This window comes from Plantibacter sp. CFBP 8798, from assembly GCF_014841195.1.
GTDB lineage: Bacteria > Actinomycetota > Actinomycetes > Actinomycetales > Microbacteriaceae > Plantibacter > Plantibacter auratus.
Map to the genome: position 1 here is coordinate 509,521 of NZ_JACYTS010000001.1, position 109,178 is coordinate 618,698.

The following is a 109,178-nucleotide window of genomic DNA, read 5'->3' on the forward strand; positions in this document are numbered from 1 at the left end:
CGTCATCGTCTGGCTCGTCGTCGAGAAGCTGCGGGACGGTCACCCGACCACGCTGGGCGCCTGCTCGGGTGCGATCGCCGCACTCGTCGCCATCACGCCCTCCTGCGGCGCGGTCACCCCGCTCGGTTCCCTCGCGATCGGCGCCGCCGCCGCGGTCGTCTGCTACTTCGCCGTCAGCCTCAAGGTCCGCCTCGGCTTCGACGACGCCCTCGATGTCACCGCCCTCCACTTCGTCGGCGGCGTCGTCGGGGGTCTCCTCATCGGTGTCCTCGCGGTGCCGCTCGCGCCCAGCGGCGGCGAGGGACTCCTCGCGGGCGGCGGCTTCCTCCTCCTCGGCAAGCAGGCGCTCGCGATCGTGGCCGTCTTCGCCTACACCTTCACCATCACCTGGGTGCTCGCCAAGGTCCTCGACAAGACGATGGGCATCCGGGTGTCGGCCGAGACCGAGGCGCAGGGGCTCGACGTCGCCCTCCACGCGGAGAACGCGTACGAGATCAGCACGCACGAGGCGCTCGCCCCGCGCGGGCACGCCGAGCCGAAGGTCCCGGCCGTCGTCGAGTAGTCCCGGACGGCCCCCGCGGTCGACCATCCCCTGCCGAGGACACCACCGCGGTAGGGGGTGGTCGATACCCCAGGGTGATGCCCGGCGTCCGTCCGCTTCGTAGCGTCGGAGCATGGACGTCATCAACGAACTCATCCTCGGCGCCGTGACCTCACCATGGCTCTACCTGGTGATGTTCGCAGCGGCCGTGATCGACGGCTTCTTCCCGCCGATCCCCAGCGAGACGGTGCTCGTCGCCGCCGCGGCGGTCGCCGTCTCGACCGGTGGGTCGAACCTCCTGCTGCTCTGCGCGGTCGCGGCGGTGGGGGCGGCGATCGGCGACAACCTCGCCTACCTCATCGGCCGTGGCGTCGGCACGACCCGCTTCGCCTGGATGCGGCGTCCGCCCATCGCCGCGGCCTTCGACCGGGCCGGGCGGACCCTCGGCCGGCGGGGCGCGCCGCTCATCCTGGGTGCGCGCTACATCCCCGTCGGACGGGTCGCCGTCAACATGTCGGCGGGTGCCCTCCGGTACCCGTGGCGTCGTTTCCTGCCCCTGAGCGTCATCGGTGGCGTGACCTGGGCCGCCTACAGCGCGCTCATCGGCGTCGTGGCCGGGAAGCTCTTCGAGGACCAGCCGTTCCTCAGCTCCGTCATCGGGGTCGCCGTGGCGCTCGTCCTCGGTCTCGTCGTCGACCGGGTCGCAGCGGCGCGTCGTCGTCGTCGCGAGCGCTCGGAGGCCGCTGCCGGGGCGAGTGGGACCGAAGAGGCGGAGGCGGACGACCACCCCGTCCTGGTGCTGGTGGGAGAATGACGACCATGGATCGCACGACGCCCGGCATCACCCGCCGGACCGTCATCCTCATCGTCCTCGCGGGCGTCGGAGTTGTCCTGCTCAGTGTCCTCGTGCCGATCCAGAGCCTCCTCTACGGCACCGTGCTCCCGGCGTCGTTCCTCCTCGGAGCCGCGATCTGCGGGGGACCTGTCCTCTCCGTGGTCCTTCCGCGCGTCGCGATCGCGCTGTTCGCCGCCGCCGCGTTCGTGCTCCCGCTCATCGCCTCGGCCGATCACGACCCGGTCTGGCCGTGGCCGTGGTCCGTACCCGCGCTCATCGCGTTCGCCGTCCTCGTCGGGGCCGTCACCTTCCTGCACGGCTGGTTGCCGGGGCTCATCACCCTGCTCGTGAACATCGCCGGCTCGCTCGTCGCAGCGCTGCTCGTGCCGTCCGCCGCCGACCCGACCGCCATGGCCGCCGACCTCATCGTCGCGTCCTCCATCGCCGCCGTGGCGTTCCTCGTCGCGCTCCTCGTCTCCGGGCGCGTGCGCATCGGCGAGGAGCTCAACCGGGAGCGCCAGGTCTCGGCCACCGAGCAGTCGCGGCGGCTGCTCGTCGAGGAGCGCACGCGGATCGCCCGCGAGCTGCACGACGTCGTCGCACACAGCATGTCCGTGATCCAGGTGCAGGCCTCGACCGCCAAGTACCGGGTGCCCGGCCTCGCGGACGAAGCCACGGCGGAGTTCGACGACATCGCAGCGACCGCCCGGGCGTCGCTCGTGGAGATGCGTCGCCTGCTCGGCGTCCTGCGGACCGAGGATCAGGTGGCCGAGTTGACGCCGCAGCAGGGCATCGCCGATCTCCCGGCGCTCGCGGAGAGCCTGCGCCGGGTGGGCGCCGACATCACCCTCCAGGTGACCGACACCGACGGCGCCGAGGTCCCGCCGTCTGTGCAGATCGCCGTCTTCCGCATCGTCCAGGAGGGCATGAGCAACGCGGTACGGCACGCGCCCGGCGCACCGGTCGCCGTGGACGTCCGGGTCGACGACGCCGCGGTGCACCTGCGCATCCACAACGGAGCGTCCCGGTCGGCTGGTGAACACGGAGCCGGACACGGCCTGCGTGGCATGCTGGAGCGCGCGGAACTCCTCGGCGGCGGCTTGAGCGCTGGGCCGGACGGTGAGGGCGGCTGGCTCGTCGTCGCCACGTTGCCGGTCGCCGTGTCGTCCGAGCCACGGACGTCGACACCCTCGTCCCCCTCCCGACCCGTCTCCACGAAGGATCGCCCGTGACCATCGACGTCCTCATCGCCGACGACCAGGCCATGGTCCGCGCCGGGTTCGGTGCCCTCCTCGACGCCCACGAGGGCATCCGGGTGACCGGTCAGGCCGCGAACGGCGCCGAGGCCGTGAAACTCTCCGCGCGACTCGACCCCGACGTGATCCTCATGGACGTCCGTATGCCCGAGCTCGACGGGATCGAGGCGACCAAGCGCATCCTCGGGCCGTCCTACCCCGCGGCGAAAGTCCCACGGATCATCATGCTCACCACCTTCGACATCGACGACTACGTCTACGACGCGCTGCAGGCCGGCGCGAGTGGCTTCCTGCTCAAAGACGCCCTTCCCGAGGACCTGGTCCACGCCGTGCGGGTCGTGGCGGCGGGCGACGCCCTGCTCGCCCCGAGCGTGACCCGACGGATGATCGCGCAGTTCGCCGCGCAGAAGCCCCGCGCCTCGCATGGCGCCGCGCGGCTGGCGGAGCTCACCGAGCGCGAGCGAGAGGTGCTCGTCCTCATCGGCCATGGGCGGTCGAACAGCGAGATCGCCGCGACCCTGTTCATCGCGGAGCAGACCGTGAAGACCCATGTCGGCAAGGTCCTCGCGAAGGTCGGCGCGCGCGACCGCGTGCAGGCCGTGATCTTCGCCTACGACGCCGGACTCGTCGCCCCGTCCTGACCCGGACTCCGCGCGTCGGCGCCTCACCCCTGGGTACGGGGCGCGACGACACCGCCGGGTGATGTGCCCTTCGGTACCGCGTTCATAACCTCCTCGGACATCACCGAGGAGGACCGTCATGGCCATCACCCACACCCCACCGCAGCTCGCCGAATCGGGGCCCAGACCCGCACTCGCATCCGCAATCGTCGCCTCGAGCGTCCGCGACACGGGCATCGACCTCGTGCGTGCCTGCTGCATCGTCGGGGTCGTCGTCCTGCACGCGATGATGGTCGGCGTGACGGTGACCTCCGCCGGCCCGGTGTTCGAGAACGCGAGCGACGGCACGGCGTGGATCGCGCCGCTCAGCTGGGTCCTGCAGGTCATGCCGCTGTTCTTCGTCATCGGCGGGTTCGCGGGGTTGATCGCCTTCCGTCGGCAGCGATCGCGAGGGGTTCCGGCCTCGGCGTTCGTCGCGGCACGGCTGCACCGCCTGTTGCTCCCCGCGGTCGTGACCATCGGCTGTGTGGGAGCCGCACTCGCGATGCTGACTCTGGCCGGTGTCCCCGCCGACCTCGTCGCCATGGCAGGCTTCCGGTTCTGCCAGCCCCTCTGGTTCCTCGGCGTCTTCCTGCTCTGCCAGGCACTGCTGCCCGCACTCGCCGCCGCCCACGAGCGCGCACCGCTCCGGTCGATCGTGTCGCTCGCCGCGGCCGCCGTGCTGGTCGACGTCCTGCGCGCTGCCACCGGCGTCGACGCCCTCGGATTCCTCAACCTCGTCCTCGTCTGGACCGTGCTCCAGCAACTCGGGTTCTTCCTGGCGGACGGCTCGATCGGCGCGCTCAGCCGGCGTGTCCGGGCGCTCGCCGGTGTCGGGGCGGTCGTCGTCCTCGTGGTCACCTGGTGGACCGGCGTGTACTCGAATGACCTCATCGCGAACATCAACCCGCCCACCGCGGCGCTCCTGCTCGTCGGCGTCGCGCACACGGCACTGCTGTCGCTCCTGCGGGACCGGCTCACGAGGCTCAGCCGGCGGCCCAGGGTCGCGGCGGTGACGGCCTTCCTCACCACGCGGGCCATGACGATCTACCTCTGGCACATGCCGGTGCTGCTGGCGATGGCCGGGGCGTCGGCCCTGTTCGCACTGACGACCGGCATCGCGCTTCCGGCACCGGACAGCCTCGGATGGTGGCTCGGGCGGCCACTCTGGCTGGTGCTCGCGCTGACGCTGACCGCGCTGGTCGCGACGGTGTTCGCCCGCGTCGAGGCGGTTCCGAGTCCGGTCGCGACCGGTGCACGACGCCGACTCGTGATCGCCGTCCTACTGGGGCTGGGTGCGATCGTGGCGCTCCTCGTGATCGGTACGACGGTGCTGACCGCGGCGCTCGCCGTGGTGCTGATCCTCGCCGCGCTCGTCCTGAGCGCAGAGGCCGGCGCGGATCGTCGCGGCCAGTGCCGTGCGCCGACGCTGGTGGACCTCGGGTGCGTCCGCTGAGGTCGCGACGACTGTCATCGACGCCTGTGCCCACGTCGCGGCGGTCGAGATGAGCAGCGACCAGATGTCCGCCGGGTCGAGGTCGGGGCGGATCGACCCCGCTCGTTGCTCCGCCTCGATGTCCCGGATGTGGCGGACGTCGTGGTCTTCGAGGCTGGGGTACAGGTAGCCGGTGCTCTCGCGCTCGAGCCGCTTCCACAGCACCAGGCGGGCGAGCGCCGGATCGGCGAGGTAGTCGTCGTAGAGCCGGGCCGCGTACTCGGGGAGCTCGGCGGCGGTGAACGGTACGCGGTCGCCGTTCGCGATGACGTGGGCGTGGAAGACGGCGTCGAACAGCTGGTCCTTCGCGCCGTAGTAGGCGTAGATCATCGGCTTGCTCATGCCGGAGCGCTTGGCGATGCGGTCCACCCGTGCGCCAGCGATGCCGTGGGTGGCGAACTCCTCGGTCGCGGCGTCGAGGATGCGCTGGCGAGTCTGTTCCGCGGTGGTCATCGATCCAGTGTAGCGACACTACCAACTAGTAGGTAGTATCAGCCCATGCGCACAACCGCCCTCATGTCCACCGCTGCTCCCCGCTCCCTTCGACCGACCGTCATCGACCGCCGCGACCTCCGCCCGGACGATGTCGACGTACGGGTCACGCACTGCGGCGTCTGCCACAGCGACCTGCACGCCCTCGCCTCCGCGGGACCCGCGGCCGGACTCGTGCCCGGACACGAGTTCGTCGGGGAGGTCGTCGCCGTCGGCTCCGAGGTGACGTCCTTCGCCCCCGGCGATGCCGTCGCCGTCGGCAACATCGTCGACTCGTGCGGTACCTGCACCATGTGTCTGCGCAGCCAGGAGAACTCCTGCTTGGAGTTCCCGACCCTCACCTACGGTGGCCGGGACCGCATCGACGGGAGCACGACGCTCGGCGGCTACTCCGGGCGCTATGTCGTCCGCGACAGCTTCGTCTATCACCGCCCGGCCTCCCTGGATCCGGCGGGTGTGGCACCCCTGATGTGCGCGGGCATCACCGTCTGGGAGCCGCTCCGCACCAACGGCGTGGGGGAGGGGACGCGGCTCGGCGTCGTCGGCCTCGGCGGTCTGGGGCACCTCGCCGTCCGACTCGGCCACGCGCTCGGCGCCGACGTCACGGTCTTCACCACCTCCGAGGGCAAGGCGACCGACGCACTGCGGCTCGGCGCGTCCCGGGTCGTGGTCTCGACCGACCCCGAGGCGATGGCCGCAGCGGCCGGCAGTCTCGACCTCGTCATCGACACGGTCTCCGTGGAGCACGACCTCACACCGTACCTCCGCGTCCTCGACCTCGACGGGACCCTGTGCTCGCTCGGCTACCTCGGACCGATCTCCATCCAGACGATGGACCTGCTCCTCGGCCGGAAGCGACTGACATCGTCGGGCAGTGGCGGTCACCGGTGGACGCAGGACCTGCTGGACTTCTGCGGCGCTCACGGTGTGACGGCCGACGTCGAGCTCGTCCCGGCGGCGGACGTGGACGTGGCGCTCGACCGGCTCGCCCGCAACGACGTCCGGTACCGCTTCGTCCTGGACCTCGCCGACATCGACGCCGAGCTCGCCTGACGATCAGGAGTGCGTCGTCTGCCGTCCCATCGCGCCGTCGAAGAACGCCGCGAGCTCCGGGGTGGCCGTGAGTGGGAGCACGTGGGCGACGTACTGGTCCGGCCGCACGACGACGACGGCACCCGCGCGGTCGACGCCGCGCTCGGCGAAGATGTCGACGTCGGGATGGCGGGCGTAGACCTTCTCGTAGTCGATGAGGTCGAACGGGCCGACGCGCGGCAGGAACGCCGGCGGAACGGTGCCGAGGTCGATGTCCGTGTGGCGCTGCTGGTAGACGATCTTCACATCGAACCAGTCGTCGGCCCGCACGCCGTCAGGCACCGCGCGGAGCGGCGACTCCGGTGCGTCCTGCAGCCAGGCGGCGAGCTCCGCCGATCGGCCCGACGCTGGCGAAGCGGCATCCGCGAAGACGTAGATCCGCCAGCGCCCGTCGGCCGTGGCGTGGTGTCCGAGATGGATGTGGTTGGCGTCCGCGACGCGCGAAGTGAGGGCGGACTTGAACCGCTTCCCGATCGGGAAGCCGCTCGCGAGGTGCTGGTGGGTCGCCTCGCCGACGATGGCCGACGGGGTGTACTCGGTCATGAAGCCCGCCGGGAACTCCGCCGTCCGCACGTAGAAGTCGGCGAGCTCGGAGGGGTCGTCGAACTCCTCCGGCCGCTTGGCCATGAGGCTCGACCACTCACGGTCGAAGTCGATGAGCTCCCGGGCCACGACCTGACGCTCGGCCGAGTACGTCGCCAGCAGGCTCTCCGGGCTGCGACCCTCGAGCACGTGGCCGAGCTTCCACGCCAGGTTGAAGCCGTCCTGCATCGACACGTTCATCCCCTGCCCGGCCTTCGCGCTGTGGGTGTGGCAGGCGTCGCCGGTGATGAAGACGCGCGGCGTGCGCGTGCCGAGTTCGTCGAGCGGGACGTCGTCGAAGCGGTCCGTCAGGCGATGGCCGACCTCGTAGACGCTGTGCCAGGCGACGTGCTTCACGTCGAGCCGATAGGGGCTCAGGATGGTGTTCGCGTGGTCGATGATCTGCTCGATCGAGGTCGACCGCACGGCCTCGCTGCCGCCCGACGGCACCTCGCCGAGATCGACGTACATGCGGAACAGGTGCCCGCCCTCGCGGGGGATGAGCAGGATGCTGCCGCCGGAACCCGACTGGATGGCGCACTTCGTGCGGATGTCGGGGAAGTCGGTGACCGCGAGGGCGTCCATGACGCCCCACGCGTGGTTCGCCTGGTCGCCGGCCAAGGTGCAGCCGATCGCCTGGCGGACGGCACTCCGGGCGCCGTCGGCCCCGATGACGTACTTCGCGCGGACGGTCCTGGTCTCGCCGGAGGACTCGTCGCTCGTGTCCAGCAGCGTGACCGCGACCGGGTACTCCGCGTCGTCGTCGATCTCGAGTCCCTGGAACGCCCACCCGTAGTCGGGGCGCATCCGGGTCGGGGCGTTCGCCATGTACTCGGCGAAGTAGTCGAGCACGCGGGCCTGGTTCACGATGAGGTGCGGGTACTCGCTGACGCCGGTGGTGTCGTCGAGAGGTCGGGCGCCGCGGACGATCCGACCTGGGTCCTCGGCGTCGGGCTGCCAGAACGCCATCTCGGTGATGCGATACGCCTCGGCGGTGATGCGCTCGGCGAAGCCGAAGGCGTCGAAGGTCTCGACGCTGCGCGCCTGGATACCGTCCGCCTGGCCGATCGCGAGGCGTCCCGGTCGGCGCTCCACGATCCGCGTGGTGATCGTCGGGAACCGGGACAGCTGGGCGGCGGCGATCATGCCGGCCGGCCCGCTGCCGACGATGAGGACGTCCATCTCCTCCGGGAGGTCATCGGGCCGGGCGACGCCGGCGCCCGCTGCGGGCAGGACCCGCGGATCACCGGAGACATAGCCGTGGTGGTGGAACTGCATCGATTCCTCACTTCATCGTCAAGAATTCGATAATGGAACACGGTGTTCGCTTATCGCACGGCAGACACTACCCTGCACCGGCGAATGGTGGAAGACCGTTCGCCGGTGCAGGTGCAGCTCGAGTCGCGGGAGCTCAGTCCTTCGTCGCCCAGGTGCCGAGGTCCTTGACCTCGATGACCGTGGGCAGGGCGTCCTTGTCGCCGAGGAAGGCCTGGCAGGCGACGAGCGGGGCGTCGGGGGACACCCCGGCCGTCGCGTTGCCGTCCGGGGTGCAGTCGAACTGGCCCAGGACCTTGATGGGCTGGTAGGTGCCCGTGCCGCTGAGCTTCCATTCGTCCGTCGTCGGCACGGGGAGTGCGGAGCGGTCGGCGTCCTTGATGTCGCCGTCCGTCAGCGTGACCGAGTAGGTGACGAAGTACGGGGTCTTCCCCTCGTCCGACGGCGTCGACTGCAGACCCATCTCGGCGAGGTCGCTCAGCTTCCCCTCCCGGACGTCGTCGATGGCGAACGACATCTCGACGCCCGTCCCGACCTCGACGGCCACACCCGTGCCGAGTGCCAGGGCGTCGTCGGGTGCCTCCTGTGGGCTCGAGCACCCGGTCAGGGCGATCCCGGCGGTCGCTGCGACGAGGGCGGTCAGGGCGAGGGTGCGGTGCATGCGGATCATGTCATCGACGGTATCGGGGACGGCCACCCGAGGCCTACGGGGACAACTCCCCATCTGTCGGGGAGGAAGCGCGACTCGCCGTCGTCCAGTGCCCCGGTCGGTCGAGGGTGGTCGGCAAGAGCGCCGCCTCGTCACCTCGTGCCGCGTTGAGCTGCATCTGGGTGAGGAACAGGGCGGCCGAGAGGTCGGCCCCGTCGAGTCGTGTATCGCGGAGATCGGCTCCGAGCAGGTCGACGCCCGCCAAGTCCGCCCCCCGCAGGTCCGCGCCGATCAGGATCGCCCCGCGTAGATCGGCTCCGCACAGCCGACGAGCGCGCAGGTCGCGGCCGGCGAGGTCCGCCGAGGGGTGGAGGTCGTCGCCTGGCTCGGTGTCGGCGCCGGCCAGGTACCCGCCCCGCGCCTCCTCGCTGACGTCGATCAGCAGGTGCCGGACGTCGGCGCGGAGGGACTCGACGTCGCAGGCGAGGATCTCGGAGGTGCCGCCGTCGAGGATCCGCTGGATCCCAATACGGAGGCGGCTGATGTGCATCACCAGGTCTGACGCGGCCGTCCGCTCGGCGGCTTCGACGAGGTACCAACTCATCTCCTGCAGCTGGCGCACGACGGAGAACGTGGCGAACATCTCGGGGCTCGTGTCGGGGCGGTCGCGCCAGCTCGTACCGCTGAAGAGCTCCTGCGAGACGAGCTGGCCAGCGCCGAAGCAGTCGAAGACGGTGCATCCGCGGAACCCTCTCGGACGCAGGGATTCGTGGATGGTGCAGGAGAAGTCGTCCGCCAGATTGAGGCAGGGCGTTCCCGCTGGTTTGTCGATCGGGAAGTCAGCCGAGCGTTGGAAGCCGAAGGCGGTGCAGCAGAGCGCGAAGCAGTCAGCGCAGTTGGCGCGGAGCGCCGAGCGGTCGTCGGAGGGGGTCGAGGAAGCGTCGATGGACGTCATGTGTGGGTGTTCTTTCCGGAGTGGTTTCGAGTGGGAGCCGGGGTGCAGGGGAACTCCGCAGGGAGCTCCCGTTCCGGGCGCACGAAATCACCGCCCCTCGTGGGAGGAGCGAACGGGTGTCGCTGAAAGGCCTCTGGGTCACAGAGCGAAAGAACGGTTCTCTGCGTTCAGGCTACCCCGCCCGGTTGTGCACGTGCCAGGCTGCGACGCAGTCCTGCATCGGCAGGCCGACGGCGAGGTAGACGGTGCGATCGTGCGCGGACCGGGCGATCCGCTCACCCCGGAGCACCAGGCTGATCGGTGTGGTCGGTCGCTGCAGGATCGGCTCGACGAGGGCTGGGTCGTCGGCGTAGCGGGTCGCACCCGCCAGGGTCTCCTCGGGAAGCTCGCGTTTGCCGGGTTCGTCCATGCCGAGCACCGTGATGTGCTCGCAGGCCGCGAGCGCCGCGGCTTCGGCGACCGGCCGGCGTCCCCAGGTCGCGGTCATCGCCGAGGTCGCCGTCGTCAACGCCTGCTCGACCGTCGCCGCGACCGTCGAGCCCTCGCCCAGCTCGGCCCGCAGTGACTCGGCTCGGGCGGCATCCGGGTCGTGGATCCGGAATCCGACCGAGGGGCGTCGACGCTGCAGGGCTCGCGCGAAGGTCGCCCCTTGGACGCCGGCTCCGATGATCGCCACCGGTCCCGGTGTCGCGGCTGCGGTCAGGTGGTCGTGGACGTACGCGGCACTGAGCGCGGTTCGTTGTGCCGTGAGCCAGCCGCTGTCCATGATCGACAACAGGGCGCCGTCGGGCAGGCGGTGGAGCAGGATGGTCCCGTGCACGGCCTCGCGTGCGGTCGGGTTCTTCGCATGGACCTTCACCGTGTAGGCCGGGATGCCCTCGTGGCGACCGGGCACGAGGACCATGGCCGTGAGGTTGTCGTTGATCGGGACGCGGATGCGTTGCGGCGCACCCTCGCCCGTGTACGAGCGGAGTGCTGCACCGAGTTCCTCGGTGAGCTGCTCGACGTCCACAGCGGCGCGGACCTGTTCCCGGTCCAGGACCTGCGGTGATGTCATACGTCCACTCCAGCACAGCCACGGGAGCCGGTCCAATCCCGCGCATTCGCGGTGATGGTGGTACAGGCCCGGAGCGGCCGTGTCGGCGGTATCTTCTAGCGTGTCTCCGTGAAGATCCTCCTGCTGTCCCGCCAACCGGGCGCCATGGCGCCGTTCCTCGCCGAGTCGACCGATGCGGCGGGTCGTCGGCTGCGACTCGGGTACGTCGACGACGCGCAGGTGGCGTTCGCCGAGGCTCCCTTCGTCCGCGCCGAGCGCGAGTCGGTGGAGGCCCTCGGCCACGAGGTCGTTCGGGTCACCGTCCGCGAGACCGCGCCTGCCGACCTCGACCGCACGCTGGCGGACCTGGACGCGGTCTACGTCGCGAGTGGAAGCACCTTCGCCCTGCTCGAGGCGTTGCGGAGCTCCGGGAACGACACGGTGATCACCAGGCACGTGCGGGCGGGCCTGCCGTACATCGGTGCCAGCGCCGGATCGATCAGCGCCGGACCGGACGCCACCCCAGTCTCGCTCCTGGACGACCCTGCCGACGGCCCGACACTCACCGGATTCGCCGGGCTCGCGCTGATCGACCGAACGGTGATCCCGCACGCCGACGGCCAGTTGCCGCCGTACCCGCCGGAGCTCATCAGCCGGACGCTGGAGCAGTACGCCGACGACTACCCGCTGGTCCCGCTCCGCGACGATCAGGCCCTGCTGATCGACGGCGCGACGGCGACGGTGATCCCGTCGAGTCCGTGAGGCCGGCGAGCACGTGCAGCGACGCGCCCCGCGTATCTGACGGACGCCGAGTTCGATCTGCTGCACGACCTGCTCGCATCGCCGCCGGAGGTCGACGTCGTCCTGGACATCTCCGGCTTCACGATCGACCGACAGCTCGAGGCGATCCGCGACGTGTGGTCGTCGTACCGCTGACCCCGTCGGGGGTTCAGTCCCGGATGAGCTGGTTCATTGCGGCCCAGCCGAGCGTGGGCGGTGATGCGGGAGCTGCATCGGGCGTCTCGAGCATCGCCGTCGCCCACTGCTGCGCGAGGCTGTAAGCGGCTTCCGCGATCGACGAACCAGCGCTGATGCGACTCGCGCCGGCTCTCGCGAGCTCGCTGATCGTCAGCGTTCCCGGACCGAAGGCGACGTTGAGTGGCAGGGTCGTCGCATCGGCGAGCCGCTCGATCGTGTCGGCTCGGAGGGCACCGAGCACGAAGATCCCGCTCGCGCCGGCCCGTGCATACGCAGCGGCACGCGTCACCGTCTCGTCGAACCAACGGTCGTCTCCGATGTCGCCGAGTCGATGCGTGTCGATCCGGGCGTTGATGAAGAGGGGAATCCCGGCCTGGTCAGCGGCAGACCGTGCTGCCTCGATCCGTCGTTCCTGTTCCGCGGTCGGGCGGAGCGAGTCCTCGAGGTTCACGCCGGAGGCGCCCGCGTCGATACAGGAGGCGATCGTGCGGGCGACCTCGTCCGGTGTCTCTCCGTAGCCGCCCTCGATGTCCGCGGTGACCGGGACGGACACCGACGATGCGATCCGTCGCACGGTGTCGAGGGCGACGTCGCGGGTCAGCTCGTTCCCGTCGCGGTGCCCGAGCGACCAGGCGACCCCGGCACTCGTCGTCGCGATCGCGCGGACGCCGGACGCCAGGACGGCGCGGGCGGAGGCGACGTCCCAGGCGTTCGGCAGGATCAGCGGGTCTCCGGGGACGTGCATCGCCTGCAGGGCGAGCGCGCGTTCGAGCGGTGTGGTCATCAGGCAAGTCCAGCACATCTTCCTTGCCGAGCGCGGCACGCCTGCCCGTATGGTTGACCCGTCCGCAGGTGCGCGGTCGTCGTCCCCTAGGAGGTAGCCGTGCGTGTCTTCGGTGTCTTTGCCCTCGTACTCGCCGCCCTCGGCCTCGTGGTCGCCTCGCTGGTCGTGATCGGCAACCCGGATCTGGCCGCACCCGGTCCGCAACTCCTGCCGTACCAGTCGTACGACTCCTGGCGCTTCACCCTCGGCCTCCTGCTCTGGGGCGCGGGTGTCTGGCTCGCGGTCGGCATCCTCGCGGTGTCGCGTCAGCCGGGGCTCGCCTGGCTCGTGCTGCTCGCGTTCATCCCGCTACTCGTGGTCGACCTGATCGGCGGCGGGCTGATGCCGAGCTTCGTCCTGGCGCTCCTCGCGGTCGTCGTCCTCGGCCTGGTCGTCCCGGTGATCGTCGGGGTCGTCGGCATCGCGATCGGCGGGGCTGTCCGGCGTCGGAAGCTGCGGACAGCACCGACGGCCTGAACCGTTCGGCCGGCGCTTCCGCTACCGCGCACCCTCGAAGGTCTGCGTCCCGAGCACGGCGAGGAGCTTGAGCTTGCTTGCGGCCTCGGTGTGCGGCGCGGCCGTGAGGACGAGGAGTGCCTGCGACTGGTCCTCGGTGAACAGGGCCTGGCAGTCCAGCTCGATGGGGCCGATCTCGGGGTGGATGAGCACCTTGTGGTCCTCGAAGCGCCGCCCGACCTCGTGCGTCGCCCACAGTCGCCGGAACTCCTCACTGTGCCCGGTGAGCGCCTCGACGATCTCGCCGGCCGGCGACTGCGCCCCCAACGAGCCGTAGGCCGCACGCAGCGACGCGACCTGCGCTCGACTCTGCCGGTCCCGGTCCTCGGCGGGGTATCGCTCGTGTTCCTCCGGGTGCAGGAACCAGCGGTAGATCGCGCTGCGTTCCAGGCCCCGGTACCGGTTCGCATCGCCGAACAGCGCCCGGGCCGGGTCGTTCTGGACGAGCGTCTCGCCGAGCGCCGACAGGATGAGCGCGGGTGCGTCGGTGAGCCGGTCGAGGACGCGCAGAAGCGCCGGCGCGACGTAGTCGGTCGCTGCGAGGCGGGTCGGTGCGTTGTGTCCGGCGATCCGATACAGGTAGTCGCGTTCCTCGGCACTCAGCCGGAGCGCCCGCGCGAGTGAACCCAGCATCTGCGTGCTCGGCTGCGGACCCCGCTGCTGCTCGAGCCGCGCGTAGTAGTCGGTCGACATCGCCGCGAGCTGCGCGACCTCCTCGCGTCGGAGCCCCGCCGTCCGTCGCCGAGGTCCGCTGCTCAGGCCGACGTCCGCGGGCTGCAACGTCGATCGGTGTCGGAGGAGGAAGTCGGCGAGCGCTGGGCGATCCATCCCGCCAGTATCCGCCTCCGCGGCCAGGCGATCCAGGGATCGCGGATCCATGGATCGCCGCACCCTGGTGCGGCCGTCGTCACCGACGGAGACTCGATGCATGCAGATCACCGGAAACACCGTCTTCATCCCCGGCGCGACGAGCGGCATCGGCCTCGCTCTCGCACGACGCCTCCACGCAGCCGGCAACACCGTCATCATCGGCGGGCGACGCACCGAACTCCTCGAGTCGATCGCCGCCGACGAGCCCGGCCTCCACACCGTGCGGATCGACACAGCCGATCCTGCGAGCATCGAAGCCGCGGCGAAGCAGGTCATCGCGGAGCACCCGGAGATGAACGTGCTCATCACGATGGCCGGCGTCATGCGCGGCGAGGACTGGACCGGTTCCGACTTCGTCGCGATCGCCGAGGAGATCATCACGACGAACGTCCTCGGGCCCATCCGGCTCATCGGCGCGTTCATCGAGCAGCTCCGCAGCCGACCGGACGCGACGATCATGACCGTCTCCTCGGGCCTCGCTTTCACCCCGCTGCGGGTGACGCCGACCTACAACGCGAGCAAGGCGGCCATCCACATGCTGAGCGAGTCGATCCGCCTCCAGCTGGCGGACACGGGCGTCCGTGTCGTCGAGCTCGTCCCGCCGGCCGTCCGCACCTCGCTCATGCCCGGCCAGGAGGAGAGCGACTTCGCGATGCCACTCGACGCGTTCGCCGACGAGGTCATGGGCCTCATCGAGTCGCAGCCCGACGCCACGGAGATCCAGGTCGAGAACGTCAAGTTCCTGCGCTACGCCGAGGTCCGCGGCGAATACGACCAGACGGTCGCGATGCTCAACCGCCTCGACCCGCACTAGGCGCGTTCGTTCGCCCGGATCTGCACGAAATCAGGCTGAGATCGTGCAGATTCGGGCGACTCAGCGCGTGCGGAGCCCGCCAGATGGCGGTGCGATGCCGGGAAGACGGGCACGTTCGGCGGGTGAGTCGGGCCGTCGCGAGCAGCAGACTGGGGACACCGTCATCCGCTGTGGACATTGGAGTTCATCATGACCGCGACCGCGAACCACCCGCCCTTCGATCCCGAGCTCGCCGCGGTCCTCGCCGCCGTCGGTGATCTGATGCCCTCGACCCTCACCGCCGACATGATCCCGATGCTGCGCCAGGCGTCGCCGGTCTCGCTCCCCGTGGACGAGATGCTCGCCGAAGCCGGGGTCGAGCGCCGCGATCTGACCATCGCCGGGTACGAGGGTGCCGAGATCTCCGTCTCCGTGCTCGCGCGAGCCGGCAAGGTCGGCACCGGCCCCGGAGTGTTCCACACCCACGGCGGCGGGATGGTCATGGGCGACCGCTTCGTGGGGCTCGGCCAGTTCCTGCCGTGGATCGTCGAACTCGACGCCACGGTCGTCACCGTCGAGTACCGACTCGCACCGGAGTTCCCCGACCCGTACCCGGTGGAGGACTGCTACGCCGCACTCGTCTGGACGGCGGAGCACGCGCAGGAACTCGGCATCGATCCGGCTCGGTTCATCATCGCGGGAGCGAGCGCCGGTGGAGGGCTCGCCGCTGGTGTCGCGCTCCTGGCCCGCGATCGGAGCGGTCCGGAGCTCGCCGGCCAGGTCCTCATCTACCCGATGCTCGACGATCGCGACGCCACCGTCTCGACCACGCAGATCGACGGGGTCGGCGTCTGGGACCGGGGCAGCAACATCACCGGCTGGACCGCACTGCTCGGCGACCGTGTCGGAGGCGACGACGTCTCCATCTATGCCGCCCCGGCACGCGCAATCGATCTGACCGGCCTGCCACCCGCCTTCATCGACTGCGGCAGTGCAGAGGTCTTCCGTGACGAGGACGTCGCCTACGCGACGTCGCTCTGGCAGGCCGGCGTCCAAGCCGAGCTCCACGTGTGGCCGGGTGGGTTCCACGGATTCGACATGCTCGCGCCGCACGCCGAACTCGCCCGGGCCATGACCGCCGCCCGGAACGCCTGGGTCGCTCGCCTGCTCGCGCCCTGAGGTCATCGCCTGTGACGACCCGGTTCCCTATGCTGGGTCGTCACAGGCACATCGGAGTGACGCCATGCAGGAACTCGTCGGCCGCCTCACCGCCTTGGATCCCGAGGCGAGTGAAGGTCTGAAGGTCATCGCCTACTTCGACGCGCTCGTCGCGGGCGGGGTGAACACCGAAGCGCTCACCCGCGGAGCAGCCGTTCTGGCCGGGGTGCCAGCAGGAGCGCGTACCCCGGAGGCTGCCGTCCGCGTCGATCCTGCCGGCCACCGGCTGCCCGTCGAATCCGCGGACTGGCCGACGCGCACGGTCGCCGGTGACGGGTCCGTCTGGTTGGAACGCGTCGGAGTCGCCCACGCCAACGACGCGATCGTGCTCGAACGGTTCGCGCTCGCCGTGGCCCTACTGCGGTCGCGGCGTCACCCGCAGGCGGATTCGTCGGTGCAGATCCTGCTCGATGCCGATCGTTCCGAGTCGGAACGATCGCAGGCCGCCGAACGACTGTCCCTCTCCGGCTCCGCCCTGCGGGTGATCGCGACGTCACCGTCGGTGCACCCGCAGGGCGGTCCGTCGGCCCTCACGGTCGGCACCGGTGGCGTGCTGCGGGCGACGATCATCAGCGGTCCCGACTCGGTGCCGGGACCGTCTACTGTCGACGGCGTCGCCGGAATCGGACGCCCGGGCGTCGCGACCCAGCTGGCGCGATCGTGGGCGGACGCGCAGATGGCCATCAGCATGACGGACGCCTCCCACCGGGTCGTCGACATCGCGGACCTCGGTATCCTCGCTGACGCGGTCCGGGAGTTGGCCGCCACCGCGGCTGGGGTGCCGGACGTCTCGGCGCTCGCCGCACTCGACGATCGTGCCGTGCGGGTGCTCGACGCGCTGGTGCGAGGTGACAGTGTGCGGTCAGCAGCGCAGGAGCTCGGCATGCACCACTCGACGTTGCAGGGCAAGCACGAGCACTTCACCCGGATCCTGGGATACGACCCTCGTGAGCCGGTCGGCCGGGCGCGCTACGAACTCGCCTCGCTGCTGCTCAGATCCATGGGGCGTTGAGTCGCCCCGTTCTGCACGGAATACGGCGATATCCGTGCAGATTCGGGCGACTCAGCGAGCCGCTGCCTCCAGATCCAAGACGACGTCGTCGAGGCCTGCACCGCTCACCGTCACCGTGATGGCGCCGGGCCCGCTCGGCCGGACGATCGCCAGTGCCCGTCCGTCGAAGGTGGTGCGCGTGGTCGCGTCGAAGCGCTCGGTCGTCTTCGGGGTGCCGGTTCCGAAGCCCGCGAGCCGACCCGCGCCCGCGACGCTGACCGAGACCTCGCGGTCGGCGCCGGTGACCAGGACGCCGGCCGCGTCCCGCAGCTCGATCGCGATGAAGGCGAGATCGGTGTCGTCGGCGTGGAGCGTCGTCCGGTCGGCGGTCGCCACGAGCCTGGTCGGGCCGGTGGCGGAGACGAGCGCGGTGCGGCCGACCTCCGCGCCCGAGCGGAACGCGACCGCCTCGAGCGTGCCCGGCCGGTAGACGGTCTCGAACTCGGCGAGCTTCGGCCGGCGTCCACCCACCGGCCCACGCGCCACCTCCACACCGTCGAGCAGTAGGGCCACCTCGTCGGCATCGGCGGCGACCTCGACCGTCACCGGCGCGCCCTCGAAACCGGGCCAGGTCCACGAGTCGACCGAGTCGCTCCACGCCCACGGCGACTGCATCGTGATCGTCTGCCCGTGCCGTTCCGGTCGGACCACCGCGATGGCCGGCTCGGACCGCAGACCGAAGACGATCTCCCGGTAGTACGACACCGGCCGCCGCCAGCCGGTGATGTCGAAGTCGCCGCACCACGCGGTGAGGTACGGGAACTCGCGCTCGAGTGCGCCGTTCGCCTCCGGGTCCTCAGCGTAGGAGGTCGCACCGATGCCGACCTCGCCGAGGTAGTCCCAGCCGGTCCAGGTGAAGTCGCCGATCACGTTCGGGTTCGCCTCGACGAGCGGCCAGAGGTCGCCGATCTGCGTCGGGAAGGTCTCCGAGCCGACGATCACGCGGTGCGGGAACCGCTCGGCATCGCTCGCGTAGCGGCCGTCCGCGTAATTGAGACCGAGGACGTCGAGGGCTGCACTGGACTCCTCGGTGCGCGTCGTGACGGCGTCGGAGGAACCGATGAGGCTCATCATGTTCGCGCCCGCTTCGCCCATCAGCTCGTTCAACCCCTGGTCCGACGCCATGATGTCGTCCAGATCGTCGAGCACGGCCAGGGTCGCGTTCACGCCGTTCGTCACGAGTCGTGTCGGATCCAACGCCCGCACGTGCTCGGCGAGTTCCCGCGCCTGGATCGCGCCGTGCGGGGTTCCGACCTCGACGATCTCGTTGCCGATCGAGTACATGATCACGCTCGGATGGTTCATGTCCTTCGCCACCATCGACTCCAGATCGGCCCGCCACCACTGCGCGAAGTCGAGGGAGTAGTCGTGACCCGTCTTGCCCCGGCCCCACATGTCGAAGGCCTCGTCCATGACGAGCATGCCGATGCGGTCGCAGGCGTCGAGCATGGCGGGCGACGCCGGATTGTGGGCCGCGCGGATCGCGTTGAAGCCGGCGTCCTTGAGGAGCTGGATACGCCGTTCCTCGGCGCGCGCGATCGACGCTGCACCGAGCGGACCGTTGTCGCTGTGGACACAGGCGCCGTGCAGGAGCACCGGCTCGCCGTTGATGCGGAGACCCTTCCGAGGGTCGACGGTGACCGTGCGGATGCCGTGGACCGTGTGGACGACGGCCGCCTCGTCGGCGGGTCGGTCGTCGACCTCGAGCGAGGTCCTCGCCGAGTACAGTGTCGGCGAGTCGACGCTCCACAGGGCTGCGTCCGGCACGTACAGGCGCTGGCGGATGAGCGCGCTACCGCCTGGCGCGACGGTGACCGGCGTGCGCTCGCCCTCCACCACGCTCCCGTCTGGGCCGGCGAGTTCCGTCACGAGGACGCGCGCGCTCCTGGTGAAACCCCGGTTGACGACGGTCGTCGCCACTTCGAGCACCGCCTGGTCCTCCTCGATCCGGATCGTCGTGATGCGGACACCGTCGGGCTCGATGTGCGTGGGTTCGTCGACGTGCAGGAGGACCGGGCGGTGCAGGCCGGCTCCGGCGTACCAGCGGGAGTCCTGCCCTGCGCGGGTCTCGATGCGCAGCGTGTTCGTCTCGCCGAAGCGGAGGAACGGGGTGAGCTCGACGAAGAAGCGCGCGAAGCCGTCGGCACGATTGCCGGCGAACTCGTCGTTGAGGTACACCATCGCGTGCCGGAACGCCCCCTGGACCTCGAGCCGGACGATGCGACCGGACCACTCGGTGGGGACCTCGAAGGTCTTCACGTGGCTGAAGGCGCCGGCGGGGTAGTAGGCGGCCCCGCCCTTCGCGACTGCGTCCGGCGAGCGCTCGGTATCGCGCAGGGCGTCGTGCGGGAGGGTCACGGCCAGCGAGTCGTCGGCACCGCCCTGGACGGCGGCGAACGGGCCTCGGGGTGCGCGGACGATCCAGTCGCCGGTGAACGGGATGGTGGTCATGACGTGCTCCAGTGCAGATCGGGATGACGAAAGTCTTTCGGCGTCGTGCGCCCTGACCCCGAAGGTAGGCTGAGCGGCCAGGCGTCGTCAACGCGTCGATTCGAAACTGTTTCGCTAGGCTGGGCGCGACGGACGGCTGCCCGCTGCGGGACGAGGGAGAGGCTCCATGGCACGCACACCCATGACGGGTCCGACGCTGGCGTCGATCGCAGAGCGCGCCGGTGTCTCGATCGCGACCGTCTCGAAGGTGATCAACGGTCGTTCGGGCATGTCCGAGGCGACCCGTGCCCGGGTCGAGACGGCCGTGCGTGAGCTCGGGTACCGCCCGACACCCCGGTCGATCCCCGGTGCTCCGCGAACCATCCATGTCGTGTTCGACACCCTGCACAGCGTCTACTCCCTCCGTGTCCTCGACGGCATGGTCGCCGCGGCACAGCGGTCGGACGTCGATCTCGTGACGCGGGTGCTGTCGCCCGGTTCCGGCTTCGGGTCCACGGATGCGACCGGAGACGAGGTGGCGCTCGACCGCAGCTTCGTCGACGGCGTCGCGGCGCGAGGTGCGATCGGCACGATCGTCGTCACGACGCCCATCGCCGCCGACGTCGTCGATGCCTGCCTCGACGCGGGCATCGCGCTCGTCGCGGTCGACTCGCCGGATCCGCTCGACCGCTCGGTCGCGAGTATCGGCTCGAGCCACGCCGCCGGCGGGCAGCAGGCGGTCGAGCACCTCGTCGGCCTCGGGCATCGGCGGATCGCCTTCGTGGGAGGGAACCCGGCCAATCCGGGCCTGCGGGCGCGCGCCGTCGGGTACCGCGAAGCACTTCGCGGGGCCGACATCCCGCTCGATCACGACCTCGTCTCCGAGGAGGGGATGGGGACCGCCGGGGACGCCGTCGCGCGCATGCTGGCCCGCTCGGATCCGCCGACCGCCGTGTTCGCGACCAACGACGCCGACGCCTTCGCGGTCGTACGCACCGTCCTGCGGGCCGGCCTCCGCGTGCCGGAGGACGTGAGCGTGGTCGGCTACGACGACACGTACTCGGCGATGCTGACCGTTCCGCTCCTGACGACCGTCCACACCTCGATGCACGACATCGGCCGGGCGGCGGTCGACACCGTCCTCCGCCTGCATGCCGGCGAGCGGCCGTTCTCCCATCACCTCGAGCTCGCGACGACGCTCATCGCGCGGGAGTCGACGGGGCCGGTCCCGCCCTCGACGCCCTGAGTTGCCCGAATCTGTGCGTTTCAGCCCGATTTTCGAGCAGTTTCGGGCGACTCAGCGGGACCAGCGCGGCAGGCGGAGGTCGTGGAGCGTGAAGCGGCCGACGGGGAGCGCGGCACGGATCCGGGACTCGTCGAAGCGGCGTGAGGGACGGAGGTCCGCAGGGAGTTCCGGTGCCGGTGGGGCCGCCTCGCTCACTCCTTCCGCCAGCATCTGTGCCTGCGCCTTCGCCACCAACGGCGTCTTCATGAGGCGTTCCGTCGCGCCCGCGAGCAGGCGGATCGTCCACACGGGGACCGGGACGTACAGCGGGCGGCGTCCGGCCACGTGCGCGATCCGGCGCACGGCCGCACCCAGCTCGAGTTCCTCGGCGCCCATGACCGCGACGGTCGGGTCCGACACCTGGCCCTCGAGTGCTGCGACGAGGACGTCGACGGCGTCCGCGACCGGCACCGGACGCACGCGGCGCTCGCGGTAGCCGACGGTCGCGAACACCGGGAAGGTGCGGACGGCCTTGGTGACGTGATCGACCATGTGGTCGCCGGCGCCGTAGATCATGCCGAACTTGAGGACGGTGTGCGCGATGCCCGAGCCCCGCACGATCTCCTCGGCAGCCCACTTCGTCTCGTGGTACCCGGAGCCGCAGTCGGGGCGCGCGCGAAGGAAGCTCACCAGCACGATGTGACCGACGCCGGCGCGGCGGGCCGAGTCCACGACCGCCCGGGTGCCGTCGACGTGCACGCGCTGGAAGGTCTGATCACCGAGCTCGCGGTTGATCCCGGCGCAGTGCGCGACCGCGTCGCAGTCGGCGAACGCGGCGGTCAACGCCTCGACGTCGTCGATCTCCACGCCGGTGCGTCGGGAGACGACGACGATCTCGTGCCCGTCGTGCTGCAGTCGCTCGGCCAGGTGTCGTCCGACGAACCCGGTCCCACCGGTGATGGCCACTCGCATGCTGTCTCCTTCGCTTGTTAGCAATATAGCGAAACTGTATATCGCAATTGTGCTAGATTGCAAACATGGCAGATACAGCGTCGGACATCTTCGCCGCGCTCGCTCATCCGACGCGGCGGCAGATCCTGCAGGACCTCAAGGACGGCGAGCTCGCCGCGGGGGAGATCGCCGCACGCTTCGACGCCACCGGTCCGACCATCTCGCGGCACCTGAGCGTCCTGCGCCAGGCCGGCCTCGTCTCCGAGCGCCGCGATGCGAACCGCATCCTCTACTCACTCGTCGGTGAGCGCCTCGCGCTGTCGGTGGGCGACTTCCTGTCCACCGTCTGTCCGGAGCAGATGGTCCTGCGTGAGGTCCGCAAGCGCCGGACCGCGTAGCTCGGTTTCGATCCGGCGCTGAGTCGCCCGAACGTGTTCGATTCCGCCGCGATCTCAAGCCGTTTCGGGCGGCTCAGCGCAGCCCGTGCGTGACGCTGTGGACGATCGTCTGCGTGGCGGCTTGTCCGGCGCGGGTCGGCAGTAGTGCCCAGACGTGGAACTGTCCGGTGCCCTCGTGGTAGTCGACGGTGACGCCGGCCGCTTCGGCTCGGTCGACGAGCAGCTCTGCGTCGGGGTTGAGGACGTCGCGGGTCCCGCTCAAGAGCGTGAGTGGTCCGAGCCCGGCGAAGTCGCCGAAGAGGGGGCTCACGGTCGGATCGGTGATGTCCAGATCGCCGCGCCAGTGCTCCGCGAACACGCGTCCGCCGGGCGTCGCCAGCCAGGGGTCGCTCGGCTGCACGAGGGGGATCCGCGGGTTGCTCCAGGTGAGGTCGAGCGCCGGTGACAACAGAGTGGTCATCGGCAGGACGACGCCCTCGTCCCGGAGTCGGAGCGCAGCCGACAGGGCGATCTGACCGCCGGCCGAGTCGCCCGCGAGGACGGTCGGCCCGTGCCGCTCGATGCTGCGCCGGACCAGCTCGACGACGCCGTTCTGCGCCACCACCGCGGTGCCGTAGGGCACGAGCGGGTAGATCGGGAGTGTGACCACGGCGCCGGTCTCCGCGGCGATGGTGGCGGCCAGCGTCCAGTGCTGCGGTGCGATCTCGCCGACCCAGCCGCCGCCGTGCGCGTACACGACCCCGCCGATCGCCGGTCGTCGCGTGGGGGACACGGTGTACACCGGCCACTCTTCGAAACGTTCGACGTCGACCCGGACGTCGCTGCGGAGGGTGCCGGGCGGACCGTAGGACGCCGGCCGGAGGGTGCGTTCCCGGATCCGGCGCCGCGCGCCGGCCTCACTCACGAAGGCGCGGTTCGCGCGGATCAGTCGGAGCGCTGGGCCGACGACGACGCCTGGGATGGTGAGCACGGTGCCTCCGCGGTTGACGGGTTCCTGGGGCTCGCCACGGTAGCAGCGCAGGCTGGGCAGGAGTCCCCGTCCTGCTGGAGGTGAAGCGCTCCGACGGGTCTTCGTCGTGGGACACTGGCAGACGGCGTCGACGTGCCGATCGCGCCGCAGCAGCCCGTCCCGAAGGAACCGCATGCCCGAGCTGAACCCCGTCGTCATCGAGCGAGTCGCCTGGGACGACGAGCGGGCCGTGCGGCTCCGCGCCGCGATGGACGAGGAGATGGATGCACGGTACGCGTCGGCCTGGGAGGACTGGGACCACGAGGCTGCCGAGAGGGCGCTGACCGCGTTCACCGTCGATCCTGCCGACATCAGTGCGACCTTCCTGGCCCTCATCGACGGCGAGCCGGTCGGCCACGCCGCCCTGCGCCGACTGCACGGTGAATGGGAGCTCAAGCGCGTCGTCACCCTCCCGGCTCACCGCGGCCGGGGTGTCTCGAAGCGCCTGATCACCGCCGTCGAGGACACCGCCCGTGCCGAGGGGGCGTCCCGCCTCATCCTGCAGACCGGCGACCGCCAGCCCGAGGCCGTGCGGCTCTACGAGTGGCTCGGCTACGAGCCCATCCCGATCTACTCGCCGTACGAGGTCATCCCGATGTCGCTCTGCTACGCCCGCCCGCTCCGCTGACGCTCGGCAGCGCGGCTGCCTCCGCTAGTGAGTAGCTTTCGCGGGCTGGTTCCGTGACCGCAGGCGCGAGATCCCGGTCACGATCGCGACGACGATCAGACCGAGGACGAGTCCGAACACGGCGGACATCGCGGTGTCGGCGATCCAGACGACGACCGGTCCGGCGGCCTCGATCGCGTGGGTGACGACGTGCAGGAGGTCGTACGGTCCGTGCCAGAACGTCTCGGCCAGGTTCGCGATCACGAGGTGGCCGCCGACCCAGAGCATCGCGACCGTGCCGACGATGCTGATGACGCGGAAGACCGCGGGCATCGACGCGACGATCCGTGCGCCGGTGCGGCGGACGCCGCGTGACGGGTTCTTCATGAGCCGGAGTCCGATGTCGTCGATCTTCACGAGCAGGGCGACCGCGCCGTAGACGACCGCGGTCATGACGAGGCCGATGACCAGGAGGGCGCCCAGTGTCATCCAGATGCCGAGCCCCGAGTCGAGGCTGGCGAGGGAGATGAGCATGATCTCCGTGCTGAGGATGAGGTCGGTGCGGACCGCCCCGGAGACGAGCTTCTTCTCGTCGCGGACGTCCTCCTCCGCCTCCGCGTGGTGCATGCCGAACCACTCCATGACCTTCTCCGCACCCTCGAAGCAGAGGTAGGTGCCTCCGATGATGAGGAGGAACGGCAGCACCCAGGGCGCGAACGCCGTGAGCAGCAGGGCGATCGGGATGATGATGACGAACTTGTTGATGAGGCTGCCGCGGGCGATCCGCCACACGACCGGTAGTTCCCGCGCGGGGGTGAGCCCCTGCACGTACTGCGGGGTGACGGCCGCATCGTCGATGACGACGCCGGCGGTCTTCGCACTCGCCTTGAGGGCTGCGCTGAGGATGTCATCGACAACGGCGAGCAGGCCGACCGACATGTGCTTCTCCTTGGCTCGGGGGTCACACCGCTGCGGGCTCGGCGGGGACGGAGTCCACAGTACTGTCGCGATCGCCGAAGGGTGTACTGCTGGACACTCCCTCGCCGACGTGCACGGCCGTAGCGTCGTCCGTATGCAGATCCAACCGAAACCCGCGACGATCAAGAACCCCGCCGAGCAGTTCACCGGCGACGTCTACCTCGACCTGCTGGCCGCGCCGCAGCAGGACGGCCAGCACATGGTGGTCGCAAAGGTGCGGTTCCTCCCCGGCGCCCGCACCGCATGGCACTCGCATGCCAACGGGCAGACCCTCCACGTCACCGAGGGAGCCGCCCTCATGGGCACGCGCGACGGTGCCGTTCTCGTCGTCCAGCCGGGTCAGACGGTCTACACCCCACCCGGCGAGGAGCACTGGCACGGAGCCACGCCCGACGACTACATGGAGCACCTCGCGATGTTCGAACAGGCGGACGACCCGGCAATGAGCACGACCTGGCTCGAGCACGTCGCCGAAGCCGACTACCACCGCCCCTGACCGACTGCCCGACCGCGACCCCGCTTCTCCGCTGTGGAGAAGCGGGAGTCCTCCCCAGAGGTAGGGAGGCCTCCCCTCCAGGCGGATGCCACCCCGGTACTGTTGGCACTCACGACAGATTGGGGATTTCGAATGGTCGAGACCACACCGCGCCGCTCACGGTCGGCCGTGCTCGCGCTGACCTTGACGATCGGAACGCTCGTCGCGGCGGCGATCATCGGCGGATACTTCATCATCGTCGGCGATCAGGCCGACATCGCCGGACGGGTCTGGCTCACGCTGCTGCTGCTCGCGGCCTTCGTCGGTGCCGTGTCGCTCGACGCCGCAGCCGGCCACGGACCCAACAAGTGGTACCTCGCGGTGTCGACGTTGGTGAACATCTTCCTCGTCACCGTCGGCCTCCTGAAGCTGTGGAACGGGTGGCTCCAGCCGCCGAACACCTCCGACGGGTTCGTCTGGTCCACGCAGATCATGCTGTTCCTCGGCATCCTCATCATCGTGCGTCTCGCGCTCATCATCATCCAGGTGTACTTCCTCCACTTCGTCACCCGCGCCACGTCCACCGTGGTCAGGGCCACCGGCATCGTGACGATCGCGCTCATCATCGCCACGGTCCTCGTGCTCGTGCTGCCGATGGCCTTCCCCGAGGGCACCTGGGCGGACTGGTGGTGGCGCATCGCCGCGGCCACGACGCTCGCTGCGGCGATCTCCGCCGTGATCCCCGTGATCGTCCGGGCGTTCTCCCCGAAGCCGGAGGGCGAGCGGGTGACCTACGGGCAGCAGCCGTACCGTCCGGAGGTGTACCAGCAGGCCGCACCCGGCTACCCGGTGCAGGGGTACCCGGGTCAGCAGGGATACCAGGGCCAGCAGGGCTACCCGGGACAGCAACCGCAGCAGCCGTACCAGGGGCAGCCGTACCCGCAGCAGCCGTACCAGGGGCAGCAGCCGTATGGCGGCCGGCCGAACCCTGGCCAGCCGAATCCCGGCCAGTACGGGCAGGGGCACCCCGGGCAGGGCTACCAGGGGCAGCCTGCCCCGCAGCAGTTCGCCCCGCAGCAGCCGGGCCAGCAGTGGCCCACACCGTCCTGGCAGGGCTCCGCGCCCGGGCAGCCTGCTCCGGCACAGCCCGCGCCGCAGCAGTGGGGGCCTCCGCAGTCGCAGGTTCCGTCGTCGCCGGTTCCGCCTGCGTCTCCGCAGCAGGACCAGCAGCGTCCGCAGGAGTCCCGCCCTCCGCAGGAGCCGAAGCAGCCGACGGAGCCGCAGAGCCCGCCGCCCGCCGAGTAGGCGAACCGACCACGAGCCGGCTGGAAGCCCACCGCTTCCAGTCGGCTCCGTCGTCGGTCGCACTCGAAGCCTCGCTTCGCTTGCGCACAACTGCGTAGCCGCGTCGGGCACGTCTTCGCCCAGCGGCGGATGTGGCGATGCGCTCGCTCCGTGAGTATGGAATCGGCGCGGTGCGACCGCCCGCCGCCGACTCCTCACGATGGGTGACGATGCGCAAGCTCCTGAAGGTTCCACTGATCTCGATCGCCACGATCGCCGGCCTCGTCGCGGCGGGCCTCGCGACGACGGGCATCGTGAACGCCGTCGCGAGTTCGTCGGAAGCGGGCGAACTGCAGCCCTACGGGCAGTTGGTCGACGTCGACGGCAAGGACATGAACGTCGTCATCAGTGGTTCCGGCGCCGAGACGATCGTCCTGCTGCCCGGGCAGGGCACCGCGGCACCCGGCCTCGACTTCGAGCCGCTCGTCGACGAGCTCAGCGACCAGTACCGGGTGGTGGTCGTCGAGCCGTTCGGCTATGGCCTCAGCGATCAGACGGACGTGCCCCGGACCTCGGCCAACATCGCCGGTGAGGTGCACGCCGCCCTGCAGCACCTCGGCATCGACCGGTACGTCCTCGCCGGACACTCGATCGCCGGCATCTACGCCCTCGAGTATCTGGAGCGGTTCGGCGCCGAGGTGACGGCGTTCATCGGGATCGACACGAGCGTCCCGTCCCAGCCCGGAAGCGACGAGCCGACGCCGACCGACGGCGTCGACACACTGAAGGCGCTCGGCATCCTCCGCCTCCTCACCGCCATCGCGCCCGATCCGTACGAGGGCCTCCCGTACGACGCCGCCACGAAACGCCAACTCGCGATCCTGACGAACCGCAATGCGATGTCGCCGACGCTGCTCGACGAGATCGCCCACACGCCCGGCAACTTCCAGGCGGCCCGGTCACAGTCATTCCCGGCCGACCTGCCGATCCTCATGTTCGTCGTCGGCGACGACCCGGAACTCTCCGACTGGGTGCCCCTCCACGAGGAGCAGCTCGCCGGAGTCGAGCGGAGTGAGCTCGTCCGACTCGACGGCGGCCACTACCTGCACCACACCGAGGCGACGGTGATGGGCGAGGACATCAAGCGGTTCCTCGCCGACACGCCGGGAGACTGAATCCCCGGCCGATCCGGGCTGGCGTGTCGTCGGATGTCGGGTTAGGCTCACTCTCTATCGAACGTATGTTCGAACGACGGGAGGCCACGCATGTTGATCACGAGCACCGAGATCGCGGTCTGGACGACGCCGGCAGGCGTGCCGGAGCGACTGTTCTGGGATGGAGCCCGGTACCTCGTCACCGACACCCCGACCCCGCTCGAGCCGAACGTCTCGTTCGTCACCCATCCGCCCGCGGCGACCCCCGCCTGGCGGTTCCAGGCGACCGCTGCAGACGGCCGGTCCTTCGTCTTCGACATCCGACTCGACACCGCGCGCGGACGCTGGCAGCTCCTCCGAGCGTACGAATGAACCACCCGGACCGTTGCCCGGGTCGATGTCGCTCCGGGTGTCAGGCGGCCGGCTGCAACCGCACGACGATCGCCTTCGAGACCGGAGTGTTGCTGCGGTCTGCCGTCGAGTCGAGCGGGACGAGGACGTTCGCCTCAGGGAAGTACGCCGCGGCGCATCCACGGGCGGTCGGGTAGGAGACGACGCGGAAGCCGCGGAGCTCCCGATCCGGCTGCCCGGCCCACTCGCTGAAGACGTCCACCGTCTGGCCGTCCTCCAGGCCGAGGTCGCGGAGGTCGTCCGGGTTGACGAAGACGACGTTCCGGCCCTTCTTGATGCCGCGGTACCGGTCGTTCAGGCTGTAGATCGTCGTGTTGAACTGGTCGTGCGAGCGCAGGGTCTGCAGGAGCAGCCGACCGGGCGGGCAGTGGATCGGTTCGAGCTCGTTGACCGTCAGCAGGGCGCGGCCCTCGGGGTTCGTGAACGTGCGGGAGTCCCGCGGTCCGTTCGGCAGGACGAAGCCGTCCTCGCGGCGGATCTGCTCGTTGTACCCCTCGCAGCCCGGCACGACCCGTCCGATGTGTTCGCGGATCGTGTCGTAGTCGTCCTCGAACGCCTGCCAGGCGATGCCCGAGTCCTCACCGAGCGTCGCTCGCGCGAGGCGCGTGATGATGGCGACCTCGGAGAGCAGACCGGGCGCTGCCGGCGGGATGCGTCCGTGCGAGGCGTGGACCGCGCACACCGAGTCCTCGACGCTGACCATCTGCGGTCCGCTCGCCTGCAGGTCGATCTCGGTGCGCCCGAGGGTCGGCAGGATGATCGCCGCCTCGCCCGTGACCGCGTGCGAGCGGTTGAGCTTCGTGGAGATCTGCACGGACAGCTGCGTTCCGCGGATCGCGGCCTCGGCGGCGGCGGTGTCGGAGATCGCCGCGACGAAGTTGCCGCCGAGCGAGATCCAGGTGCGGACCTCGCCCCGCTGCATCGCTCGGATCGCGTTCACCGCGTCGACCCCGTGCTCCCGCGGCATCGGGACCGCGAACTCGCGCTCCATGGCGGCGAGGAAGGACTCGGGCATCTGCTCCCAGATACCCATCGTCCGGTCGCCCTGCACGTTGCTGTGCCCGCGGATCGGCGATGCCCCGGCGCCAGGCTTGCCGATGTTCCCGCGGAGGAGGAGCAGGTTGATGATCTCCTTGATCCCGTTGACCGCCGCCTTGTGCTGGGTCAGACCCATCGCCCAGGTGACGATCGTCGCGTTCGACGCGATGTAGCGCTCGGCGAGTTCGTCGATCTGCTCGCTCGTGAGGCCGGTCGCCTCGAGCACGGCCGCCTCGTCGAGGTCGGCCAGGTGGGCCGTGAGCTCCTCGAGTCCGAGGCAGTGCTCGGCGAGGAACGCGTGGTCGAGGATCGTCCCCGGAGCTGCCGCCTCGGCCTCCAGGACCCGCTTCGAGACCGCCTGCAGCAACGCCATGTCGCCGCCGAGCCGGATCTGCAGGAACTGGTCGGAGATGACCGTGCCGCGCCCGACCATGCCGCGGACCGTCTGCGGGTTCTTGTACCGCTCGAGCGCCGCCTCGGGGAGCGGGTTCACCGAGACGATCGTCGCGCCCGCCTGCTTCGCGTCCTCGAGCGCCGTGAGCATGCGCGGATGGTTCGTGCCCGGGTTCTGGCCCATGACGATGATGAGGTCGGCCTGCTCGAAGTCCTCGTACCGGATGGTCGACTTCCCGACGCCGATGACCTCGCCGAGCGCCGTGCCGGTGGACTCGTGGCACATGTTCGAACAGTCGGGGAGGTTGTTGGTCCCGAAGGCGCGGACGAAGAGCTGGTAGACGAAGGCCGCCTCGTTCGACGCGCGGCCGCTCGTGTAGAAGACGGCTTCGTCGGGGGACTCCTGACCGCGCAGCTGCTCGCCGACGATGGCGAACGCCTCGTCCCAGCTCACCGGCCGGTAGTGGTCCGAACCGGCCGGCTTGTAGACGGGCTCCGACAGCCGACCCTGCATGCCGAGCCAGTACTCCGACTTGTCGGCGAGATCGGTGAGCGAGTGTCCGGCCCAGAAGGCGCTCGGGATGACGACCGGCGTCGCCTCCCAGATGACGGCCTTCGCGCCGTTCTCGCAGAACTCGAGCTTCTTGCGGTCGTCCGGGTCGGGCCAGGCACAGCTCATGCAGTCGAAGCCGCCGCGCTGGTTGATCGACGTGAAGAGCTCCGCGGTCCGCTTCGGTCCGAGCTGCCGGAGGGCGGGCTCCATCGAGTGCAGGATGCCGGGCAGGCCGACGGCGACGTGCTTCGGGTGGGTGACCTCGATGTCGGCGTCTGTGACGTCCTCGACGGGCGGTTCGGCGCTCATGCGTTCGCTCCGGTCTGGAGTGCTGCTGGTGCCGAGCCTTCGGGCGGGTCGGCGAGCCGGTGCGCTCCGCTGTAGACGACCATCGAGTCGCCACGGAGGAAGCCGACGAGCGTCATCCCGAGTTCGGTGGCCAGTTCGGCGGCGAGCGAGGACGGAGCGGAGACGGCGGCGAGCATCGGGATGCCGGCCATCGAGGCCTTCTGCGTGAGCTCGAAACTCGCGCGCCCCGACACCATCAGGACCATGGAGCGGAGCGGGAGCAACCCCTCCTTCGCCGCCCATCCGACGACCTTGTCGACGGCGTTGTGTCGGCCGACGTCCTCGCGGAGCACGAGCATCTCGCCGGTGCGGGCGTCGAACAGGCCGGCCGCGTGCAGACCGCCGGTGCGTTCGAAGACCGCCTGCTGTGCCCGGAGGCGGTCGGGGAAGGTCACGAGGAGCGCCGGGTCGAGGCGGAAGTCGTCGTCCGCGACGGAGTAGCGCGAGCTCGTCCGGACGGCGTCGATGCTCGCCTTGCCGCAGAGGCCGCACGAGCTGGTGGTGAAGAAGTTCCGTTCCAAGCTCGGATCCGGGGCGGGGACGCCGGGCGACAGGGCGATGTCCAGCACGTTGTACGTGTTGACGCCCTCGTCCGTCGCTCCGGCGCAGTAGCGCGCGGTCCGGACGTCGTCACCCCGGCCGATGACGCCCTCGGAGACGAGGAAGCCGATGGCGAGGTCGACGTCGTGGCCGGGCGTCCGCATCGTGATGGCGAGCGAACGACCACCGACACGGATCTCGAGTGGCTCCTCGACGGCGAGGACGTCCTCGCGGGTGCGTGCGGGCTGTCCCACCGTGATGCGGGTGACGCGTCTGCGCGCCGTGATGCGAGTCATGGCTCATGGCTATCACCACCATCGGACGAGGGCAAGGTGCCTCACCGGATCCGCAGCCGCCTCGGGGGCTGGATCGCGGCCTAGGCTGGTGCCATGTCCGTCGACGCGATCATCCTCGCGGGAGGGCGGTCCTCCCGCCTCGGCGGCGTTGCGAAGGCGTCGTTGCTCCGCGGCGGCCGGACCCTCCTCCAGCTCGCGGTCGATGCTGCGCGGGCGGCCGGCGGCCGTGTCGTCGTGGTCGGCCCCGAGGCCCGGACGACCGCTCCGGTCCGCTTCGTCCGTGAACGCCCCGTCTTCGGCGGCCCTGCCGCGGCCATCGCCGCAGGCCTGGACGCCCTGCGTGATGGCGTCGCTGCCGAGGGCCCCACGCAGGTCGCCGTCCTCGCCTGCGACATGCCGGATGCCGCACCTGCGCTCGCCGCGGTGCTCGACGCCGCCACAGCCGCGACCGGGATCGACACCGACGGCTGGGTCGCGGTGGACGCCTCCGGTCGTGAGCAGCCGCTGCTCGCCGTCTACCACCGGGAGGCCCTGGAACGCCGGGTCGCCGCACTCCGGGCGTCGCAGCCGAGCGGTGACCTCGCGGGTGTCTCCGTCCGCCAGCTGCTCGCCGGACTCGTCCTCCGACAGGTGCCCATTCCCGACGGCGGCTCGGCCGACGTCGACACCTGGGCCGACGCGACCGAACTCGGGGTCGTCACCGCCGTCGAGTCGCCGACGCCGACCGCGTCCACCACGCCGACCGCCGACCCTGAGGAGCGCCTCCCATGACCGATGACCTGCATGCCGTCCTCGCCGACTGGACCGACCGGGTGTCCGCCGAGCTGGAGCTCGGCGACGTCGCGGTCGACATCGACGCCGTCCTCGGACTCGCGGGCACGGCCGCGCACGCCGTACGGCGTCCGGCCGCCCCGCTCACCACCTACCTCGTCGGCATCGCCGTCGGGAAGGCGCTCGCGATCGGGGCGGATCCGGTCGCCGCCGCCGAGGCTGCGACCGCGGCCGTCGAGCGGCTGGTCGCCTCGGACTCGACCGCATGACGAGGTCCTCCTGGTCGGACGCCCGCACCATCGCGCATGCGGCGGGTGCCGCGCAGCGGTCCGACGTCGTCGACACCCTGGCGCTCACCGAGGCCCTCGGACACGTCCTCGCGGCGCCGCTCGTCTCGGCCATCGCGATCCCGCACTACGCCTCCTCGGCGATGGACGGCTGGGCGGTGGCCGGGAGCGGCCCGTGGACGCTGCTGACCGGCGGCGACGCCGAGCGCGCACGATCGGTCGGACTCGGCGACGGTGTCGCGGTCGACGTCCTGACCGGTGGGCTGATCCCGGCGGGCGCCGAGGCCGTGCTCCAGCTCGAGCACGGCGTGGTCGAGCAGAGCGCGGGTTCAGCTCGCCTCCACCTCGCACCGTCCGCACCGAGCGCGGAGCCGCGGCCGGGGCGGCACATCCGGCCCGCCGGAACCGAGTCACCCGCGGGGTCGACGGTCCTCGACGCCGGCACGCGTCTCGGTCCCGTGCACCTCGCGGTCGCCGCCGGCGCCGGCTTCGACCGCGTGCCCGTCGTGCCGACACCGCGGGTCCGCCTGGTCCTCACGGGTGACGAGGTCGTCACGAGCGGTGTGCCCGGCCCGGGGTTCGTCCGCGACAGCTTCGGTCCATCGCTCCCGGGAGTGATCGCCTCGCTCGGTGGCGTCGTCACGTCCAGCGTCCGTGTCGGCGATGACGCGTCCACCACGGCCGACGCCCTCGGGCTGACGAGCGCGGTCGGCGCTCCTGCCCGCCACCAGCGGGATCTCGTCGTGACCACGGGTGGTACCGGCGACTCCCGAGCCGATCACGTCCGAGCGTTGCTCCGCGACGCCGGCGCGGACTTCCTCGTGGACGGCGTCGACGTCCGCCCGGGTGGCCCTGCGCTGCTCGCGCGGCTGCCGGACGGTCGTCTGTTCGTCGGGCTGCCCGGCAACCCGCTCGCCGCACTGCTCAGTGTCCTCACGCTCGTGCACCCGGTGCTCGCGGGCTTCCAGGGACTCGAGCTCCCGGCCCTGCGACCGGCGGTGCTCGCCTCGCCCGTCGACGGGGCTCGCTCAGGGACGGTGCTGCGCCCCTACCGCTCGGTGCACGATGCGGACCCGCCGACGCCGCATGCGGAGCCGACGCCCTGGCACGGGGCAGCCATGCTCCGCGGGCTCGCCGACGCCGATGGCGTGCTCGTGTGCCCGGGCTCCGGCACAGCCGCGGGCGGCCTGGTACCGAGTCTCGACTTGCCCTGGTGATCGGGCCTCGGGTCAGCGGCCCCGGACGGCTGCCGCCGTCATCAGCCGCAGCAGTTCCTCGCCGGCGAGGATGCCGCGCCGCTCGGTGACCGTCAGCGTGTCGATCGTGAAGCCCTCGTCGTCGAGCTCGCCGTGCGCCGGCCGGAACGCGAGGTCGGCGGTCTCCAGCATCGACTGGTCGAGGAGCGAGTCACCGGCCGCGAGGACGAGTGGTCCGTCGAGGCGGCGGGCGACCTCGCTGACGGCGTCGTGCTTCGTGAGCGTCCGCGGCACGCAGTAGAGTTTGCGTCCCTGCAGCGACACCGTCCATCCGAGCCGTTCGCACTCCTGCTCGACCTGTTCGAGCCAGCCCGCCGGGATCGCGTCGCGTTCGACGATCGAGTAGAAGAACAGCGCGTCCGCGACGTTCGTCTTGAGGATCCAGGTCGGCGACGCCAGTTCCTCGAAGCGCGCAAGCGCCTCGTCGAGCGGAGCGGTGTGGTCGGTGAGGTGCGCTCGCACGCGACCGCGCCAATCGGCGTCCGGGACGCCGTCGACGAGGATCTCGCCGCCGTTGCTCGTGATCGCGTAATCGGGCGCACCACCCGGCAGCTGCACCCGCTGATACTGCGCCACGGTCCGCGTCGTGACGGGCATGAAGACGGCCTGTGAGCGCAGCTCGATCAGCAGGCGCTCCGACTCGCGCGTCATGAACGAGATCGGCACGCCGTTCCAGAGCTCCGAGACGACGATCGACGGCGCCTCGGGGTCCGGCGTCTCGAGCCAGAACGCCTTCGGCGAGTAGATGAGGGTTCGGTCGAGGTCGCAGGCGACGAGGGCGCTCACTGGGCGTCTCCCGCCGCGGCGTCGCTCAACGGGTTGATGAGTCCGACACAGCTGTAGGGCAACCCGGGCACGACCTCGACCGGCACACCGCGCTGCTCGGCCAGCAGGAGCACGTGCGCGACGTCGTCGAGGGCGTCCGGCGACACGAGCACCTTCCACGGCACCCGGCGGAGCAGGACGCGGGTGGTCTCGCCGACACCGGGCTTCACGAGGTTCACGGTCGGGATGTCGTACTGTTCGCGGATCCGCTCGACGGCCTCCCAGCCGATCCAGCTCGGTTCGCGGTCGGCCGCCGAGGCTTCCTCCAGGCCCGCTGCGACGTCGTCGACCACTTCGGCGAAGCGGCTGGAGACCGCGTCGAGGAAGGCGCCGGAGACGTCGTGACTGCTCAGCTCGCGGTAGAACTTGGCGCCGTGGAACTGGTCGTCGGAGAGCAGCTCGCGGTTGTACACCGTGCGGGACACGAGGCCGGAGACGGTGGAGTTCAGGCACGCGGAGGGGATGAGGTAGTCGTCGCGGGTGCCGTAGACGGGCACGCAGTGGCCGGGGTCCGCGAGGACCGCCAGTTCGTCGGAGAAGCGGATGCCGTCGGTCTCGGCGAAGAGTTCCAGCGCCGCCGTCAGTTCGCGGGCGATGGCGCCCTTGCCGGTCCAGCCGTCGACGAACGCGATCTGCTCCGGGTCGTGGTGCGCCGCGAGGTAGCGCAGCGCGGTCCCGTCGACGCCGACACCGCGCACGATGCTCATCGTGTAGTGCGGCACGTCGATCCCACGGACCTCCTTCGCCCAGCGACGCATGAGGATCCCGATGGGCGTTCCGGCGCGGGCGAGGGAGACCAGCACGGGGCGGTTCGCGCGGGAGGCCAGTACGAGGTCGGTGACGACACCGACGGCCACCGCGAGACGTCGGCTCGACCGCGCGAGGGCGTCCCGGTAGAGCTCCTCGTACTCGGGGGAGGGCAGGTACTCGATGGGCAGCGACTCGGCGTAGTGCGCGCGACCGCTCTGGATCGCGGCCTCGCGTTCGGAGGCGTCGGCCTCGAGGCGGGTGTCGCCGAGGTCGGTCAGCAGCCAGCGCACCTCCGAGGCGTCGTAGGACCCGAAGTCCGGTCCGGTGAGCGGCTCGGGGAGGGCGGCGGCGATGGTCACGGTGCGGGGTTCCATTCGGCTGGGGTCGGGACGGATTCGGTGAGGAGGACGACGATGACGTGGTCGGTGACGGTACGCAGCGCCTCGACGACGCCGTCGGGCCGGAGCAGGAGCTCGCGGTCGGCGCCCGGCTCCGGGAACAGGACCACCGCCGCGAACCGTGAGCCACCGCGCGAGAGGTTGTAGGCGAAGCGGGGTCCGAAGCCGTCGATCGTGCGGTCGTGGCTGGTGAAGGACACCGCGCTCGCGATGGCGTAGTCGTCACGGTCGATGACGGCGATGGGGGACCGCGTGGTGGTGGAGAAGCGCGTCGTTCCGCGGGTGCGGTCGAGGTGGTCGGCGACGGCCAGCGGTACCGCGATGAACTCCTCGGAGCCGAGCACCACGACCTCGCCGTCCGGCAGCTCCGGAAGGACCCGGTCGGCGATCGCGGCGGTCACCGCGTCGTCCAGGCGTCCTGGCGCACCGAAGCGCGCGCTCCGCACGGGCGACAGGTCGGAGGCGTCCACGACGACGACGTCGCCGGCTGCGGTCGAACCCGCGACCGATGCGGCGGGTGCAGCGTCGATGACCGCTCGCGCGCGGGCGAGGACGTCCTCCGGAAGGTCGACGGCACCCACGCCGAGCGCGACGACGGTGATCCGGGTGCCGAGGCGGTGGGCGAGGTCGTCGAAGCGCTGCCGGTCCGCATCCGAACGGAGGTCGATGAGGCCCGCGATCACCCAGTGCGCCTGCGGCGTGGTGGCGTGCAGCGCGGTGATCGTGTTGCGCACGGTGCGTCCGGTGCTCAACTCGTCGTCGACGAGCACCGTGGTGCCGCCCACCGTGGCCCACGCGGGGTCGCTCGGGTACAGGCGGTGGTCGCTCGCGTGCGAGTGCTCCTCCTCGAACGGCGTGAAGGGCACGTCCGCCTCGTGCCTCGTGGAGTGGAGGTACGGCGAGCCGAGCGCGTCGGCGACGATGTGGCCGAGCCCGGTCGCCGTCTCCGCGTAGCCGACGGTGACGAGCTCCGGCCCGGCCACTGGGGCCGCATCGCGGAGCTGGGCGAGGTGCTCGCGGACGGCGGTGAGGGCGGCGAGACCGTCAGCGTCCGGCCGTTCCCGACAGGCAAGGAGCTGCGCCACCGTGTCGAACGGAGCCGTCTCCGGGTCGCTGCCGTCGAGCGCGCTCCGCACCAGCAGTCCGAGCAGTTCGCCGGCGGCGAGTGCCAGACCGGGCACGGTCGGCACGTGTTTGGCGAGGACCGTCGACACGAGCAGCTGCGCGCGTTTGGGGTTGTCGCGGAGCGCGAGACCGACGAGGTCCTCCACCGGGATCAGGCTCCGGGACGCGTTCGAGCGCAGGCCGATGCCGACGGCGTCACTGACGAAGCGGCCCGTCCATACGGTCACCGCATGCTCGTCTCGAGGAGGTCGACGAACGTCGTCTCCTCCGCTGCCACCCCGAAGGCCTCCGCGCGGAGCAGGGTCTTGCGCGCCCACGCCTGGTGCGGCTTCATCTCGTTCATCTTGTTCCGATACGGGGATGCGTTGGCACCGCCGCCCACATCGCCGACGACCGAGAGGGCGTCGACGTACTCCTCGTGGCTCACGACCGACATCGCGTGGACGACCGGCACGTGGCTCGGGTGGATGACCGTCTTGCCGAGCAACCCGTTCGCCTGGTCGAGCGCGATCTCGCGGATGAGGCCGTCGAGTCCCTTGAGGAGGAGCTTCTGACGCAGCTGCGCCTCGTTCGCGTCCTGGAACGGCGTCATGCGCAGCTGCGGGCGCATGAGCCGCTCCGCGTTGTGGAAGTGCTCCCAGACCGTGCCGGTGATGACGAAGTCGTCGCCCGGTCGACCGAAGACGTTGACGACGTCGGCGATGACCGAGGAGACGAGTTTCACGTCGTACACGGTGAGGTCGCGCGAGCGCCGGAGCGAGAAGGCGCTCGAGAGGTCGGTGGCGCCGATCCGGACCGCCAGGACGTCCTCGCGGTGGGCCTTGGTGACGTCGACGATCCCGGAGAGGGTGTCGTCGCGGGTCTCGCGGTGGATCATCCGCGGCGACTCGAGGATCGGCATGACCCGGAGGCGACGCGCGCCGTTCGATCCGTCCTGCCCGTAGTCGCGCTGCACGCGACCGAGCGCCTCGAAGAAGCGGTCCGCCACCCCGTCGCTGTTCTCGTACTTGGGGATGACGAAGCCGCTCAAGAGGTCGAGTCCCGGACCGAGGAGCCCGGCGACCCGCTCGAGCTGCTCGGGCGTGCGGACGCGGATGAACAGCAGCGGCAGCACGGGGCGCTTGGACCCCGAGCTCTTGGCGGCGAGCTGCTGCATCGCCTCCGCGACGTTCGTCTCGGCGAACTCGACCGCGTCGTCGGGGACCGAGTCCTCGAGGCACAGCACCATGCTCAGGCAGCCGTGCTTCGCCTGCTTCACGACGTCCTTCGCGAGCGTCGGGCGCGTGCCGGGACTGTAGAGCGTGGCGCCGAGTGCCGCCGCCACGTGTTCCGGTGGGGAGTCGATGCTGATGGGGCTCGGGAGCTTGTGGAACAGCCGCGACGCGCGCTTGTCGTCGACGTAACTGAAGTGGCGCATGGTCATCGTCTCCGGGGTTCGCGGGCGACGACGTACGGCGTCGGCTCGAAGCCGAACTGCTGCAGGAGCGTCTCGAGGGGGATCTCGGCGGGAAGGGGTTCGAGGCGGAGTTCGAGTCTCGACCCGATACGCAACAGCGAGACGACCGGCGGTGCGCCGGTGTCGTCAGCCGCGGCGAAGCTCTCGCCGTCGAAGAGCTGCACCGTCAGTGGGTGGCCGGCTGTGCCGACGAACAACGCCCGCCGGATGAGGTGCACGTGCCGGAGCGCGAGGATCGCGTCGCCGCCGTCGAAGCCGAGCAGCGGCCGGTTGCCGGGCGTCGTCACCGGTGTGCCGTCGATGCCGTCGGCCGTCGCGACTCCCGTCACGAGTTCGACGGTCTCCCACACGATCGCCGTCGCTCCGCCGACGATGAGGCTGCCGATCGCGGACTGACGCGGGTCGAGCCGGACCAGTGGGGTCTCGTCCTCGAGGACGCGGACCTCCTCGGCTGTCGGAGCCGGGAAGGGCTGCGGGGTCGTCGGAGCTGCGGCGGGCGTGGTGGCGGGGCGTCCCGACGGCGTAGCGGGAGCGGGCGACGAGGATCCGCCGAGCGAGAGTCCCGTCGACGGTGCCGACGGTGCAGACGGCGCTGCCGATGCCGCCGGGGCAGGGGGTGCGGCGGCGGGCGTCGACGGCCCGCCGAGCGTGAGTCCCGTCGACGGTGCTGCCGACGCGGCGGGCGTTGCGGGGGGAGGTGCCGCCGGGGCGCTCGCCACGGGTTCCGCCTGCGCCACCGGCGCAGGTCTCGGCTTCACCCGACGACGGAGGTAGTCGATGTCCCGTCGCACCGGGGAGGTGTTGAGCGGCACGGCTCAGAGGTCGATTCTGAAGTCGCGTGCCACGCCGGCGAGCCCACCGGCGTACCCCTGCCCGAGGGCGCGGAACTTCCAGTCCGAGCGGTGCCGGTACAGCTCGGCCAGGAGCAGCGCCTGGCTGCTGCGGACCTCGGCGATCGGCACGTCGAAGCGCACGAGCTCCCGACCGTCGGGCGTGGCGACGCGGACGAACGCCGAGCGCACGGGAGAGAAGTCGCCGGGACCGCGGACGTCGGGGTCGATGTAGAGCAGGAAGGCGATCTTCGACACGGAGTCCGGCACGCGCGACAGCTCGACGTCGATCTCCTCGTCGTCGGCCTCGGACGAGAAGGTGACCGCGCCGTCCTGGCTCTCGACCTGGTTGAAGAACACGAGGTGGTCGTCGGACAGCGCCTTGCCGTCGTCGCCGCACATGATCGCCAGCGGCACGGGCTCGCTCTGCGGTCCGCGGCTCGCGATGACGTCCCAGCCGAACCCGATGAGCACGGCGTCGAGGCCGGGGTTCTCGGCGGTGAGCGCGGCGTTCGCGCCCGCGATCAGCGATGCCATCAGTGCGCACCCAGCACGAGACCGGCGTCGGGCTCCTGGAACTTGTCGGAGAGGAAGCGACCGTGCGTCGAGAGTTCGGCGATCGCGCCGATGCGGATCTGGTTGAGGAGGTCGCGGATGGTCTCCTCGATGAGCTCCAGCTGACGGGCGAAGACGATCGTGCTGCGGGAGTCGTCGGTGCGGTCCGCGGCCGGCAGCGCGAGGAAGGAGCGCAGCGGGCTCGGGAGGTAGTCCGTCACCATCGCGGCGAGGAGCACGCGCTGCTCGGTCGACGCACCCTGGTCGGCGATGGTCGCGACGACGAGGCGCAACTGGTCGTCGATCTGTCGGAGCTGCGAGGTGAGCAGCGTGGGGAGGTCGCGCCCCACGGAGCGCACCGAGTCGCGGAGTTCGTCGAGGTGCCGGGCCGTCTGCTCGTCCTCGGTCTCACCGACGGGCGCCGGCGTGGCGTCGACGACGCCGAGCGGCTCGGCCCCGCCGGTCCGCAGTGCGTTCAGCAGTCGTCCGAATGCCATCCCTCGTCCCCCTTCGTCCTCAGCGACCCGTGCGCCCGATCACCCGAGCGTGAGGCTACCGCAGTTCGCGCTGCTCGGCCTGACGGCTGCGCTCGAGGTACGGCTTCGCCTTCTCGAGACCAGACTCGAGCGCGTTGACGGTGCCCTCCATGTTCTTGGCGGCTTCGGCACGGAAGGTGTCGATCGCGTCCATGGTCTGGAAGACGTTGTCGAACGCGCGCTGCAGGGTCTCGACGCTGACACCCGCGGTGGAGGCCTGCTGGTGGATGCGCGTGGTCTGGTCCTTCAGCATCTCGCTCGTCTGCAGGATCATGTTGTTCGTCGTGGTGTTGATCGCGTCGATCTGGTCGAGGACCATCTTCTGGTTCGCGAGGGCCTGCGCGACGACGACGGCGGTCCGCAGGGCGGCGATCGTCGTGGTGCGAGCGCGGTCGACACCCTTGATGAGCTCGAGGTTGTTCTTGCGGATGAGGTCCATCGCGAGGTAGCCCTGCACCGAGACGGCGAGCTGCGTGAGGATGTCCTGGTGGCGCTGGCGGACGGGGAAGAGGACGTCGGCCTCGAGCTTCTGGGCTTCCTCGATGCGTCCGGAGGAGCGGGCTTCGTCGATCTTGGCGACGCAGGCGGCGTCGAGCGCCTTCGCGAAGACGGCGTACTCACTGAGCGCCTGCATCGTCTCCCAGAGCTGGACCTTCTCGCCGGCGAGGGCGGCGTTGTCCTTGAGGAGCTCGTCCTGGCCGGCCATGAGCGACTTGATGATCTTGTCGAGCTGGGTCTGCGCGGACTCGTACTTCTGGAAGTACTTGGCGAGCTTGTTGCCGCCCGGGATGAACCCGAGGATCTTGCGGCCGACGCCGAGGTCCGCCTGGTTCGGCGTGAGGTCCTCGACGGTGCTGCGGAGGTCGCCGAGCGTGGTCGCGACCTTGATCTGCGCGCTGTCACCCGAACGCTTCGCACCGGCGACCGAGGTCGACGAGCGGTCGAGCATGCGGGAGGAGTAGCCGCTCGACTGCACCATCTCCTTGCCGCCGATCTGGGAGATGCCCTCGATCTTCTGCGTGAACTCGGGCGAGCGCGGGTCGAGCGTCGCGACCTCCGTCACGAAGGAGCGCGCCTGCTGCTGGATCTCCGTCTGGCGCTCCGCCGGGACGGGGACCATGCCCGGTGCCTCTTCGGCCTGCACGACGTCCGGTGCATCCGGAGCGTGCAGCACGAGGGAGGCTGCTGCCTGTTCGTTGGCGTCTGGCGGAGTGAGTGGCGTGCTCATACGGTCGACCTTGCTCTCGTGTGTGGCTTGCTCGTGGTGGAGGCGTCGGTGCTCAGCCGAGCGGGACGCCGAAGTCGCCGGCGATGCCGGCGAGACCGGTGGTGTAGCCCTGGCCGACGGCCTTGAACTTCCACTCGGATCCGTTGCGGTAGAGCTCCGAGAACAGCATGGCGGTCTCGGGGGCGGCGTCCTCGCTGAGGTCGAAGCGGACGATCTCGGTGCCGTCCTGGTCGACGATGCGGCAGTACGCTCCGCGGACCTGGCCGAAGTTCTGGCGCCGCTCGTCGGCCTTGTCGATCGACACGGCGATGATCACGCGCTCGACGTCTGCCCCGACCGCGTTCAGGTCGACCGAGATCTGCTCGTCGTCGCCCTCGCCGTCGCCGGTGCGGTTGTCGCCGAGGTGCTTGACGGAGCCGTCCGCCGAGGCGGGCTGGTTGTAGAAGATGAAGTCGGCGGAGGAGCGCACCTTGCCGTTCGCGCCGACGAGCAGCGCGGAGGCGTCGAGGTCGAAGGCCTCACCGCTCGTGGTGCGCGGGTCCCACCCGAGACCGACCGTCGCGACCGTCAGGCCGGGGCTGGTCTTGGTGAGCGAGAGGTTGTTGCCCTTTTCGAGGGTGAGTCCTGCCATGGTGATCGCTTCTCCTTCGGAACTGCGCTGGCGCGCGGGGGACTGCTGCGGGTGGTGCTCAGAGGGCCTGGGCGGCCGGGCCGAGGAGGTCCATGACGGAACGCCCGTTGGCGCGCTCGCCGATCGCCTTGAAGGTCCAGCCGTTGCCCTCGCGCGAGACCTTCGACATGATCATCGCGGTGTGCGGACCGGAGTCGGTGAGCTGGTAGCGGGCGACCTCGGGCGAGCCGGGGGTCGAGTCGTCGATGATCCGGCTGAAGGCGTTCTGCACGGTGTCGAAGGTCTGGCGGCTGTAGCTGCTGATCACGAAGACGATCTGCTGGACGGACGGGGCGACCCTCGAGAGGTCGACGAGGATCGTCTCGTCGTCGCCGTCGCCGGCACCCGTGAGGTTGTCGCCGGTGTGGCTGGCCGAGCCGTCCTTGCTCGCGAGCTGCTGGAACCAGATGGTGTCGAGCACCTTGCCGGTGGCGTCGAAGAAGATCGCTGAGGCGTCCAGGTCGATGTCGGGTGCGGACGAGCGGCCGAAGAAGCCGCGCTTCACCGGTGCGACGCCGTCCCAGCCGAGACCGAGGCGGATCCGCGTGAGCGAACCGCCGTCCTGCTTCGTCAGTGAGAGCGACTGGCCCTTTTCCAGACTCAGACCCATGGTTCCGTCTCCTAGATGCTTCATCGTGTTGCTGGTGGTGAGGTGTGGGACGTGCGCCCCCGGCCGAAGCTGGGAGCGCACGTCCACGTTATCGGTTCAGCCGGGCGAGCGCCCGGATTCCCGGCCCGTTCAGAGCAGGCCGCGGGAGTCGGAGCTCTTCGCCTGCAGCTCGTGGGCCCGGGCGAGCAGCCGCTGGAGCTCCTCGTCGTCGGCCGCCTTCGCCTGGTGCTTGGGCTTCAGGTTCGCGAACGACTTCTGGCGCTCGACCATGCGGGTGTAGCTCGTCTCGAGTTCGACCTCGTCCACGTGGTGACCGTCCGGGATGTCCTCCGGGGCGTCGGCGTGGTCGACGATCTTCTTCGCCTGGGTGCGGGCGTCGCTGATGATCGTGTGTGCACGCCCGGCCGGGCTGAGGAGCGATGCGAGGACCGTGACGGTCAGGATGCCGATGATGACGATGAGCGACAGGCCAGTGCTGATCTCGAACACCGGGATGTGCTCGCCACCGTTGAGGAACGGCAGGGTGTTCTCGTGGAGCGCGTGCAGGACGAGCTTCACACCGATGAAGCCGAGGATCGCCGCCAGGCCGTAGCTCAGGAAGATGAGGCGGTCGAGCAGGCCGTCGATGAGGAAGTAGAGCTGACGGAGACCGAGCAGCGAGAACGCCGTCGCGGTGAAGACGATGTACGGGTTCTGCGTGAGGCCGAAGATCGCGGGGATCGAGTCGAGCGCGAAGAGCAGGTCGGTGCCGCCGATGGCGACCATGACGAGCAGCATCGGCGTGAGGACCTTCTTGCCGTTCTCGATGGTGACGAGCTTGTCGCCGTCGTAGCGGTCGGTCGTCTTGAAGAGACGCTTGGCGAGACGGATGACGAAGTTGTTCGCGTCGTCGCTCTCCTCCTCCGGGCGGAGGAGCTTGATCGCCGTGAAGATGAGGAACGCGCCGAAGATGTAGAACAGCCAGGACCAGGCGTTCACCGCGGCGGCACCGAGGAAGATGAAGCCGGTGCGGGCGATGAGGGCGAAGACGATGCCGAAGAGGAGCACCTTCTGCTGGTCGGCCCGCGGCACGCGGAAGCTCGACATGATGATGAGGAAGACGAAGAGGTTGTCGACCGACAGGGCCTTCTCCGTGATGTAGCCGGCGAAGTACTCGGATCCGAGTGTGCCACCGCCGAAGAAGAGGACGCCGAGGCCGAAGACGATGGCGATACCGACGTAGAGGGCCGACCACTTCGCGGCTTCCGGCAGCGTCGGCTCGTGGGCCTTGCGCACGTGGAAGATGAAGTCGAAGGCGAGGAGGGCCAGAATGCCGACGATCGTCAGCAGCCAGACGTATCCGGGGATTTCCATGGGCTGTGTTCTCCGCAGCGCTCGAGGTGGGGGACGGGTGATGTTTAGTTGGTGCTGTCCCACTATATAGTTGGTATGGTCGAACCAACACCCGAACGCACGTATTCAGAAAGAATTCAGCTATGAGCGATGACGTCGACCCCGCCGAGGCGGGAGCCGTCATCCAGGCGTCCCTCGCGACGGTGCTCCGGTGGTCCACCAGGGCCGACAACCGGCGTTCGCTGCACGACGCCGAGGGTGCCGCCCTCACCGCCACGGACGCGTGGCTCCTCGAATACGTCATCACCGCAGGGCCGATCCGCATGTCCACAGTCGCGGGCTGGATGGACGTCGACAAGTCGACCGCGACGGCCGAGGTGCGTCGCCTCGAGGAGGGCGGTCTCGTCGTCCGGGCGACGGATCCGAGTGATCGCCGCGCGGTGCTCGTGAGCGCGACGGAGGAGGGACGGACCGCCCTCGAACGACACCGGCAGGCGGCGCAGCAGGTCTACAACACCCTCGTCGGCAAGTGGAGCGAGCGCGATCGAGCGGAACTCGCCCGGCTGCTCTCGCGGTTCGTCGACGAGTTCTCCTGGGTCAGCGACGCCGTCTCGCAGCACAACGCGAGTCGCTGACCGGTCGGCCTCACGGGTCGATGCGCACCGGGATCGGTCCCGTCCGCTCCGCCCGCGGCCCGTACACCCAGAAGCGGTAGAGCACGAAGCGGAACGCGGAACCGAGGGCCAGCCCGACGATGTTCGCCGACACGTTGTCCGCCAGCGGCGTCGTCAAGTGCATCGCGTCGTGGGAGACCCAGAGGCAGGCCAGGGCGATCGCGCCGCCCGCGAGACTCACCAGACCGAATTCGAGCGCTTCGCGGGCGACGTCCGAGCGCCGATGCGCGCGGAAGGTGAGGAGCCGGTTGCCCACCCAGTTGGCCACGATGGCGAGCGTCGTGGAGATGCCCTTCGCCACCAGCAGCCCGGAAGTGCCGGTGTGGAGGAACACGGTGTACGCGAGCAGGTTGAAGACCCCGACGTCGACGAGGAAGCCGGCGCCGCCGACGAGGCCGAAGGCGGCGACCTCGCGGACGATCGGTCGCCGGAGCAGCGCGCGCGCATCGGGAATGGATCGGATCACCATCGCGTCACGACCTGACCAGCTCGAAGACGATGCTGCGGTGGACGGGGATGCGCTGCTCGACGTGGTAGCCGAGCGCCTCGAGGTCCGCCACGTTCGGAGAGGTGCTCGAGCCCTCGACGACCCAGACGGTGTCGTGGCCGATCAGCCGGTCGTGGATCTCGGACAGCGGCGCGGCCAGGTCCCAGAGCTCGGGGCGGTCACGGTAGCTCGTCTCGAGCGCCACGTCGTCGAGGCCGGCGAAGGCCTGCGGGTAGAGGTCGATCGCGAGCCGGGACTTGCGCGAGGGCTTCACCGACTGGTCGAAGACGACCGCGTCGCCCGGCGAGGCATGGGCCTGGACGACCTCCGCGGTCTGCCGGAGGTCGCTGCCGTCGTCTTTCGCGAACGGGCCGCGCTGTTCCGCGAGGACCGGGATCGCGAGCGCCAGCACGAGCGCGACACCGACCGCGGTCGCCACCGCGCGGTCCACCCGCTTCGGCAGGAGGTCGACGATCGTCCGGAGTCCGAGCGCCATCATGATCGCGACGGCCGGGACGCAGAAGGTGACGTAGCGCAGGTTGTACATCGGCGTCACGAGGGTGTTGCCGATGATGAGCAGCGCGGTCGGTGCGAGCGCCCAGACGGCGATCATCGCCAGGGCGCGACGCTGTCGGGAGGATCGGCGCACCACGAGGACCCCGATGGGAGCGAGCACGATGAGCAGCCACGCGAGCACGGCGAAGGCCGGCGTCTGGAACCACTGGCCGACGAGCACCGATTCCGGCGTCGCGTAGTCCCGCCTGCCGAGGAACGCGATCTGCTCGCGCTGCGCGATGCCCGCGATCACGATCGGAGCGCCGAGGACCAGTGCACCGGCCAGGGACCAGCCCCACGCTCGCATCACCCGCCGCCCGGGGCGTTGGAGCACCATCCACGTGGCGTGCACGAGGAGGAGCATCGCGAGGTACAGGAACAGGTACATCGAGGCGGCGCTCGCGATGGCGAAGAGTGCCCAGCTGCGGCGGGACGTGGACCGGCGGCGCACGAGCGACACGAACCAGACCGTCAGCCACACGACCGCGGCCATGCCCAGCGCATAGGAGCGCGTCTCGGCGCCCATCCGTGTGACCTGGGGGATGACGGCGAACACGAGGCCCGCCGTGATGCCGATCGCCGGGGTGAAGATGGACCGCGCGAGCACGACCGTGCCGGCCGCGGCCAGACCGACGCCGATCGCGCTCGGGAACCGCGTGACGGCCTCGGCGGTGCCGAAGGCGCCGGTCCAGACGTGCAGGAACGCGTAGTACAGGCCGTGGACGGCGTCGATGTGGCCGATCATCCCGAACATGACGGGGAGGGGGCGTTCGGCGGCGAGGACGCTCGCCGCCTCGTCACCCCAGTACGATGGCGTGCCGATGCCGATGAGCGAGACGAGGGTGGCGAACAGGCCGACGACCCAGGGTGCGGCGCGGCCGCCGAGGAGGGTGTGGAGGGCGTCCCACCGACGGCGCGAGGGCGCGGTCGGAACGGTGATCGTCGCAGTCATGGGTTCCCCTCGGACGCGACAATCTGGCGCGTCGTCTCATCGTCCGCCGCTCGGATGAACGCCAGCAGAGAGACTCCTGAGAGGCCGCGGGGGATCCTGCCGGGACCCGACGGCAGGAGCCCGGCCGCCCCGGTGGGGAGTTGTCCCCATCGCGCGGCAACGGCGCGCGGGACAGACTGCTGGAGTCCGCCGCCGAAAGGAATCCCGATGCAGCTCTCCCGCGTCACCGCCCTGATCACCGTCCCCGTCGCAGCCATGCTCGTGTTGGCCGGATGCTCCACGCCGTCGGCCCCCGACACGAAGCCGACGGAGAAGGCTTCGTCGTCTGCGACGTCGAAGCCGACCTCGACCGGATCGGCGGACGGTGAGGTCACCGAGCCTGGAGCGCAGGTCGGGATCGATGAGCCGATCGTCTACGAGTCGCAGGGCACCGACGGCGTCACCGCGCTCATCAGCGCGAAGCTGACCGAGGTCACCCCCGCGACGGCCGACCAGGTCGCGTTCCTCAAGACGCAGTTCGACGGCGGGGAACTCGACGGCTACGACATCACGCTCATCCGGCTCGAGATGACCAAGGTGTCGGGCGACCCGGTGGCGTTCAACAGCGACGCGACCTCCTTCTCGCCCGTCGACGCCGATGGCGAGAAGGTCCAGGAGGCCACGCTCATCGGGTGGGACGAGTGCGGATCCGAGTCGTTCACCGAGGAGTTCGACGCTGGCGCGCCGATCACGCAGTGCTACGTCGCGGCGGCTCCCGCCGGTGGCAAGGCTCCGGCCGGCCTCATGTACGACGGCGGTTTCACCGACCCGAACCCGTACGACTCCTTCGACGGCGACCCGATCCTGCTCATCAAGGACTAGCAGCACTGCAGCCCTGCTCAGGGACCGGAGCGTTCTCGGTGAACCTCTCCCGCTCACTGAGCCTGTCGAAGTGCCCGCGATGAACCCGCATCGTTCCGGGCACACCTCTCCCGGTCACTGAGCTTGTCGAAGTGCCCGCGATGAACCCGCATCGTTCCGGTGAACCTCTTCCGCTCACTGAGCTTGTCGAAGTGCCCGCGATGAACCCGCATCGTTCCGGTGAACCTCTTCCGCTCACTGAGCCTGTCGAAGTGCGCACGAGGAACCCTTCGACAGGCTCAGGGACCGGAAACGGTCAGAACGGTGCGGGATCCGGTTCCGTTCGATGGTGTTTCCCGTCGGGCGTTGTCCAGTCGAGGACGCCGCCGGGCCGGTGTTCGAGGTTCCACCCGGGGAGATGTTTCATCCGGTGGTGATGTCGACAGAGACAGGCGAAGTTACCGACATCCGTCGCGCCGCCGTCCTCCCACGCGACCGAATGGTCGAGGTCGCAGGCCCTGGCTCGTCTCCCGCAGCCCGGTGCCCGACAGGTGCCGTCCCGGAGGCGGACCGCGCGCTGCAGATCGGCGGGAACGCGGTACTGGTTGCGTCCGACGGAGAGCATCGCACCCGTTTCCGGCTGGACGAGGATCCGGGTGAAGCTGGGCGCGTTCACCGCGATACGTGCCGCGGTCTCGGGGTCGATCGGACCGTAGCCGTCGAGCATGCCGGGTGCGTCGGAGACGCCGGCCATAGTGAGCGCCGGCACGGTGATCTGCACGGTCGGCTTGATGTGGTCCTGGACCTCGACGGGGTGCGGGAGCACGGGGCTCGACATGACGTCCTCGGGCGTGACACCGGTCAGGGCGAGCGCCGCGAGGGCATCTGCCTGCAGCTGGGCGCACGTGCGGGTGTCGCCGGCCTGGCGTGATTCGGTGGCGGCTGCTTCGACGCGCTCGATGATGCCTTGCGCGATCGGCGCGGTGGTGAAGAGGTGCACCCACGCCATGCCGTCGGCGGCCGGTTCGAACTCGACGCGGCGGTCGGCCTCTGAGCGGACCGCTCGGGCGGTGATGGACTCGGGGTGGAGGCGTTCGCGGAGGACGCGGGCTCGCCTGCGGAGGTTCGCGTTGGTGGACTCTTCCGCGACCTGTAGTACCTCAGCGAGGAACGCCGCCCGTCCTGCGGTCGGCACGTCACTGAGTTGGTCGATGATCGTCTGCGCGTGCCGCGCTGAGATGCGGCCGGCCTCGAGCGACGCCAGCACGGCCGGAGCATCAGTCACGAGGCGCTCGGCGTCGTTCGTCGCCCGCTGCACCGTCTGCTCAGGCGTTCGGGTTGCCATCGCGAGGGCTGCGCAGGTGGAGCGGCGCGACAGGGCCAGTCGCTCGGCCGGCGGGAACACGGCCGGAACGACCGAGTCGGCGAGCGCGTCCGCGTATGCGGCGGAGCGAGCCAGCAAGCGCGCTTCTCGCGCATCGAGGGCCGCCCGCATCCGGTGGATCTCCGCGTATTCGTCCGAGAACTGCGCGAGGTGCGCGGCGTAATCATCGCCGACGCGGGTCGCGGTGAGGGCGGTCTCGGTCATGGAACCAGTCCACCATGGACCACTGACATTCCAGATGCCGAGTCGACTCGGTTGTGGAAGTTGCTCGTGTGCCCTTCGACAAGCTCAGGGACCGGGAGAAGATCACCGGAGCAGGAGGTTGCTCGTGTGCCCTTCGACAAGCTCAGGGACCGGAAGAAGATCACCGGAGCAGGAGGTCCCTCGTGGGCCCTTCGACAAGCTCGGGGACCGGAGGAAGATCACCGGAACGGGAAGCTCCTCGTGTGCCCTTCGACAGGCTCAGGGGCCGGGGGAGATCGGCCGGATTGGCGGGGTTTTCCGTGGGCCTTTCGACAAGCTCAGGGACCGGGGAGGGGAGCCAGGGACCGGGGGAGGGGAGCCAGGGACCGGAGGAGGGGGGTCAGGGACCGGGGGTGAGCCGAGTCGGCGTCCCCGCAGACAGACGAACGCCGGTGACCCGAGCGGGGCACCGGCGTTCGTGTGATCGGGAGGTCAGTTCTTGAACGCGTCCTTCACGTTCTCACCGGCCTGCTTCACGTCGGACTTGGCCTGGTCGGCCTTGCCCTCCGCGACGAGCTTGTCGTTGTCTGTCGCCTTGCCGACGGCCTCTTTGGCCTTGCCCGCGAGGTCTTCGGCGGCGTTCTTGATCTTGTCTCCTGCGCTCATATGGTGCTCCTCACATGTTCTTCGGGCTGTCGATCCGCACTGATCGAATCCGACAGGGCGACCTGGTGGACGCCCTTCACTTCTACACCCGGGAGCTCCACGTCCGGGCGGGGCTCCAGCAGACTCCCAGAGAACTCCCCGGACCGCCCAGCACCAGTGCCAGCCGTCGTCGGTTCGTCCTCGACAGCCAGGACCCCGGCGATCAGACCACGCCGCTCGTGCCGAGCAGGGTGCCGATCGCGAAGGTGGCTGCGAGGGCGAGGGCTCCTCCGACCACGACCCGGACGGTCGGGCGGAGCGCGGGGTTGCCGCCGATCCTCGCGCTCGTGAAGCCGGTGAGGGCCAGCGCGATGAGCACGACGACGAAGGTGATCGGGACGCGCACCTCGGGCGGCGGCAGCAGGATCGCGAGCAGGGGGAGCAGCGCCCCGACCGTGAAGGCGAGCGCCGAGGCGCCGGCGGCCGCCCACGGGCTGACGACCGCGTCCTCGGTGATGCCGAGTTCGGCCTCGAGGTGCGCCGTGAGCGGGTCGTGTGCGGTCAGCTCCTCGGCGACCCGCCTCGCGGTCGTCGGCTGGAGCCCCTTCGCCTCGTAGATCCCGGCGAGTTCCGCGAGCTCCGCCTCGGGGTCGTCGGAGAGCTCCCGCCGCTCCTTCGCGATGAGGGCCCGCTGACTGTCCCGCTGGCTGCTCACCGACACGTACTCGCCGAGGGCCATGGAGATCGCACCACCGACGAGCCCCGCGACACCCGCTGCGAGGAGCGGCGCGCTGTCGGTCGTGGCACCGGCGACACCGACGACGAGGGACGCGACGGAGACGATGCCGTCGTTCGCGCCAAGCACACCCGCACGGAGCCAGTTCAAGCGGCCCGCGAGGTCACCGCGATGTGGTTCGTCCGGATGGGCGCCGGGTGGTGGTGATGAACTCATGGATGCATCCAAGCACCGCGCGGGCCGCTCGCGCAGGGTTCCCGGCCGATCCCGGACCCGATCGCCTAGACTGGAGGCTGGTGCGCCGGGAAGTCTGGTCGGCGGGCGATCGATCGGGATCGCTCTGCTGCTCGACCGAACCCTCCCCCGAAGGATCCGTATGCCCGACGCTCACCGCTCCCACGACCTGCCGGCCGACCAGGCCCCGCACTCGATCTGGCGTGGCATCCACCAGACGCTCCAACAGGACACCGTCGGTGGCGCCCTCCTCGTCGTCGCCACCGCACTCGCGCTCGTGCTCGCCAACACCGGTGCTTCCGAGTTCTACCTGAGCGTCCGGGACTTCACCTTCGGTCCGGAGGCGCTCCATCTGAACCTCTCCATCGGTGCCTGGGCGGCCGACGGACTCCTCGCGATCTTCTTCTTCGTCGTCGGGCTGGAGCTCAAGGAGGAGTTCGTCGCCGGCAAGCTCCGGAACCCCAAGACCGCCGCGCTCCCCATCGCCGCTGCGGTCGGTGGTGTGGCCGTGCCCGCCGTCATCTACGTCCTCGTGAACCTGAGCGCCGGGCCCGACGCACTGCAGGGCTGGGCGATCCCGGCCGCCACGGACATCGCGTTCGCGGTCGCGGTGATCGCGGTGGTCGGCAAGTTCCTGCCGCCGGCACTGCGCACCTTCCTGCTCACGCTCGCCGTGGTGGACGACCTCATCGCCATCAGCATCATCGCGATCTTCTACACCGACCACATCGAGTTCCTGCCGCTGGCGCTCGCCGCGGTGCCGCTCGCCATCTTCGCCGTGCTCGTCCAGCGCGGCGTCCGGGCCTGGTGGGTCCTCATCCCGCTCGGCCTGTGCACCTGGGCGCTCATCCACGCGTCCGGTATCCACGCGACCGTCGCCGGCGTGCTGCTCGGCTTCATGGTGCCCGTCTTCTCGACCAAGCGTGCCCGCGTCCAGGTGGGGACCACCGCGGAGGGGCGTCCGATCTACGAAGGCCTCGCGGCGCACTTCGCCGATCGCTGGAGCGTCGTCTCCACGGCGGTTGCCGTCCCGATCTTCGCGTTCTTCTCCGCGGGCGTGGTCATCGGCGGGCTCTCCGGGCTCGTCGAGTCCTTCCAGGACACCATCGCGCTCGGGATCATCGCCGGGCTCGTCCTCGGCAAGCCGATCGGCATCCTGGTGACGACGTTCCTCGTCACGCGCCTGCCCGGTCTCGGCCTCGACCCGTCGATCCGTTGGGTCGACCTCGTCGGCATGGCGTTCGTCGCGGGCATCGGATTCACGGTGTCGCTGCTCGTCGGTGAACTGTCCTTCGGGGTCGGCAGCGAGTCCGACGACCACGTCAAGGTCGGTGTGCTCGCCGGCTCGCTCATCGCCGCCACCATCGGTGCCGCGATCCTCGCCGCCCGCAACCGCGTCTACCGGCGGGCGGTCACGGTTGGAAGTAGTACGCCGAGTGCAGGCGGCAGCCCGGATTGAACCGGGCGTCGCAGTTCGGGCAGCCGTCGACTTCCAGGTAGCGGTCGATCGTCAGTTCCGTCGAGCACACGCCGCACAGGATCGCCTCGCGGTCGCGCTGCTCGCGCGGCCACTGCTCGGCCGGGTGGTCGGCGCACTCCGCGTGGCACAGGTGGCACGGGTAGTACTCGCCGCAGCAGGCGAAGCGGATCGCGATGACGTCGAGCGCGGTCGCGTAGTGGACGCAGCGCGTCTCGTCGTCGACCGTCTTGCCGTGGACGCGCACGGTGTCGTCGCCGCTCATCGGACGCCCCGGGCGGTGAGGGCCTCACCGAGCTCGTCGGCGTGCTTCAGCGACACCACGAGGAACGGCACGACGAAGGTCACGAGGTTCGACCCGGCCCCGCGCGCCCGCTGCGCTTCCCGGACGCTCGTGGCCAAGCGGGCGAGGACGGGCACCGTGTTGATGGCGACGGCGAGCATCAGGGCGATGCGCGAGGGGTCGACACCGAAGCGACCCAGGGGCTGGAGGACGCGCTCGAAGGCGTCGAGCAGGTCGGCGACCCGCGTGCTCAGCACCAGGAGTGCCGCGAGCAGGATGGCGGCGACGATCCGGGAGGTGTTCGACACGGCGGACTCGACGTCGAGGAACAGCAGTTGGCCGGCCACCGTGATCGTGATGATCCAGCGGATGAGCAGGAGCTGCCGTCCGAGCTCGCCGAGGCCGAGGCCCGAGACGAGGTAGGCGAGGACGGTCACCGTGGTGGCGATGCCCGCGGTCCACCAACTCGTCGGCAGGAGCGAGATCACGAGCACCACGACGAGGATGCCGAGCGCCTTCGGGCCGGCCGGCGCGCGGTGGAGCCAGCCGGAGCCGGGACGGTAGAGAGTGATCACGCGGTCACGCCCGCAGACTCGCGCGGTAGGCCGCGATCACGTTGTCCGGTGCTCCCTGCGCGACGACCCGCCCACCGTCGAAGAGCAGCGCGGTGTCGCAGCGGGCGGCGAGCTCCAGGTCATGGGTGACGAGGAGGAGCTGATGGCCTGCCTCGGGGTGGAGGAGGTGATCGGCGACGGCGGCGCTGTTGCGGGCATCGAGGTAAGCGGTGGGTTCATCGGCGATGAGCAGCGCCGGCCGGCGGATCACGGCCCCGCAGAGCGCCAGCAACTGCTTCTGGCCGCCGGAGAGTTCGTAGGCGGACCGGTCGGCGAGGGCAGTCAGGCCGAACTCGTCGAGCGCATCGGCGACCTGCGCGGCGATGTCGGCCTTCGACGCCTTCGTGCCGCGGAGGGAGAACGCGACGTCCTCCGCCACCGTCGGCATGACGATCTGCGCGTCCGGGTTGCTGAACACGATGCTGACGAGTCGTCGGAGGGTCGCCGTGTCCTTGGCTGCGTCGACCCCGTGGACCTGGACACTGCCGGCGGTCGCTCGCGTGAGGCCGCCGACGAGCCGCGCGAAGGTGGACTTCCCCGAGCCGTTCGCCCCGATGACCGCGATGCGCGCATCGTCGAGGTGGAGCGTCACGTCGTCGAGTGCGACGGTGTCGCCGAGACGTGCGGTGACGCCGTCGAGACGGATGGCGGATGACTGGTCGATGTCCCCGATCATCGCACGACCTCGAACACCGCGGCGACGCCGAGACCGCCGCCGACCGAGGCCGCAGCCACCCCGATCGTGCCCGCCGGAGCTCCGCCACGGACGAGCCGCGAGAACAGGCGGACCACGGCGACCGCACCGCTCGCGCCCCACGGATGACCGAGCGCGAGGGCGCCACCGTCGGCGCAGAGACGCTCGTCGTCCTCGGCGACACCGAGTCGGTCGAGCACGGCGAGCGTCTGGGCCGCGAACGCCTCCACGATCTCGAACGCGGCGACCTGCGCGAGGTCCACGCCGGCCCGATCGAGGGCGTCGAGGATCGCCGGCGCGGCCCCGATCCCCGGCAGTGCCGGGTCGCAGCCGACGACGGCGTGCGCCCGGACGGCGAGGCCGGGCGTCGTGCTCCCGTGGGCGGGCCCGCCGGGCATGACGAGCACGGCGGCCGCACCGTCGCTCACCCGGCAGGTGTTGCCTGCGGTGAGGGAGCCTTCGGAGAAGAGCGGGGTGAACCGGGGGAGGAGCCGCTCGATCCCGCTGCGCGGCGCCTCATCGTGCTCCGCCGCCCCGACCAGCGCGACGAGCTCGTCGGTGAACCGCCCGGCGGCGACGGCGCTCGCCGCTCGGTGCGTGCTCCGCGCCGCGTAGGCGTCCTGGCGGCCGCGGGAGATCCCGTCGTGCTCGGCGAGGTCCTCCGCGGCGCGGGTCATGTCGGGGTCGTGCCAACCCGCCGGTGCGAACGGTGCGCGTGCGTAGGCGATGCCGTCGACGGAACGGGTCGGCGCGGTCGACGCGCTCTCGACACCGCCGGCGATCCGTGGCCGATGGTCGCCGGCGCTGATCGCCGTGGACGCCTCGATGATCGCCGCGAGGCCGCTGCCGCACTGCCGGTCGACGGTGAACCCTGGAACGTCGAAGCCGAGGCCGGCCCCGAGCGCGGCGACGCGGGCCGGGTTGCCGCCGGGGCCCATGCAGTTCCCGAGGACGACGTCCGCCACCACCGGCGGCAGGCCCAGGACGTGCGTCGCGTCGTCGTGCACGGCGCGGACGACGGGGACCGCCAGCTGCTCGACCGTGAGTGCGGCGAGGGCGCGCCCGCGCGTCGCAATCGGCGTCCGTCGGGCCGCGACGATGCGCGGGAGGGCGTGCGACTCAGTCAAGGGACGCCACCGTCCCTGCCGCGAGTCGGTCGGCGAGCTCCGCGCGGGCGGCCTTGCCGGTGACGGTGCGGGGCAGGTCGTCGACGACGAACCAGCGCCGGGGCCGATGGGTCGGCGGCAACAGCGGTGCGAGGGCGTCGCGGAGCATCGCGCGGGTCGGATGCACGCCCGGGTGCAGTTCCAACACGGCCGTCACGAGCGATCCGACCCCGGCGTTCGGCAGACCGAGCACGACGGCGTCGTCCACCTCGTCGAGTCGGCGCAGAGCCTCCTCGACATCGGCGGGGATGACGGTCGCCGCGGCCGTGAGGATCGCATCGTCGGATCGGCCGAGGAGCGTGACGATCCCGTCGTCGATCCGTGCGCGGTCGCCGACGGAGGACCAGTCGCCGTCGCGTCGGAGCGGGCCCGAGCCCCCGAGGTACCCGGTCGCGACGAACGGCGATCGGACCCAGAGGACGTCGTCGTCGCGGACCTCGAGCTCGACGCCGGGGAACGCACGGAGGCCCGGTCGATCCGGATCGACACCGTCGTCGACCGCCACGAAGGAGAGCTCGGCGGCTCCGTAGTAGGACGCGACGCGAATGCCGAGGTCCTCCGCCCTGGTGCGGAGTGCGGGGTCGAGTGAGGCGCCTCCGATCAACGCCACCCGCAGGCGGGGCGGCACCTCGCCGTCGAGCAGTGCCCGGAGGCCGTTCGGGGTCCCGTGGAACCGGGTCGCGTCACGAGCGTCGTCGGGGGTGAGCGCGTGGGTGGTCGGGAGGGCGAGCGAGCAACCGACGGCGGCCGCATGGGCGACCGAGAACAGCGACAGCGACGACGCGGGCGGCGACGACAGCGCCAGGACGTCGTCCGGCCCGAGGTCGAGCAGCGCGCCGACGGCCGGGAAGGAGTCCGCCCACGACGCGGCGGTCCTGAGCACGATGCGCGGCTCGCCCGTGGTGCCGGAGGTCAGCGTCGCCCACCCCTGGCCAGGCTGTGGACCGGACGCGGTGCTGCGGTCGCGTACGGAACGCCAGTACGACTCGCTCCACCGGTCGTCGCCGATCAACGGCACGCCGCCGGCCGCCCGCACCTCGAGCGCCCGACGGACGAGGTCGGTCGGCGCCCCGCCGCGCAGCGGGACGAGGTGCCCTGAGCGCACGGTCATCCGATCCGGGCGGGCTCGCCGGGACGCGTGGAGCCGGCGCCGGCCGCGTTGCGGAACGCGCGCGGGTAGGCGCGGGCGAGCGTCATCGTGATGACCGTCGCGAGCACGACCTTCACGAGGTCGCCGGGCACGAAGACGAGGCTCTGCAGGGCGGTCTCGCCGAGTGGCAGGCGGGTGACGAGCGACTGCACCGGGATGCCGAACGCGTAGATGACGCCGATGCCGCCGACGAAGACGCCGAGCGCGGTGCGCCACCAGCGCAGCCGACTCCCGCCGGCGTGCACGATGAGCCCGATCACGAAGACGCCGACGATCCAGCCGAGGAGATATCCGGCACTCGGTCCGACGAAGACGCCGATCCCGCCGCGACCGCCGGACAGGAGAGGGAGGCCGATGGCGACGAGCGCCAGCAGCACCAGCATGGAGAGCATGCCGCGCCACGGGCCGAGGATCGCGCCGGCGAGCATGACGCCGAGGGTCTGCGCCGTGATGGGCACCGCGCCGAGCACCGAGAACGCGCCGGGCAGGCCCAGGGCGGCCACGATGGCGGCGAACACGGCGATGCGTGCGATGTCGGTCGCGTCGATCCGGAGTCTGCTCATGCTGGGTCCTTCGTCGGGATGGTCGGTTCGCCTGGGGCGGGTGGATCGCACCTGAACGGTGTTCACCTGAACAGCGTTCACTATAGTGGTGCTCATGTCCGGTCCCGAAACAGTGCGTCGCCATCGGCGCGACGATGTGGCTCAGGTGGCCCTCCGCATCCTCGACGATCACGGCCTGGCCGACCTCACGATGCGCCGCCTCGCCGCGTCGCTCGACGTCCAGCCGAGCGCGCTGTACTGGCACTTCGAGAACAAGCAGACCCTCATCGCCGAGCTCGCCGACCGGATCGTCGATGCGCACCCGGCACCGGGTGACGCGGTGTCCGAGGCCGGTTCCGACTGGCGCGAGCGGACGCGCGTGGAGGCGGAGGCGCTGCGCGACGCCCTCCTCGCCTATCGCGACGGCGCCGAGGTGGTGTCGAGCACCTACGCGCTCGGGCTCGGTTCCGGGCGGGCGCTCACCCGGCTGACGGACGCGGTGTCGGTGGCCGGGTTCGACGAGGCGACGAGTCGACGTGCGGGCACGGTGCTGCTCCACTTCATCCTCGGGCACGTGTCGCACGAGCAGCAACGGATGCAGTACGACAGCGTCGGCGTGCTGGCTGACGCTGCGACGGATCCGCTCGGCCAGGAGGACCAGGCACAGGCGTTCGCCTTCGGGGTCGGTCTCCTCGTCGACGGCCTGGCGGCGCTCTCCGTCCGCTGACGGCTCGTCGTGCGCGATAGCACAGGTTGGATGGAACCGCCCACCGTCTGGATCGGCGGCGGCCCACGGTAGCGTTGGTGCAGGCAGGACGCGAGGGAGGCAGGCGATGGCGAAGGGTGATGACGACGACGTCGACATCGTCATCGACGCCTGGGCGAACGCGTTGCCCGACGTGGACTTCGCACCGCTCGACGTGGTGTCCCGCCTCCGCCGGCTCGTGCCGCACCTGCAGGAGGTCCGACGCCTGTCGTTCGCCGCGAGCAACCTGCGGCCGTGGGAGTTCGAGTTCCTCTCCATCCTCCGCCAGCACGGAGCGGACGGGCTGACGCCGTCCATACTCGCCACCCGACTGGGCATCACGAGCGGCAACCTCGCGAGCCAGCTCGATCGTCTGGCCGCTCGCTCGCTCGTCGCCCGGCAGAAGAACGAGGCCGACGGCCGGAGCAAGATCGTCGTCCTGACGACCCTTGGACAGCAGCGGGTCGACGAGGCGATGCGTCGGCTGGTGGATGACGAGAACGCGATGCTCGCCGGGCTCAGCCATGAGCAGGTGGCCGTACTCATCGAGAGCCTCCGGGTCATCGGCGCGGCGCTCGAGCGTCGGTAGGGGTCTGGGTCGAGGTTCCGGACCTGCCTCAGAACCGCAGGTCGGACGGCCCGCTCAGCTCGATCCAGGTGTCGGTGTCCGGGCGCACTGTCGCGGGAGCCGGCTCGAGGACGTCGGCGGAGGCGAGGGACCCGAAGTCGAGACCGGTGAGGTTCGCGAGGTCGAGGATCGGCAGCTGGAAGGTCCGGAACGGGCCGAGTGGGGGCACGGCGGCGGCCTCGTGCGTGTCGTCGATCGCACTGGTCCGGCCGAGGTCGAGGTCGTCGAGCTGCGCCGACTGGTCGAGGAGGTAGCCGCTCGCCGCGAGCGCTCCGTCGTTCGACCACGCCGCCACCTTCCAGAACCGGCGCGGGATCTGCACGCCGCGGTAGAGCGGGTCCGTGTCGGCGAACACCGGCCCGGTGAAGACCGACAGCCGCCGGCGCCCGGCCGAGGCGTACTCGAGGACGAGGTCCTCCAGGCCGTTCCAGAGCTCGAGTGACTGGTTGAAGTCCGCAGCCTGCGGGGCGGCGTTCGTGTAGCAGAAGGTGTCGACGTTGGCCTGCCGGGCGATCTCGACGGGCCCCCAGACCGGGTCCCTCCGCCGCACGAGGTGGCCGCGGTCGAGGTCGTTGCGGGCGTAGAGCTCCGGGCCGGCCTGCTCCTCGACCGGGACGCGGTCGTCGAGGTGCCAGTCGTCGCCGCGCCCGAGGTCGAGGAGGGCTGCGCCGTCGATGTCGACCCCGGTCGCGGCTGCCAGGCGGCGGTCGGGGTCGAGGAGCACGGTGAAGTGCGTGTAGTCGAGACGGCGGAGGCGCGACAGTTCGGCGGGATCGGTGGGTGCCGGGAGCTGCAGCTGGTCGGCGAGGTCGAGGAAGCCTGAATCGAAGCCGGTCATGGCAATGAGTCGATCATGAATCCGATCGAATCGGAACGGGGGACCCGCCCGATGGCCACGACGTCACCGACCGTTCACGATCATGCACTCGTTCCGCAACAAATGAGAGCGCTCTCTTGACCTCGTCCAACCCAGCGCTTAGTGTGTCCTGCATGCCCGTGGGAACGTTCCCACGGCGTCGCGCCGCGGATCCCGGATGGGTGGCCGGCCGACACCGAAGCGCACACACAAAGGAGTGACTGTGAACAGCAAACGCCGCGGCATCACCGCCGCATCCATCGCGGGGGCATCGATCCTCGCCGTCCTGGCCTCGGGGTGCAGTTCCCCCGCCGGCAGTGGCGGAGACGAGAAGATCACCCTCTCGGTCACCACGTTCGGCACCATGGGCGTCGACGCCAACTACGAGCAGTACATGGAGGAGCACCCCAACATCACCATCGAGGCCACCAACCTGGAGGGTGGTGGAGCAGCGCGCGACGACGCCTACGCCAAGATCGCCGCCGGAACCGGCCTCAGCGACGTCGTGGCCATCGAGGAGGGCTGGCTCGGAACCATCTCCGAGGTCAGCGACTCCTTCGTCGACCTTCGCGACTACGGCATCGAGGACGTCAAGGACACCTGGCTGGACTGGAAGTACGAGCAGGGCACGGACGCCGACGGGCGCGTGATCGGCGCCGGTCTCGACATCGGACCGCAGGGCATCTGCTACCGCGGTGACCTGTTCGCGGCAGCCGGTCTGCCGAGCGAGCGCAGCGAGGTCGCTGCGTACTTCGGCGGCGAGGACGCGACCTGGGACCGCTTCTTCGAGGTCGGTGAGGAGTACGTCGGTGCCACCGGGAAGGCGTTCTATCACAGCCCCCGGTTCTTCTGGAACTCCTTCGTGAACCAGCAGGAGGAGGGCTACTACAAGGCCGACGGCGAGACCCTGAACATCGAGGGCAACGACGTGCTGAAGGCGCAGTTCGCGAAGATCGTCGAGGCGGAACAGGCCGGGCTCGGTGCCGGTCTTCCGGGCTGGGACGTCGGCCCGGAGGCCAAGGAGGGCAAGTTCGCGACCTACATGTGCCCGAGCTGGATGCTCGGCATCGTGCAGGGCTACTACGACGAGGGCACGACCGACAGCGGTTGGGACTTCGCCGACGTGATGCCCGGCGGCGCGGCCAACTGGGGCGGTGCGTTCCTCGGCGTCGCTGAGAACTCCGAGCACAAGGAGGAGGCGGCCGAGCTCGCCCTCTGGCTCGCATCCCCTGAGGCGCAGGCCGCATCGTTCGAACTCGCCGGTCCGTTCCCGAGCACGCTCGACGGCCAGGAGCTCGTGAAGGACTCCACCAACCCGTTCTTCAACGACGCACCGGTGGGCGAGATCTTCGCCGCGCGGTCGGAGGGGGTCGTGGCGCAGGTGAAGGGTCCTGAGGACTCCAACATCCAGGACAACGTGTTCGGTCCGATCCTCGACCGGGTGAGCCAGGGCGAGATCACCGATGGTGACACCGCCTGGAACGAGGCGCTCAAGCTGCTCGACCAGCTCGTCGGCTGACCTCCTCTCCGACGCAGCTCGCCGGGGCGTCCGTTCGCACGCGGACGCCCCGGCACCCCTCCCGCTCCCTCTCCCGGATTGGCAGAGCCATGACCAGCACCGCAACCGTCCGCCGGCCACCTGCCGCGTTGACGTTCAGACAGAAGCTGAACCGCTTCGACTACCGCGCCTCGCCGTACCTGTACATCGCGCCGTTCTTCATCCTCTTCGCCCTCATCGGCATCTTCCCGATCGTCTACACCTTCAACGTGTCGCTGTACGAGTGGCATCTGTTGAAGGGCCAGGGCGACTTCGTCGGACTCGACAACTACGTCTCCGTCCTCTCGGACCCGTTCTTCTGGAACGCGTTCGGCAACACCATCAGCATCTTCCTGCTCTCGGCGGTGCCGCAGCTCGTCATCGCGACGCTGATCGCCGCCCTCCTCGACCAGACGCTCCGTGGACGCACGTTCTGGCGGATGAGCATCCTGCTGCCGTACATCGTGGCGCCGGTCGCCGTCGCGGTCATCTTCCTGCAGATCTTCAACCAGTACCACGGACCGGTCGCCGGCCTCCTCGAGCTCTTCGGGCTCGACCCGATCCGGTGGGCGTTCGACGTCTTCCCCTCGCACGTCGCCATCGCGAGCATGGTGAACTGGCGGTGGACCGGCTACAACGCCCTCATCCTCCTCGCTGCGATGCAGGCGATCCCTCGGGACGTCTACGAGTCCGCCGCGCTGGACGGCGCGAACAAGCTCCGACGGTTCTGGTCGATCACGATCCCGATGATCCGCCCGACGCTCATCTTCGTCGTCATCACCTCGACGATCGGCGGGCTGCAGATCTTCACGGAACCGAAGCTGTTCGATCCCCGGAGCAACGGCGGATCCGACCGGCAGTTCCAGACGATCGTCCTGTATCTGTACGAGCTCGCCTTCCCGAGGCGGGACTTCGGTCGAGCATCCGCCACCGCCTGGATCCTGTTCCTCGTGATCATCCTCGCGGGCCTGATCAACTTCGCCATCACCAGGGCCATCCGGACGAACGACGCACGTCCGGTGCGGATCCCGAAGGTGCGCGACACCCTCATCACGACGCGGTCCGTCAGCACCAGCCCGGCCCGCTCGCGTTCGACGACCACGAGCACCACCGACCAGCGAGGCGGACGAGCATGAGCACCCTGATGGAACGCACGCGGACCGAACCGACCGCGACCACGGAGGCCCCGCGGTACCGCAAGGGCAAGGACCACGAGCGGCCGGGCATCCTCACCTACGCCATCCTCATCGCGTTCTTCGCCATCTCGGCGTTCCCGTTGTGGTGGTCGTTCGTCATCTCGAGTCGGCAGTCCTCCGACACGAACCTCGTGCCGCCCGCCGTCCTCCCCGGCCCGAACTTCCTCGGCAACGCGGCGAAGGTGTTCGAGACCGCCCCGTTCCTGCAGGCGCTCGCGAACAGCGTTATCATCTCGGGCGCGATCACGGTTTCGGTGGTGTTCTTCTCGACCCTCGCCGGCTACTCCTTCGCGAAGCTGAAGTTCCGGGCCAGCAACGGGCTGCTCCTCGCGGTGATCGCCACGATGGCGATCCCCACCCAACTCGGCATCATCCCGTTGTTCATGCTCATGGCCGAGTGGGAGTGGGTGGGGACGCTCCAGGCGGTGATCCTGCCGGGGCTCGTGACCGCGTTCGGTGTGTTCTTCATGCGCCAGTACCTCGTCGACGTCATCCCCGACGAGCTCATCGAGGCCGCGCGCGTCGACGGCGCGTCGATGTGGGGCACCTTCTGGCATGTCGCGCTGCCGGCCGCCCGACCGGCGATGGCCGTCCTCGCGCTCTTCACCTTCATGGCCGCGTGGACCGACTTCCTCTGGCCACTCCTCGTCCTCGGTCCGCGGAACCCGAGTGTGCAGACAGCGCTCGCGGCCCTGAGCGCGAGCGGCGGACAGACCCCGGACCACTCACTCGTGCTCGCTGGCGCGGTGCTCTCGGTGATCCCGCTGCTGATCCTCTTCGTCCTCGCGGGGAAGCAGCTCGTGGCGGGCATCATGCAGGGCGCGGTCAAGGGATGACGCCCGCGCCGCATACAGTGTCTTCACACCGGCACGACTGAGGAGACACACCATCGACACCGAGACGGACTCCACCGTCCCCACGCTCATCGCGGTGGCAGCCCTCGCGGGCGTCTCCAAGTCCACCGCCTCCCGCGTCATCAACGGGTCCTCCCAGGTGACGCCGGAGGCGGTCGCGTCCGTGACCGCCGCCGTCGAGCAGCTGCACTACGTCCCGAACCGCGCGGCACGCAGCCTCGTGCGTCGGCGTGCGCAGACGATCGCGATGGTCATCCCGCAACGCACCGCCGAGTTCTTCGCGGACCCGTACTTCGCCGAGGTCATCCAGGGTGCCGCGATGTACGCGTCGTCGACCGACTACACGCTGACGCTGCTGATCGAATCCGACGTCGACCCGGACAAGACCCGTCGGTTCCTCACCGGCGGCAACGTGGACGGCGCGCTCGTCCTCTCGCATCACACGAGCATGCAGGCGTACGCGAAGCTGTCGACGTCCCTCCCGGTCGTGTTCGGGGTGCGGGCGCTCGAGGAGACGACGCCACCTGGACACGTCGTCGACGTCGACAACGTGGAGGCGGGCGCCCTGGCGACCCGGCGTCTGGTGGAGGCCGGTCGGTCCCGCATCGCCACGATCACCGGCCCGCTCGACACCGCGGCCGGTATCGACCGCCGTGCCGGGTGGCGGCGCGCACTCCTCGAGGCGGGACTCGAGCCGGGACCCGAGGAGGAGGGTGACTTCACGCCGACGAGCGGCGCGCGCGCGATGGAACGGCTCCTCGCGGACGGCCGGCAGGTCGATGCGGTGTTCGCGGCGTCGGCGCAGATGGCGACCGGAGCGCTCGGGGTGCTTCGAGACCGGGGGATCCCGGTGCCGGCGCAGATCGCCATGACCGCGGTCGACAACAACGTGTTCGCCGTGGACGCCTACCCAGCGTTGACGACCGTGGACCTGCACACGGCGGACAAGGGTGCGCTGCTCGTCGAGACCCTGCACCGCCTCATCGCAGGAGAGGAAGTGCCGGAGACGACCACGATCCCGATCGACCTCGTGGAGCGCGCCTCGGTCTGATCCCCGCCAGGGCTCGTAGGCGGGAGTCGTCGCACCTGACTGCACTTACTAGAATTTCACACTTTTGTTTCAGTTGGTAGTTTGATATATTACTTTTCATGACCACGATCTACGAAACCACGCGCCGCACCGAAGATTCGCGCATGCTCGCAGCTCTCGTGTCCGCCACGTTCCTGCTCGACGCGCTGATCGTGTTCGGCATCGGCTTCATCCCCGGCGTCTCGCCGCTCGAAGACGGACCGACGGCGATGACGGCAGCGGTGCTGACCGCCGTCCTCTTAGCCGTTCAGCTCGTGATCGTCGTCGTGATGGCACGTGCCGCCCGGGCCTCCATCGCCTGAGGGCATCGCTTCGGCGAGGTGCTCAGAGATGGATCTGCGTCTTCGGTCCGCCGGAGCTCGCGCGGGGGAGTCCCTCGGCGAGGACCCGCGGCACCTCGTCCAGGGTGATGACGGTGCCGATGAGTCGGCGGATCCGGTCACCCATGAGCGCAAACCGTCGTGCCGCCTCGTCGATCTCGGCCGAGCCGCCGAGCACCGCGTGGACGGCGGCATCGAGGGCGATGAGTCTGCCCGACGGGAGTCCGACGTCACCGTCGGGGACCCCGAGCAGCGCGATGCGGACGCCGACGGTGGCGTTGTCGAGCAGCCGACGCGTGACCTCGGCTGAGCCGGTCGCTTCGATGATCACGTCGAAGCGCTCGTCGCCGAGCGTCGCGGGGTCGCGGGTCTCGAGGCCGAACCCCGTGGCGAAGTCCCGGTCGGATTCGCGGCGCGCGGCGACGGCCACCTCGGCGCCGGCGTCCGCGGCGAACAGGGCGGCGAACATGCCGAGGGTCCCGGCGCCCCAGACGAGCACGCGGTCGCCCGGGCCGGTCTCGGTGAGTCGGATGCCGCGAAGCGAGCACGACGCCGGCTCGACCATCGCGCCCAGGTCCGCATCGACACCGGGTGGGAGGCGGTGTACGGCCCGCTCGGGGAGCACGAGGAGTTCCGCGAGTGCGCCGTCCAGCTGGCCGAGGACGCCGAGTTCGAGGTGGTCAGGGCAGCGGTGGTGGTGTCCGGCGGCGCAGCGAGCGCATGCGCCACACCCGATGAACGTGTCGCCGGTGACGAGGTCGCCCGGCCCCACACAGCTGACGCCGTCGCCCACGGCGACCACTCGGCCGGCCCACTCGTGGCCGGGCTGGAGCGGCAGGGTCGTCCGTCCGTCGGCGAGGTACGGCATGGTGCCGCGGAAGAGTGCCACGTCGGTGCCGCAGAGTCCGGCGCGCTCGATCCGGATGAGGACCTCACCCGGTCCAGCCGGTGGATCCGGTCGCTCGAGGACGGTGGCCTCGTTCGGTGCGGTGATGCGTACGGCTCGCATGCGGTCTCCTCGTCGTGACGGCGCTGGTCAGAGCGTAGTGGGAGGCGCGTCCGGGTTGCAGTGCAACAGTCCCCGTCGACCCGCATGCGGAAGGACGAGGTGTCCTCGTGGGCACTTCGACAAGCTCAGTGACCGGGGGAGGTTCACCGGAGACGTTCCGGTCCCTGAGCTTGTCGAAGGGCAGCTCGGTTGGGGCGCCTCGGTGGCCGGGAGAGGTTTACCGGAGACGTTCCGGTCCCTGAGCTTGTCGACGGGCGTGAGCGCGCGTCAGCTCACCAGGACGACTTGCCTCCACCTGCGACGACCGCGCTGGGCCGCTGCACCTCGGCGAGACGGGAGGTCCGGAGCGGCGTCGTCTCCCACCAGGCGTCGAAGGTGCCGGACGCCGGGTCGATCTCGAGGTGCATGCGGTGGGGTGTCTCGATGAAGATCGCGTCGACGCGGAGGACCCGCGCTCCGTCCTCGTCGCCGGTGCCCCAAGCGGCACTCGCCGTGATCGGTCCGTGCGTCCGCCACGCACCGACACCGGGGACGAGCTCCATTCGGTCGTCGCCCTCATGCACGACCAGCACGATGTCGTCACCCTCGCCCGCCATCACTTCGAGTGCCGTCAGCTGTGCCAGGCCGGTATCGGCGGCGGCCGCGAACGTCCGTCCGGCGAGCTCGCGCAGGGACCCAGCCGCGCCGGTCTCGTCCGAGGCGTCGAGCGGCGGCAGGGCGAGCCCCGCCAGGCGTGCGAGCAGCGACTGATCGGCGTCCGAGGTCGGACTGCGGTCTGCGTCGCTGCGCTCGGCGGTCCCGAAGGCCGGCAGCAGGTGCTCCCACGCGGCGTTCAGCACGGCCTGCATGTCGAGACTCTGACCCGTGATCGCCAGGACGACGTCGTGCTCCGGCAGGACGACGCAGTACTGACCGTAAGCGCCGTCGCCGCGGAACCCGTGACGGGCCATCCAGAACTGGAACCCGTACCCCTGCGCCCAGTCCGACTCCGGGTCGTCGCCGTTCGCGATGTGGGATCGTGTAGCCTCGGCGACCCAGGCGGCCGGCAGCAGCTGCCGACCATCCCACTCGCCGCCCTGCAGGTAGAGCTGACCGAGCGCGGCGATCGCCTCCGTCGTCGCGTGCAGGCCGCTGTACCCGAGCTCGAAGCCCTCGTCGTCCTGCTGCCAGTCGAACTCGCCGATACCCAGTGGCTCGAGCAACCGCGGTCGCAGGTAGTCGGTGAGCGTCCCGCCCGTGACGCGCTGGACGATCGCCGCGGCCGTGTACGTGCAGGGCTGGTTGTACGCGAAGACGGTTCCCGGGTCATCGTCGGGTGGGAGGAGCAGGAAGCCGCGGACGAGGTTCGTCGGGTCGATCGCAGCGGCCCGCATGATCGTCTCCTCGCGGTGGCCGCTCGCCATCGCGAGCACGTGTCGCACGCGCATGGCGCGGCTGCGGGGGTCGGTGATCTCGGCGTCGAGCTCCGGGAAGTGGCTGATGATCGTGTCGTCGAGTCCGAGCAGGCCCTCCTCGACGGCGAGGCCGACGGCGGTCGAGGTGAAGCTCTTGCTCAGCGAGTACAGCAGGTGCACCCGATCAGCCGAGTACGGCGCCCACCAGCCCTCGGCGACGACGTTCCCGCCGCGCAGGAGCATCAGGCTGTGCGGTTCGACGTTCGGCGTGTGCTCGAGGGCCGTGATGAACGCCTCGATCCCGGCGGCGTCGACGTGCTGGGCGGACGGAGTGCTTCGCTGCAGGCTCATCCCTCCATGCTGCCATCTGCCGGCGGTGGGATCGACCCGACGCTCAGTCCTGGTCGGCGTCGAGCTGGTCTCGGAGTCCCTGGTTGATGTCCTCGAGATCGAGCACGCGAGCGATGCCGGCGAGGTTGACGCCGTCGTCGCGGAGGTCGGTGACGCGCTTGAGTCGCTCGATGTCGTCCTCGCTGTAGCGCCGGGTGCCACCTTCGGTCCGGGACGGGGTGAGGAGGCCTTTGCTCTCGAAGAGCCGTAGCGACGCCTCCGGGACGCCGGCGAGCTGGGCTGCGACGGCGATGCCGTACACGGGTGTCGCGCCGTCACGATCGGCCATGCTTGAGATTTCCTTTGAGCGGGTTGCACTGGATCAGGTTTCGGATGTATAAAAAATCTACACCACGAAGTACAGATCTAAACCCCCGGATCTGTGACTTCCGGGCACCGACAATCGATGAGCCCGATCCGTCATCGGGCGACAGGGAAGGAGAACACCCATGGCAATGACCCTCGATCCCATCAGCCAGCTCGACCGCTTCGCGGCCTCCGTACTGGACTCCGTGCGCGCACCCCGGCCCATGCCGGTGGACCTCTTCCGTGACGGCGACCGGTACATGATGGTCGCCGACCTCCCCGGCATCGACCCCGGATCCATCGACGTCGACGTCGACGGAGGTCAGCTGACCATCCGTGCTCAGCGCACGGCCGACAGTCGCGAGGGTGTCCGCTGGCTCGCACGCGAGCGCGGTGGCGGCCACTTCCTGCGGCAGTTCACCCTCGGCGAGGGAGTCGACCTCGACGGCATCACCGCGTCCTACGACAGCGGTGTGCTCTCCGTGATCATCCCGGTGAGCGAGCGTGCGAAGCCGCGGAAGATCACCGTCGACTCCACGACCGACCACCCGCAGTCGATCAACGCCTGAGCCGGGATCGGCACTCGAACTGGGATCGACGCCCGTCCGAATCGAACGAACCGAACGCCCCGCCCACGATCCGTGGGTGGGGCGTTCGCCCGTGTGCGACCGGCGGTCGGCATACTGGGGGCATGTCCCGCGTTCAACGGATCCTCGTAGCGTCAGCCCTGCTCGTGATCGCCGCACTCGGCCTGTTGGTCGCGGCGACGCAGACCACGATGATCTGGTACCAGGCGCCGGGTGCCGACGGCATCGCGACGGAACAGGTCGCGGTGTTCGAGCCGGCGGTGGTCGGCACCGTGATCGCCGCCGTGGCGGTGCTCGCGCTGCTCGTCCACCTGCTCGTCGTGATCCGGCGGGCGGTGTCCCGTTGGCAGTGGATCGTCGCGGTCCTGCTCGTGGCCGTGGCCGTGATCGCCGCGGTCCTCGTGTCCATCGCGGACCGGCCGGTGTTCTAGCGCACGTCGACCTCAGCTGAGCAGTTCGGCCAGCAGGGCCTGAGTCGTCTCCTCGCTCGCCCCGGGGGCCTGCAGGCGCACCCAGTCGTCGCCACGTCGAGCGTGCGCCGAGTGCTCGCTCCCAGCCGCATCCACGGCGCCGACCGGACTGTCCTCGCGAAGCACCCACGCGCCTCCGGGGAGCACCGTGAACCGGACGAGCTCGCGGGAGTCCGCGGACAGCAGTCGGCAGTCGAGTCCGCCGACCCGCTGGAGCGAGTCCTGCACGAGGTGGTAGCTCGGTGTCGCGGTGCTCACGTAGCTCGCGCCGGTGGCGGCTGCGCCGAGGTGTGCCGCCGCGGTATCCACCGGCAGCGCCGTGGCGCACGAGCGCGAGGTGGGCGCCGACGACGGGGGTGCGGCGGGCGCCGGAACCGGGGCTGCCGCGAGCGCTGCGCGAGCCAGTTCCTCTGTGCGCGTCCCGTTCGGGTCGTCGAGCCCTGCCGCATCGACCTCGATGAACCGCTCGCCGTCGAGGGCGTGGACGGAGCAGGCGCCGTCCGAGCACATCGTCCCGTTGATCTCGCCGACGCTCGCGCTCCAGTCGGTGTGCTCGTACCAGTGGTTGAAGGTTGCCCAGTGGTCGACACCCTCTCCGACGAGTCGGACGGTCAGTGAGGTGCCGGCCGCCTCATCGGCCCAGGCGCAGACGGTCCCGCCGTCCTGCAGGACCGGGGCGTCGTCGACGGTGAGCGGTTGCGGCGCGGCTGCGGCGCCCAGGAAGGATGCGACCTCCGCGTCGGGGACGAGCGCGTCGCAGGCGAGCCCCGGGAAGGTGGACGTCGGCGCGGGTGGGAGCGCCGCCGATGCATTCGGTGGGGATCCGGTCGGAGCCCCGGTGGGCACCCCCGACGGCGGCGCGCTACACGCCGCGAGGACGCCCAGCAGCGCGGCGATCGTGAGGACGCGTGCGCCACGTGCGACCGCGGGCACCGTTCGACTCAGCCCACTGCTCATCGTCGCCGGAACAACCCTCGCTTGCGGCGATGGAACGGCGGGACACTGGTCAGGAGATGCTTCGCGCCAGGCGCCACGTACATGACGTCGATCGGCACGCTCGCCGAGTACGTCGCGAGGGCGCGTGCGAGCGGACCGCTGATCGTCTCACGGGCGGTCGGGGCGCCGACGATGACGAGGAGGTAGCACTCGTCGAACGTGCCGCCCTCCTGCGGGGTGACCTTCCAGCCCAGCACTGCTTCGTCGACCTCGCCGTACTCGGCGAGGACCGCGGTCAGGGTCTCGGTCATCCCTGGTGGGATGCGAGCCGGCTGTCCCACCATGACCTCGGTCTCGTGCTCGACCACGCGTGGTGTGAGCACCGCCTCGCCGTCGAGCAGCTGGGCGATCTCGCCCGGGAGGAACTCCTTGCCGTGCGTGGAGTGCGGGTTCAGGACCAGCCTCGCGCCTCGGGTCATCTGCCACAGGACGCGGCAAGGGAGGGCGAGGAGGTGCTGTTCGAACGACGGGACGACCTGGAGCGTCTCCTGGAAGCGCGCCTTCGAGGTGTAGAACGGCTGCACCGAGCTGCCGTCCGAGTCGAGGAGGTCAGCCAGGGTCGCCATGCCGTCGTCGGTCACGGTCCCTGCCACGATCACGGTGCTCTCGAGGAGCGCCGTCAGGAACGCGGGGGCGTTCGAGCGGTCGTTCGCGGCTGCGGCGAGGAGGGCTTCGATGTCGGGAGCGTCGGGTGCGTCGTCGGCGGCAGGCATGCCAGCAGCGTATCCCGGCCGTGTGGGAAGGTGCGCGTGCTCAGCAGCAGTCGCAGGTGTCCGTGTTCTCCGAGGTGAGCGATGAGACCGGCCGCTTGCACGCGTCTCCACGCCAGGCTTCGATGCCCTCACGGACCGCGAAGCCGGCGATGACGAGGGCGGCGACGCCGTCCGCCCAGGCCCAGCCGAGGGTGCTGTTGAGGACCAGCCCGATGAGGACCGCGGCCGACAGGTAGGAGCAGATGAGCGTCTGCTTCGAGTCGGCGACGGCGGAGGCGGAGCCGAGTTCCTTGCCGGTCCGGCGCTCGAACAGCGAGAACGCCGGCATGATCACGACGCTGACCGCCGCGAGGACGATGCCGACGGTCGAGTGCTGGACTTCGGCGAACCCGAGCATCGAGCGGGCGGCGTCGACGCTCACGAACGCGGCGAGGCCGAAGAACGACAGGGCGATCACCCGAAGCGCGACCCGTTCCCGACGATGGGGATCGGGGCTCGAGAACTGCCAGGCGACCGCGGCGGCGGACAGGACCTCGACGATCGAGTCGAGACCGAAGCCGACGAGGGCTGCCGATGAGGCGACGGTCCCGGCCGACAGGGCGACGATGGCCTCGACGACGTTGTAGGCGATGGTCGCCGCGACGATCCAGCGGATCCGGCGCTGCAGCGTCGCGCGTCTGGCGGGGCTCAGCTGGGCGCGGAGACGGGGGCTCGGCAGGCCGACGGTGCTCACGCGCAGGTGCAGCTCTCACCCGAGCAGCAGGCGGGATCGACGACCAGGACGAGCCGGAGGAGGTCGTCGAGCGCCGGCGCCAGGTGGCTGTCCGCCAGGCGGTACCAGGTGTTGCGTCCTTCCTTGACGCCTTCGACGAGGCCGCAGCCGCGGAGACAGGCGAGCTGGTTCGACATGACCTGTCGGGAGACGCCGAGCGCGTCCGCGAGGTCGGAGGGGAAGGCCGGTGCCTCGCGCAGGGTCAGGAGGATGCGAGCCCGGGTCTCGTCGGACAGGGCGTGCCCCAGCCTCGCGAGCGCGGCGGTGTGCGTCAGGGTCGCGGTCGGCGTGATGGTGTCGGTCACACGAACGACAGTACACGAAATGCTGTATCAACCGAGCTTCGCGGTCGCCCGAACAGCCGCGTTAGGCGAGGCGAAACGCTGGCAATCGGACGTCTCGGCTTGCCGCCGCCGCACCGCGCTGGCAACGTTGACGGGTCCTCGCGGCATGGCGCCCGAACGCATCTCCGCGTCCAGGACGCATCACAGGAAGACCCCGCGACATGACGTTCTGGCCGCTGCTCCTCATCGCGCTCGGTGTCTCCGCCGACGCCTTCGCCGTCGCCCTCACCAAGGGCCTGCACATGCGGCGGTTCAACGTGCGCCACGCGCTCGTGATCGCCGGCACCTTCGGACTGTTCCAAGCGGTCATGCCGCTCGTCGGCTGGTTCCTCGGCACGCAGTTCGCACGGTACATCACCGAGGTCGACCACTGGGTCGCCTTCGGCCTGCTCGCCCTCGTGGGCGGCAAGATGCTCTGGGAGGCGTTCTCGAGCCACGAGGACACCGAGGTCGACTCCGACCGCATCGACGTCCGGCGACTCCTCATCCTCGCGCTCGCCACGAGCATCGACGCGCTCGCCATCGGCATCACGCTCGCGTTCCTGCCCGGTTCGATCCTCGAAGCCGTCGTCCTCATCGGACTGACGACGTTCGTGCTCGCCTTCCTGGGCGTCTTCATCGGCCGTCGCGTCGGTCAGCGCTTCGGCAAGCCGGCGGAGATCGCCGGTGGAGTCATCCTGATCCTCATCGGTGTCAAGATCCTCATCGACCACCTCACCGGCTAGTCGGAGGTCACCGCTTCCGGGTGAAGATCGCGCCGGTCGACACGTCCTCACCGAGCGCCTCGAGGCTCCGCCCACGCGTCTCGGGTACCTGGGTGGCGACGAAGAGGAGCGCGAGTGCGCCGACACCCGCGAACAGGAAGAAGGTCCCGGTGATGCCGAGGCCGTCGACCAGGGACGGGAAGTACAGCGCCAGGAACCCGTTTGCGACCCAGAGCATGAAGATCGAGACACCCATGCCGAGGCCGCGCATCTGGAGCGGGAAGACCTCGGCGAGGTACACCCAGACCGCCACGTTGAGGAACGTCTGCATGGAGCCGACGAACACGACCACGAGGAACAGGATGACCCAGGGACGCATCGGGTCGCCCGGCTCGAGCACCATCGACGAGAAGCCGATGAGCAGATGGCACGCGGTCGTGAGCGAGAAGCCGACGACGAACGTCTTCCGTCGGTCGAGTCGGTCCATGTAGGTGAGGGCGATGAAGCCGCCGACGACGGCGATGACACCGGGCGCGATGTTGGCGATGAGCGCGGCGCTCTCGTCGAAGCCCGACTCCACGAGCACGGTCTGCCCGTAATACATGATCGAGTTGATCCCCGTGAGCTGCTGGGCGATCCCGACGCCGACACCGACGAGCAGGATGCGCACGAGCCACGGGTTGCGGAGGACGGCCCCGAGCCCGATCCGGTGTTGGTCGCGCTGCGCGGTGATGGACGCCTCCACCTCCGCGAGTTCGGCGACGGCGCGGTCGTCGGAGCGGACGGTCCGCAGGACGTCCAGGGCGTCCTCGCGGCGACCGTGGTCGACGAGCCACCGCGGTGACTCGGGCATCCGCAGCATGCCGACGAACAGCGCGACCGCCGGGAGGGCGCAGACGGCGAACATGATGCGCCAGACGCTCGTGTGCTCGCTGAACACGGTGCCGATGACCGCGTTGATCACGAAGGCCGACAACTGTCCGAGGACGATCGCGACCTCGTTCCGGCCGGTGATCGACCCACGGATCTCGTACGGGGCGAGCTCCGCCAGGTAGACCGGGACGACGGCGGAGGCACCGCCGACGGCGAGACCGAGGAGGACGCGACCGGCGACGAGGAGCTCGACGTTCGGCGAGCAGACGACGACCAGCGTGCCGACGAAGAAGAGGACGGCCAGCACGATGATGCTCCGTCGCCGGCCCCACGCGTCCGACACCCGACCGCCGAGCAGGGCGCCGACGGCGGCCGCGAAGACGAGCGAGCTCGTGACGACACCCTCGGTGATGGGCGTGAGCCCGAGTTCCGCGGTCATCGGTCGCAGTGCGCCGTTAATGACGCCGGTGTCGTAGCCGAAGAGCAGGCCGCCGAAACAGGCGACGATCGAGATCAGGCCGAGGTGGCGGCGGTGCGGCCCGGGCGTGAGGGCCGGCAGCGTGCTCGCCGACTGTCGGGCTGTGGGGGATCCGGCCATCGTGCTTCCTCGTCTGCTGGGTCCCGGTGCCGAGCGGCGACGTGGACACGACGACAGTACCGGCTCCGCGCGGTTGCGGGGCGGGCCGTGGCCTCGCCCCGCAACCACACCGACGCCAGGCTGAGGGAGCTGCATCGGTACAGACGGTTCGGGTCTCGTCTATCCGGACGAGGCTACGGTCGAGAGCGATCCGCCGTTCGCGCTTGAGGATGTCCGTCGGCTGTCGTATCCTCTGCGCTCGGCGTTCCTCTGCTCCCTGAGCGACCGGTTCAGTCGTCGGTGCCCGGCCGCAGCAGGCCGCTCTCGTACGCGAGGATGACGAGCTGGGCGCGGTCGTGGGCGGCGACCTTCGTCATGATGCGGTTCACGTGGGTCTTCGAGGTGTGCGGTGAGATGACGAGGTCGTCGGCGATCTGCTGGTTGGATCGGCCGCGGGCCACGAGGAGCAACACTTCCAGCTCCCGCTCGGTGAGGAGCGCCAGCTCGGTGGGGACCTGGCGCGGGCTCGTCGGTTCGTCCGCAGCGACGACGTACCTGGTGATGAGACTCCGGGTCGCGGCGGGGGACAGGAGTGCGTCGCCGGCGTGCACCGCGCGCACGGCGCGGACGATCTCCTCGGGCTCCGAGCCCTTGCCGATGAACCCGCTCGCGCCGGCGCGCAGAGTCGCGATGAGGTTCTCGTCCTCCTCGAACGTGGTGAGGATGAGGACCCGGGTGTCCGCGAGCTCGGGGTCCGCGCAGATCGCGGTGGTCGCGCCGATGCCGTCGAGGACGGGCATGCGGATGTCCATGAGCACGACGTCCGGTCGCAACTCGCGGGCGAGTGACACCGCCTGCGCGCCGTCCACGGCTTCGCCCACGACCTCGAGGTCGGGCTCGGAGGAGAGGATGTCGGCGACGGCCTGGCGGATGAGCGACTGGTCGTCGACGACGAGCACGGTGGTCATGCGGGGGACTCCTCGGGGTGTGTCGGGGCCGGGTGTGTCGGACCGGGGTGTGTCGGCTCGCCGGTCGGGAGGCTCGCGGACAGCCGCCAGCCGCCCGGGGTCGCACCCACGTCGACGGATCCGCGGACGGCCGCGACGCGCTCGCGGATGCCGAGGAGTCCGTGCCCGGTGGTCGGCACCGCGTCGGCCTGCTCACACGGGACGCCGGGGGCCGTCGGATTGCTCACACTGACGACGATCCTCCCGTCGCCGCCCTCGACGAGCACGTGCGCACGACGCTCAGGACCGTGCTTTAGTGCGTTCGTCAGCCCCTCCTGGACGACGCGGTAGGCGACCGTGTCCGTGGCGGTCGACAGCTCCGGTGCGTCGGGGTCGATCCGTGTCGTGATGTCGAGGCCTGCGGTGGTGAACTCGGCGATCAACGCGTCGAGTCGGTCGAGTCCCGGCTGCGGCAGCGTTCCACGGGGGCCTGCGCCGGCGTCCCCGCCATCGCTCCGCAGGACCTCGAGCAGGTCACCGATCTCGCCGAGCACCGTCCGTGACGCCCGGCGGATCGAGACGAGCGCCTCCTTCGCCTTCTCCGGCCGCGACTCCAGGGAGCTCGAAGCCACCCCGGCGTTCAGGCTGATCACCGAGATCTGATGGGCGACGGTGTCGTGGAGGTCGCGTGCGATCCGGAGACGCTCCTCGGTCACCCGACGCCTCGCCTCGGCCTCGCGGGTCTGTTCGGCCCGCTCCGCGCGTTCGGTGATCGCCAGGATGTACGCGCGGCGCGAGCGCGTCCCGTCACCGGCTGCGGCGGCGAACGCGATCATCACCGCGAACTGGACCGTCCGCGGATCGAAGCTGCCGATCGACGCCAGCAGGCTGAGGAGGGCGACGGCGACCATCGTCGCGACGGCCGTGATCAGGGTCGTCCGACGTGCAGAGCGAACGGCCACTCCGAACATCGCGATCGCGGCCGCGATCACGACACCGGGAGCGAGGGTCCCCGTGATCGCCGCCGCACCGTAACAGGCGATGACGGCAGCGAGCACCGGGATGGGCCAACGTCGGCGGAGCGGGAGCAGGAGTGCCGGTGCGACGACCAGGGCGACGACGAGCGGGCTGCCCGGCCGGAACTCCGCATTGGGGAACGGGATGAACGCCGAGGCGATGATGAGGACCGCGGCGACCACGTCGTGCACCCACGCCGGAAGTCTCCGACGCGGATCGTGTACCCGGTGATCCTGCGTCGCGGAGGTCATGGGCCCAGTCTGCCGGGAACCGGCGCCGGGCGACTCCTCCGCACGTGGCATTCCGCGGTACCACGGACGCGGTACACGGGTGTCCGCCGGTGGGGGACGCGCCGGACGGGCGACGCCGCGAGTCTGGAGTGGAGCCGGAGCACCCGGCCCCAGACGAGGAGACACCATGCAGAGCACCACAGCGCCGCCGATCATCTCGGTCCGGGACGTCCGGCGTTCCTACGGTCGCGGTCAGAACCGGTTCGACGCGCTGAAAGGGGTGAGCTTCGATATCCACGCCGGCGAGAGCGTCGCGATCGTCGGGAAGAGCGGCTCCGGCAAGTCCACGCTCATGCACGTGCTCGCGCTCCTCGACGCACCGAGTTCCGGCACCGTCGAGCTCGAAGGGGTCGACACGAGCACCCTCCGCGGTCGCCGCCTCAACACGACCAGGAACAAGACCTTCGGGTTCGTGTTCCAGCAGTTCTTCCTCACCGCCAACGCGACGGTGCTCGAGAACGTCCTGCTCCCGATGAAGATCGCCGGCGTCCGCCGCGGTGACCGACGTCGCCGGGCGCTCGCCGCGCTCGCGCAGCTCCAGCTCGAGGACAAGGCGCGGAACCGTGCGGTGAACCTCTCCGGCGGGCAGAAACAGCGGACGGTGATCGCCCGCGCGCTCGTCAACAACCCGCGGATCATCTTCGCCGACGAGCCGACCGGCAACCTCGACACGGCGACCGGCGCAGTCGTGGAGGACATCCTCTTCTCCCTCAATCGGGAGAGCGGCATCACCCTCATCGTCGTCACGCACGACGAGGAGCTGGCGGCACGCTGCGATCGGCGGATCCTCATCCGCGACGGACTGCTCGTCGAGGACGAGGCGGTGGCCGCATGAGAACCGTCGACCTCATCGGGACCGCCGTCGCGAACACGTTCCGGTCCAAGACCCGCACCATCCTGACCATCCTGGCGATCTTCGTCGGGGCGTTCACGCTCACGCTCACCAACGGGCTCGGCACGGGCATCAACGCCTACATCGACGACACGGTGTCGAGCGTCGGCGCGTCCGACACGATGACCGTCACCAAGACGTCCGACACCGCAGGCGGGTTGGGTGCGGCGACGAGCGGGCCGAAGGAGTACGACCCGGACGCGGTCGCCGCCACCGGTGCCGGCGCGCCGGGATCGACCGTCGTCGCCCTGACACCGACCGACCTCGACGAGCTCGGCAGGATCGACGGCGTCCTCGACGTCCAGGCCGTGAAGTCGATCTCGACCGACTACATCGAGGCGGGCGGCGGCACGAAGTACGTCGTCGGTGTCGGTGGACTCATCTCCGGGCAGAGCGTCACGCTGGTGGACGGTGCACAGCCCGACGACGACACCGACACGCTCCAGCTCGTGCTCCCCACGTCCTATGTGGAACCGCTCGGCTTCGGCAGCGACGCGGACGCGGTCGGGCAGACGGTCACGGTCGCGATCACGGATGCGCAGCGCACGCAGCACACCGTGGACGCGACCGTCGTCGGAGTCGCCGAGGAGAGCCTCGCTTCGCCCACCGGCGCCTCGATCGTGCCGAACGCCGCGCTCACCGACCTCCTCTACGAGACCCAGAACATCGGCGTCCCGTCCGACCAGGTCGAGCGATACGCGCAGGCGTCCATCCGGTTCGGCGCGGACGCCACCGACGAGCAGGTCACGGCGTTGAAGGACCGACTGGCCGACGCGGGCTACACCGGCACGACCGTCGCGGACCAGCTCGGCACCATCAAGACGGTGATCGACGGGATCGTCCTCGTCCTCAACGCCTTCGCGATCATCGCCCTCCTCGCGGCCAGCTTCGGGATCGTGAACACGCTCCTCATGTCCGTGCAGGAGCGCACCCGCGAGATCGGGCTGATGAAGGCCATGGGGATGGGCAGTGGGAAGGTCTTCGGGTTGTTCAGCCTCGAGGCCGCGTTCATCGGCTTCCTCGGCAGTGCGATCGGCGTCGGTATCGCGGTGCTCGCCGGCACCGGCATCAGTGCCGCGCTGTCCGGATCGCTCCTCGCCGACCTGCCGGGCCTCGACCTCATCGCGTTCGACCCGGTGTCGCTCGGGATCATCGTCCTGGTCGTCATGGTGATCGCGTTCCTCGCCGGCACCCTGCCCGCCGCCCGTGCTGCCAAGGCAGATCCGGTGGAGTCGCTCCGCTACGAGTGAGGTGCAGCGGTCGGGAATGCCGGGTGGCGGCTGTGGGGCGTGGCGAAAGCGGCGCCCCACAGCCGCGCCGGCGCCAGGTTGAGGAGCAGCGCCGGCGCAGACGCTCAGGTCGCGTCTGCGGCGTCCACGTTACGACAAGCGGCCGTCCCGTCGTCGGAGGTTGAGGCTCCGCGCCCGCTTCTTCTCCGCTTCGCGCTTCGGGGTGGTGACGTGCTCGGGTCTGAGACCGATCCCGATGAACCTCGCCGCAAGCGGTCGGACGACGGGTCCGGCGAGCCGCATCAGCCGGATCACCGACCGCGGCGCGATGCGGTCGCCCGTGGTCGTGCGGGAGATCACCCGATGCCCCGCTCGCTGGATGCGCTGCATGATCCTCACCGGCCGCTCGCGTCGACGTTGGACGGCCGCGAGGACCCCGGACGGTGCGTCCCCTGCGGCGAGGTGGTCGGCGATCGCGTTGGACAGGGCGACCGCATCCTGGATCGCGTAGTTGACCCCGACGCCGAACATCGGTGACATCGCGTGCGCGGCGTCGCCGATGGCGATGAAGCCCGGGCGGTGCCAGCGGTCGAGGCGGTTGAGCTGGACTGAGAGGAGCTTGACCTGGTCCCAGTCGGTGAGGGTGTCGACCACCTGACGCAGGACGGGCGCGGCATCGACGATCCGGCGGCGGAGCGCCGGCAGGCCCTCGGCTCGGAGCAGCTCCGCGCCGCCCTTCCGGATGACCATGCCGGACTGGTACCGGTCACCCCGGTCGATCGTGAGCACCATGCCGCGCGGCGAGAGGTAGGCGAGGGTCGGGGGCGGCGGGTCGGCCGGCTTCGGCAGGCTGAACCACAGGACGTCGATCGGCACGCCGCTCTCGTCGGGGATGAGTCCGGCCGCGTCGCGGAGTGCCGAGGTGCGTCCGTCCGCCGCGACCGTGAGGGTGGCTCGGGTCTCGATGTCGGTGGAAGTGCTGGTCGCTGGGTCGGTTTCGGTCGCTGGGGCGTCGGCGGTCGTCGTGGTCGCGCGCAGGCCACGCACCCGGCCCTGCTCCACGATCAGGCCGGTCGCCTCGGTGCGGAGGCGGAGCTCGAAGTTCGGCAGTGCGGCGGCCTCCTCGGCGAGGAAGTTCAGGAAGTCCCACTGCGGCGCGAGGACGAGGAAGCGGTCGGGTGCTGGCAGGGTGCGGAAGTCGACCATCGTCATCCGCAGGCCGTCGATCACGGCGTCCATCGTCTGCAACCGGTTGAGCGGCAGCCGCAGGAACCGCTCGCGCAGGCCGAGCTCGCCGAGCAAGGTGATGGTCGACGGGTGGATCGTGTCGCCGCGGAAGTCGCGGAAGAAGTCGGCGTGTTTCTCGAGCACGGTCACGCGGAGGCCGGACCGGGCGAGGAGGTAGCCGAGCACCATGCCGGCCGGGCCGCCACCCGCGATGACGCAGTCGCGGTCGGCGGTGTGGTCGGCGGCGTGGTCGCCGTGATCGCTGTCGGTGCGGGTCGTCGGTTTCATCGCGCTGCTCCCGTCGGTCTCTTCCGGACACTACTCCGGAACCCATATCGTCGACATCATGCGTGTGTTGCAGCGGGCGGGACTGCCGCTTCTCGTGTCCGGAACGATCGTGCTCGCGCTGTCGGCGTGCACTGGTGGCGGTGGGCCCGGTGGCGGCTCCGCCGGCAGTGCGTCGCCCGCTGCGTCGGTGCCGGCGGAGTCGTCGAGCGGGGGCTCGGGAGACGGATCATCCCTCCAGGTCGACTGCGCGGCGGTGGAGGCGGCCGTCGCGCCGTACATCGCGGGGCTCGTCGCGCGGGAGGACAACGGGGCGGACGAGTACGGGACCGTCTGTGGCTGGGAGGCGCCGGAGGGGACGATCGATGCGGCGGACATCCGGTCGGTGGAGGTCGTCGTCTCGCCCGAGTCGAGCGAGGCGCTGTCGGCCGATGAGCTCGCCGCCGCCGGGCTCACGCCGATCCCGGATGCGACCATCGAGGCTGCTGGCGGAACCGCTTACAGCGCGACGGTCGAGACCGGTGTCGCCGCGGTGATCGTCACGACGGTGGTGCTGCCGGAGACGGAGATATCCGTCACCGGTGGGCAATGGGCGGGCCATCCGTCGCTCGACGGACCGGCCGCGGTCGAGGTCGTGAAGGCGCTCATGGGCCGGTGAGCGGCGCGGGAGCTGCTGGCCCATCCGGTCCCTGAGCAACCCTCGCCGGTCCCTGAGCAACCCTCGCCCGCCCCTGAGCAACCCTCGCCGGTCCCTGAGCCTGTCGAAGGGCACACGGGTGAACCCTGCGAATCCGGTATGCCTCCTCCGGTCCCTGAGCCTGTCGAAGCGCGCACGAGGAAGCGTCCAAGACCAGCGGCACCCGTCCGGTCGCTGAGCCTGTCGAAGGGCACTCGTAGGCACTTCGACAAGCTCAGTGACCGGAAGAGGTGCACCCGCACTCACTCCGGTCTCCGAGCAGCCCCTTCCGGTCCCTGAGCTTGTCGAAGGGCACACGAGGGACCTCCCGCTCCGGTGATCTTCTCCCGGTCCCTGAGCCTGTCGAAGGGCCCACGAGGACACTTCCACACTCGGCTCGACTCAGCATCTGGAATGTCAGTGGTCCATGGTGGACTGGAGTCATGGCCGAGACCACCACCACCGCGATCCGCGCGAGCGACGAGTACGCCGCGCGCCTCGCGGAGTTCTCGGACCACTACGCGGACATCCAGCGGCGTCGTGCCAACCTGGACGCCGAGGAGGCCCGGCTGCTGGCCCGATCTGCGGCCTACGCGGACGCCTTCGCAGACGTCGCGGTTCCGGCGATCTTCCCGCCGGCTGAACGTCAGGCCCTCTCCCGCCGGTCGACCTGTGCGGCGCTCGCGATGGCGACACGGACGCCGGAACGGACGGTTCAGCGTGCGACCAACGATGCCGAACTGCTCGTGAACGAAGCGCCGACTGTGCTTGCCTCACTTGAGGCCGGTCGTATCTCCGCCCGGCATGCGCAGACCATCACGGACCAGCTCTGCGACGTCCCGACCGCAGGGCGAGCGGTGTTCCTCGCCGAGGTCCTGCCGGTCGCCGAACAATCCACCAATGCGTACCTCCGGAAGCGTGCCCGCGTTCTGCGCGAGCGCCTCCACCCGGAATCGATCACCGCACGCGCAACCCGTTCGGAGGCTGACCGTCGGGTCGAGTTCGAACCGGCCGCCGACGGCATGGCGTGGGTGCACCTCTTCACCACGGCGCCGATCGCCCAGGGGCTCATCGAGCGGGTCGAAGCCGCCGCGGCCGAGTCACGCCAGGCGGGCGACACCCGCACGTGCGCACAGCTGCAGGCGGACGCGCTCGCGGCCCTCGCCCTCACCGGAGTAACCCCGGAAGACATCATGTCGAGCCCTGTGCTTCCGCACCCGATCGAAGTGCAGGAGCACATCACGCCAACCGTGCAGATCACCGTCCCGGCACTGAGCATGGCCGGCGTCTCCGACGCACCCGGCATGCTCGATGGGTACGGCCCGATCGACCCCGAGACCGCGGCACGCATCGCGGTGAACGCACCCAGCTTCACCCGGGTCCTCGTCCAACCCGAAACCGGCGCGATCCTTTCCGTCGGGCGGAACCAGTACCGCGTTCCGGCCGATCTGCAACGCGCGGTCCGCTTGCGGGACGGCACCTGTCGGGCACCGGGCTGCGGGAGACGAGCCAGAGCCTGCGATCTCGACCATTCGGTCGCGTGGGAGGACGGCGGGGTGACAGATGTCGGCAATCTTGCTTGTTTGTGTCGACATCATCACCGGATGAAGCACCTCCCTGGATGGAACCTCGACCACGGTCCCGGCGGGGTCCTCGACTGGACGACACCTGACGGCAAACACCACCGGACGGAACCAGATCCCGCACCGTTCTAGCCCCCGCAGGTCACTGAGCCTGTCGAAGGGTTCCTCGTGGGCACTTCGACAAGCTCAGTGACCGGGAAAGGTGCGCCCGAACCGTTGAGGGGTCCTCGTGGGCACTTCGACAGGCTCATTGACCGGGCTGGACTGTGCTCGCAGGCGTTTCGGTCCCTGAGCCTGTCGAAGGGCAGTCGGGTTGCGCTGCCTCAGTGACCGGGAGAGGTGTGCCCGGAACGTTCAGGCGTGCTTGTGGGCACTTCGACAGGCTCAGTGACCGGGAGGGGTGTACCCGGAACCGATTCGGCACTCGGGTTGCGCTGCCTCAGTGATCGGGGAGAGGTGTACCCGGAACGTTGAGGGTTCCTCGTGGGCACTTCGACAGGCTCAGTGACCGAGCTGGACTGTGCTCGGGTGCATTTCGGTCCCTGAGCTTGTCGAAGGGCAGGCAGCACCGGGAGCTGCTTCCGGGGCCGCGTCCGCACCCCGCCGGGTAGGCTCCAAACGTGGGCACCGACGAAGACCAGATGCTGTCACTCGTGTACGCGAGCACGGCGACACAGCCGTTCAGCGACGACGACCTCACCGCCCTGCTCGCCGTCTGCCGCGAGAACAACGCCCGCGCACAGCTCACCGGCATGCTCGTCTACCGTGACGGCCGGTTCCTCCAGGTCCTCGAGGGCCCCGAACCCGCCGTCCGCAAACTGATGGTCACCCTCGCCGCCGATCCCCGCCACAGCGGCATCCGCGTGATGTTCGAGGAGCCCATCCGCGAACGGCAGTTCGCCGCCTGGACCATGGGCTTCGAACGCGCCGACACCGGCTCCGCCGCAGACCTCGACGGCTACCGCGACACCTTTGACGACCTTGACCGCGACGACCCGACCGCCACCATGCGCGCCCTGCAGGAACTCGCCCGCTGGTTCCGCAGCCGCGCCACGCGGAGCTGAGCGGCGCTCAAGCCCTCGCTCACACCCGTAGTCAGCCCGCGAGCTTGCCGATCGGGCTGTCGTCGAGGTTCGCGAGCAGCTCGGCGACGTCGCCGTAGACCGCGACAGCACCCGCGTCACGGAGCTCCTGCTCGCCGAACCCACCGCTGCGCACCCCGATGCACTCCACACCGGCCCGCGCGGCCGCCTCGATGTCCCAGACGGCGTCGCCGACCATGACGGCCCGCGACGCCGGCACGCCCGCACGATCGAGCGCGACCTCGACGATGTCGGGCTCCGGCTTGGCGGTCTCCACGTCACCGGACGAGGTCGCCGCGAAGATCGCATCGTCGACGTCGAGCAGCTCCCGCAGGATCTCGAGCTCGTTCTCCGGAGCCGAGGTCGCCAGCACGACTGCGATCCCGCGGCCTGCCAACTCGCCGAGCAGCTCGCGCGCACCGCCGATCACCCGCAGCCGGGAGGTGTTCTGGAGGTAGTACTCGCTGTGCAGCTCCTTCGCCCGCTCGCCGTACTGCTCGACGTCGTCGGACCCGTCGAGGAGCGATTCGAGCAGCTGACCGCCGTCCTTGCCGATCGAGCGATGGATCCGCCACGCGTCGACCGGCCTGCCGGCATCGGCGAACGCGCGATCCCATGCGTCGACGTGCAGGTAGTTCGAGTCGACGAGCGTCCCGTCGATGTCGAAGAGCACCGCGATGCGGTCGTCGGAGTTCTCGGGGACGGTGGTGTCAGCTGGTTCGGACATGCGTCCAGTCAAGCCCGCGAGCCCGCCATTGTGAAGCGGTGGTCATTCACCGCAGAACGTGCGAGCCCGCGGGCGCGGCAACGCCGCCGCTACTGGAACCGACTCGTGAGGATCACGGAGCTGGTCGCGTCGTCGAGGAACACCTGCGTCGAGCGGCCGTCTTGCGAGAAGGCGTCGTCGAGAGCGGACGAACGCACGAACGGTCCCGGCGGCAGTGCGTCGTCGAGTCCGGCGTCGAGGTCCGGGAGCTCCGCCTTCGCGTCCGAGCCCGCCTCCCCTGGGGCGAGCGCGCGCAGTTCCGCGTACCCGGCCTCGTCCAGGACGACGACCGCATCGATCCAGTACGTGCTCGGGCCCGGAACCCGCTCGTCGCCCATGGTCCCCGACATCCAGGTCGCCGAGAGCGCGGTGGCGAGTTGCGGGAAGCGGTCGGTGAGCGGGCCGAGCTCGTGCCGGATCTCACCGGTGCCCGAGCGGGTGGCGGAGTCCGATGCCGATGCGGATGCCGCGGTCGTCCGGTCCGGCGACGGTGACGACGCGCAGCCGGCGAGCAGACCGGCGACCACGACGACCACCGTGGCCACGACGGTCGCGCGCGGCGCGAGACGGTGACGTCGATCATGCATCCGAGCAGTCGTGTCCATGCCAGCAGCCTAGAGGTCGTCGATCACTGTCCGTTCGGCCAGCCCGGGACTGTGCGGCAGGCGGGGGTGCCCGGAACGGGTTGCGCCGAGGCTGGAGCCATGAACCTCTCCACCGCCCATCCCATCGAGGCTCGCGGGCTCCGCAAGACCTTCCACGGTCGCCCGCGCGTCGATGACGTGTCCTTCACCGTCGCCCCTGGCCGGGTCGTCGGACTCCTCGGCCCCAACGGCGCCGGGAAGACCACCACCATCCGCCTGCTGCTGGGACTCGCCCGTCCTGACGCGGGTGACGGCCTCATCCTCGGTCGCCCGTACCGCGAGCTCGAGCAGCCGGCGCGCACCGTCGGCGCCGTCCTCGACGCGGGCGGACTCCACCCGGCTCGCACCGGGCGGCAGCACCTCCGCATCGCCGCCGCACGGATCGGGGTCGACGCCTCCCGCATCGACGCGGTCCTCACCGAAGTAGGCATGGCACGCGACGCCGACCGCCCCGCCGGCGGGTACTCGCTCGGGATGCGTCAGCGCATCGCGATCGCCGCAGCCCTCCTCGGCGAGCCGGCCGTGCTCATCCTCGACGAGCCGTCGAACGGCCTGGACCCGGCAGGCATGCAGTGGCTGCGACTCCGGCTGCGTGCGTTCGCCGACGCGGGTGGGACGGTGCTGCTGTCGTCCCACCTTCTGTCCGATGTCCAGGACATCGCGGACGACGTGGTCGTCATCACCGACGGTCGCGTGCTGGCGCAGTCGTCGATGGTCGACATCCTCGCCGCATCGGGCGGCGACCTCGAGGCGTACTACCTCCAGGTCACCGGAACCGCCCAGCTCACCGACAACGGGCGGGTGCGCTGATGCTCCGCGCCGAACTCATCGGTCTCGTCACCACGACCGCGACGAAGGTCACCGCGGCGGTCGCCGTCGTGGGCCTCATCGTCACGCAACTCGCCTTCGTCACCCTCATGCCCGCCCTCGCCGACGGCGACATCGGCCCTGGACTCGACGCCCTCGGGAGCGACTTCCCCGTCCTGGACCTCGCCACCCGTGCCGTCCAACTCGACGCGCTCAACCCCCTCGGTGCGTCGATGGGCAGCGGCTCCATCGGAGTCGCACTCCTGGCGATCACCCTGCTCGGTGTGCTCGCCGGCACGAGTGACGACCGCTACGGCGGCATCGTCGGTGCCGCCCTCGCCTCGCCGAAGCGGTTCCGCATCGTCGCAGCCAAGGCGGGCGCGGTCGCAGTCGTCGGCGCCGCTCTCGGTGTCGTACTCGCCCTCGTCAGCCTGGTCACGCTCGTGATCACCCTGGCAGCGACCGGGACGCCGTTCGTCCTCGGACTCCCGGACCTCGCAGCACGGTTCGGGCTCGGTGTTCTCGCCGTCACCGCCCTGTCGGTCATCGGCCTCGCGGTCGGACTCATCGTCCGCACCCAGCTCGCCGGCGTTCTGACGATGATCGCGATCCTCATCCTCGAACCGGTCGTCGTCTCCTCGATCCAGCTGGTCACCGGCGGCACCGTGCCGGCCTGGACCCAGTTCCTGCCCGTCGCCCTCGCCCAGGGCGTCATCCACGGCGGAACGGACGGGCTCGGACCGATCGTCGTCATCCTCGCCCTCGTGGCCCTCACCGCCGCCCTCACTGCGGCCGCATCCGCTGCGCTCTCGCGCCGCGACATCTGAAAGGAATCACCCACATGAACGACCCGACCCAGACCCGCACTCAGGCCACGACGCAGCACCAGACCCGTCACCGGACGCTCATCGCCGTCTCGGCCGCCGCCGCGCTGCTCGCCGGAACCGTCTCCCTCAGCGCCTGCTCCATCGCCACGGAGCAAACCGCCGGCACCGGCTCCGAATCCGGCCCGCTGCAGGACCGGATGCAATCGCTCGTCGACGCCGGTTACCCCGCGGCGCTCGCCTCGGTGATCGGGCCGGACGGTGAGGCGATCGACGTCGCCGCCGGCATCGGCGACCTCGCGACCGACGAGCCGGCCCCGGTCGACGGCGAGGTGCGGATCGCGAGCAACACGAAGATGTTCGTCTCGACCGTCGTCCTGCAGCTCGTCGAGGAGGGGAAGGTCGCGCTCGACGCCCCGATCGACACCTACCTCCCCGGGCTCATCACCGGCGACGGCATCGACGGCACCCGCATCTCGGTCCGTCAGCTGCTCCAGCACACGGCGGGACTCCCCGAGTACGCCGACCAGATCGCCGCCGACGCGTTCGCGGCACAGGAGCGCTACACCTCGCCCCGCGACATGCTCGACATCGCCCTCGCCAAGCCGGCCGTGTTCGCGCCGGGGGAGCGGTGGGCGTACAGCAACACGAACTACCTCGTGCTGGGGCTCATGGTCGAGCAGGTCACCGATCGGGCACTCGCCCAGCAGATCGACGAGCGCATCGTCAAGCCGCTCGACCTCGAGCACACGTACTTCCCGGCGCCGGGCGAACGCGAGCTGCGCGGCGAGCACCCGCACGGGTACCACGCGAAGACCGTCGGTGACCTCCTGGACATCACGGCCCTCGACACCTCGTTCGCCTGGTCCGCCGGTGCACTCGTCTCGACGCCGCACGAGCTCAACGTCTTCATGAAGGCCCTGCTCGACGGTGAACTCCTGAACGAGGAGACCCTCGCCGAGATGCAGACCACGGTCCCGGCCGGCGACGAGCTGTGGCCGGGAGCGGGCTACGGGCTCGGCCTGCAGAGCTACCCGCTGAGCTGCGGCGGTGTGGCCTGGGGCCATGGCGGCGACATCCCCGGAACCCAGACACGCAACGCGGTCGGTCCCGACGGCACGGCCGTCACCATCGCCGTCACCTCGCTGCCGTGGGCGGTCGTGTCGCCCGACGACAACGAGCGGTTGATGAAGCAGTATCGGATCGTCGTCGACGCCCTCGACGCGACCCTCTGCGAGCGATGATCACTTCCCACCGGACGCCGAGCGCCGACCCCAACCGGGGTCGGCGCTCGGCGTGGTTGACTCGACCCATGACCTCTCCCGCGCGGCCCGCCCCTGTCGCGGCCCGTCTGCGCTCGGCGCTCCCGCCGGTCCTGGTCCTCGCCGGTGCGGTTGGGTATCTCGGGGTCGTCCCGTGGGTCGACGAGCTGCACGCCGTGCCGGGTCGGATCCCGCCGTGGGCGCACGCGGCCCTGGTCGTGCTCCAGGCCGTCGCGTTGCTGCTGCGGGTCCGGTACCCGGTGGTCGTGTTCGGGGCTGTGGTCACGCTCGACCTCGTGATCCTCGGCAGCACCGGCGGTGAGCTCGGGATCGGCTCGTTCGGCGTGATCCTCGCCACCTACGCGCTCGCTCGTCGCCAGGAGCGTCGGACGGTCATCCGCGCGCTGGTGGCCGGCGCGGTCGCGACGACGGTCGTCGGCGGCATCGCGATGGCCTTCGGGTCGTCCGAGGAGCCGCTCATCCTCGTGTTCGCGGCCGTCGCGCGCATCGTGTTGCAGTACGTGCTCCCGGCCGGCGTCGCCGAGTACGCCAGGGGTCGCGAGCGCTTGCTGTCGGCGATCGAGGACCAGGCGCGCATGGCCGAGAACGAGCGCCGGATCAGTGTGCAGAACGACCTCCGCGCGGAACGCACCGCCCTCGCGCGGGAACTGCACGACATCGCCGGACACCACCTGTCGGGGATCATCGTCAGCGCGCAGGCGGCCAGCGCTCTGGTGGAGCGCGACCCGGACCGCGCTCGGGAGATGCTCCAGACGGTGCAGTCGGATGCACGGACGACGCTCGTGGACCTCCGGCGGACGGTCGGCCTGCTGCGCAGCGACGACGCGGACGCCCAGGGCGGCGGAGACGGATCGACCCTCGGGCCGGCGACCACTCCGACGATCGCGGCGATTCCGGAACTCGTCGAGGCGGCGCGGTCGCGGGGGCAGCACGTCGCGTACACCGTGACCGGCGAGCCTCGTGTGCTTGGTCCGCTCGCGGAGACGGCCGCGTATCGGACCGTCCAGGAGTCGCTGGCGAACGCCGCCCGCCATGCGCCCGGAGCCGTCTGCCGTGTGGCGGTGCGGTTCGAGGCGGACGCGATCGAGCTCACGGTGACGAACGCCGCGTCGTCGCAGCGGCCTGCTTCGCCGTCGCGCGACGGGTACGGGCTCTGGGGTATGCGCGAGCGCGCCGAGCTCATCGGGGCGCGATTGACCGCGGGGCCGATGGACGACGGCGGGTGGTGCAACCGCCTCACCATTCCTGACCAGCACCGTCCCGACCAGCAGGGTCCCGACCAGCATCGGAGTGACGCATGATCCGCCTTCTCATCGCCGACGACCAGGCGGTCGTCCGCGCCGGCCTCTCGGTGATCCTCGGGGCCGAGCCCGACATCGAGGTGGTGGGTGAGGCGATCGACGGTGCCGACGCGGTGCGGTTGGCGAAGGAACTGCGACCGGACCTGATCTGCATGGACATCCGCATGCCGGGCACGGACGGGATCGCGGCGACCCGCACGATCACGGCGGACCCGGAGCTCGACGCCGACGTCCTCATCCTGACGACCTTCGACGTCGACGCGGACGTGTTCGCCGCCCTCGAGGCCGGTGCGGCCGGCTTCCTGCTGAAGGGCGCGGACGAGGCGACGCTGCTCGCGGCGATCCGTTCCGTCGCGGCGGGGGAGGGGACGCTCGACCAACGCCTCACCCGTCGCATCCTCCGCGAGTTCTCGGAGCGCCGGCGCGAGGCCCCGGTCGCGACCGCGCCGGTCGAGTCGCCGCTCACCGATCGCGAGTTCGAGGTCCTCGACCTCCTGGCGCAGGGACTCTCCAACGCGGAGATCGCCGACCGCCTCTTCGTCGAACCCACCACGGTGAAGTACCACCTCGCCGGTCTTTTGCAGAAGACGGGAGCGCGCGACCGCCTCCAAGCCGTGCTCTGGGGGATCCGCGCGGGGCTTGTCGACCCGCATTGAGCCAAATGCGGACGACATACAGATTATCCGCTAATTCTCCGGCGAGTTATCCACAGGCGGGATGGCCTTCGAGCCGCCCCGTTTTCGCGCCCAAAGACCCGTTCCAGCGACAGCTGCCGCAAGGACGATCTGCACGATCAGCAAGACCAGTAGGAAGACGTCGCCGCGCTCGCCCGACCACCTCATGAGCAAGGCGCCGAGCTGCAGGGCTGCGGTCACGAGCAAGACGAGCCCGAAGATGACGGTGGTCCGTGCCCGAGCGGGAGTCATACCCGCAGCCTACGGCTTCGCAGACTGGCGAGCAGCCGAACGCTCCCCACACCACCGGGAGCCGCGAGTACCACGAACTGCTGATGAGGAAGGGCTCGGTGAGGACGTTTCAGGTGCGGACGCCGGCGTTCTTACCGTGCTGGCGTTCGAACGCTTCCCGCGTCCTGGCAGAGCGTCGTATCCGCTGCACGCCGAGCAGCGTGGACACTCCCCATACCACCGCGCCGAGCCAGTAGATCGGCATTCCGTTCACGGCCGCCCAGACGCTCCCCGCAACGAGCAGTGTCCCGAGCACGACGGCGACCCACCCGAACGTGCGCTCCCGTTCGAACGCGAGGCGTTGCTGGATCAGCGATTCCATGGCGTCAGGCTACTCGGTGCCCGCATCGTCGCGGGGCGGCTGCTGGACGCGGCGTGCGGCGTGCCATTTGAGCAGTGTCAACGCCAACGGCAGTACCAGCAGCGCCAGACCCATCAGTTTCAGCGGCAGCGGCATCGTCGGGCTGAGCGTGCAGATGAGCGCGAGGATTGCGATGAAACCGAGTCGTACCCATGGGGCGGCCGGCGAGGTATTCATGCTCGCAGGCTATCCGAGCCCACGCACGATGGCATCGACAAGCGTGACCGTCCGGGCCGGGTCGAGGGCCGTTTTCTGGCTCGCGATGGAGGCTCTGGTGAATCCGACCTGCCTCATGGCATCAGCATGTCTCAGATACCCGAGCGAAGCCGCATGCTCCGGCCGCCTTACATCGCAGTAGCGAGGGTGGCCGTGGGCGTGATGGCCAGAACGAATGGGCAAAACTCGGCACCCCGTCGTTTGTTGGTCCTGTTCGGGAGCTGGGCGTAGAAGTCGTTGAGGATTTGCCCGACGTGCTTGTTAGATCGGCGTCTGAGATGTCCGTGGGGAGGAAAGTGTGGCGAGGTTGTGGGGGCAGGTGGTGATGCGTGTGAGGTGGGCGCCGGGGAAGTGTTTTGCGTGGAGGTCTGCGGTTGGGGGATTGGGTGCGGTGATGGTGGTGAACGATGCAGCCGCGGTGTAGACGACCTCCCTACCATGGGCTCGCAGCGCGTCGATGATATGTGCCTGCAGCGCGCGAGTATCGACGTCGCGTTCGTGGAGCTGCGGACGGAGTTCGTGACTTGTGATGACGTCGGCGGTGGCGAGTTGGAGGTAGTCGAGCTCGAACGCAGGAGGGGCGATGGTTCGTGTGGGTGGTGCGGCGTGGATGATCCCGCCGAGTCGGATGCCGGCGAGGCCGTAGGTCTTGGAGCAGGAGAAGACCACGTCATAACGGCCGTGGCTGGAGTGGATGAGTCGTGCGAAGGTGTCGCTGAACAGCGGAAGGTAGGTGGCGTCGAGAATCCATCGACGTCCGGGGTGGATGTCTGGTGGGACGAACGTTGCCGTGCCGGTGGGGTTGCCGGGCCAAGTCACAATGACCGTTGCCGGGTGGTCGCGGGTCATTGCGGAGAGTGTTGGCGTGGTGCTGTCTGCGTCGTAGTGCGTGTGTTCGGGTTGGTGTCTTTGCGCGGCGCGGTCGTAACCGGGGTAGGCAGGGCTCGGGGTGTGAAGGGTCTGGCGGGTTGCGGCTGCGTGTCGGATGACGTCGTCGATAGCGGCGTCTGCTCCGCCGGTGAAGGTGATCCGCTCAGGATCGATGCCAAGATGGTCAGCTAGTCGTCGTCGTGCAGCTGCCGGTTGGGGTTGCGGATAGAGCCGCCACTGTTGCTCTCGGACGATGTCGAGGACAGCGGTTTTGAAATGTTCGTCCCATTCGGCGGAGGCTTCGGTGAAGTCGACCCCCGCCGGGACGGTGCGATGCAGCAGCGGGATCATAAAACGGGCTTTGCCTGCAGTCGGGACGGCATGGTGGAACGGATGACGAGGGCGCAGAACAGAAGCCGGCCGATGAGTAGGATGCCCCAGATGCTGGTGGCGGTGAGTTCGGTGAATAGGTTGGCGATCAGAACGGCGGGGACAGCCCAAGCCCAGAGTGCGATGGCGAGCGGAGCGAGGAGCGCGGTGGGGGCGATGAGCACCTTGAGCATCGCGGCACCGAGACCGGTAATTGGTTCGAGGAGCAACTGGACCCCGATGAGGCGGACGGCGAGTTCGGCATCCGCCGTGTCCGGGAGATGCAGAACTGCCATCGCCACCCCTGGAGCGATGACGCAAACGAGTCCGACGGGCGTGAGGGCGATCGCACCGACGCGGACGAGCCGCCAGAACAGTCGCGCTGTGTCGGTGGGGTCGGTGGTCTGCTTGCGGATGAGTCGGCCCCCGACAATCCCGAAACTCTTCAGAGGGACGACGATCGTGCGAACGACTGCGATTAGGGAGACGACGGCTGCTCCCGTCGCGGGGCTTTGGAGCAGGGCGACTTGGGAAACGACGAGGAAGGCGCCCATCAGGATGAGCCCGTCGTAACCGCCAGCGGCTGTGCGAGGTACTAGAGCGAATGCGGCTCGTGGTACTTCCAGAAAGGAACGAAGGGCCAGGGTCGGGATGCCGCGGATCTCTCCGGCGAGCGAACGGTAGCGGCGCAAGGTGCTCCAGAGATCTCCTGCAACGCACGCAACACCAACGGCTGTCACGGCGACCGCCGCGTCAGTGGCCCAGCTGATCGCGGCGAGGCTCAGCCCGATGCTGATGATGAAGCCCTCGACGGTATGCAGCAGGCTCCGGTGTTCGTGTCCTCGAACTTGTTGCAGACCGCTGAGCGATTGAGCGATCGGTAAGAAAATGGCACTGGTCATGGTCGCAACATAGGCGCCCAGGAACACGGGTAAAGCGATGGGGAGTATGAGCGCGCTAAGGGCACCGAATACGGCCGCGAGAACGATGAGCACCGCCGTTGATGCCCACGCAGTCGTCATTATTCGGAGCAGGCGCGACCTGGCCGCGTCACCCGTCGAGTCTGGGCGGAGTGGTGCGAGGCTTGCCACGACCGCGATACCGTGGCCAGCGCAGAGCAACGCGGCGATGCCGTAGATGTTCTGGGCGTATCCGAAGCTGCCGACCACAGCATCGCCGAACCGCCCCAGAGCCACGAGCAGGATGAGCATCCTGCAGCTCATCAGGAAAACGCCAGCGGCGACGAGCCCACCGCGGCCGATAAAACTTCGGATCACAACCTGAGCCGGCCGTTGCTACTAGGCCGCGTTTTCGAACTTGAGAGCGTTGATCGCCTCGAGGCTCAGACCCACCTCGTCACGGAGGAAGTTCACCACCGCCCAGTGCTCAGCTGCCTCGATAGTGAACGGCCCAAAACGAGAGGTGTATTCCGGTACCCATTCCAGGAACTGCGCAACCGACTCTCGATGCCCAACGCGTTCCGAGTACCCGTCCATTCCGATCGATTCGTGATGAATGAATGTCCCACCAGGCAATGAGCGACACAGCTCTGCGTACAAAACAGTTTGCACGATCATCTCGTGCCACACCTCGTCCGCATCCCGTGTGAGCGGAATGAAGCGACTGCTCTGGATATCGGAGATTATGAAGAGGTACTTGCATACCTCATCGATCTGAGCACGAACTATGCTTGGATCCCGATCCTCGAATTTGCTGGCGACGACTGCTCGATAGCTGTCGGAGAGCATATTCCTCCTCCTTGAGGTGTAAGCGGCCGGGGCGCACGCCCCGGCCGCGCTCGACTAGTTGGCGGGACCAGGATTCGGGTTCGCGCAGCAATCCTGGGCATGGCGCTTGAGTGCCTCGAAGTGTTCTGATGCCACGCGATTGATGAGTTCAGTCATGGAACTTCCTCTCTTTTCGTGAGCCACCGCCATGGTGGTCTCAAAATAACCTAACAAGCCCCTGGAGAAAAAACCATAGGGATAGCCCCCTTGGCTATCATTCAGAAGGCTTGAATCCGGATTTCAATCGCACACAGGTTATGTGTAATTAAGATGCGGCCAAGCTTTTGAGCGATTCCGAAAAGCGTGCTCTTATCAAGTTGGAATAGAGCAACGCTTGTTGTCGGCGACGTGACCGATTCGCGTCCGGCACTCAGGTAAGGCTATCCTTCCTAGGTCCCACCCCCTCGAATGAAGGAGACGACGTGCACCAGCGCGCCGCCATCAGCCTCGTCCTCGCCGCGGCGCTCGCCGTCGGACTGTCCGCCTGCGGCGCGTCCGAAGCGGTCGAGCCCGCATCGACCGCAGCCGCTGGGCAGGGCGCGACGGACTACCCGCTCACGCTCGACAACTGCGGCACCGAGGTCACGATCGACGCCGCGCCACAGCGGGTGGTCTCCCTCGACCAGAACTCGACCGAGATCCTGCTGTCCCTCGGGCTCGAGGACCGCATCGTCGGCACCGCCTCCTGGACGGACCCCGTCCTCGACTCACTCGCCGACGCGAACGCCGACGTCCCGCGCCTGGCCGACAACGCCCCCACCTACGAGGTCGTCCTCGGAGCCGACCCGGACTTCGTCACCGCGTCCTTCGGCCGCCACTACAACGAGGGCGGCGTCGCACCACGCGAGCGGTTCGCCGAGACCGGTGTCGCCAGCTACCTCTCGCCCACCGACTGCGACAACGGGACGAGCATCAACGGCGGCGGGACGCGCACGACGCCGCTCACCATCGACGCGCTCTACCAGGAGATCACCGAGATGGGCGAGGTCTTCGACGTCTCCGACCGTGCTGCCGCGCTCGTCGCCGACCTGCAGGCCCGGGCCGCGAAGGCGACCGAGGGTGTCGACTTCGACGGCACGACGGTCGCGTTCTGGTTCGCCGACACGAAGACCCCGTACGTCGGCGGTGGGCTCGGATCCGCCGCGCTGCTCGCCTCGACCACCGGGCTCGACAACGTCTTCGGCGAGCTCGAGGACGACTGGCCGGCCACCACCTGGGAAGACCTTGTCGACCGCGACCCGCAGGTCCTCGTCCTCGGCGACCTGCAGCGCGACCGGTTCCCCGGCGACCGCCTCGACGACAAGGTCGCGTTCCTGGAGTCCGACCCGCTCACGAAGACCATGGACGCGGTGCGCAACCAGCGGTACATCGCCCTGCACGGCGCCGAGCTGAACCCGTCCATCCGCTTCGTCGACGGCCTCGAGAAGATCAAGGCGTGGTGGGTCGAGCACGAGGACGAGCTCTGAACCCGGAGACGGTGACGAGCACCGAACCGGTGACGAGCACCGAACCGGTGACGAACAGCGACACGGCGCGCCGACCCGCCTCACGCGCACGCCGCGCGACGATCACCGGCCTGCTCGTCCTCGCCGGCGTGGCCCTCCTCCTTGTCTCGGTCGGCGTGGCGATCACGCTCGGGCCTGCGGACATCCTGCTCGTGAACGTGCGGGACATCGTCGCGAACCACCTCGGCGTCACCGACATCCCGGTGAAGCTGTCGAAGGACGCGATCGTGTGGGAGGAGCGGCTGCCACGAGCCTTCGTCGCGGCAGCCTGCGGAGCCGGGCTCGGGCTCTGCGGCGTGATCATGCAGTCACTCCTCCGCAACCCGCTGGCCGATCCGTTCATCCTCGGCATCTCCTCCGGTGCGTCGACCGGTGCGGTCGCGATCGGGATCCTCGGACTCGGCGGTGCGTCGATCGGCCTCTCCGGCGGCGCCTTCATCGGCGCGCTCGTCGCCTTCGGACTCGTGCTCCTGCTCTCCCGTCTGTCGGGCGGCGGGACCGATCGGGTCGTGCTCGCGGGCGTCGCCAGCACGCAGCTCTTCTCCGCGCTGACCTCGCTGATCATCTTCGCGTTCGCCGACTCGGACGAGACGCGCGGCGTGATGTTCTGGCTGCTCGGCTCGCTCGAGGGCGTGCGCTGGGACGACGTGGTGCTCTGCGCGATCGTCGTCGTCGCCGGCTCGGTCCTGTGCCTCCGGTACGCCCATGCACTCGACGCGTTCGCCTTCGGTGAGGACGTCGCGGCATCGCTCGGCATCCACGTCGCGAGGACGCGGGCGATCCTGCTCATCGCGACGGCGCTCATCACGGCGACGCTGGTGAGCGTCGCGGGGGCGATCGGCTTCGTCGGACTCGTGCTGCCGCACGCCGCCCGCCTGCTCGTCGGACCCCGTCACGGTCGGCTCATCCCGGCCACGGCGATCATCGGTGCGATCTTCATGGTCTGGGTGGATGCCGGCTCGCGCGTCGCGTTCTCGCCGACGCCGCTGCCGGTCGGCGTCGGGACCGCGCTCGTCGGGGTCCCGGTCTTCATCGCCCTGCTGGCCCGGAGGAGGAAGCGGGCATGACACTCCGCGCAGAGAACGTCTCCTGGAACCGCGGCGGTGCGCTCGTCGTCGACGGGGTCACCCTGCACCCCGAGCCGGGACAGACCGTCGGCCTCCTGGGTCCGAACGGGTCGGGCAAGTCGTCGCTCCTGCGGGTGCTCCACGGCCTCGTGAAGCCGACCGCCGGACTCGTGACGCTCGACGGCGTCGACCTGGCGTCGGTCGGTCGGCGACGCATCGCGCGTTCGGTCGCCTCGGTGACGCAGCACGCCGACACCGACGTCGACATCGCGGTGCGCGACATCGTGCGGCTCGGCCGGATCCCGCACCGCTCGGGACTCGGCGGTGACACCGCGGCCGACGAGACCGCCGTCGACCGCGCGCTCGTCCACGTCGGCCTGCTCGACCAGGCCGCCCGCCTCTGGCACACCCTCTCCGGAGGCGAACGCCAGCGGGCACAGATCGCGCGCGCACTCGCTCAGGAGCCACGCGAGCTCCTCCTCGACGAACCGACCAACCACCTCGACATCCGACACCAGCTGGAGCTGCTCGACCTCGTCTGTGCGCTCCCGGTCACGACCGTGATCGCCATCCACGACCTCAATCTCGCCGCGATGTACTGCGACACGGTCGTCGTGCTGCGGGCCGGTCGGGTGGTCGCTGCCGGGGCGCCGGGCGAGGTACTGACCGCGGCGCTCATCGCGGACGTCTACGGCGTGGCGGCCGAGGTGACGTTGGATCCCCGCCGAGGGCACCCCGTCGTCACGTTCACGCGATGATCCCACCCGCTCTGGGCACCAGATGGCCCGAGCACCGTAGGCTCGCTCACTCCGAGCGCTCGAGCGTGCCGATCTCCGTGCCGCTCTCGTCGAGGACGACGAGGCTCGTGTCGGTCCAGGTGCCGGACGCTCCGCCCGACAACCAGGTGTCGACTCCCTCACAGGCCATCCGTGTGGACACCAGCGGCGCGAACTCGACCGTGTCGCCGTCGGCAGTCCACGAGCCCATGAGGCGGTTACAGCCGTCGGTCCCCGTGACCTTGCCGTCCTCCGCGAACACCAGCGATGGGGTGTTCTGCGCGTCGGGGTCTCCCCAGACACCGACGACACCGACAGCGTCGCCCGACTCGGCGGCAGGCGCTGTGGTCGAGGCGTCGGCGCCGCCCTCGGCGCCGGATGCGCATCCCGCGAGGGCGAACCCGAGCACTGCTGCGCCGATGCCACCGAGGACTGCGGTGCGCCCCCGGTTCGACCTGGTGCCTGTGAACATGTCCATCCCCTCAGTGGGCGGCCGCCCGACCGCGACTGGCTCGATGCTAGCGCGTCGACTCGTCGCAGCCCGCGATCGGCTGCGCCGTCCCCGTCACGGTGATGCCGCCGGTGACCGGGACGTCGACCGTCAGCAGACTGGGCGCGCCGACGTGGTGGCCCTGGCGGATGAGGATCCGAGCCGGCGGGGTGAGGAGGCCGAGCGCCCGCAGGTAGCCACCGAAGGAGGCGGCTGCGGAACCGGTCGCCGGATCCTCGGTGATGGCTCCGACCGGGAAGAGGTTGCGGGCCTCGACGAGCAGCTGGCCGTCCGCGTCGATCCCGTGATCGTGTACGACCGTCACCGTCCCGGCCCAACCCTGCTCATCCATCAGCGTGCGCAGGGCGGTCGGGTCGAAGGTGAAGGCGTCGAAGACCTGTTGCTCGCGGACCGCGACGACCGGGTGCCGGTTGCCGGCGAACGACTCGCGGAGCGGCCACTGCTCGTCGAGGTCGGAGCGTTCGAGCCCGAGCAGTGACAGCAGGCGATCGGCGACCCCGGCGTCGAGATCGCGCACGGTGGGTTCGACGCTCGTGAACGACGCGGTGATCGAGCTGGCGTCGCCGTTCGTGTCGGCGTCGGATGCGGTCTCGACGACGAGGGGTCCGACGTTCGTCTCCAGCGTGAAGCGTCCGACGCCACGGCGCTCAGCCAGGGCGACGGCGGTGGCGATGGTCGCGTGCCCACAGAACGGCACCTCGGCACCGGGGGAGAAGTAGCGCATGCGCAGGTGACGGTCGTCACCATCGATACCCGGGTCGACGACGAACGCCGTCTCCGGATACGCGACCTCGGTGGCGATCGCCTGCATCTCGGTGTCGGTGAGCACCGAGGCGTCGAGGACGACACCCGCGGGATTGCCGCCACCGGGTTCGGCGGCGAAGGCCGTGAGGCGGAGGATCTCGGGAGGTCGCGTGGTCGACATCCGACGATGCTACCCGCTCGAAAAACCGGTGTCGCAGCGCGCCGGAGCGGCGTACCGTTCAGCCATGATCAACGACGATCCGACGGTGAGCAATCCCGACAACTACACGACCCTGTGGGAGAACGACTTCGTGCGTGTCCTGGACTACCAGGACACGCCGGGCACGCAGACCGTGCCCCACCGACATCCGAACAGCGTCATGATCACGCTGACCGACTTCCACCGCCGACTGCACTCGGGCGAGCGGGTGTTCGACACAGAGCTCCACGCCGGCAACGCGGTCTGGCTGCCCGCGCAGCGGCACTCCGGTGAGAACACCGGCACGACCCCGACGCACATCATCCTGGTCGAGCTGAAGGGCGCATCGGCCGGCGAGGTGTCGGAGGCCGTTCTCGGACCCTCGACATGAGAGAGCCGGCTAGATGACCGTGACCTCGACCATCCACGCACGTTCCGGGTGGGACGACGGGGTCTGGAGACCGGCATGGAGGAGTGTCCTGCCGGACGCGGCGACGCCGGTCCAGCCCGCGAACGGACCGTCGACGTCGTCCTCGTCACCGAACCAGGCGGGGACGGTGCGACCACTGGCCGGTTCGCCGATGCGCAGCGGGCGCACCCGGTAGCGGCGCTCCGGGTCGAGACCGCGCAGGGTGAATCGTCCGATCCTGGCCACGTCCGAGCGCCCGAGGAAGGCGAGCGCGTACAGGGCGGTCGAGCCGTCCGCGGCGACCACGCCGGTGATCTGCAGGGCGTCGTCGACCACGTCCTCACGGATGAGCCGGCCCGTGTGCAGCAGCGCTCGCGTCGACCGGTACAGGGCGAACCACTCGCGCAGCTCGTCGAGCTCCCCCGGTGACGCCTGCCGCAGGTCCCACTCGACCCCGAGATGACCGAAGAGCGCGGTCGCCGCACGGAAGGACAGTTCGTGTGAGCGGCCCGTCGTGTGCGAGCGCCCGGACGCGATGTGCGCGCCGAGCCGTTCGAGCGGGACGAGCTGTGCGGTCCAGCGGTTGATCTGCTGCCGCTCGAGCGGGTCGCTGCAGTCCGAGGCCCACACACGGTGCGTGCGCTCGAGGACGCCGAGGTCGACGCGCGAGCCGCCGGAGGAGCAGGACTCGATCTCCAGCTTCGGGAACCGACGCGTGAGTTCGTCCATCAACCGGTACACGGCCGCCGTCTGACGATGCACGCCGGCCCGACCGTCGGGTGTCGACCCGGCGTCGACGAGGTCACGGTTCTGATCCCACTTGATGTACGCGATGTCGACCTCGGTGAGGATCGCGGTCATCCGTTCCAGGACGACGGCGAAGGCCTCCGGTCGGCCGAGGTCGAGGACCTGCTGGTTCCTGGCGGGGATCGGCAACCGTCCGCCCGTTTGCATGATCCAGTCCGGGTGCTCCCGGGCCAGATCGGAGTCGAGGTTCACCATCTCCGGCTCGAACCAGAGACCGAACTCCATCCCCAGGCTTCGGACCCGGTCGGCGAGCGGTTGCAGCCCGTCCGGCCACACCTCCTCGTCGACGAACCAGTCGCCGAGCCCGGCGCGGTCGTGTCGTCGCCCGCGGAACCAGCCGTCGTCGAGGACGAACCGCTCGATACCGAGCGAGGCCGCGACCTCGGCCAACTGCATGAGCGCCTCGGCGTCGTGATCGAAGTAGACCGCCTCCCACACGTTGAGCGTGAGCGGTCGATCCCGTGCCGGATGGCTCGATTGCGCGCGCAGGTGCTCGTGGAACAGCGCGGCCTGCGCGTCGAGTCCGTCCCCGTAGGCGCCGTACAGCCAGGGGCTCGTGTAGGCGTCGCCATTGGCGAGGCGGACTTCGTCGGGCAGCAGCAGTTCGCCGCCCCCGATCACCTGATCACCGGTCGAGAGCCGTTCCGCGAGGTGTCGCTGGTTGCCGCTCCACCCCACGTGGACGCCCCACACCTCGCCCGTGGCGAAGCCGAATCCGGGGACGCCCACGTTCAGGACGAGCGGCGCGTCCGGCCCGGTCCGCCCGCGGCGGTCCTCGCGCACCCAGGCGCCGACCCGGAGCGGCGAGCGCTGCGGCGTCCGCTCCTTGCCCCACCGGCCGGCGAGGTCGAGGACCTCGCGGGCGCGAGCCGGGATCGGGAGCGCGAGATGCAGGTCGTCGAGCCGGTAGACGCCGTCGGCGACGTTGCGGAGCGTCGCGCGGACACGCAGGAGACCGGCCTCGCTCAGCTCGAACTCGATCCGGATCGCCAGCCCCGCCTCGGCGTCCTCGCCCTCGACGGTCACTGTTCGCGGGGTCACGTGCGCCGGCTTTATCGTGAACAGCGGCGACCAGTCGCGTCCGTCCCGGCTGCCGGTGATGCCCGGCCGGCCGAGCCAGGCCTCGCTCTGCTCCGGCAGCACCGCGAGGCGGGTCGGGCGGTCGGGGGCGTTCTCCGTGACGAACCGCTCCGCGCCGCGCACGACATCGGTGAGCTCCGCATCGTCGAGCGGACCGAGGTCGGCTCCCCAGTGCGCGATCGACGGCAGGTGGCCGTCGCGCAGGTCGATCACGACGCTCACGGCGCGCGATCGCAGGTGGATCAGGTCGTCGGCGGTCATCGTCCGACCCCATCCGTGTGCGGAGCGCGGTCGAGTCGCAGCGCGTGTACTCCGGCCACCGCCGGGTCCCGTTGCACGAGCCGGATGCGGAAGACGGCCGACCCCCAGACCTCGTGGAGCTTCGGGTCGTCGATGTCGATCCGGTCCACCGCCACCTCGAACGCGGGGTCGGTCGCCAGGCGGGCGTCGCCGACCAGGATCCCACCGCCCGCGACGATCGGTTCGACGGCGGTGAGGAAGGTGAGCGTCATCCGAAGCGGTTCCGAGAACGCCCAGTCGTCCTCGACGAGGACGGTGCCGGCAGAGCGGTCGAGCGCCACCGTGCGGTCGAGCGCCGTCAGCCGAGCCTCGGCCGGATACGCACCCAGGAGGGACGTGGCGAGGACGGAGCGGTCGCCCTCGTCGGAGAACCGTGTCCCGCTCGCCGTGAAGGCCCGACCATACGGTTGCTCGAACCCGGCAGGGAGCGGGACGTTGTGGAAGGCGCTCCGCATGGTCCAGATGCCGAAGCGGGTGTCCGGCATGAAGGTGTCGCGGTGGTACACGCCGACACCCACGTCGATGAGGACGGGCTCACCGTCGAGCGAGACGATGACCCCGCCGACGTCGTTGTGGTTGTGGCTGACGTCGTTGTGACCACCCTTCGCGGCGACCGCCCAGCCGTCCACGCGACCGGCGTGCTCGCGGAACACCGCCACCTCTGTTCCCGGTGCGTACCAGGAGGAGGGCATCCCCGGCGTGGCGTCGCCGGCCGTGGTCCACGCCGGGTCGAGCAGCTCCGCAAGCGTGCGGCGGAACAACGGAGCCAACTGCCCCGAGAAGCCGAGCGGATGCGAGCGCCCCATCCAGCGGGCGTGGGCAGCCACCTCGTCGTCGCCCACGCGCTCGCCGAAGCGGGCGAGCAGGTTCCACGTCGCGTTCGCCGGCAGGCTCGCGGACCCGTCCGAGAAGTTGACCTGTGACGTGGCCGACAGCTGCATGACCATCGGGAACCGGGCCATCGCGGCGACCGGCGGGACCGCGAAGCCGTCGAAGACGCCGCCGGTGAGGTCGCCGAGCAGGTCGATGGCCTCGAACAGGGTCGCGCCCGCCCACCACCAGTACGTCGCACCCTCGTCGCAGCTCCCGTCCTCGGCGTACCCGGCACGGAAACGGTCGAGGACGGCGACCGCGCGGTCCACCGACGCCACCAGCTCGGACCGATCGGTCTCGACCACGGCGGAGCACACGAGCACGTTCGAGACGATCCACGGGGCCCAGTTGTTCGGCGGCCCGTCGAGCCCGTGCCAGAAGTCCACCTCGTCGCGCCACTGGTCCAGGACCCGGCGACGGATCTCGGCGTGCACCCGTGCGCGCAGTCCCGGGAAGGTCCGCTCCAGGCGGTCCCCGGCGATCGTGTCGATCGCGGCGAGCATCCCGCCGATGTAGGCGTCTGAGAGGTCGAGCACGTCACGACCGGGGATCGGAAGGAAGGGGCGCTCGCCGGACTCGGGCAGCGCGTAGTGGGAGGGCAGACACCAGGCGGTCAGTTCGCAGAGCCGCCAGACGCGATCGCTGAGCTCGCCGACCCAGGCGTCGTCCCCGCTGGCGCCGAGCGCGAGTGCCGAGGCGGCGACCGAACCGAGGAGCGCCTGCTGCGCCGTCTCGTACGGAGTCCGGTCGCCCTCCGCGCTGTACCGGGCCCAGAGCGACAGCGTCGGCGGGTTGCGGTCCGCCTCCGCGCACCAGCGGTGGGCCGCGTCGACGAGGGCCACCCGGTCGCGCTCGGCGACGCGGCCCCAGGCCTCGCGGTCGTCGACCGACGGTCCGGCGCTCCAGTCCCCGACCCGCAGTGCGCGGCGGGCCCGGTCGTCGAACCGTCCGGCGAAGCTCGTGGTCGTCGGCGCGGTGTGGTCTGTCTCGAGGGTCATGGTCTGGCCTCTGGTGTTCGGCGGTCGGTTCACGCCTGCAGCGCGAGGGCGGCGAGGGTGATCGGTCGATGGAAGGTGCCGAACCGGACGAAGTGCAGGGCCTCGTCGACCGTGTTGGCTGCGAGACGCGCGAGCTCGTTCCCGGCCGACCCGGCGATGTGCGGCGTGATGACCGTGTTGGGGGTCGACCACAGTCGGGAGGAGGGCGGCAGGATCTCCGGCGAGGTGACGTCGAGGATCGCGACCAGGTCGCCGCGGTCGAGTCGGTCGGCGAGCGCGTCGTGGTCGATGAGGTCGCCTCGGGCGGTGTTGATGACCGTGGTCCCGGGCCGCATCAGCTGCAGGAGGGACCGGTCGACGAGGTGCCTGGTGGAGGGGAGTGCCGGGGCGTGGAGCGTGACGATGTCGCTGTGCGCGGCCAGCTCGTCGAGCGTGACGCAGGGTACCCCGAGGGCCGCCTGTTCCTCGTGGTCGAGGGTCGGATCGGCGACGACGACCCGCACGTCCAGGGAGGCGAGGCGCTCGACGACGAGTCGGCCGATCCGGGAGGCGCCGACGACGCCCACCGTGATCCCGTGGCTGCCGACCGTCGGCCACGCCCGCTCCGCATCGACGGGGGCTCGAGAGGCCCGCAGCGTCTCGGCGGCCCAGAACGTGCGCTTCGCGGCGAGGATCACCATCGCCATCGTGAACTCGGCGACCGGGACCGCGTTGGCCGTCGCACTGGAGGTGAGGGCGATCCGGCGTTCGAGAAGGGCGTCGGTGACGATGCCGCGCACGCTGCCGGCCGAGTGCGCCACGGCCCGCAGTGACGGCAGGGATCGCAGGAGCGTCTCGTCGAGCACGGGGGAGCCCCAGCCCGTCACGAGCACCTCGACCGCGGCCAGCCGGGCGCGGTCCTCCGCGCGCTCGAGCCGGAGCGGGCGGTCCGACGGCAGCCTGGCGTACGGCTCCGACCGCAGGCGGGTGAGGTCCGGCTCGGAGAACACCCGGTCGAAGGTGCCGTCCGGCATGAGGAAGCCGATCGTACCCGTCCGGGCGCTCTCGCTCTGCGGCATCGTCGCCTCCTGGTCGTCTCGGCAGCAGGCTCAATCCCAATCGGAGCCGCCCGATCGTGTCAAGCACGCCCGTTCAAACGAACAGGAATCGAACACCACCGGGCTATCGCGGTGGCGCGGTCGACTCGCGGAGGCTCAGACTCGGCCGCAGGCTCATGTGGCGGGCGGAGAAGCCCTGCTGGGCCGCGGCCGAGATGCGCTCGAAGCACATCGTCGCCGCGAACCGGCCGATGTCGCGTTTGGGCGGCGCGACCGCGGTGAGCGGCACCCGGGCGAGCCCGGCCACCTCGTCGTCGTACGCCACGATCGACAGGTCGTCGGGGATCGAGAGCCCGAAGTCGAGCGCCGCGTCCGCGAACTCGACGGCGTAGTGGTCCGAGTGCATGAACACCGCGGTCGTGCCGGACGCCACGCACGCCTCGAGGTACCGCCTCGTCTGCTCGCCGACGCCGTGCCGGTCGTCGATGATCGCCGTGCTGGCGTCCTCGCGCAGGCCGAGCTGGCGCCGGGCGCGCTCGTAGCCGAGCCGCAACGACGGCGTCGTCGGGGTGTCGAAGGCCGCCATCCCGACCCGCTCGTGACCGAGGGCGGCGAGGTGTCGGAGCGCGATGGCGGCGCCGGCGGCATGGTCGGTGCGCACGAACTCGAGTCCGTCGCCCACCGGGGACTCCGCGACCGAGCGCTCCACGAGGACGACGGGGACCGGTGCGCGCTCGAGGAGCTCGAGCGTCGCGAAGGCGTCGAGGACCGAGGTGGTCACGAGGAGGCCGTCCACTCCGCCGGCCAGCAGTCGCTCGATCTGGTCGCGCTCGCGGGCGGGGTCGTAGCGCGAGACACCGAGGACGATCCGACCGCCGAGCGACTGCGCCCGCTCCACGGCACCGGCCACGATCGTCGGGAAGTAGTAGCTCGGATCGGGCACGACGAACCCGAAGGTGAACAGGGTGTCGGCGGCACCGGGGGCCGGCGTGGGGCGGGCGCCCGGCCGGTGCGGGATGCCCGTGGTCGGCTGCGTGTCGATCGAGACAGCCCCGCCGTGCACCCGACGGAGACGGCCCTGCTCCCCGAGCTCGCGCAGGTCCCGCCGGACGGTCATCGCGGAGATGCCCATGCGCTCGGCGAAGTCGGCCGCGGAGAGACTGCCGTGGATCCGCAGTTCGGCGAGGATGCGGTCGTGACGTTGCGAGAGCTCCATGATCGACTCCGATGTTCGATATCTGTTCGGATGATTAGATGATCTTGACTTTACTCAACGGCCCCGCGAAAGATTGCCAACGTTCGAGAGAACGACGCGGAAGCACCCGACGGGGCCTCCGTTGCGAGCAAGGGAGCTGCTGTGAGCGCGACGACGACCGATCGGCCGGAGACCATCCGACCACCGATCGCACCCGCAGGGTCCGGCGGCCGGCCGACGAAGCGCAAGGTGCCGTTCGGGATGCAGTTCCGTCGCGACTCGCCACTGCTCATCATGGTGACGCCGGCGGTCGTACTGCTGCTGCTGTTCGTCTACATCCCGCTGCTCGGGAACGTCATCGCGTTCATGGACTACCAGCCGTACATCCCGATCCCGGACAGCCCGTGGGTGGGCTTCGCCAACTTCTCGGCGCTCTTCGGCGATCCGGCGTTCTGGAACGCGGTCTCCAACACCCTCCAGATCACGTTCATCCAGCTGGTCCTCTTCTTCCCGGTCCCCATCGCGCTGGCCATCTTCATCCACTCGCTGACCTGGCCCTGGCTCCGCTCCATCGTGCAGTCGGTGCTCTACCTGCCGCACTTCCTGTCCTGGGTCATCGTCGTCGGCTTCTTCCAGCAGAGCCTCGGATCGGGAGGGGTGCTCAACACCTGGCTGCGGCAGCTCGACCTCGGGACCGTCTCCGTCATGTCCGACCCGGCCACCTTCAAGCTCCTGCTGTCCTCGCAGGTGATCTGGAAGGACGCGGGCTGGGGCACCATCATCTTCCTCGCGGCGCTCGCGGCCATCGACGACTCGCTCTACGAGGCCGCCGCCATCGACGGAGCGGGCGCCTGGAGCCGGTTCTGGCACATCACCCTGCCCGGGATCCGGCCCATCATCGTGCTGCTGCTCATCCTGCGGCTCGGCGAGGCGCTGTCCGTCGGCTTCGAGCAGATCATCCTGCAACGCAACGCCGTCGGCCCCGGAGCCGCCGAAGTGCTCGACACCTACGTCTACTACCACGGCGTCATCGACGGGAACTGGAGTACCGGCATCGCCGCCGGCCTCATCAAGGGTCTCGTCGGTCTCGTCCTCATCCTCGTCGCCAACAAGGCGGCGCACATGCTCGGCGAGCAGGGAGTGTATTCCAAATCATGAGCACCATCGTCCGACCGGTCTGGGCGGGGAAACCGAAGCCCGTCGTCCTCGCGCTCAAGGCGCTCGCGATCGTCATGATCCTCGCCGTCATCCTGTTCCCGTTCCTCATCGTGGTCTCCACGAGTGTGTCGACCGCCGAGGACGTCACGGCCGCCGGTGGCTACGTCGTGTGGCCAAAGTCCTTCACGCTCGACGCGTACCAGCAGATCCTCGCCGGGGGCGTGGTCACCCGCGCGATCCTGGTGACGCTGTTCGTGACCGTCGTCGGCACGCTCATCAGCCTCGTCTGCACCGTGTCGGCAGCGTGGGCCCTCAGCCGGCGTTCGTTCTTCCAGCGCCCCGTACTGATGATCGTGCTCGCCACGTTCCTCTTCACCCCGGGGCTCATCCCGCTGTACCTGATGGTGAAGCAGCTCGGTCTGCTCGACAACGTCTGGGCGCTCATCCTGCCCGGTGCGTTCAGCGTGTTCAACATGGTGGTCGTCCGCGGCTTCATGATGGGCATCCCGCAGGAGCTCATCGACAGCGCGAAGATCGACGGCGCCGGGGAGTTCCGCATCCTCGGCATGATCGTCCTGCCGCTGTCCCGCGCGGTGATCGCCGTCGTCGCCCTCTTCTACGCGGTCGGGTACTGGAACGCGTTCTTCAACGCGCTGCTGTACATCAACGACACCTCCAAGTGGACGCTCCAGCTCGTCCTGCGCACCTACGTGCTGCAAGGGTCCTCGCTCGTCGGTGGAGCTTCGGACGCCTCGGTGCTGCCACCGGCCGAGTCCCTGCAGATGGCCGTCGTGCTCATCGCCATCGTCCCGATCCTCATCGCCTACCCACTCGTGCAACGCCACCTCACGAAGGGTGTGCTGACCGGCGCCGTCAAGGGCTGACCGGTCCGCACACCTCCACCCGGCACCGTCGCCGGGACCTCACCCGCGCCCCTGGCGCCAGCCCCACCTCGAAGGAGACCACGATGAACGACACCACCCCCGGCCTGTCACGCCGCACCTTCCTCACCGCGGCCGGCGTCGGCCTCGCCGTCCTCGGCCTCGGTTCCGCGCTCGCCGGCTGCACGCCAGGCGGCGCGACGTCCGGTGCCGCGGGTTCCGGAGCCCTCGTCCCGCTGCCCACCTACGTGCCGATCACGAAGGGACCGACCCCGGACCTCGCCGGCTCGGCCACGGTCCAGCCCGTCTACCTCTCGGCACCGAAGGAGGCCGAGCTCTTCACCTCGGTGTCCGGGAAGGCCGCCGTGAGCGGCACGGTGTCCGGCTTCGTCATCTCGTACAGCCCGCCGGCACCCGCGTCGAACAGCTACCTCCAGGCGGCCGAGCAGGAACTGGGGTGCAAGCTCGACCTGCAGGTGGTCCCGGCCGACTCGTTCGCGCCCAAGTTCGCGACGGTCATGGCCGGCGGCAGTGTGCCGGACCTCGTCGAGTTCCTCGCGTTCCAGCTGCCGCCGTCCTACCCGCAGCTGCTGAAGGCCCAGTTCGCGGACCTGTCCGACCACCTCTCGGGCGACAAGGTGAAGGCATACCCCAACCTCGCGAACCTGCCCACCCCGTCCTGGGAGGGCTGCCGGATCAACGGCCGGATCTACGGCGTCCCGGTGAACCGCCCGCCGTTCGGCAACATGCTCATCTCCCGACCGGACGTCATCAAGGACCTCACGGGAGCGGAACCCGCTCCGAAGACGAAGGACGAGTTCACCGAGCTCTGCAAGGCGGTCACCGACGCCAAGCGCAACCGGTACGCGATCAGCGGGCAGAGCAACGGCGACAGCGTCGACTGGGGGTACGACTTCATGGGCGCGATGTTCGGGGTGCCGAACGGTTGGGAGCTGCAGGGCTCGAAGCTCGTCCACAAGTGGGAGTCGGACCGCTGGCTCGAGACGCTGTCGTACATCAAGGAGTTGAAGGACGCCGGGTACTACCACCCGGACACCCCGAGCATCTCCGGCTCCCAGGCGAAGACCTACATGGCCAACGGCACGGTGCTCATGCACCAGGACGGCATCTCGGCGATCATCGACCCCAGTGCCCCCGAGGGCGTGGTCTACGACGCGATCCTGCCGTTCGCGGCGGACGGCGGCGCCGGCATCGTCTACCAGGGCTCGTCGATGTTCTCGTTCACCGCCATCAAGCAGGCGGACGACGCTCGGGTGAAGGAACTGCTGACGCTGCTCAACCACCTCGCGGCGCCCTACGGCAGCACCGAGGGGTTCTTCCTCCAGTACGGCCGGGCCGGCGAGCACCACACGCGTGAAGCGGACGGTCGCGTCGTCCTGACCGAGGCGGGTTCGGCACAGATCGGCCCCACCTCGTTGAACCGACTCGCCGCTGCACCGCAGATCCTCGCGAGCGCGGTGCCGATGGAGGAACGGCTGCGTCGCTCGCACGCCTGGCAGGAGCAGGCCTCCCCGATGCTCCAGAAGAGCCCGATCACCGGGCTGTACTCGGAGACCGCGGGCAAGACGTCGTCGGCGACGAACGCCCTGTCGTCGACGATGAACGAGTACATCCTCGGCCGGACCGGTTTCGACGCCGTGAAGTCGGGCATCGCCTCGTGGAAGAAGTCGACGAACGACAAGGTCCGTGCGGAGTACCAGGAGCAGCTCGAGAAGCTGTCCTGACGGCGGCCGGCGGTCAGGCGCGGGGTCTGGCCAACATGACGACGCCGTACCAGGCGATGACCGCCACGACGCCGGCGATCAGCCCTCCGAGGACGAGGTCGCCGAACGGGTCGTCGCCCGCGACGCCGTTCAGGGTCCAGATGCCCAGGATCACCGCGGCGGCGAGGGCCGACGGGGTCAGCCAGCGCACCGCGTCGCGGAGCAGACCCGGCTTCGGGGCCCGGCGCGGGGCCGACCCGAGGGCGCCGATCACGGAACCGAGGATGGCAAGCCCGGCGAGGACCACCGTGAGGAACCCCGGTGCCAGCGCCGCCGTCCGGGCCCAGGCCGCGGCATCGGCGTCGGTACCGGCGACCGTCCCGGCCGGGAGGTCGAGGACCACGCCGAGGTCGTCGCCACGGACGTCGAGCGGCCATCCGCCGTCGTCGTCAGGCGTGAGCTCGATGGTCGCCGTCTCGCGGCCGGAACCACCCTCGGACGCCGCCGGTCGCCAAGTCCCGGCCTCGGTGGGGGTCCACCCAGCCTCGACGGCGTCGTCGAGGAGCTCGTCGTCGGCGGTGAAGCTGAGCCGGAACGGCCCCTGCGCGACGTCCTCGTCCCAGGCGACGCCGCTCGTCCAGCCGTCGAGGAACCCGACCCAGCTGACCCGGTCGACGTCCCGTCCATCGACGGTCGCGGAGACGGCCGGCCTCGTGGCGGTCGTCTGGATCACGACGTCGTGCAGGCCGGTGCGCACGTCGGCGAAGGTCGTGCGGAGCAGCAGCCGGCCCTCCGCCCGTTCCGTCGTGAAGGGCGCATCATCGCCGTCGACCGTCACCCGGTCGACCGTGAGGCCGAGGTCCTGGCCGTCGACGACGGCGGGCCATTCGCGCACCACCTGTGCGGGCACCGAGCCCTCGTCGGAGAAGTCCACACCGAGCCGTTCGGTGACGCGTAGTCGCGCACCGTCGCCGTCGGTCCGCGTGAGCTCCGCGTCGAGGTCGGCTGTCGCGATCGTCGTGAGGGTCGATCCGGGGATGTCGCCCGTGTAGGAACGGGGTGTCTCGGACTCCAGCGATGGCGCCGGGAGGACGTTCACGGCGACGATCGCGCCGACGACGAGCAGCACGGCGAGCACCCGGACGGCGATGCGCGGTCCGGTCAGGAAGCCCGCTCTCGACCCGTCGGCGCGCGAGGCGCGATCGGCCGCGGCCGCCGGCATCGTGATCTCCGGGGCGATCAGCGCGGCGACCCGTCTGCCCGTCACCCGAGGCGGAGCGCCGAGCACGGCGTAGGGCAGGAGGCGGTCGCGCAGGGTCGCACGATCGAGCAGCTGCGTCCGCTCGGCGTAGACACGAATCCCGAGGAGGTGCTGCTTCACGAGCGCACCCCTGCGGGTCAGCGGCCGGGCGGTCAGGGCGATCGCGAGCACGATGGCGGCGAAGACGGTGGAGAGGGCGACGAAGGCGAGCGGCCACCACACCACCGCGAGCACCGTCTGATGGGAGAGCTGCCGGACGATGCCCCACTGGAGGAGGGTCAGCGCGATCGGTGCGGCGATGAACCAGTCACGCACGAAGCCCTTCGGCACCCGGCGGAGACCCGCCTGGACCTGCCCGGCGCGTTCCGGCCCGGTGAGGTACCGACGCAGGGCACGGGGTCGGTCGCCCAAGCGGCCGGC

At 70.0% G+C, this 109,178-nt stretch carries 112 protein-coding genes and 1 pseudogene (2 of these 113 only partly in view); 51 read left to right on the forward strand and 62 right to left on the reverse strand.

Annotated features, from left to right (window positions below; translation table 11 throughout):
- The 5 genes from IFU30_RS02375 to IFU30_RS02395 form a co-directional block, all read left to right on the forward strand.
- Positions 1-562 carry the final stretch of an ammonium transporter gene (locus tag IFU30_RS02375; protein WP_192004171.1) on the forward strand. The gene continues 758 nt to the left of window position 1, outside the view, so the window shows 562 of its 1,320 coding nt (coding positions 759-1,320); its start codon lies beyond the left edge, outside the window; the stop codon is at positions 560-562.
- Positions 563-674: 112 nt separating this feature from the next.
- Complete coding sequence (locus IFU30_RS02380) at positions 675-1,355, forward strand: DedA family protein (protein WP_192004172.1); 681 nt, start codon at positions 675-677, stop codon at positions 1,353-1,355.
- A gap of 5 nt (positions 1,356-1,360) precedes the next feature.
- Positions 1,361-2,608: a sensor histidine kinase gene (locus tag IFU30_RS02385; protein ID WP_249404624.1), complete on the forward strand. Its 1,248-nt coding sequence runs from the start codon at positions 1,361-1,363 to the stop codon at positions 2,606-2,608.
- Positions 2,605-3,273 carry a response regulator gene (locus IFU30_RS02390; protein ID WP_192004174.1) on the forward strand — a complete coding sequence of 223 codons (669 nt, stop codon included), beginning with the start codon at positions 2,605-2,607 and terminating at the stop codon, positions 3,271-3,273. The genes IFU30_RS02385 and IFU30_RS02390 overlap by 4 nt, the downstream gene beginning before the upstream one ends.
- A 118-nt stretch (positions 3,274-3,391) precedes the next feature.
- On the forward strand, positions 3,392-4,747 hold the full coding sequence (locus IFU30_RS02395) for an acyltransferase family protein (protein WP_192004175.1): 1,356 nt from the start codon (positions 3,392-3,394) through the stop codon (positions 4,745-4,747).
- Between the two features lie 3 nt (positions 4,748-4,750).
- Here IFU30_RS02395 and IFU30_RS20225 read toward each other — a convergent pair.
- Positions 4,751-5,239 (reverse strand): annotated as a pseudogene (locus IFU30_RS20225) (TetR family transcriptional regulator); the annotation flags it as partial.
- Positions 5,240-5,284: 45 nt separating this feature from the next.
- On the opposite strand from IFU30_RS20225, the gene IFU30_RS02405 reads away from it, so the two are divergent.
- Positions 5,285-6,331, forward strand: a complete 1,047-nt coding sequence (locus tag IFU30_RS02405) for an NAD(P)-dependent alcohol dehydrogenase (protein WP_192004176.1) — start codon at positions 5,285-5,287, stop codon at positions 6,329-6,331.
- A 3-nt stretch (positions 6,332-6,334) separates the two neighbouring features.
- On the opposite strand, the gene IFU30_RS02410 is transcribed toward IFU30_RS02405, so the two are convergent.
- The 4 genes from IFU30_RS02410 to IFU30_RS02425 all read right to left on the reverse strand — a co-directional run bounded on the left by IFU30_RS02410 (position 6,335) and on the right by IFU30_RS02425 (position 10,888).
- Positions 6,335-8,230, reverse strand: a complete 1,896-nt coding sequence (locus IFU30_RS02410; RefSeq protein ID WP_192004177.1) for an FAD-binding monooxygenase — start codon at positions 8,228-8,230, stop codon at positions 6,335-6,337.
- Between the two features lie 133 nt (positions 8,231-8,363).
- Positions 8,364-8,897: a hypothetical protein gene (locus IFU30_RS02415; protein WP_192004178.1), complete on the reverse strand. Its 534-nt coding sequence runs from the start codon at positions 8,895-8,897 to the stop codon at positions 8,364-8,366.
- 34 nt (positions 8,898-8,931) lie between these two features.
- Positions 8,932-9,831 carry a pentapeptide repeat-containing protein gene (locus tag IFU30_RS02420; RefSeq protein ID WP_192004179.1) on the reverse strand — a complete coding sequence of 300 codons (900 nt, stop codon included), beginning with the start codon at positions 9,829-9,831 and terminating at the stop codon, positions 8,932-8,934.
- A 172-nt stretch (positions 9,832-10,003) separates the two neighbouring features.
- Positions 10,004-10,888: a hypothetical protein gene (locus tag IFU30_RS02425; RefSeq protein WP_071261383.1), complete on the reverse strand. Its 885-nt coding sequence runs from the start codon at positions 10,886-10,888 to the stop codon at positions 10,004-10,006.
- Positions 10,889-10,996: 108 nt separating this feature from the next.
- Between IFU30_RS02425 and IFU30_RS02430 the strand changes: the two genes are divergently transcribed.
- Entirely contained in the window at positions 10,997-11,629 is a 633-nt protein-coding gene (locus IFU30_RS02430) for a Type 1 glutamine amidotransferase-like domain-containing protein (protein WP_197977363.1), read from the forward strand.
- Positions 11,630-11,816: 187 nt separating this feature from the next.
- On the opposite strand, the gene IFU30_RS02435 is transcribed toward IFU30_RS02430, so the two are convergent.
- On the reverse strand, positions 11,817-12,629 hold the full coding sequence (locus tag IFU30_RS02435) for an isocitrate lyase/PEP mutase family protein (RefSeq protein ID WP_192004180.1): 813 nt from the start codon (positions 12,627-12,629) through the stop codon (positions 11,817-11,819).
- 99 nt (positions 12,630-12,728) lie between these two features.
- On the opposite strand from IFU30_RS02435, the gene IFU30_RS02440 reads away from it, so the two are divergent.
- The gene (locus IFU30_RS02440) at positions 12,729-13,145 is read left to right on the forward strand and encodes a hypothetical protein (protein ID WP_192004181.1); all 417 of its coding nucleotides are present in this window, start codon (positions 12,729-12,731) and stop codon (positions 13,143-13,145) included.
- A gap of 21 nt (positions 13,146-13,166) precedes the next feature.
- Here IFU30_RS02440 and IFU30_RS02445 read toward each other — a convergent pair whose 3' ends face one another.
- On the reverse strand, positions 13,167-14,012 hold the full coding sequence (locus IFU30_RS02445; RefSeq protein WP_192004182.1) for a helix-turn-helix transcriptional regulator: 846 nt from the start codon (positions 14,010-14,012) through the stop codon (positions 13,167-13,169).
- Positions 14,013-14,112: 100 nt separating this feature from the next.
- Here IFU30_RS02445 and IFU30_RS02450 point away from each other — a divergent pair, with 100 nt between their 5' ends.
- The 3 genes from IFU30_RS02450 to IFU30_RS02460 all read left to right on the forward strand — a co-directional run bounded on the left by IFU30_RS02450 (position 14,113) and on the right by IFU30_RS02460 (position 17,077).
- The gene (locus IFU30_RS02450) at positions 14,113-14,868 is read left to right on the forward strand and encodes an SDR family oxidoreductase (protein ID WP_192004183.1); all 756 of its coding nucleotides are present in this window, start codon (positions 14,113-14,115) and stop codon (positions 14,866-14,868) included.
- A 189-nt stretch (positions 14,869-15,057) separates the two neighbouring features.
- Positions 15,058-16,026: an alpha/beta hydrolase gene (locus tag IFU30_RS02455; protein WP_192004184.1), complete on the forward strand. Its 969-nt coding sequence runs from the start codon at positions 15,058-15,060 to the stop codon at positions 16,024-16,026.
- Between the two features lie 64 nt (positions 16,027-16,090).
- Positions 16,091-17,077: a hypothetical protein gene (locus tag IFU30_RS02460; RefSeq protein WP_192004185.1), complete on the forward strand. Its 987-nt coding sequence runs from the start codon at positions 16,091-16,093 to the stop codon at positions 17,075-17,077.
- A 51-nt stretch (positions 17,078-17,128) separates the two neighbouring features.
- Here the strand turns inward: IFU30_RS02460 and IFU30_RS02465 are convergent, their stop codons facing one another.
- Positions 17,129-19,567, reverse strand: a complete 2,439-nt coding sequence (locus IFU30_RS02465; RefSeq protein WP_192004186.1) for a glycoside hydrolase family 2 TIM barrel-domain containing protein — start codon at positions 19,565-19,567, stop codon at positions 17,129-17,131.
- Between the two features lie 166 nt (positions 19,568-19,733).
- Between IFU30_RS02465 and IFU30_RS02470 the strand changes: the two genes are divergently transcribed.
- Positions 19,734-20,792 carry a LacI family DNA-binding transcriptional regulator gene (locus IFU30_RS02470; RefSeq protein ID WP_197977364.1) on the forward strand — a complete coding sequence of 353 codons (1,059 nt, stop codon included), beginning with the start codon at positions 19,734-19,736 and terminating at the stop codon, positions 20,790-20,792.
- 51 nt (positions 20,793-20,843) lie between these two features.
- On the opposite strand, the gene IFU30_RS02475 is transcribed toward IFU30_RS02470, so the two are convergent.
- Complete coding sequence (locus IFU30_RS02475) at positions 20,844-21,743, reverse strand: NAD-dependent epimerase/dehydratase family protein (RefSeq protein ID WP_192004187.1); 900 nt, start codon at positions 21,741-21,743, stop codon at positions 20,844-20,846.
- A 65-nt stretch (positions 21,744-21,808) separates the two neighbouring features.
- Between IFU30_RS02475 and IFU30_RS02480 the strand changes: the two genes are divergently transcribed.
- On the forward strand, positions 21,809-22,120 hold the full coding sequence (locus IFU30_RS02480; RefSeq protein ID WP_064295846.1) for a metalloregulator ArsR/SmtB family transcription factor: 312 nt from the start codon (positions 21,809-21,811) through the stop codon (positions 22,118-22,120).
- A gap of 73 nt (positions 22,121-22,193) precedes the next feature.
- Here IFU30_RS02480 and IFU30_RS02485 read toward each other — a convergent pair whose 3' ends face one another.
- Entirely contained in the window at positions 22,194-23,090 is an 897-nt protein-coding gene (locus IFU30_RS02485; RefSeq protein WP_342450791.1) for an alpha/beta hydrolase fold domain-containing protein, read from the reverse strand.
- Positions 23,091-23,262: 172 nt separating this feature from the next.
- Here IFU30_RS02485 and IFU30_RS02490 point away from each other — a divergent pair, with 172 nt between their 5' ends.
- Positions 23,263-23,757, forward strand: a complete 495-nt coding sequence (locus IFU30_RS02490; RefSeq protein WP_192004188.1) for a GNAT family N-acetyltransferase — start codon at positions 23,263-23,265, stop codon at positions 23,755-23,757.
- 24 nt (positions 23,758-23,781) lie between these two features.
- On the opposite strand, the gene IFU30_RS02495 is transcribed toward IFU30_RS02490, so the two are convergent.
- On the reverse strand, positions 23,782-24,675 hold the full coding sequence (locus tag IFU30_RS02495; protein WP_079704599.1) for a DUF808 domain-containing protein: 894 nt from the start codon (positions 24,673-24,675) through the stop codon (positions 23,782-23,784).
- A 133-nt stretch (positions 24,676-24,808) separates the two neighbouring features.
- Between IFU30_RS02495 and IFU30_RS02500 the strand changes: the two genes are divergently transcribed.
- From IFU30_RS02500 to IFU30_RS02515, 4 genes are all read left to right on the forward strand, one after another.
- Positions 24,809-25,210, forward strand: a complete 402-nt coding sequence (locus tag IFU30_RS02500) for a (R)-mandelonitrile lyase (protein ID WP_192004189.1) — start codon at positions 24,809-24,811, stop codon at positions 25,208-25,210.
- Positions 25,211-25,342: 132 nt separating this feature from the next.
- Positions 25,343-26,494, forward strand: coding sequence for a hypothetical protein (locus IFU30_RS02505; RefSeq protein WP_192004190.1), 1,152 nt, complete (start codon positions 25,343-25,345; stop codon positions 26,492-26,494).
- Positions 26,495-26,703: 209 nt separating this feature from the next.
- A complete protein-coding gene (locus tag IFU30_RS02510; RefSeq protein WP_192004191.1) occupies positions 26,704-27,648 on the forward strand; it encodes an alpha/beta fold hydrolase in 945 nt (314 codons plus the stop codon).
- Between the two features lie 90 nt (positions 27,649-27,738).
- Positions 27,739-27,999 (forward strand): hypothetical protein, encoded by a 261-nt coding sequence (locus tag IFU30_RS02515; RefSeq protein WP_079704601.1) that lies wholly within the window; start codon positions 27,739-27,741, stop codon positions 27,997-27,999.
- Between the two features lie 40 nt (positions 28,000-28,039).
- Here IFU30_RS02515 and IFU30_RS02520 read toward each other — a convergent pair whose 3' ends face one another.
- Both IFU30_RS02520 and fdhD read right to left on the reverse strand, forming a co-directional pair.
- Complete coding sequence (locus tag IFU30_RS02520) at positions 28,040-30,331, reverse strand: FdhF/YdeP family oxidoreductase (RefSeq protein WP_192004192.1); 2,292 nt, start codon at positions 30,329-30,331, stop codon at positions 28,040-28,042.
- On the reverse strand, positions 30,328-31,206 hold the full coding sequence (gene fdhD, locus IFU30_RS02525; protein WP_192004193.1) for a formate dehydrogenase accessory sulfurtransferase FdhD: 879 nt from the start codon (positions 31,204-31,206) through the stop codon (positions 30,328-30,330). The genes IFU30_RS02520 and fdhD overlap by 4 nt, the downstream gene beginning before the upstream one ends.
- Positions 31,207-31,299: 93 nt before the next feature.
- On the opposite strand from fdhD, the gene mobA reads away from it, so the two are divergent.
- From mobA to IFU30_RS02540, 3 genes are read left to right on the forward strand one after another with little or no spacing between them, the layout of a single operon-like run.
- Positions 31,300-31,977, forward strand: coding sequence for a molybdenum cofactor guanylyltransferase (mobA, locus tag IFU30_RS02530; RefSeq protein ID WP_192004194.1), 678 nt, complete (start codon positions 31,300-31,302; stop codon positions 31,975-31,977).
- A complete protein-coding gene (locus IFU30_RS02535; protein ID WP_192004195.1) occupies positions 31,974-32,246 on the forward strand; it encodes a DUF6457 domain-containing protein in 273 nt (90 codons plus the stop codon). The genes mobA and IFU30_RS02535 overlap by 4 nt, the downstream gene beginning before the upstream one ends.
- Positions 32,243-33,481, forward strand: coding sequence for a molybdopterin molybdotransferase MoeA (locus tag IFU30_RS02540; protein ID WP_192004196.1), 1,239 nt, complete (start codon positions 32,243-32,245; stop codon positions 33,479-33,481). The genes IFU30_RS02535 and IFU30_RS02540 overlap by 4 nt, the downstream gene beginning before the upstream one ends.
- 12 nt (positions 33,482-33,493) lie before the next feature.
- Here IFU30_RS02540 and IFU30_RS02545 read toward each other — a convergent pair whose 3' ends face one another.
- From IFU30_RS02545 to IFU30_RS02595, 11 genes are all read right to left on the reverse strand, one after another.
- Complete coding sequence (locus IFU30_RS02545) at positions 33,494-34,306, reverse strand: HAD family hydrolase (protein WP_192004197.1); 813 nt, start codon at positions 34,304-34,306, stop codon at positions 33,494-33,496.
- A complete protein-coding gene (locus IFU30_RS02550) occupies positions 34,303-35,469 on the reverse strand; it encodes a cysteine protease StiP family protein (RefSeq protein WP_197977365.1) in 1,167 nt (388 codons plus the stop codon). Before IFU30_RS02550 ends, IFU30_RS02545 begins: the two co-directional genes overlap by 4 nt.
- A complete protein-coding gene (locus tag IFU30_RS02555) occupies positions 35,451-36,845 on the reverse strand; it encodes a phosphoribosyltransferase domain-containing protein (protein WP_192004199.1) in 1,395 nt (464 codons plus the stop codon). The genes IFU30_RS02550 and IFU30_RS02555 overlap by 19 nt, the downstream gene beginning before the upstream one ends.
- A complete protein-coding gene (locus IFU30_RS02560; protein WP_071261351.1) occupies positions 36,842-38,035 on the reverse strand; it encodes an HpcH/HpaI aldolase/citrate lyase family protein in 1,194 nt (397 codons plus the stop codon). The genes IFU30_RS02555 and IFU30_RS02560 overlap by 4 nt, the downstream gene beginning before the upstream one ends.
- Positions 38,036-38,037: 2 nt before the next feature.
- Positions 38,038-38,886, reverse strand: a complete 849-nt coding sequence (locus IFU30_RS02565; RefSeq protein ID WP_192004200.1) for a hypothetical protein — start codon at positions 38,884-38,886, stop codon at positions 38,038-38,040.
- A 3-nt stretch (positions 38,887-38,889) separates the two neighbouring features.
- Complete coding sequence (locus IFU30_RS02570; RefSeq protein ID WP_192004201.1) at positions 38,890-39,441, reverse strand: TerD family protein; 552 nt, start codon at positions 39,439-39,441, stop codon at positions 38,890-38,892.
- The gene (locus IFU30_RS02575) at positions 39,441-39,956 is read right to left on the reverse strand and encodes a hypothetical protein (RefSeq protein ID WP_079704609.1); all 516 of its coding nucleotides are present in this window, start codon (positions 39,954-39,956) and stop codon (positions 39,441-39,443) included. The genes IFU30_RS02570 and IFU30_RS02575 overlap by 1 nt, the downstream gene beginning before the upstream one ends.
- Before the next feature lie 55 nt (positions 39,957-40,011).
- Positions 40,012-41,223, reverse strand: coding sequence for a toxic anion resistance protein (locus IFU30_RS02580; RefSeq protein ID WP_079704610.1), 1,212 nt, complete (start codon positions 41,221-41,223; stop codon positions 40,012-40,014).
- 52 nt (positions 41,224-41,275) lie between these two features.
- Positions 41,276-41,854: a TerD family protein gene (locus tag IFU30_RS02585; RefSeq protein WP_079704611.1), complete on the reverse strand. Its 579-nt coding sequence runs from the start codon at positions 41,852-41,854 to the stop codon at positions 41,276-41,278.
- Between the two features lie 58 nt (positions 41,855-41,912).
- Positions 41,913-42,503 (reverse strand): TerD family protein, encoded by a 591-nt coding sequence (locus IFU30_RS02590; RefSeq protein ID WP_079704612.1) that lies wholly within the window; start codon positions 42,501-42,503, stop codon positions 41,913-41,915.
- A 129-nt stretch (positions 42,504-42,632) separates the two neighbouring features.
- Positions 42,633-43,856 carry a TerC family protein gene (locus IFU30_RS02595; RefSeq protein ID WP_192004202.1) on the reverse strand — a complete coding sequence of 408 codons (1,224 nt, stop codon included), beginning with the start codon at positions 43,854-43,856 and terminating at the stop codon, positions 42,633-42,635.
- A 122-nt stretch (positions 43,857-43,978) separates the two neighbouring features.
- Here IFU30_RS02595 and IFU30_RS20580 point away from each other — a divergent pair, with 122 nt between their 5' ends.
- Positions 43,979-44,470: a MarR family winged helix-turn-helix transcriptional regulator gene (locus IFU30_RS20580; RefSeq protein WP_086472760.1), complete on the forward strand. Its 492-nt coding sequence runs from the start codon at positions 43,979-43,981 to the stop codon at positions 44,468-44,470.
- A gap of 10 nt (positions 44,471-44,480) precedes the next feature.
- On the opposite strand, the gene IFU30_RS02605 is transcribed toward IFU30_RS20580, so the two are convergent.
- Positions 44,481-44,978 (reverse strand): GtrA family protein, encoded by a 498-nt coding sequence (locus IFU30_RS02605; protein ID WP_137242673.1) that lies wholly within the window; start codon positions 44,976-44,978, stop codon positions 44,481-44,483.
- 4 nt (positions 44,979-44,982) lie between these two features.
- Positions 44,983-46,503 (reverse strand): glycosyltransferase family 39 protein, encoded by a 1,521-nt coding sequence (locus IFU30_RS02610; RefSeq protein WP_192004203.1) that lies wholly within the window; start codon positions 46,501-46,503, stop codon positions 44,983-44,985.
- 207 nt (positions 46,504-46,710) lie between these two features.
- On the opposite strand from IFU30_RS02610, the gene IFU30_RS02615 reads away from it, so the two are divergent.
- Positions 46,711-47,364, forward strand: a complete 654-nt coding sequence (locus IFU30_RS02615; RefSeq protein ID WP_192004204.1) for a hypothetical protein — start codon at positions 46,711-46,713, stop codon at positions 47,362-47,364.
- Between the two features lie 295 nt (positions 47,365-47,659).
- Here the strand turns inward: IFU30_RS02615 and IFU30_RS02620 are convergent, their stop codons facing one another.
- The 3 genes from IFU30_RS02620 to IFU30_RS02630 form a co-directional block, all read right to left on the reverse strand.
- Positions 47,660-48,931 (reverse strand): HNH endonuclease signature motif containing protein, encoded by a 1,272-nt coding sequence (locus IFU30_RS02620; RefSeq protein WP_192004205.1) that lies wholly within the window; start codon positions 48,929-48,931, stop codon positions 47,660-47,662.
- A 471-nt stretch (positions 48,932-49,402) separates the two neighbouring features.
- Positions 49,403-49,576: a CsbD family protein gene (locus IFU30_RS02625; RefSeq protein ID WP_079704619.1), complete on the reverse strand. Its 174-nt coding sequence runs from the start codon at positions 49,574-49,576 to the stop codon at positions 49,403-49,405.
- A 202-nt stretch (positions 49,577-49,778) separates the two neighbouring features.
- Positions 49,779-50,507 (reverse strand): VIT1/CCC1 transporter family protein, encoded by a 729-nt coding sequence (locus tag IFU30_RS02630; RefSeq protein ID WP_192004206.1) that lies wholly within the window; start codon positions 50,505-50,507, stop codon positions 49,779-49,781.
- A gap of 160 nt (positions 50,508-50,667) precedes the next feature.
- Between IFU30_RS02630 and nhaA the strand changes: the two genes are divergently transcribed.
- Positions 50,668-51,984 (forward strand): Na+/H+ antiporter NhaA, encoded by a 1,317-nt coding sequence (nhaA, locus tag IFU30_RS02635; protein ID WP_079704621.1) that lies wholly within the window; start codon positions 50,668-50,670, stop codon positions 51,982-51,984.
- On the opposite strand, the gene IFU30_RS02640 is transcribed toward nhaA, so the two are convergent.
- The 6 genes from IFU30_RS02640 to IFU30_RS02665 are packed head-to-tail and all read right to left on the reverse strand — an operon-like array spanning position 51,938 to position 56,472.
- Positions 51,938-52,267 (reverse strand): CHY zinc finger protein, encoded by a 330-nt coding sequence (locus tag IFU30_RS02640; protein ID WP_192004207.1) that lies wholly within the window; start codon positions 52,265-52,267, stop codon positions 51,938-51,940. The two genes, nhaA and IFU30_RS02640, sit on opposite strands and share 47 nt — an antisense overlap.
- Entirely contained in the window at positions 52,264-52,860 is a 597-nt protein-coding gene (locus IFU30_RS02645) for an energy-coupling factor transporter transmembrane protein EcfT (protein ID WP_192004208.1), read from the reverse strand. Before IFU30_RS02645 ends, IFU30_RS02640 begins: the two co-directional genes overlap by 4 nt.
- Before the next feature lie 4 nt (positions 52,861-52,864).
- The gene (locus IFU30_RS02650) at positions 52,865-53,575 is read right to left on the reverse strand and encodes an energy-coupling factor ABC transporter ATP-binding protein (protein ID WP_192004209.1); all 711 of its coding nucleotides are present in this window, start codon (positions 53,573-53,575) and stop codon (positions 52,865-52,867) included.
- Positions 53,572-54,720 (reverse strand): thiolase family protein, encoded by a 1,149-nt coding sequence (locus tag IFU30_RS02655; RefSeq protein ID WP_192004210.1) that lies wholly within the window; start codon positions 54,718-54,720, stop codon positions 53,572-53,574. Before IFU30_RS02655 ends, IFU30_RS02650 begins: the two co-directional genes overlap by 4 nt.
- Positions 54,713-55,870 (reverse strand): class I adenylate-forming enzyme family protein, encoded by a 1,158-nt coding sequence (locus IFU30_RS02660; RefSeq protein ID WP_192004211.1) that lies wholly within the window; start codon positions 55,868-55,870, stop codon positions 54,713-54,715. The genes IFU30_RS02655 and IFU30_RS02660 overlap by 8 nt, the downstream gene beginning before the upstream one ends.
- Positions 55,867-56,472, reverse strand: coding sequence for a biotin transporter BioY (locus IFU30_RS02665; RefSeq protein WP_192004212.1), 606 nt, complete (start codon positions 56,470-56,472; stop codon positions 55,867-55,869). Before IFU30_RS02665 ends, IFU30_RS02660 begins: the two co-directional genes overlap by 4 nt.
- Positions 56,473-56,566: 94 nt before the next feature.
- Here IFU30_RS02665 and IFU30_RS02670 point away from each other — a divergent pair, with 94 nt between their 5' ends.
- Positions 56,567-57,178, forward strand: coding sequence for a TetR/AcrR family transcriptional regulator C-terminal domain-containing protein (locus IFU30_RS02670; RefSeq protein ID WP_159877011.1), 612 nt, complete (start codon positions 56,567-56,569; stop codon positions 57,176-57,178).
- 106 nt (positions 57,179-57,284) lie between these two features.
- A complete protein-coding gene (locus IFU30_RS02675) occupies positions 57,285-57,785 on the forward strand; it encodes a MarR family winged helix-turn-helix transcriptional regulator (protein ID WP_079704629.1) in 501 nt (166 codons plus the stop codon).
- A 28-nt stretch (positions 57,786-57,813) separates the two neighbouring features.
- Here the strand turns inward: IFU30_RS02675 and IFU30_RS02680 are convergent, their stop codons facing one another.
- Positions 57,814-58,662, reverse strand: a complete 849-nt coding sequence (locus IFU30_RS02680; protein WP_192004213.1) for a DNA/RNA non-specific endonuclease — start codon at positions 58,660-58,662, stop codon at positions 57,814-57,816.
- Between the two features lie 235 nt (positions 58,663-58,897).
- On the opposite strand from IFU30_RS02680, the gene IFU30_RS02685 reads away from it, so the two are divergent.
- From IFU30_RS02685 to IFU30_RS02705, 5 genes are all read left to right on the forward strand, one after another.
- On the forward strand, positions 58,898-60,199 hold the full coding sequence (locus IFU30_RS02685) for an ABC transporter substrate-binding protein (RefSeq protein ID WP_124768237.1): 1,302 nt from the start codon (positions 58,898-58,900) through the stop codon (positions 60,197-60,199).
- 89 nt (positions 60,200-60,288) lie between these two features.
- Positions 60,289-61,353 carry a carbohydrate ABC transporter permease gene (locus IFU30_RS02690; protein ID WP_138946001.1) on the forward strand — a complete coding sequence of 355 codons (1,065 nt, stop codon included), beginning with the start codon at positions 60,289-60,291 and terminating at the stop codon, positions 61,351-61,353.
- Positions 61,350-62,249, forward strand: coding sequence for a carbohydrate ABC transporter permease (locus IFU30_RS02695; RefSeq protein ID WP_079704633.1), 900 nt, complete (start codon positions 61,350-61,352; stop codon positions 62,247-62,249). The genes IFU30_RS02690 and IFU30_RS02695 overlap by 4 nt, the downstream gene beginning before the upstream one ends.
- A gap of 94 nt (positions 62,250-62,343) precedes the next feature.
- Entirely contained in the window at positions 62,344-63,318 is a 975-nt protein-coding gene (locus tag IFU30_RS02700; protein ID WP_342450792.1) for a LacI family DNA-binding transcriptional regulator, read from the forward strand.
- A 98-nt stretch (positions 63,319-63,416) separates the two neighbouring features.
- Positions 63,417-63,659 carry a hypothetical protein gene (locus tag IFU30_RS02705; RefSeq protein WP_192004215.1) on the forward strand — a complete coding sequence of 81 codons (243 nt, stop codon included), beginning with the start codon at positions 63,417-63,419 and terminating at the stop codon, positions 63,657-63,659.
- Positions 63,660-63,681: 22 nt separating this feature from the next.
- Here IFU30_RS02705 and IFU30_RS02710 read toward each other — a convergent pair whose 3' ends face one another.
- From IFU30_RS02710 to IFU30_RS02720, 3 genes are all read right to left on the reverse strand, one after another.
- The gene (locus IFU30_RS02710) at positions 63,682-64,686 is read right to left on the reverse strand and encodes a zinc-dependent alcohol dehydrogenase (RefSeq protein WP_192004216.1); all 1,005 of its coding nucleotides are present in this window, start codon (positions 64,684-64,686) and stop codon (positions 63,682-63,684) included.
- Positions 64,687-64,958: 272 nt separating this feature from the next.
- Positions 64,959-66,431 (reverse strand): serine hydrolase domain-containing protein, encoded by a 1,473-nt coding sequence (locus IFU30_RS02715; protein ID WP_192004217.1) that lies wholly within the window; start codon positions 66,429-66,431, stop codon positions 64,959-64,961.
- A gap of 43 nt (positions 66,432-66,474) precedes the next feature.
- A complete protein-coding gene (locus IFU30_RS02720) occupies positions 66,475-66,759 on the reverse strand; it encodes a MerR family transcriptional regulator (protein WP_079704638.1) in 285 nt (94 codons plus the stop codon).
- A gap of 160 nt (positions 66,760-66,919) precedes the next feature.
- Here IFU30_RS02720 and IFU30_RS02725 point away from each other — a divergent pair, with 160 nt between their 5' ends.
- Positions 66,920-67,345, forward strand: a complete 426-nt coding sequence (locus IFU30_RS02725; RefSeq protein ID WP_071261327.1) for an Hsp20/alpha crystallin family protein — start codon at positions 66,920-66,922, stop codon at positions 67,343-67,345.
- Positions 67,346-67,467: 122 nt separating this feature from the next.
- Entirely contained in the window at positions 67,468-67,794 is a 327-nt protein-coding gene (locus IFU30_RS02730; RefSeq protein ID WP_192004218.1) for a hypothetical protein, read from the forward strand.
- Between the two features lie 12 nt (positions 67,795-67,806).
- Here the strand turns inward: IFU30_RS02730 and IFU30_RS02735 are convergent, their stop codons facing one another.
- From IFU30_RS02735 to IFU30_RS02750, 4 genes are read right to left on the reverse strand one after another with little or no spacing between them, the layout of a single operon-like run.
- On the reverse strand, positions 67,807-68,766 hold the full coding sequence (locus IFU30_RS02735) for a hypothetical protein (RefSeq protein ID WP_192004219.1): 960 nt from the start codon (positions 68,764-68,766) through the stop codon (positions 67,807-67,809).
- Between the two features lie 20 nt (positions 68,767-68,786).
- A complete protein-coding gene (locus tag IFU30_RS02740; RefSeq protein ID WP_192004220.1) occupies positions 68,787-69,542 on the reverse strand; it encodes an enhanced serine sensitivity protein SseB C-terminal domain-containing protein in 756 nt (251 codons plus the stop codon).
- Between the two features lie 40 nt (positions 69,543-69,582).
- Positions 69,583-70,275 carry a cation diffusion facilitator family transporter gene (locus IFU30_RS02745; RefSeq protein WP_342450793.1) on the reverse strand — a complete coding sequence of 231 codons (693 nt, stop codon included), beginning with the start codon at positions 70,273-70,275 and terminating at the stop codon, positions 69,583-69,585.
- Positions 70,272-70,619: an ArsR/SmtB family transcription factor gene (locus IFU30_RS02750; RefSeq protein ID WP_079000858.1), complete on the reverse strand. Its 348-nt coding sequence runs from the start codon at positions 70,617-70,619 to the stop codon at positions 70,272-70,274. The genes IFU30_RS02745 and IFU30_RS02750 overlap by 4 nt, the downstream gene beginning before the upstream one ends.
- Positions 70,620-70,819: 200 nt before the next feature.
- Between IFU30_RS02750 and IFU30_RS02755 the strand changes: the two genes are divergently transcribed.
- Positions 70,820-71,383, forward strand: a complete 564-nt coding sequence (locus IFU30_RS02755) for a manganese efflux pump MntP (protein ID WP_192004221.1) — start codon at positions 70,820-70,822, stop codon at positions 71,381-71,383.
- 7 nt (positions 71,384-71,390) lie between these two features.
- Here IFU30_RS02755 and IFU30_RS02760 read toward each other — a convergent pair whose 3' ends face one another.
- The 3 genes from IFU30_RS02760 to IFU30_RS02770 form a co-directional block, all read right to left on the reverse strand.
- Positions 71,391-72,833, reverse strand: a complete 1,443-nt coding sequence (locus IFU30_RS02760; RefSeq protein ID WP_192004222.1) for a sugar porter family MFS transporter — start codon at positions 72,831-72,833, stop codon at positions 71,391-71,393.
- A 269-nt stretch (positions 72,834-73,102) separates the two neighbouring features.
- Positions 73,103-73,780, reverse strand: a complete 678-nt coding sequence (locus IFU30_RS02765) for a response regulator (protein WP_192004223.1) — start codon at positions 73,778-73,780, stop codon at positions 73,103-73,105.
- On the reverse strand, positions 73,777-75,027 hold the full coding sequence (locus IFU30_RS02770; RefSeq protein ID WP_192004224.1) for a sensor histidine kinase: 1,251 nt from the start codon (positions 75,025-75,027) through the stop codon (positions 73,777-73,779). Before IFU30_RS02770 ends, IFU30_RS02765 begins: the two co-directional genes overlap by 4 nt.
- Positions 75,028-75,193: 166 nt before the next feature.
- Here IFU30_RS02770 and IFU30_RS02775 point away from each other — a divergent pair, with 166 nt between their 5' ends.
- Positions 75,194-75,901, forward strand: coding sequence for an ABC transporter ATP-binding protein (locus IFU30_RS02775; protein ID WP_085511157.1), 708 nt, complete (start codon positions 75,194-75,196; stop codon positions 75,899-75,901).
- Positions 75,898-77,208 (forward strand): ABC transporter permease, encoded by a 1,311-nt coding sequence (locus tag IFU30_RS02780; protein WP_192004225.1) that lies wholly within the window; start codon positions 75,898-75,900, stop codon positions 77,206-77,208. The genes IFU30_RS02775 and IFU30_RS02780 overlap by 4 nt, the downstream gene beginning before the upstream one ends.
- 129 nt (positions 77,209-77,337) lie before the next feature.
- Here IFU30_RS02780 and IFU30_RS02785 read toward each other — a convergent pair whose 3' ends face one another.
- Positions 77,338-78,702, reverse strand: a complete 1,365-nt coding sequence (locus IFU30_RS02785; protein ID WP_192004226.1) for an FAD-dependent oxidoreductase — start codon at positions 78,700-78,702, stop codon at positions 77,338-77,340.
- A gap of 58 nt (positions 78,703-78,760) precedes the next feature.
- On the opposite strand from IFU30_RS02785, the gene IFU30_RS02790 reads away from it, so the two are divergent.
- From IFU30_RS02790 to IFU30_RS02800, 3 genes are all read left to right on the forward strand, one after another.
- Entirely contained in the window at positions 78,761-79,357 is a 597-nt protein-coding gene (locus IFU30_RS02790) for a hypothetical protein (RefSeq protein WP_192004227.1), read from the forward strand.
- A 461-nt stretch (positions 79,358-79,818) separates the two neighbouring features.
- A complete protein-coding gene (locus IFU30_RS02795) occupies positions 79,819-81,090 on the forward strand; it encodes an HNH endonuclease signature motif containing protein (protein ID WP_192004228.1) in 1,272 nt (423 codons plus the stop codon).
- Positions 81,091-81,578: 488 nt separating this feature from the next.
- Positions 81,579-82,022, forward strand: coding sequence for a BLUF domain-containing protein (locus IFU30_RS02800; RefSeq protein ID WP_342450794.1), 444 nt, complete (start codon positions 81,579-81,581; stop codon positions 82,020-82,022).
- Positions 82,023-82,053: 31 nt separating this feature from the next.
- Here IFU30_RS02800 and IFU30_RS02805 read toward each other — a convergent pair whose 3' ends face one another.
- Complete coding sequence (locus IFU30_RS02805; protein WP_192004229.1) at positions 82,054-82,767, reverse strand: HAD family hydrolase; 714 nt, start codon at positions 82,765-82,767, stop codon at positions 82,054-82,056.
- 89 nt (positions 82,768-82,856) lie between these two features.
- A complete protein-coding gene (locus IFU30_RS02810; protein ID WP_192004230.1) occupies positions 82,857-83,411 on the reverse strand; it encodes a hypothetical protein in 555 nt (184 codons plus the stop codon).
- Positions 83,412-83,510: 99 nt separating this feature from the next.
- Between IFU30_RS02810 and IFU30_RS02815 the strand changes: the two genes are divergently transcribed.
- The 5 genes from IFU30_RS02815 to IFU30_RS02835 all read left to right on the forward strand — a co-directional run bounded on the left by IFU30_RS02815 (position 83,511) and on the right by IFU30_RS02835 (position 88,321).
- The gene (locus tag IFU30_RS02815; RefSeq protein ID WP_192004231.1) at positions 83,511-84,260 is read left to right on the forward strand and encodes an ABC transporter ATP-binding protein; all 750 of its coding nucleotides are present in this window, start codon (positions 83,511-83,513) and stop codon (positions 84,258-84,260) included.
- On the forward strand, positions 84,260-85,084 hold the full coding sequence (locus IFU30_RS02820; protein ID WP_192004232.1) for a hypothetical protein: 825 nt from the start codon (positions 84,260-84,262) through the stop codon (positions 85,082-85,084). The genes IFU30_RS02815 and IFU30_RS02820 overlap by 1 nt, the downstream gene beginning before the upstream one ends.
- Positions 85,085-85,098: 14 nt before the next feature.
- Positions 85,099-86,325: a serine hydrolase domain-containing protein gene (locus IFU30_RS02825; protein ID WP_192004233.1), complete on the forward strand. Its 1,227-nt coding sequence runs from the start codon at positions 85,099-85,101 to the stop codon at positions 86,323-86,325.
- 68 nt (positions 86,326-86,393) lie between these two features.
- Positions 86,394-87,665, forward strand: a complete 1,272-nt coding sequence (locus IFU30_RS02830; protein ID WP_192004234.1) for a sensor histidine kinase — start codon at positions 86,394-86,396, stop codon at positions 87,663-87,665.
- Positions 87,662-88,321: a response regulator gene (locus IFU30_RS02835; RefSeq protein ID WP_192004235.1), complete on the forward strand. Its 660-nt coding sequence runs from the start codon at positions 87,662-87,664 to the stop codon at positions 88,319-88,321. Before IFU30_RS02830 ends, IFU30_RS02835 begins: the two co-directional genes overlap by 4 nt.
- Positions 88,322-88,351: 30 nt before the next feature.
- Here the strand turns inward: IFU30_RS02835 and IFU30_RS02840 are convergent, their stop codons facing one another.
- From IFU30_RS02840 to IFU30_RS02865, 6 genes are all read right to left on the reverse strand, one after another.
- On the reverse strand, positions 88,352-88,591 hold the full coding sequence (locus tag IFU30_RS02840) for a hypothetical protein (protein WP_192004236.1): 240 nt from the start codon (positions 88,589-88,591) through the stop codon (positions 88,352-88,354).
- Positions 88,592-88,700: 109 nt separating this feature from the next.
- Positions 88,701-88,952, reverse strand: coding sequence for a hypothetical protein (locus IFU30_RS02845; protein ID WP_192004237.1), 252 nt, complete (start codon positions 88,950-88,952; stop codon positions 88,701-88,703).
- A 9-nt stretch (positions 88,953-88,961) separates the two neighbouring features.
- Positions 88,962-89,168: a hypothetical protein gene (locus IFU30_RS02850; protein ID WP_192004238.1), complete on the reverse strand. Its 207-nt coding sequence runs from the start codon at positions 89,166-89,168 to the stop codon at positions 88,962-88,964.
- Between the two features lie 300 nt (positions 89,169-89,468).
- Entirely contained in the window at positions 89,469-90,428 is a 960-nt protein-coding gene (locus IFU30_RS02855) for an aminotransferase class I/II-fold pyridoxal phosphate-dependent enzyme (protein ID WP_192004239.1), read from the reverse strand.
- Positions 90,425-91,657 (reverse strand): hypothetical protein, encoded by a 1,233-nt coding sequence (locus tag IFU30_RS02860; RefSeq protein WP_192004240.1) that lies wholly within the window; start codon positions 91,655-91,657, stop codon positions 90,425-90,427. Before IFU30_RS02860 ends, IFU30_RS02855 begins: the two co-directional genes overlap by 4 nt.
- A gap of 87 nt (positions 91,658-91,744) precedes the next feature.
- A complete protein-coding gene (locus IFU30_RS02865; protein ID WP_192004241.1) occupies positions 91,745-92,194 on the reverse strand; it encodes a hypothetical protein in 450 nt (149 codons plus the stop codon).
- 461 nt (positions 92,195-92,655) lie between these two features.
- Between IFU30_RS02865 and IFU30_RS02870 the strand changes: the two genes are divergently transcribed.
- The 3 genes from IFU30_RS02870 to IFU30_RS02880 are packed head-to-tail and all read left to right on the forward strand — an operon-like array spanning position 92,656 to position 95,563.
- On the forward strand, positions 92,656-93,699 hold the full coding sequence (locus IFU30_RS02870) for an ABC transporter substrate-binding protein (RefSeq protein ID WP_342450795.1): 1,044 nt from the start codon (positions 92,656-92,658) through the stop codon (positions 93,697-93,699).
- An 11-nt stretch (positions 93,700-93,710) separates the two neighbouring features.
- A complete protein-coding gene (locus tag IFU30_RS02875) occupies positions 93,711-94,805 on the forward strand; it encodes a FecCD family ABC transporter permease (RefSeq protein WP_441005541.1) in 1,095 nt (364 codons plus the stop codon).
- Positions 94,802-95,563 (forward strand): ABC transporter ATP-binding protein, encoded by a 762-nt coding sequence (locus IFU30_RS02880; RefSeq protein WP_192004242.1) that lies wholly within the window; start codon positions 94,802-94,804, stop codon positions 95,561-95,563. The genes IFU30_RS02875 and IFU30_RS02880 overlap by 4 nt, the downstream gene beginning before the upstream one ends.
- Positions 95,564-95,609: 46 nt before the next feature.
- On the opposite strand, the gene IFU30_RS02885 is transcribed toward IFU30_RS02880, so the two are convergent.
- Together IFU30_RS02885 and IFU30_RS02890 are read right to left on the reverse strand one after the other, a co-directional pair.
- Positions 95,610-96,053 carry an META domain-containing protein gene (locus IFU30_RS02885; RefSeq protein WP_192004761.1) on the reverse strand — a complete coding sequence of 148 codons (444 nt, stop codon included), beginning with the start codon at positions 96,051-96,053 and terminating at the stop codon, positions 95,610-95,612.
- A 46-nt stretch (positions 96,054-96,099) separates the two neighbouring features.
- The gene (locus IFU30_RS02890) at positions 96,100-97,017 is read right to left on the reverse strand and encodes a PhzF family phenazine biosynthesis protein (RefSeq protein ID WP_192004243.1); all 918 of its coding nucleotides are present in this window, start codon (positions 97,015-97,017) and stop codon (positions 96,100-96,102) included.
- Positions 97,018-97,081: 64 nt separating this feature from the next.
- On the opposite strand from IFU30_RS02890, the gene IFU30_RS02895 reads away from it, so the two are divergent.
- On the forward strand, positions 97,082-97,426 hold the full coding sequence (locus IFU30_RS02895; RefSeq protein WP_192004244.1) for a cupin domain-containing protein: 345 nt from the start codon (positions 97,082-97,084) through the stop codon (positions 97,424-97,426).
- Between the two features lie 9 nt (positions 97,427-97,435).
- Here IFU30_RS02895 and IFU30_RS02900 read toward each other — a convergent pair whose 3' ends face one another.
- The 4 genes from IFU30_RS02900 to IFU30_RS02915 form a co-directional block, all read right to left on the reverse strand.
- Complete coding sequence (locus IFU30_RS02900; protein WP_192004245.1) at positions 97,436-99,592, reverse strand: alpha-galactosidase; 2,157 nt, start codon at positions 99,590-99,592, stop codon at positions 97,436-97,438.
- On the reverse strand, positions 99,589-101,502 hold the full coding sequence (locus IFU30_RS02905; RefSeq protein WP_192004246.1) for a heparinase II/III domain-containing protein: 1,914 nt from the start codon (positions 101,500-101,502) through the stop codon (positions 99,589-99,591). Before IFU30_RS02905 ends, IFU30_RS02900 begins: the two co-directional genes overlap by 4 nt.
- 29 nt (positions 101,503-101,531) lie before the next feature.
- Positions 101,532-102,560, reverse strand: coding sequence for a hydroxyacid dehydrogenase (locus tag IFU30_RS02910; RefSeq protein WP_079704678.1), 1,029 nt, complete (start codon positions 102,558-102,560; stop codon positions 101,532-101,534).
- A gap of 103 nt (positions 102,561-102,663) precedes the next feature.
- Positions 102,664-103,755, reverse strand: a complete 1,092-nt coding sequence (locus tag IFU30_RS02915) for a substrate-binding domain-containing protein (RefSeq protein WP_124768321.1) — start codon at positions 103,753-103,755, stop codon at positions 102,664-102,666.
- Positions 103,756-103,896: 141 nt separating this feature from the next.
- Here IFU30_RS02915 and IFU30_RS02920 point away from each other — a divergent pair, with 141 nt between their 5' ends.
- The 3 genes from IFU30_RS02920 (at position 103,897) to IFU30_RS02930 (ending at position 107,518) form a co-directional block, all read left to right on the forward strand.
- On the forward strand, positions 103,897-104,892 hold the full coding sequence (locus IFU30_RS02920) for an ABC transporter permease (protein WP_338000138.1): 996 nt from the start codon (positions 103,897-103,899) through the stop codon (positions 104,890-104,892).
- Positions 104,889-105,776, forward strand: a complete 888-nt coding sequence (locus tag IFU30_RS02925) for a carbohydrate ABC transporter permease (protein ID WP_192004247.1) — start codon at positions 104,889-104,891, stop codon at positions 105,774-105,776. Before IFU30_RS02920 ends, IFU30_RS02925 begins: the two co-directional genes overlap by 4 nt.
- A gap of 83 nt (positions 105,777-105,859) precedes the next feature.
- Complete coding sequence (locus tag IFU30_RS02930; protein ID WP_192004248.1) at positions 105,860-107,518, forward strand: extracellular solute-binding protein; 1,659 nt, start codon at positions 105,860-105,862, stop codon at positions 107,516-107,518.
- 13 nt (positions 107,519-107,531) lie between these two features.
- Here the strand turns inward: IFU30_RS02930 and IFU30_RS02935 are convergent, their stop codons facing one another.
- Positions 107,532-109,178, reverse strand: the 3' portion of a protein-coding gene (locus tag IFU30_RS02935; protein ID WP_192004249.1) for a hypothetical protein. The gene runs 1,206 nt beyond the window's last position; the window shows 1,647 of its 2,853 coding nt (coding positions 1,207-2,853); its start codon lies beyond the right edge, outside the window; it ends in the stop codon at positions 107,532-107,534.

Excerpts from the sequence above, each read along its gene's own strand:
- IFU30_RS02380 (WP_192004172.1), top strand. The coding sequence starts at position 675 with ATGGACGTCATCAACGAACTCATCCTCGGCGCCGTGACCTCACCATGG.
- IFU30_RS02385 (WP_249404624.1), top strand. The coding sequence starts at position 1,361 with ATGGATCGCACGACGCCCGGCATCACCCGCCGGACCGTCATCCTCATC.
- IFU30_RS02395 (WP_192004175.1), top strand. The coding sequence starts at position 3,392 with ATGGCCATCACCCACACCCCACCGCAGCTCGCCGAATCGGGGCCCAGA.
- IFU30_RS02405 (WP_192004176.1), top strand. The coding sequence starts at position 5,285 with ATGCGCACAACCGCCCTCATGTCCACCGCTGCTCCCCGCTCCCTTCGA.
- IFU30_RS02410 (WP_192004177.1), bottom strand. The coding sequence starts at position 8,230 with ATGCAGTTCCACCACCACGGCTATGTCTCCGGTGATCCGCGGGTCCTG.
- IFU30_RS02415 (WP_192004178.1), bottom strand. The coding sequence starts at position 8,897 with ATGATCCGCATGCACCGCACCCTCGCCCTGACCGCCCTCGTCGCAGCG.
- IFU30_RS02420 (WP_192004179.1), bottom strand. The coding sequence starts at position 9,831 with ATGACGTCCATCGACGCTTCCTCGACCCCCTCCGACGACCGCTCGGCG.
- IFU30_RS02425 (WP_071261383.1), bottom strand. The coding sequence starts at position 10,888 with ATGACATCACCGCAGGTCCTGGACCGGGAACAGGTCCGCGCCGCTGTG.
- IFU30_RS02435 (WP_192004180.1), bottom strand. The coding sequence starts at position 12,629 with ATGACCACACCGCTCGAACGCGCGCTCGCCCTGCAGGCGATGCACGTC.
- IFU30_RS02445 (WP_192004182.1), bottom strand. The coding sequence starts at position 14,012 with ATGGATCGCCCAGCGCTCGCCGACTTCCTCCTCCGACACCGATCGACG.
- IFU30_RS02450 (WP_192004183.1), top strand. The coding sequence starts at position 14,113 with ATGCAGATCACCGGAAACACCGTCTTCATCCCCGGCGCGACGAGCGGC.
- IFU30_RS02455 (WP_192004184.1), top strand. The coding sequence starts at position 15,058 with ATGACCGCGACCGCGAACCACCCGCCCTTCGATCCCGAGCTCGCCGCG.
- IFU30_RS02460 (WP_192004185.1), top strand. The coding sequence starts at position 16,091 with ATGCAGGAACTCGTCGGCCGCCTCACCGCCTTGGATCCCGAGGCGAGT.
- IFU30_RS02465 (WP_192004186.1), bottom strand. The coding sequence starts at position 19,567 with ATGACCACCATCCCGTTCACCGGCGACTGGATCGTCCGCGCACCCCGA.
- IFU30_RS02470 (WP_197977364.1), top strand. The coding sequence starts at position 19,734 with ATGGCACGCACACCCATGACGGGTCCGACGCTGGCGTCGATCGCAGAG.
- IFU30_RS02475 (WP_192004187.1), bottom strand. The coding sequence starts at position 21,743 with ATGCGAGTGGCCATCACCGGTGGGACCGGGTTCGTCGGACGACACCTG.
- IFU30_RS02480 (WP_064295846.1), top strand. The coding sequence starts at position 21,809 with ATGGCAGATACAGCGTCGGACATCTTCGCCGCGCTCGCTCATCCGACG.
- IFU30_RS02490 (WP_192004188.1), top strand. The coding sequence starts at position 23,263 with ATGCCCGAGCTGAACCCCGTCGTCATCGAGCGAGTCGCCTGGGACGAC.
- IFU30_RS02495 (WP_079704599.1), bottom strand. The coding sequence starts at position 24,675 with ATGTCGGTCGGCCTGCTCGCCGTTGTCGATGACATCCTCAGCGCAGCC.
- IFU30_RS02500 (WP_192004189.1), top strand. The coding sequence starts at position 24,809 with ATGCAGATCCAACCGAAACCCGCGACGATCAAGAACCCCGCCGAGCAG.
- IFU30_RS02505 (WP_192004190.1), top strand. The coding sequence starts at position 25,343 with ATGGTCGAGACCACACCGCGCCGCTCACGGTCGGCCGTGCTCGCGCTG.
- IFU30_RS02510 (WP_192004191.1), top strand. The coding sequence starts at position 26,704 with ATGCGCAAGCTCCTGAAGGTTCCACTGATCTCGATCGCCACGATCGCC.
- IFU30_RS02515 (WP_079704601.1), top strand. The coding sequence starts at position 27,739 with ATGTTGATCACGAGCACCGAGATCGCGGTCTGGACGACGCCGGCAGGC.
- IFU30_RS02520 (WP_192004192.1), bottom strand. The coding sequence starts at position 30,331 with ATGAGCGCCGAACCGCCCGTCGAGGACGTCACAGACGCCGACATCGAG.
- fdhD (WP_192004193.1), bottom strand. The coding sequence starts at position 31,206 with ATGACTCGCATCACGGCGCGCAGACGCGTCACCCGCATCACGGTGGGA.
- mobA (WP_192004194.1), top strand. The coding sequence starts at position 31,300 with ATGTCCGTCGACGCGATCATCCTCGCGGGAGGGCGGTCCTCCCGCCTC.
- IFU30_RS02535 (WP_192004195.1), top strand. The coding sequence starts at position 31,974 with ATGACCGATGACCTGCATGCCGTCCTCGCCGACTGGACCGACCGGGTG.
- IFU30_RS02540 (WP_192004196.1), top strand. The coding sequence starts at position 32,243 with ATGACGAGGTCCTCCTGGTCGGACGCCCGCACCATCGCGCATGCGGCG.
- IFU30_RS02550 (WP_197977365.1), bottom strand. The coding sequence starts at position 35,469 with ATGGAACCCCGCACCGTGACCATCGCCGCCGCCCTCCCCGAGCCGCTC.
- IFU30_RS02560 (WP_071261351.1), bottom strand. The coding sequence starts at position 38,035 with ATGCGCCACTTCAGTTACGTCGACGACAAGCGCGCGTCGCGGCTGTTC.
- IFU30_RS02570 (WP_192004201.1), bottom strand. The coding sequence starts at position 39,441 with ATGGCATCGCTGATCGCGGGCGCGAACGCCGCGCTCACCGCCGAGAAC.
- IFU30_RS02575 (WP_079704609.1), bottom strand. The coding sequence starts at position 39,956 with ATGGCATTCGGACGACTGCTGAACGCACTGCGGACCGGCGGGGCCGAG.
- IFU30_RS02580 (WP_079704610.1), bottom strand. The coding sequence starts at position 41,223 with ATGAGCACGCCACTCACTCCGCCAGACGCCAACGAACAGGCAGCAGCC.
- IFU30_RS02585 (WP_079704611.1), bottom strand. The coding sequence starts at position 41,854 with ATGGCAGGACTCACCCTCGAAAAGGGCAACAACCTCTCGCTCACCAAG.
- IFU30_RS02590 (WP_079704612.1), bottom strand. The coding sequence starts at position 42,503 with ATGGGTCTGAGTCTGGAAAAGGGCCAGTCGCTCTCACTGACGAAGCAG.
- IFU30_RS02595 (WP_192004202.1), bottom strand. The coding sequence starts at position 43,856 with ATGGAAATCCCCGGATACGTCTGGCTGCTGACGATCGTCGGCATTCTG.
- IFU30_RS20580 (WP_086472760.1), top strand. The coding sequence starts at position 43,979 with ATGAGCGATGACGTCGACCCCGCCGAGGCGGGAGCCGTCATCCAGGCG.
- IFU30_RS02605 (WP_137242673.1), bottom strand. The coding sequence starts at position 44,978 with ATGGTGATCCGATCCATTCCCGATGCGCGCGCGCTGCTCCGGCGACCG.
- IFU30_RS02610 (WP_192004203.1), bottom strand. The coding sequence starts at position 46,503 with ATGACTGCGACGATCACCGTTCCGACCGCGCCCTCGCGCCGTCGGTGG.
- IFU30_RS02615 (WP_192004204.1), top strand. The coding sequence starts at position 46,711 with ATGCAGCTCTCCCGCGTCACCGCCCTGATCACCGTCCCCGTCGCAGCC.
- IFU30_RS02620 (WP_192004205.1), bottom strand. The coding sequence starts at position 48,931 with ATGACCGAGACCGCCCTCACCGCGACCCGCGTCGGCGATGATTACGCC.
- IFU30_RS02625 (WP_079704619.1), bottom strand. The coding sequence starts at position 49,576 with ATGAGCGCAGGAGACAAGATCAAGAACGCCGCCGAAGACCTCGCGGGC.
- IFU30_RS02630 (WP_192004206.1), bottom strand. The coding sequence starts at position 50,507 with ATGAGTTCATCACCACCACCCGGCGCCCATCCGGACGAACCACATCGC.
- nhaA (WP_079704621.1), top strand. The coding sequence starts at position 50,668 with ATGCCCGACGCTCACCGCTCCCACGACCTGCCGGCCGACCAGGCCCCG.
- IFU30_RS02640 (WP_192004207.1), bottom strand. The coding sequence starts at position 52,267 with ATGAGCGGCGACGACACCGTGCGCGTCCACGGCAAGACGGTCGACGAC.
- IFU30_RS02650 (WP_192004209.1), bottom strand. The coding sequence starts at position 53,575 with ATGATCGGGGACATCGACCAGTCATCCGCCATCCGTCTCGACGGCGTC.
- IFU30_RS02660 (WP_192004211.1), bottom strand. The coding sequence starts at position 55,870 with ATGACCGTGCGCTCAGGGCACCTCGTCCCGCTGCGCGGCGGGGCGCCG.
- IFU30_RS02665 (WP_192004212.1), bottom strand. The coding sequence starts at position 56,472 with ATGAGCAGACTCCGGATCGACGCGACCGACATCGCACGCATCGCCGTG.
- IFU30_RS02670 (WP_159877011.1), top strand. The coding sequence starts at position 56,567 with ATGTCCGGTCCCGAAACAGTGCGTCGCCATCGGCGCGACGATGTGGCT.
- IFU30_RS02675 (WP_079704629.1), top strand. The coding sequence starts at position 57,285 with ATGGCGAAGGGTGATGACGACGACGTCGACATCGTCATCGACGCCTGG.
- IFU30_RS02680 (WP_192004213.1), bottom strand. The coding sequence starts at position 58,662 with ATGACCGGCTTCGATTCAGGCTTCCTCGACCTCGCCGACCAGCTGCAG.
- IFU30_RS02690 (WP_138946001.1), top strand. The coding sequence starts at position 60,289 with ATGACCAGCACCGCAACCGTCCGCCGGCCACCTGCCGCGTTGACGTTC.
- IFU30_RS02695 (WP_079704633.1), top strand. The coding sequence starts at position 61,350 with ATGAGCACCCTGATGGAACGCACGCGGACCGAACCGACCGCGACCACG.
- IFU30_RS02705 (WP_192004215.1), top strand. The coding sequence starts at position 63,417 with ATGACCACGATCTACGAAACCACGCGCCGCACCGAAGATTCGCGCATG.
- IFU30_RS02710 (WP_192004216.1), bottom strand. The coding sequence starts at position 64,686 with ATGCGAGCCGTACGCATCACCGCACCGAACGAGGCCACCGTCCTCGAG.
- IFU30_RS02715 (WP_192004217.1), bottom strand. The coding sequence starts at position 66,431 with ATGAGCCTGCAGCGAAGCACTCCGTCCGCCCAGCACGTCGACGCCGCC.
- IFU30_RS02720 (WP_079704638.1), bottom strand. The coding sequence starts at position 66,759 with ATGGCCGATCGTGACGGCGCGACACCCGTGTACGGCATCGCCGTCGCA.
- IFU30_RS02725 (WP_071261327.1), top strand. The coding sequence starts at position 66,920 with ATGGCAATGACCCTCGATCCCATCAGCCAGCTCGACCGCTTCGCGGCC.
- IFU30_RS02730 (WP_192004218.1), top strand. The coding sequence starts at position 67,468 with ATGTCCCGCGTTCAACGGATCCTCGTAGCGTCAGCCCTGCTCGTGATC.
- IFU30_RS02740 (WP_192004220.1), bottom strand. The coding sequence starts at position 69,542 with ATGCCTGCCGCCGACGACGCACCCGACGCTCCCGACATCGAAGCCCTC.
- IFU30_RS02755 (WP_192004221.1), top strand. The coding sequence starts at position 70,820 with ATGACGTTCTGGCCGCTGCTCCTCATCGCGCTCGGTGTCTCCGCCGAC.
- IFU30_RS02760 (WP_192004222.1), bottom strand. The coding sequence starts at position 72,833 with ATGGCCGGATCCCCCACAGCCCGACAGTCGGCGAGCACGCTGCCGGCC.
- IFU30_RS02765 (WP_192004223.1), bottom strand. The coding sequence starts at position 73,780 with ATGACCACCGTGCTCGTCGTCGACGACCAGTCGCTCATCCGCCAGGCC.
- IFU30_RS02770 (WP_192004224.1), bottom strand. The coding sequence starts at position 75,027 with ATGACCTCCGCGACGCAGGATCACCGGGTACACGATCCGCGTCGGAGA.
- IFU30_RS02775 (WP_085511157.1), top strand. The coding sequence starts at position 75,194 with ATGCAGAGCACCACAGCGCCGCCGATCATCTCGGTCCGGGACGTCCGG.
- IFU30_RS02780 (WP_192004225.1), top strand. The coding sequence starts at position 75,898 with ATGAGAACCGTCGACCTCATCGGGACCGCCGTCGCGAACACGTTCCGG.
- IFU30_RS02785 (WP_192004226.1), bottom strand. The coding sequence starts at position 78,702 with ATGAAACCGACGACCCGCACCGACAGCGATCACGGCGACCACGCCGCC.
- IFU30_RS02790 (WP_192004227.1), top strand. The coding sequence starts at position 78,761 with ATGCGTGTGTTGCAGCGGGCGGGACTGCCGCTTCTCGTGTCCGGAACG.
- IFU30_RS02795 (WP_192004228.1), top strand. The coding sequence starts at position 79,819 with ATGGCCGAGACCACCACCACCGCGATCCGCGCGAGCGACGAGTACGCC.
- IFU30_RS02805 (WP_192004229.1), bottom strand. The coding sequence starts at position 82,767 with ATGTCCGAACCAGCTGACACCACCGTCCCCGAGAACTCCGACGACCGC.
- IFU30_RS02810 (WP_192004230.1), bottom strand. The coding sequence starts at position 83,411 with ATGGACACGACTGCTCGGATGCATGATCGACGTCACCGTCTCGCGCCG.
- IFU30_RS02815 (WP_192004231.1), top strand. The coding sequence starts at position 83,511 with ATGAACCTCTCCACCGCCCATCCCATCGAGGCTCGCGGGCTCCGCAAG.
- IFU30_RS02820 (WP_192004232.1), top strand. The coding sequence starts at position 84,260 with ATGCTCCGCGCCGAACTCATCGGTCTCGTCACCACGACCGCGACGAAG.
- IFU30_RS02825 (WP_192004233.1), top strand. The coding sequence starts at position 85,099 with ATGAACGACCCGACCCAGACCCGCACTCAGGCCACGACGCAGCACCAG.
- IFU30_RS02830 (WP_192004234.1), top strand. The coding sequence starts at position 86,394 with ATGACCTCTCCCGCGCGGCCCGCCCCTGTCGCGGCCCGTCTGCGCTCG.
- IFU30_RS02835 (WP_192004235.1), top strand. The coding sequence starts at position 87,662 with ATGATCCGCCTTCTCATCGCCGACGACCAGGCGGTCGTCCGCGCCGGC.
- IFU30_RS02840 (WP_192004236.1), bottom strand. The coding sequence starts at position 88,591 with ATGACTCCCGCTCGGGCACGGACCACCGTCATCTTCGGGCTCGTCTTG.
- IFU30_RS02845 (WP_192004237.1), bottom strand. The coding sequence starts at position 88,952 with ATGGAATCGCTGATCCAGCAACGCCTCGCGTTCGAACGGGAGCGCACG.
- IFU30_RS02850 (WP_192004238.1), bottom strand. The coding sequence starts at position 89,168 with ATGAATACCTCGCCGGCCGCCCCATGGGTACGACTCGGTTTCATCGCA.
- IFU30_RS02855 (WP_192004239.1), bottom strand. The coding sequence starts at position 90,428 with ATGATCCCGCTGCTGCATCGCACCGTCCCGGCGGGGGTCGACTTCACC.
- IFU30_RS02860 (WP_192004240.1), bottom strand. The coding sequence starts at position 91,657 with ATGCTCATCCTGCTCGTGGCTCTGGGGCGGTTCGGCGATGCTGTGGTC.
- IFU30_RS02865 (WP_192004241.1), bottom strand. The coding sequence starts at position 92,194 with ATGCTCTCCGACAGCTATCGAGCAGTCGTCGCCAGCAAATTCGAGGAT.
- IFU30_RS02880 (WP_192004242.1), top strand. The coding sequence starts at position 94,802 with ATGACACTCCGCGCAGAGAACGTCTCCTGGAACCGCGGCGGTGCGCTC.
- IFU30_RS02885 (WP_192004761.1), bottom strand. The coding sequence starts at position 96,053 with ATGTTCACAGGCACCAGGTCGAACCGGGGGCGCACCGCAGTCCTCGGT.
- IFU30_RS02890 (WP_192004243.1), bottom strand. The coding sequence starts at position 97,017 with ATGTCGACCACGCGACCTCCCGAGATCCTCCGCCTCACGGCCTTCGCC.
- IFU30_RS02895 (WP_192004244.1), top strand. The coding sequence starts at position 97,082 with ATGATCAACGACGATCCGACGGTGAGCAATCCCGACAACTACACGACC.
- IFU30_RS02900 (WP_192004245.1), bottom strand. The coding sequence starts at position 99,592 with ATGACCGCCGACGACCTGATCCACCTGCGATCGCGCGCCGTGAGCGTC.
- IFU30_RS02905 (WP_192004246.1), bottom strand. The coding sequence starts at position 101,502 with ATGACCCTCGAGACAGACCACACCGCGCCGACGACCACGAGCTTCGCC.
- IFU30_RS02910 (WP_079704678.1), bottom strand. The coding sequence starts at position 102,560 with ATGCCGCAGAGCGAGAGCGCCCGGACGGGTACGATCGGCTTCCTCATG.
- IFU30_RS02915 (WP_124768321.1), bottom strand. The coding sequence starts at position 103,755 with ATGGAGCTCTCGCAACGTCACGACCGCATCCTCGCCGAACTGCGGATC.
- IFU30_RS02925 (WP_192004247.1), top strand. The coding sequence starts at position 104,889 with ATGAGCACCATCGTCCGACCGGTCTGGGCGGGGAAACCGAAGCCCGTC.
- IFU30_RS02930 (WP_192004248.1), top strand. The coding sequence starts at position 105,860 with ATGAACGACACCACCCCCGGCCTGTCACGCCGCACCTTCCTCACCGCG.